Genomic DNA, 82,940 nt, shown 5'->3' with positions numbered 1-82,940 from the left:
GCCGCCAACACCGGGGAATGACCAACATCAACTGACGCAGTGGGGGTCAATTTTCACCCGCCGGAACCGGCTCACTATTCAAGCGTCGCCGACAGATGGGGCCGGCAAAGGCGGCGCGCGTCGCGGCCGCCTTTCATCTTGGGGGCCGGGCAGCACCGGCCGAGGTCGAGAGTCGGCAATACGTCTGCGGATCCGCCGACCTGGCCAGGATCGCGACACCGCTGCTGACGGGCCTGAGGCACGAACGGGTCGTGGTCGTCGTGTGACGCGGCTGACGCGGTCCTGCGGAGGGCGACGCTAACCGAAGACGCGGTTGACCGCTCTCTTCTTCCTGTCCGCGATGTGCTGGCCCTGGTCCTGGCCACTGACGGCACAGCCTTCGGCGTGGCCCACAACCACCCCACGGGCCGCGTAGAGCCCAGTGAGCCCGACCGCCGCGCGACAGCCCGCCTGGCGGCGGGAACGGAGGCGGTCGGGCTTCGGTTCCTGGACCATGTGGTGGTCACGGACCGGGAATGACGGTCGTCGGGTCGGTCGGGTCGGGTGGAGGCCACCTCCGGCTGAGAGTCGGCTCCGGGGCCGACTACAGCTGTCCCGAGAACGCAGCGTTGAGGAGGGCGGAACGAAGAGCAGCTACTTGTGCAAGCTGTTCTGCTCCGGCTTCAGTCGTCTGCCGAACCATGCTGAGCTGCCGTGCAACGCGTCGTTGCTCAGCGAGACTGGGAAGCGGGACCGTAGTAGCAAGAAGCCGATCCACATTCACACGTTGCCGCCTGGCCCCCATACCTGTTCCCTTGTCCTTGAGAGCATCGTGCAGCCCGGGCCAACGAGCAAGGTGGGACATGTACTCAACGTCGGCGACGGAAGGGTCGATGTCGAACGTAGGGAATTCGTGCGAGACGTGGACGCCTTCGAACTCTGCTGGAACGACGGCGAGCGAGCCCTCCCAGCCAAACAGTTTGCTGTAGACGAATTGCCCCGCATGCAGCCGGTTATATCGAGGATACTTCGTGTCGCTACCGGAATTGACTGGGCGGTGAAAAAGGCCCCGTCCACGGTTGAGGATGCCCGCAGTCCGGTAGTCCTCGTCGGGGTCCACGTCCACGAAGTCGCTACTCGGGCGCAGTGCCGCGGAGAGCGGCGCTAGTTCTTCGATGGGCCGAAGCAGCGAGTCCCTGTGCTGCTGGGCGAGCTGACTGGAATGCTCCCGAAGGGTAGCGAATTGTGCGATGCGCGACATCGTGGCGTCGAGTTTGTCGGCAACGCGGCACTGCTCCGCTAGATCAGGCAAGGGGACCTCAATTTCCAACAACTTCTGCGCAGAAACTCGCTCCCTCCGGGCCCCGATCCCCTTTGATTCCCCTTGCAGTTTTCGCCAGAATGTCGGCCACGAGCAAAGAAACTTGACATAACGAACGTCGGCTTCACGGTTCGATACTTCGAAGGTTGGAAACTCAGGTGAGGCGTAATATCCGTCGAGGCGTTCAGGAATCAAAGAAATGGCACCCTCGAACGCCTTCAACCTACTCATCACAATATCTCCGGCGCGGAGTCTATTCAATACCTTGTAAGACGTCTCACTTCCACGGATCTCCTCACGAGGGAATACGCCATTCCCAAATCCTCGAACACCGGCAATCTGGTACGTATCGGCTTCCTCTACGGGGACCTGCGTCACCGCGAGGGACAAGGCGTTACCGAGCGGGCGCATCCGATAGTTACTCACTGATACCACCGAGTTCTTGGCGCATCTCTTCCAGCAGCCCTAGGATTTCGCTCTCCGTCTTGATGAGATCGTTTACAAGCTCCTCCGGAGAGCGGTGGTCCACATCCTCCCCGACATGCGGGTTGGAGACGTCGAGATTGAACCCAGCCTTCTCAATCTCGGTGGCCGGTACCTTCCACGCGTTGCCGCCCTCTTCGCGACCCTCTCGTTTCTCGCCACCCCACCACTCCACACACGGCTCGAACTCCTCGACCCGCAGCGGCTTCGTCTTGGTATAGCCTCGGCGCCCTTCCGGCAGCGAGACCTCGTAGAACCAGACTTCCTCCGTCGGCCTACCCTTCTCGAAAAACAACAGGTTCGACGGGATCAGGGTGTACGGCGCGAAGACGCCCTGAGGCAGGCGGACGATGGTGTGCAGGTTGCACTCCTTCATCAACTTCTGCTTGATACGTGCACCAACACCACCATCGGAGAGACTTCCATTCGGCAGGACGATCGAGCAGCGCCCACCCTTCTTCAGCTGGTCAAGGATGGCGTGCACGAAGAGCCACGACGTCTCCTGAGTCTGGTAACCCTTCGGGAACTTATCGATCACCGACCGCTCTTCCTCACCTCCGAACGGCGGATTCGTCAGCACCACGTCCACCCGGTCCGCCGCCGTAGCGTCCCGCATTTGCAGCAGGGCGTTCTCTCGGACCAACCGTGGCGCACCGATGCCGTGCAGCAGCAGGTTCATGCTGGCCAGGAGGTACGGGAGAGACTTCTTCTCGATTCCGCGGATGTCGTCGTGCAGCTGCCTGCGCTGGGTGTCGGTCTCGACTCGCTGCACCAGGTCCTCGTACGCCTGGACCAGAAAGCCACCGGTACCGCAGGCCGGGTCAAGGATCGACTCCCCGAGCCTGAGGAAGGATTGCTGCACCATGAAGCGGTTGACGGGGCGAGGGGTGTAGAACTCGCCGGAGTCACCGGCTGCGTCTCGCATCTCCTTGAGGATCGACTCGTAGAGGAACGCCATCGTGTGGATGTCGTCCGAGGAGTCGAAGTGGATCTCGTCCACCAGGTTCACCAGGTCCCGGAGGAGGGTCCCAGACTGCATACGGTTGTTGACGTCCTTGAAGATGGTCGACAGAACGTTCCGCGGATCCTCGGCGTCGCCGTCGGCGCCCTTCAGTTCGGCGAGATAAGGGATGAGTTCGTCGTTGACGAAGGCCTTCAGTTCGTTACCGCTGAAGTCCGGCTTTCTCGCCCAGTCCTGCCATCGGTACGGCTCTTCGATTGCGGGACGATAGTCAGGGTCAAGCAGCGGTCCCACTCGCTCGACACGCTGGTCGAATGCCTTGAGGAACAGCAGCCAAGAGAGCTGGGGGAGGCGGTCGAGATCACCGTTGAGGCCGGCGTCCTTGCGCATGGTGTCGCGTGCCGACTTGATGACGGACGCGAGTCGCGCCCTTGACGTGGTGGCCACAGCCGCCTTCTTCTTGGTGGACGCCATCTCAGTCTTTCTGCTTCGGTTCGGCTTCGCCGTTGTCGGTGAGGCTCTCGGCCAGTTCGGGGTAGATCTGGGCCCAACTCGGCGGTGGTTCCGGGAGCACCGCCGGCACCTCATGTGTCGCTCGTACGGCGAATACATGCCGTACGGCATCAACTACGGATGCGTCCGGGACCAGGCCGCTCTCGATGAGTAGTACCAGGTCCACCAGGTCCTTGACTCTGGTGTTGGTCGGTCGCCGTAGTCGCGGGTGAAGGCGTGCAGCGTCTCGGCAAAGTGCTGGCGGCGATCCACAGCCTCGATGTCCTGGGGCGGAGTTCCGTCGAAGCCCAGGGTGTTGGGCAGCGGAAGCCTCTCCAGGGCGATCTCCTCTCCCCGTGCGACGACGTCTATGCGCACGGTCGCGAAGGTCCTGCCCGCCAGTCGGGACTCGACGGAGAAACACCAGCCGCCCCGCCCTGCCGTCCGCCCTGAGTTCGATGGGAGGGGACACCTGGAACAGGAAGCCATCCTTATCCTCGTCCACTGCGAGTACGTCAATGAGGAGTTCGCGCACTGCTGGGCCGGCAAGTCCTGGTTCGCCGTCCGGGCGGGGCGGGCAGCGAGGTCCATGTCCTTGGTTGTGCGCGCTCTGCCACGTAGACGGAACTCCATCACTGCCCCCGCCCTTGAGAACCCAGCCCGCTGCCGGGTCAGCGGAGAGGCGGGCTGCAACTGGGTCGAAGACGACGAGACGACGCCGCCTAGCTAGATCTGTACCGGTATCGGCTGCCTGTTGCTTGAGTCGGACCTCAAGGGCCCGTCGGAGCGCGGTGGCGTGACGATAGCGATCGGTCACTGGGTCTCCTGAAGCGCCCGCTCGACACCGAGTTCCGCTCGCGCGCCCAGCCGCTGGGCCGTGTGGAGGAGGCGTCGCCGGGTGGCCAGCCCCCGTTCCAGAGTCTCGGCGACGGCGGAGTCCACTACGTCCTGGTCCACCTGCGCGGCCGCGCACTCGATGATCGCCCGTACCGGTGTCGTCACGCGGTAGCCGTCACGCTCCTCGATCTCGTCCTGGGCGAGCTCGGCCCGGTGAAGGATCACGGCATCGTCTTTCTGTCGAAAGCCGGGAGGGACTGTGAGGTGGATCTGTGAGGGGTTGGCCGTCCCCAGGTCGTGCACAGACAGGGCGGTGGTGTGCGAAACGATCGCGCGCCCCTTGCTCCACAGGGACCAGCGGACCAGATGGTCGTCCTCACCGCCCGGCAGGACGTCGAACTCACGGAAGCGGTAGATACCACGGTCGACGGCCGTCCAGTTGCCACGCTGGGAGTGGTACCGCTGGGCTTGATACGAGTACCCAGCCTCAAGCGCCTGAGCTGCTGTGAAGTAACCACGCTGCCCGCCGGCGATGCGCCAGAGGGCAGCCCTGGTGTCCGTACGGTCCCTAAGCACTTTTGCAGCCTATCAGGGCGTTCAGCTAAAAGTCGTCTTTAGTTTGGCAAGAACCATCAGCATCAAACTACAGTTTTATTTTACTCATGAAGCTTCCAGTAGCCGCTTGCTCAGCTCGTCAATGGCCTCGTGCAGCGACTTGGCGCCGCCGAAGCGGTTCGCCAGCTCGACCACTGAACCCATCTCGGTGAACGGGCGCACACCGAGGGTTTCCGGCTTGAGCTGGGGCGAGCCATGCTCGGCGAACTTCAGCAGCATCTCCTCCAGCACCTGTCGGGCTTGAGGCTGGAAGGACTCTAGGAAGTCCCGGTGCTCGTGCAGGAACCGATACAGCCGGTCTTCCCGGCTGACAAGCGGCAGTCCCCAGGCGACGTTGAGGAGCAGGTCGACCGGATCAACATCCGGGCTGCCGAACTCCTCAGGTAGTTCCTCCGCCTCGACGTCTGCGGTGTGGAGGATGGCCATGAGTTCGCGCCGGCTCTTGGCGACGGCCCACTGGGAGCGCAGCTTGTCCGGTGCGAGGTCGAGTTCGAGTACGCGGTCGTGTACCCACTGCTGGATGGTCACCAGCCTCATCGTCCGGCCGTCCGTGTCGAGCTGGTAGCGCCGCTCGCCCCACTTGTAGACCCGTACTCCGTTGACCACGTACCGCCTGCCGCGGGATTGGATGCGGTCCACCTCTTCGGGGTCGTCCACCCTGTCATCGGCACGGGGCTCGTCGAAACTGCCGCCGTCCGTCTGCTCGTACGCGGCCTCGGGCTCAGCCACGCTCTCCGGGTCGATCTCGTCGCCCTCGGGGGTCTCCGGTGCGCTCCCGACCACATGCCCTTGCTCGTCGGCGGTGTCACGTACGACGCGGAGCGGAGGACCGTCAAACCCGGGGTCGTTGAAGAGCCGAGTGGCCTCGACGAAGTCGATGATGTCGAAGGACCCCTTGCCGATCTCCGGGCACAGACGGGTGCCCCGACCGATGGTCTGTTTGAACTCGGGCATCGAACCGATGCGCCGGAACAGAACGATGTTGCGTACGGCCGGCAGGTCGATACCGGTGTTGAGTAGCTTCGACGTCACGGCGATTACTGGTTCGTCGGAGTCGTCCTTGCGAAAGTCATCGAGCAGAGCCCGGCCATGGGGGCCGTCGGCGTCGGTGATCCGTACGACATAGTCGTGGTGCGCCTGTACCTCCGCCGAGGCAGCGTTGAAGAGGGCCGTGCGCATGCGTGCGGCGTGGTTGTTGTCCTCGCAGAACACGATGGTCTTGCCGTGCTTGCCGTCCTCCGCGGTGGAGCGCAGGTAGTCGATGACGTACTGCGCCGCCGCCTCCGTGCGCTCCAGGATCACCATGACCCGCTCGAAATCCTTCGGTCCATAGACGCCCTCCGGGATCTCGTTGCCGTACTTGTCCCGCTGCCCTGGCGCGGTCTGGTAGCCCTCCATGTCCACGTTGAGCCGGACCCGGCGCACCCGGTAAGGGGCCAGGAAGCCGTCCTCGATGCCGTCGGCCAGCGAGTAGGTGTAGACGGGCTCGCCGAAGTAATCGAAAGTGTCGGCCTCCTTCTTACTCATCGGGGTGGCGGTCAGCCCGAGCTGGGTCGCAGGTGAGAAGTGCTCCAGGACGCGACGCCACTGCGAGTTGTCCCGGGCGCTGCCCCGATGGCACTCGTCCACGATGACAAGATCGAAGTAGTCGGGTTCGTAGCGACGGAAGAGTTCTTCCTCATCGCCCTTCTCCAGCGCCTGGTACAGAGCGAAGTAGATCTTCCGACCTCGCACGGGTTCGCCGCTGATCTTGTGGACGTCGTCTTGGCCGAAGACGGGGAGGAAGTACTTGTCCTTGGGGTCGTCGACAAGCATCGAGCGGTCCGACAGGTACAGAACCCTGGGCTTGCGGCCCGATATCCACTGGGACCTGTAGAGCTTGGCAACCGTCTGAAGGGCCACCATGGTCTTCCCCGTACCGGTGGCCAGCACGAGAAGGATCCGCTTCTGCCCAGCGGCGATGGCCGCGAGGGTGCGGGCTACCGCGACGCGCTGGTAGTAGCGGGGCCGCTTGGCGGTGTTGTCCGAATTTCGCAGCGTGTGATCGTAGGGGGCAGACAGGAGTTCGCGCCCGACGTTGGAGTCCGCCTGCTGGTCGGCCAGATAGCGACTCCAAAGCTCCTCGGGCGTGGGGAATCGGTCGATGTCCCGGATCGTGGGAGCATCACCGCTATAGTCGATCTCCACGATCTGTCGGCCGTTGGTGGCGTAGGCGAAGGACAGCCCGAGCTTTGCGGCGTACCGACGAGCCTGCTCCACACCGTCGTTGGCATCGACTCGGTAGCGCTTGGCTTCGACAACCCCGATAGGGACGTCCGGTGCGTACTCCAGCACATAGTCGGCAACAAGAGGGTCGCCGTAGACGTGCCGTTTCGGCGTGGGTGTGAGCCGTCCGTCGTTGATACGGAACTGCGGGCGAATCTGATCACTGGTCCACCCGGAATCCGCGAGGGCAGGTATGACCAGGGCTCGGCACGTCTCGTCTTCTGTCATCCCCTGTGCAGCTGTCACCACACGGAGAGTAGTGCCGCTGATCGCGGCTGTCCTCAACATTGGCTAGATCCAGCTTCTGCCTCTCACTGGCGTGTAGGGGACGGTGTCGCCCCCCGACAGCTCGAGGTGGTACCGGTGAGCGGCTCATGCACCATTCGTGGACGAGTCACCAGCAACTGCCGCCCTAAAATTGGCTGAGCAGGGGGAAAGCGGCGAGCAGAAGAGGTCTCCGGAGTCCTTGCAGTGCCGCGACTTGAATCGGCCGTCACAGCTTCCCTGGTTGACGAGACCAGCAGCGTGGTTGAGGCCCGTCGAGGTGCGGCGAGGCACACGCGTGCGTGGTCGGTCGGCGCGCCCACTGTCGTGGCTGGCTGTCGTCGGCTGAGGTTCAGGCCGCCGAATATGGGCCGCTTTCTCTGTTCCGGTGCCCCCAGTCTCAGCGGTAGCCGGCGTAATGCGGCGGGGAGGGGAGCCGAGTCGTGCTCGGGCTCCCCTCCCCCGTTGAGACGGAGGGTTGTCGGCGGCAGGCGTTGCTTGCGGACGCTGCCTCAGAAGCCGCGCGGTGGTTCGCTCACCCCCAGGAGGTGACCTCGGCTGGTGGCGACGCGGAGTACGTCCCGGAGAGTGCCGGTTAGTTCAGCGGTCAACCGGCGTAGCTCTTCCGGGTCCGCGTCCTGGTCGTCGAGTGTGTTCGAGGTGCGCTCCAACAGAACGGCAGCTGTGTTGAGTTGGTCCGCTTCGATGTTGTCCGCCAGGCGGGACATGTAGCCGCCCTTGTCATCCGTGCTCAGGTAGCAGGGCTTGCCCTCCGGGCCCGACCACGGGAGAAGACGCAGTTCATTTCGTGTTGTCATCCTGGCGTCTGCCTCTCGTCGGACGTGTGGTGGGTGGTGAAGACTGCGTCGGCTCGATCCCCTGGGAAGACCAGGAGGGCCGCCTCGACCACTCGACCGGTGGGATCGGTCGCGACGCGCGTGATCGCCAGAACTGGCGTGACCAAGTTGGTTCGCAGGGTCGATGACTCGTCCGGCGTCGGCGGGCGGGCGCAGACCGTTTCCCGGACAGCGGCCAGCGGAGGGCCGAGTACGGCGAATCTCTTAGCTGCTTCAGGGCACGAGGATTCGTCGTCGAGAACTCCGACCGGCGCCAGGTCACGCGGGATGTAGATACGGGCCAGTCCGTGCGGCGACTCCCCCTCGTGGCTGACGCAGAAGAACTCCGCGAGAGGACTGCCCGTCGGCACCCTCAGCAAGGTAGTCAGGTGTCTGTCTGCCTGGACCGTGGCGGTACGAACGGTGACGCGTAGGGACGCTTCGGCGGCGGTCCACGGGTCCAGCGTCCCCCAGCCGCCGACGTACACAATCCGGCGGAGGGGGCGGCGGACGAAGTTACCCTTGCCGTGAATCTTCTCGACGAGGCCTTCGCCCTGGAGCACCGCGAGAGCACTCCGAAGTGTCGCTGTGCTGACCTTGTACTGACCCGCCAAGCCGGCTTCGGACGGGAGTCGTTCGCCGGGTTTGAGGTGGCCGGTCGTGATCTGGTGCCGGAGATCGTCGGCGATGTGGTGGTGGCGAGGAGGCACTGGCCGGGTCACCGCCTTCTCAGCATCCGCACGGCGACGAGCCGGGTCCGCGTGTGTATGGTCAGCAACTCGCCTGAGTCGAAGAGGATTTGCTTCGCGCCTTGGGCGAGTTGGAAGAGGTCCTGCACCCGGCAGGCCCGGCCTCCGAGTTGGATGATGTCGCCGCGCTGTACGGTGGCCGCGGTCACCTCGACGTTGGATGCCAGCGTGCCGCCGGGTGCCCTTTGCCTCACCGCTGCACCTCCGAAGACGTCGTCTGGCCGGGCATCGAATGGCACGGGCAGTCGCACGCCTCGTAGACCACCGGGAGGTCGACCGGCGCGGAGGCCGGAGAGGACTCCGCGCAGTCGTGGTGGGTGCCAATCCCGCATGCTGTCGATCGGTAGGGGACGGCCGAGGTGTCCGTGACGCGGGTCTGTCGACGGGGGTACATCAGCGGACCCCCACCAGAGCCGACCACGCGTCGGCTGGCAGATAGGGAGCGACCACCACTTCGCGCGTCTTCACGCGCTTCTCCCAGGCCAGTACGTACGGGCGGACGAGTGCGATGTCCTCACCCCTGAGCGTTGACCGGTGGTCCACGACATCGGAGGCACGCCGGCGGGCGGCCGTCGTGCTGTCCGAAGACAAGGAGGAGGTGGCGGTGGCCGACGGTCCGGAAGTCGTTAAGGGGCGGCGATGCCTGCCCCTGGGGAAGTGCCGGTCTCTGGTGAGCGAGACGGCACGGCGGATACGGTTGAGCATGCTGCTCAGCTCCTATCGCTGATGGCCCGGTCCCCCGACATCGCCCGTCGTGGGGACCGCTTTGCGTACGACCGCCCAGAGGGTGCGGCCGTTCATGCTGGTGGCGAGGAGGCCGAAGTGGTCGGCTTCCGCCACCACGTCCAGGACCTCCCGCCACGACTCGGCGGAGAGCGCGTCCGGCACTTCCGCCTCCACCGACGTGTGCCGGGGGTGTTCCTCCACTCGTGTGAGCAGCCCGAGGGCGGACAGCCGGGCGGCAAGGGCCGCCGCGCTAACTCCCGAAGCGGGCACAGGGCAGCCTCCGTCACCAGCGATCACTTTGAGTGAAGTTAGTTAACTAGATTAGAGCTAGTGGACTAGATTTTCCATATGTCTGAGCAGCCGCCCTATCTCCGCATCGCCGACGAACTCCGGCGACGGATCGCGGAGCACGTGTGGGAGCCGGGAGACCGCCTGCCCTCCCGCGCCCAGATCGGCGAGGAGTGCGGTGTGGGCGAGAACGTGGTCCGCCGAGCTCAGGAGTTGCTGATCTCCCAGGGTGTGTTGGAGGGTCGTGCGGGATCGGGCACATACGTCGCCGAGCTGCGGCAGCGCGTGCGGGTGGTCCGTTCCTCGGCGCGCGAGCAGCCCAATGGCTCGCCCTTCCGCGCGGACATGAAGGCCGTCGGCAGGCAAGGGGACTGGGAGAGCAGGACCGACGCCAAGGTGTCGGCGCCGGCGGAGATCGCGGCACGGTTGGGTATCGCCGAGGGCGAGCTGTGCGTCCGCACGACGTACGAGTTCCTGGCGGACGGCAGGCCCGTGCAACTGTCGACGAGTTGGGAGCCGTACGACCTCACGGCCGGCACACTCGTCGTCCTCCCCGAGGGAGGGCCGTACGCCGGGGCGGGCGTCGTGAACCGCATGGCCGCGATCGGTATCACCGTCGGCCACGCCGTAGAGCAGCCGGAGCCGCGGCAGGCAACCGCCGAGGAGGCGTCGCTCCTGGGCATCCAGAAGGCCGGTCTCGTCACGCACATCCGGCGGACGTACTACAGCGACGAGGGGCGGCCCGTGGAGACGGCGGACATCGTGGTGCCCGCCGCTCACTGCGAGATCGTCTACGAGATCCCGATCAACCGTCCGTAGCGGCCTGCGGGACCCGGGCGAGCAGGTCTGTGGGTGCCGCGCCTACCTTCGGCGTCGGATGTACCAACCAGCCACCAGCACGATGAGGATGGCAACCACGAAGGCCCACACGGTCGTTCCGCCGTGGTACGAGCGGTAGGCAGTCAGAGCAAGCATGTTCAGGCGGATACCCCGGGCGTGCGGCTTCAGCCGACGCGCGTCGTCCGCCCCTCTGCCGAATGCGTGTCGAAGGCGCCGCGCGTCCGCGATCGTCAGCCGAAGAGCACGAGGTCAGGGGGCAATGCCGATGATCTCGCCAGGCGCCTTCTAAGCACTGGTCCCAAGGGTCATGATCTACCGATGGATGAGTACGCGTGGCCTACGGGTCCTGAGGTGCCAGCCGCGGACTTGGTGCGGAAGAGCTGGGAGACAACCGTCGCGGCCCTGCCCATAGAGGCCCGGGTCACCGGAGAGGTCATCGGGCGCCGGCCCTTCGGCGTCTTCATACGTATAGACGGCGTGCCGCACGCCGTAGCGCTGGCGGAGATCACGGCCATGCCGCAGGGGATGGACCTCCCGGCCCTGGGCACCTTCGTCAGTGGGGCGGTCTACTGGCACACCGCACATAACCACCAGGTCAAGGTCCGGCTCGACGAGTGGCAGGCGGCCGACGAGTGATCGCTGCTGGGCCGTCCCTGGGCCGTGCGAGGTTGGCCGATGATGACAGACGGCACCCGTGGGTGACCGCCCCCACCCCGCTCCGGCCTGGGCATCCAGAGTTGATCTGCCACACTGGAAGAGTTATGCCTGCACCCGGAGAACTCACATTCGTCGCCCCGCGCGGAGCCAAGAAGCCGCCGCGGCATCTTGCCGATCTCACGCCCGGTGAGCGCAAGGACGCCGTCGCCGCGATCGGCGAGAAGCCGTTTCGTGCCAAGCAGCTCTCGCAGCACTACTTCGCGCGGTACGCGCACGATCCGGAGCAGTGGACCGACATCCCCGCCGGGTCCCGCGCCAAGCTGCGGGAGGAGCTGCTGCCCGAGCTGATGACCGTCGTGCGGCATCTGTCGACCGACCAGGGGACCACGCGTAAGACGCTGTGGCGGCTGTTCGACGGGACCCTCGTCGAGTCCGTGCTCATGCGGTACCCGGATCGGGTCACCATGTGCATCAGTTCGCAGGCCGGGTGTGGGATGAATTGTCCCTTCTGTGCCACCGGGCAAGCGGGGCTCGACCGGAATCTGTCCACCGCTGAGATCGTCCATCAGATCGTTGACGGGATGCGGGCGCTCAGGGACGGGGAAGTGCCCGGGGGGCCCGCTCGGCTGTCCAACATCGTCTTCATGGGGATGGGCGAGCCGCTCGCCAACTACAACCGGGTCGTCGGCGCCATCCGGCGGCTCACCGATCCGGAGCCGGACGGGATGGGGCTCTCGCAGCGGGGGATCACCGTCTCCACCGTCGGGCTCGTGCCCGCCATCCACCGGCTCGCCGATGAAGGGCTCAAGAGCCGGCTCGCCATCTCGCTGCACGCCCCCGACGACGAGCTGCGCGACACCCTCGTCCCCGTGAACACACGGTGGAAGGTGCGCGAGGTGCTGGACGCCGGGTTCGAGTACGTCGCGAAGACCGGCCGCCGGCTGTCCATCGAGTACGCGCTCATCCGGGACATCAACGACCAGGCCTGGCGCGGTGACCGGCTCGGGCGGCTGCTCAAGGGCAAGCCCGTGCATGTCAACCTCATTCCGCTGAACCCGACGCCGGGCTCGAAGTGGACCGCCTCGCGGCCCGAGGACGAGAAGGCGTTCGTGGAGGCCATCGCCGCCCACGGTGTACCGGTGACGGTCCGGGACACCCGTGGTCAGGAGATCGACGGGGCGTGTGGTCAGCTCGCCGCCACCGAGCGGTAGTCTGACCGGCGTCCACACATCTGCATATTCCGACAGGGGAGCGCCACAGCGCTGAGAGTGCGGCACCGGCCGCAGACCCTCCGAACCTGGCCCAGGTCATTCTGGGTAGGGAGATCGGTCATCACTCGAGCTGTTGCGCCCTGCCCGAGCCCCCCGGGGGCCACGGGCAGGGCCGCGTCTCTTCCTGGTCACCCCAGGAGGAATTCAGTGAGCATCACCAAGAAGGCCACGGCCCTCGGCGTCGGGCTCGGTCTTGTCGCCCTGCCGGTGCTGACCGCCTGCGGCTCGTCCGACGACGGTGCCGGCGGCAGCGGCGGCGGTTCGCGGACCGTCACCCTGGTCAGCCACAACTCGTGGGCCGTGTCCAAGGACGTCCTCGCCGGCTTCGAGAAGCAGTCCGGCTACAAGGTCCGGGTCCTCGAGGACGGCGACGCGGGGCAGGCCGTCAACAAGGCCATCCTCACCAAGGACAACCCGCAGGGCGACGTCTTCTTCGGCGTGGACAACACCCTGCTGTCCCGGGCCCTCGACAACGGCCTGTTCCAGTCGTACGAGGCCAAGGGCTCCGACCGGGTCCTGCCCGAGTTCCGGGTCGACCAGGGCAAGCACCGGGTCACCCCCGTCGACACCGGCGACATCTGCGTCAACTACGACAAGGCGTACTTCAGCGAGCGCAAGCTGGACCCGCCCACCTCGTTCGGCGACCTGGCCAAGCCCGCGTACAAGAACCTCCTCGTCACCGAGAACGCCTCCACCTCGTCGCCCGGCCTCGGGTTCCTCCTCGGCACCGCCGCCAAGTACGGCGACGACGGCTGGCCGGACTACTGGAAGAAGCTGAAGGCCAACGGCGTCAAGGTCGTCGACGGCTGGGAGCAGGCCTACAACGAGGAGTTCTCCGGTTCGGCCGGCGGGAAGAAGGCGAAGGGCGACCGGCCCCTCGTCGTGTCGTACGCCTCCTCGCCGCCCGCCGAGGTGATCTACGCCGACCCCCGGCCCTCGACCGCGCCGACGGGTGTCGTGGACGACACCTGCTTCCGGCAGGTCGAGTACGCCGGTCTGCTCAGTAACGCGGGCAACCCCACGGGCGGCAAGGCGCTGATCGACTTCCTGCTGACCAAGACGTTCCAGGAGGACATGCCGCTGAACATGTTCGTGTACCCGGTGCGGAAGGACGCCCAGGTGCCGAAGGAGTTCACGGAGTACGGGCCGCCGGCGAAGAACCCCGAGACCATGGACCCGGCGAAGATCGCCGCCCACCGTGACGACTGGGTCAAGTCGTGGACCTCGCTCGTCCTGAGGTAACGGCACGCCGCACGCGGGGCGCGGCGACGAGGCTCGGTCTCGTGGCCGTGCCCGTCGCGTTCTTCGCGGTCTTCTTCGCCTACCCGGTCGCCGCGATCGTCGCGCGCGGCCTGAACGTCGACGGGGCGTGGCGGTTCGGTCGGCTGTGGGACGTGCTCGGGCAGTCCGACATCCGGCACGTGCTGTGGTTCACCACCTGGCAGGCCCTCGCCTCCACCGCGCTCACCCTGCTGATCGCGCTGCCCGGCGCCTATGTCTTCGCCCGTTTCGACTTCCCCGGCAAACAGGTCCTGCGGGCCGTGGTGACCGTGCCGTTCGTGCTGCCGACGGTCGTCGTCGGCACGGCGTTCCTCGCGCTCGTGGGCCGCGGCGGGCTGCTGGACGAGCTGTGGGGCGTACGGCTGGACACCACCGTGTGGGCCATCCTGCTCGCGCACGTCTTCTTCAACTACGCCGTCGTCGTAAGGACGGTGGGCGGCCTCTGGGCCCAGCTGGACCCCCGGCAGGAGGAGGCCGCGCGGATGCTCGGGGCGTCCCGGTGGACCGCCTGGCGGACCGTCACCCTGCCGGCGCTCGGGCCCGCCGTGGCCGCCGCCGCGCTCATGGTCTTCCTGTTCACCTTCACCTCCTTCGGTGTGGTCCAGATCCTCGGCGGTCCGGCCTTCTCCACTCTGGAGGTCGAGATCTACCGGCAGACCTCCGAGATCTTCGACCTGTCCACGGCCGCCGTGCTGACGATCGTGCAGTTCCTGGCGGTCGGCACGATCCTCGCCGTGCACGCCTGGACCGTACGGCGGCGGGAGAGCACCCTGCGTCTGGTCGACGCGTCCGTGACGGCGCGGCGACCGCACGGTGCCGGGCAGTGGGCGCTGCTCGCCGGTGTCCTGGCCGTCGTCGCCGTCCTGCTGGTGCTGCCGCTGGCCGTCCTGGTGCGGCGCTCGCTGGACGCGCCCGGCTTCGGTTACTACCGGGCGCTCACCGAGGCCGACGGCGGGGTCTTCCTCGTGGCGCCGATCGAGGCGATCGGCAACTCGCTCCAGTACGCCGTCGTCGCGACCCTCATCGCCGTGCTGGTCGGCGGACTGGCGGCGGCCGCACTGACCCGGCGGGACGCGGGCCGGTTCGTCCGGGGCTTCGACGCGCTGCTGATGCTGCCGCTCGGGGTGTCCGCGGTGACCGTCGGGTTCGGGTTCCTGATCTCCCTGGACGAGCCGCCGCTCGACCTGAGAAGCAGCTGGATCCTGGTGCCGCTCGCGCAGGCGCTGGTCGGAGTGCCCTTCGTCGTACGGACCATGCTGCCCGTGCTGCGGGCCGTCGACGACCGGCTGCGGGAGGCGGCCGCGGTCCTCGGCGCCTCGCCCTGGCGGGTGTGGCGGGAGATCGACCTGCCGATGGTGCGCCGGGCGCTGCTGATCGCGGCCGGGTTCGCCTTCGCGGTGTCGCTCGGCGAGTTCGGCGCGACCGTGTTCATCGCACGGCCCGACAACCCGACCCTGCCGGTCGCGGTGGCCCGGCTGCTGGGACGCGCGGGTGACCTCAACTACGGCCAGGCGATGGCCCTTTCGACGGTGCTGATGGTGGTGTGCGCGGTGGCGCTCCTGGTGCTGGAGCGGCTGCGCACCGACCGGACGGGGGAGTTCTAGATGCTGCTGAGCCTTACGGACGCGACGGTCCGCTTCGGTGGGCGGGCTGTGCTCGACGCCGTCGACCTGGACGTCGCCGAGCACGAGATCGTGTGCGTGCTGGGGCCGAGCGGCAGCGGCAAGTCGACGCTGCTGCGGGCCGTGGCGGGGCTGCAGCCCCTGGACGCCGGCCGGGTGACGCTGGACGGGCGCGACCAGGCCGGGGTGCCCGCGCACCGGCGCGGTGTCGGCCTGATGTTCCAGGACCACCAGCTGTTCCCGCAGCGGGACGTCGGCGGCAACGTGGCCTTCGGTGCCCGGATGCACGGGGCGTCCCGGCGTGAACAGGCCGAGCGCGTACACGAGTTGCTGGAGCTGGTCGGACTGCCGGGCGCCGCCGGGCGTGCCGTCGCCTCCCTGTCCGGTGGCGAGCAGCAGCGGGTGGCGCTGGCCCGTGCCCTCGCGCCCCGGCCGCGGCTGCTGATGCTGGACGAGCCGCTGGGGCAGCTGGACCGCTCGCTGCGGGAGCGGCTGGTGGTCGAACTGCGGGAGCTGTTCGGGCGGTTGGGTACCACCGTGCTGGCCGTCACCCACGACCAGGGGGAGGCGTTCGCGCTGGCCGACCGGGTGGTGGTGATGCGGGACGGCAGGATCGCCCAGACCGGGACGCCGCTCGAGGTGTGGCAGCACCCGGCGGACCCGTTCGTGGCCCGCTTCCTCGGCTTCGACAACGTGGTCGAGGGCACGGTCGCCGGTGAGGCCGCGGACACCCCCTGGGGCAAGCTCCCGGTCGGTGAGAACGCCGCGCAGGGCGTCCGGCCCCTGTTGGTACGGCCGGCCGGGGTGCGGCTCGTCGCGCCCGACGAGGGACTGCGGTGCACGGTCGCCGCGCGGACGTTCAGGGGCACGCACGTCGCCCTCCACCTGCAGCCGGACGAGGCGCCGCGTCTGGAGGCCGCCTGCGCGCTGCGGGAGGCGCCGGAGGTCGGGGACGTGGTCGGCGTGGAGTTCGACGCGGCGGAAATCGTGGTGCTCGGCTGATCACCGGCGCCTAGGGTGCGGGCATGACGCTGCTCGCACACGATCGCTACTGCGACGAGATAGATCACCAGGTGGGCCTGCTGAGGGCGGTGGTGACCTCCGGTGCCGACCTGTCGGCCACCGTGCCGACCTGCCCCGACTGGTCGCTGGAGCAGCTCGTCCGGCACACGGGGGAGGCCCTGCGCTGGGTGGAGCTGATGGTGCGGAAGCGCGCCGAGAGGGAGATCCCGGAGGAGACCGTGCCGGGCGCCCAGGGACCCGACGCGCAGGGCGACCCCGCCGCGCTCGACGCCTGGCTGGCGGAGACCGGCGACCTGCTCGTGGGCACGCTGCGGGAGGCCGGTCCCGACACCGCGGTGTGGTCCTGGGCCGGGATCCCCACCTCCGGGTTCTGGGCCCGCCGGATGACGCACGAACTCACCGTCCACCGCGCCGACGCGACGCTCGCCGCGGGCCTGCCGTACGAGGTGGCACCGGAGATCGCGGCCGACGCGATCGACGAGTGGCTGGAGATCGTGCGGTGGGCGCAGCGGACCATCCCCGACGACCCCTCGCGCGAGCTGCGCAGGCCCGGCGCGAGCATCCATCTGCACGCCACCGACCCCACGCCCGGCGTGGACGCCGAGTGGTTCGTCGACCTGGACGGGGAGACGATCGTGTGGCGGCGCGGGCACGAGAAGGCGACGGTGGCGCTGCGCGGCACCCTCACCGACGTTCTGCTGGCCTTCTACCGCCGACTGCCCCTGGACAGCCCGCGGTTGGAGGTCCTCGGCGAGCGGGGGCTGCTGGAGTTCTGGCTGGAGCGCGCGACGTTCGGCTGAGCCCGCGCCCGGGGACGGCTGTGGCCCGTCCCCGGGACGGGGACGGGCCACAACTGTCACGGAAGGGCCGGATCAGCCCTCGCTCTTGGCCCCACGGCGACGCAGGCCGAAGAAGACCGCGCCACCGCCGACGGCGACCAGCGCGACCGCGATGCCCGCGATCAGACCGGTGTTGGAGTTCGCACCGGTCTCGGCCAGGTTGGAGTCACCGGCCGCCGGGGACGGGGCGTTCTCCGCCGGAGCGGTGGACGCGCTCTCGGACGGCGCCGGGGTCTCGGTCTCCTCGGCTGGGGTCGAGGCGGAGTCCGACGGCGTCGGCGTCGGCGTGTCCGACGGAGCCGGGGGCTTCTCCTCGTCCTTCTTGCAGGCGGTGGACGGCGTCGTCAGGTTCGGCTTGATGTCCTGGTCGACGTAGCCCGCGGCCTTGACGTGCACGCGGTACTCGGCGTTCGGCTTCCAGTCCTCGGCGAAGGTGATGGTGACGCCCTCGCGCGAGCCCTTGACCGTCTGCTCGCCGACCTTCTCGAGGTCGGCGCCGTTGTTCTGCAGGAACACGGTGACCGTCGCCGGGACACCGCTGGGGTCCTTGTCGGTGACCGTGATGACGCCCTTGTCGCCGTCGCACTTGGCTTCGGCGGAGAATTCACTGATGTCGCACGCGAGCGCGTTGCCCGCGACGGAGAGGGCCAGCGCGGCCGAGGCGGACGCCACGCCCAGGGCCCGCACGGAGCGTGCGACAGTACGGCGGTTTATGGACACGTTTGTCCTTACGGGAGTTACACCACTGAGGGGGGTTGGAAGAGAGCGGTGACGGGACATCACCGTTCCCGTGAGACTCACAGATTTATAAGCGTCGCATAAGTACTGTCAACGCATATGCAGCCTACAGGCGTTGGCTTTGCCGTCTTATTAACCAAGGAGACGTTTCAAGGCCTCCGGCGCCTCCTCGATCCGGTCGACGAGGGCGATCCGTGTCTGCATCGTCCGACCTCGCGCGAGTGACTGGAGCAAGGGCCACACGGGCAGTCGCTCGGTCCAGTGCGCCCGGTCCACCAGGACCATCGGCGTGGGCTCGCCACGCGACGCGTAGTAGTTGGGCGTCGCGTTGTCGAAGACCTCCTGGACGGTGCCGGCGGCCCCGGGCAGGAAGACGACACCCGCCGTGGACCGCGCCAACAAGCCGTCCTCGCGGGTGGCGTTGGAGAAGTACTTGCCGATGTGGGAGGCGAAGGGGTTCGGCGGCTCATGGCCGTAGAACCAGGTCGGGATGCCGACCGAGCGGCCGCCCCGGGGCAGTCGTGCCCGCACCTCGAAGGCGACCGACGCCCACTCGGTGACGGACGGCGTGAACCCCGGTGCCTTGGCGAGCAGCCGCAGCGCGTCGCCCAGCTCCTCGTCGCCGTAAGGGGCGAGATAGGCGCCGAGGTTGGCCGCCTCCATCGCGCCGGGGCCGCCGCCGGTCGCGACGGTCAGACCGGCGCGCGCCAGCTCCCGGCCGAGCCGGACGGCGCCCTCGTACTCCCGGGTGCCGCGGCGCATCGCGTGACCGCCCATCACGCCCACCACCCGTGCGCCGGACAGGAGTTCGTCCAGGGCGTCGGACACGGCGTCGTCGTGCAGCGCGCGCAGCGTCGAGGCGTACACGTCCCGGTCGGCCTTCGTGCGCTGGAGCCAGGCGTAGGCGCGGGCGTCCGGCGTGGCCTCGTAGCCGTCGGCCAGGGACGCGAACAGCTCCTCCGGCGTGTAGACATGCCCCCGGTAAGGGTCGAAGGGCAGGTCCGGGACGGGCGGGAAGACCAGGGCGCCCTCGGCGCGCACCTTGGCGGCCGCGTCCTCACGCATCGGGCAGCCGAGGAAGACCGCGCCCGCAGCACCGGTGGTGAGCAGTTCGCGCGTACGGTCCGTCAGATCGACGGCCTGGACACGGAACCCGGCCAGGGAGCCGCGCGCCGAGACGATCGCGTCGAACTCCTCCAGCGTCTCTATCTCATGGTCGTCGTGGTGGGCCGCATGGGCGGGCATCGTCTGCACCCGCCCATGCTAGGGGCTGTCCTCTCGATCAGACCGGGCTCCCGGCGCCTGGCACCGCGCCTCGCCACGCTGTCGCCGGTCGCCGGTCGAAGCCGAGAGCGGAGGAACCGGGGTGTGCGTCAGCCCTCGACGGCCGCCGGGTCCATCCACACGACCTCCCAGGTGTGCCCGTCGAGGTCGTCGAAGGCGCGGCCGTACATGAAGCCCATGTCCTGGACCTGCTCCGACGCGGTGCCGCCGGCCGCGACGGCCTTCTCCAGCAACTCGTCCACCTTGGCGCGGCTCTCGGCGCTCAGGCAGATCAGCACCTCGCTGGTCGTGGTGGCGTCAGCGATCTCCTTCTTGGTGAAGCTCGCGTAGAACGGCTTGGTGAGCAGCATCGCGACGATGGTGTCGCTGATCACGACCGAGGCCGCTTTCTCGTCGCTGAACTGCGGGTTGATCGAGTAACCCAGCTCCGTGAAGAACTTCTTCGACGCGTCGAGGTCGTCCACGGGCAGGTTGACGAAGATCATCTGCTGGTACGTGGGGGCGGTCATCGGGGTCTCTCCCATCGGTTCGTCACTGTTCGGTGAGGTAGACCCGAGGGCCCCGCGGAACTCATCGCCGCCCGGGATTCCTTTTCCGACGGTGGGGGTCAGCGGGTCAGGGGCAGCGCGGCCAGCTCGGCCACGACCAGGGTCAGCGGGCCGAAGACGGCGAGCAGGGCACCGGCGCGCAGGGCCGCCGCGCCGCGCAGCGTCCCCGCCGGGGCGCCGAGGCGCAGCAGGGCCTCCGTGGTGTCGGCGCGGTCCTGCCGGGCCTCGACGGCGGCCGTGAGCAGCGTGGCCACGGCACAGCCGACGACCACGGCGGCGCCCAGCGCGGTGAGCGGACCGACGGAGCCGGGGTCCGGCAGCGGGGTCATGGCGTACGCCGCCGAGGCGACGGCGCACACGACGCCGAGGGGGCGTCCGATCCGGGTGGCCTCCGCCATCAGGCCCCGGCCCGCCAGCAGCCGCAGCGCACCGGGGCGCAGGGCCTGCAGCACCAGGCCGCACAGGTGGGCGACTCCGGGGGCGGCCAGCGCGAGGCCCACCGCCGTGAGCAGCCAGCCCACCAGCACCCCGGTGGGGCCGGCCGGCAGTGCCGCGGGCAGGGCTGGACCGCCGTCGTCCGCCGCGCCGGCGGCGTACGTCTCCACGGCCAGGCCCGCGGCGAGCACCGCCACGCCCCATGGCAGGCCCTTGGGCGCCGGGCGCGGCTCCGGCAGCGCGGGGAGTCCGTCCGGGGCGGGCTCGGCCGGGGGCGCCTCGACGGCCACGGTGCCGTTCGCGGGCTCCGGCTCCTGATCGGGGCGGGGCGTGCCCCGCACGGCCTCGCGCACCCGGGCGCCGAACCGGCCGGAGGACGCGGAGGTCTCCGGGGCGGCCGGGCGCCCGGTCGCCCCGAAGCGGCCGTACGACCGCCTGGCGCCGCCGTCGGGTGCGGGGCCGAGCCCCTTGGGCCGCAGGACGAACGCCACACTGGCCGACGCGATCGCCGGCACCAGGGCCAGCAGGGTCAGGGAGCCGGGCACCGGCAGCGGGGTGCCCGCCGCGAGCGCCTCCGAGGCCGCCCCGTCGAACGGCATGCCGGTGAGGTCGCCCCGCAGATGAAGGAAGACCAGCAAGGCCAGCATCGAGCCGAGGACGCAGGACAGGGCCGTGGTGCTGGCCGAGACCAGCATCAGGCGCGCCGGGCCGAGGCCGACCGCGGCGAGGCCGGGACGTGGCCGGGTGCCGGGGTCGGTGCGGGCGACGGCCACCGCGAGGTGGACGGTCGCGGCGAGCGGGGGGAGGCACCAGGCGAGCCGCGCGGTCGCCTCGGCGGGGGAGTCGGGGTGGGACAGGGCGTAGCCCAGGGCGCACAGCAGCAGGAAGCCGGTGCCCGCCGAGGCCGCCGTGACCAGCAGGCGGCGCAGCTGGACGGCGGGCCGGGCGCCGCGGGTCAGGCGGAGAGCGAGCACGCCGCCTGACCTTCCGTGTCGGGGACGGGAGGCAGGTGCACGGTGTTCACGCGCCGTCCGTCGAGCAGGGCGATGGTGCGGTCGGCGAACGTCGCGCACTCGGTGTCGTGGCCGGTCAGGACGACCGTGATGCCGTGCGAGCGGGCCGCCGTCGTCAGGGTGCGCAGCACCTGGGTGCGGTCGGCGCGGTGCAGGGGTGCCGTCGGCTCGTCGGCGAAGAGCACCTGGGGCGCGGGGGCCAGGGCGCGGGCGATGCTGACGCGCTGGCGTTCGGCCCGGACCAGCTGGTGCGGGCGCTTGCGGGCGGCGTCGCCGACGTCCAGGCGCTCCAGCCACTCCAGCGCGGCCGTCTTGGCGTGGCGCCGGCCGGTGCCGCGCAGCATCAGGGGCAGGGCGGTGTTCTCCCAGACGTTCAGTTCGGGGACCAGCGAGGGGGTGGGGCCGATCCAGGCGAAGCGGTCGCGGCGGAGCCGGTCGCGGGCCTGCGCCCCCATGGTGTGCACCGGCACGCTGTTGAACCAGACCTCGCCGCCGCCCGCCGGGGTCAGTCCTGACAGACACTGCAGGAGGGCCGTCTTGCCGCTGCCGCGGGGGCCGACCACGGCGAGGATCTCGCCCTCCTGGACCCCGAGCGAGACGCCGCTGAGCGCGGGCGAGCCGTCGTCGTACGAATAGTGCAGGGCGCGTGCCCAGAGCACGTCATTGTCCGGCGGAGCCACCATGGCGTACACCTCGGTTCAGATCCGTAGTTCCCGTGCCGTTCCCCCGTCCGGGGGAACGAAGACAGGGCCGATCGGTTACCAGGCACGCTAAGGACCGGGGCGTCGAACGTCGGACAGCACGCGGCGGGGGTGCACCCTTCTCACTCCTACGGGCGCACCCCCGCCGACGGGCCGCGGTGGATCAGAGCTTGGTCCACGCCTCCGAGAGGGTGGCGCGCAGGATCTGCTCGATCTCGTCGAACGTCCTCTGGTCCGCGATCAGCGGCGGGGCCAGCTGGACGACCGGGTCGCCGCGGTCGTCGGCACGGCAGTACAGGCCGTTCTCGAAGAGCTTCTTGGACAGGAAGCCGTACAGGACGCGCTCGGTCTCCTCGTCGTTGAAGGACTCCTTCGTCGCCTTGTCCTTGACCAGCTCGATGCCGTAGAAGAAGCCGTTGCCGCGGACGTCGCCGACGATCGGCAGGTCGTGCAGCTTCTCCAGGGTGGAGCGGAACGCGCCCTCGTTGTCGAGGACGTGCTGGTTGAGGTTCTCGCGCTCGAACAGGTCGAGGTTGGCGATACCCACGGCCGCGGACACGGGGTGGCCGCCGAAGGTGTAGCCGTGCAGGAAGGTGTTGTCGCCCTTGTAGAACGGCTCGGCGATGCGGTCGGAGATGACGCAGGCGCCGATCGGGGAGTAGCCCGACGTCATGCCCTTGGCGCAGGTGATCATGTCCGGCACGTAGTCGAACTTGTCGCAGGCGAACATCGTGCCCAGGCGGCCGAAGGCGCAGATGACCTCGTCCGAGACGAGCAGCACGTCGTACTGGTCGCAGATCTCGCGGACCCGCTGGAAGTAGCCGGGCGGGGGCGGGAAGCAGCCGCCGGCGTTCTGCACGGGCTCCAGGAAGACCGCGGCGACCGTGTCCGGGCCCTCGAAGAGGATCTGCTGCTCGATCTGGTCGGCGGCCCAGCGGCCGAAGGCCTCCGGGTCGTCGCCGTGGATCGAGGCGCGGTACATGTTGGTGTTCGGCACCTTGTGCGCGCCGGGGACCAGCGGCTCGAAGGGGGCCTTCAGGGCGGGCAGGCCGGTGATGGACAGAGCGCCCTGCGGGGTGCCGTGGTAGGCGACCGCGCGGGAGATGACCTTGTACTTGGTGGGCTTGCCGACCAGCTTGAAGTACTGCTTGGCGAGCTTCCAGGCGGTCTCGACCGCCTCACCGCCGCCGGTGGTGAAGAAGACCTTGTTCAGGTCGCCCGGGGCGTGGTCGGCCAGGCGCTCCGCCAGCTCCACGGCCTTCGGGTGGGCGTACGACCAGATCGGGAAGAACGCCAGCTCCTGCGCCTGCTTGAGGGCGGTCTCCGCCAGCTCCGTGCGGCCGTGGCCGGCCTGGACGACGAACAGACCCGCGAGACCGTCCAGGTACCGCTTGCCCTTGTCGTCGTAGATGTAGGTGCCCTCGCCCCGGACGATCGTCGGGACCGGCGAGTTCTCGTACGAGGACATGCGGGTGAAGTGCATCCACAGGTGGTCGTACGCGGTGCGGCTGAGGTCCTTGGTGCTCACGGTTATCGGGTTCCCCACATGTAGGTCTGCTTCTTGAGCTTGAGATAGACGAAGCTCTCCGTCGAACGCACGCCCGGGACAGTCCGGATGCGCCGGTTGATGACGTCGAGGAGGTGGTCGTCGTCCTCGCAGACGATCTCCACCATCAGGTCGAAGGAGCCGGCGGTCATCACCACGTACTCGCACTCGGACATGGCGGTCAGCGCGTCGGCCACGGACTCCACGTCACCCTCGACGTTCACGCCGACCATCGCCTGCCGGCGGAAGCCGACGGTCAGCGGGTCCGTGACGGCGACGATCTGCATGACGCCCTGGTCGAGCAGCTTCTGGACGCGCTGGCGCACGGCGGCCTCGGACAGGCCGACGGCCTTGCCGATCGCGGCGTACGGCCGGCGGCCGTCCTCCTGGAGCTGCTGGATGATGGCGAGGGAGACGGCGTCCAGCTGGGGACCGCCGCCGTTCCTGGACTCGCGGGAGTCCCTGTGCTCTGCGCTTCGACTGGCCACGACGTCACTCTGCACGACGTCTCGACAGTTCCGCAAGGCCGAGGCGATGAAATTCGTTGTTCACGTGCGTGATACCTGCGGATTTCGCAGATGCGGGGGTGGCAGGGGTGTTGAAAACGTCGGCCTGCCGATTAGGGTGGGTGTCTCAGAGAGTGGACCATCGGTACACCAGTGAAGACCCTGACAGGAGGCCGGCAGTGAGCACCGAGCTGCGTCGTCTGCGCAACTACATCGACGGTGAGTTCCGGGACGCCGCCGACGGACGGACCACCGAGGTGGTCAACCCCGCGACGGGCGAGGCGTACGCGACCGCGGCGCTGTCCGGACAGGCGGACGTCGACGCCGCCATGGAGGCGGCGGCGCGGGCCTTCCCGGCCTGGCGCGACGCCACCCCCGCCGAACGCCAGAAGGCCCTGCTGAAGATCGCGGACGCCTTCGAGGAGCGTGCCGAGGACCTGATCGCCGCCGAGGTGGAGAACACCGGCAAGCCGATCGGCCTGACGCGGTCCGAGGAGATCCCGCCGATGGTCGACCAGATCCGCTTCTTCGCCGGCGCGGCGCGGATGCTGGAGGGCCGCTCGGCAGGCGAGTACATGGAGGGCCTGACCTCGATCGTGCGCCGTGAGCCGATCGGCGTCTGCGCGCAGGTCGCGCCCTGGAACTACCCGATGATGATGGCCGTGTGGAAGTTCGCCCCGGCCCTCGCCGCGGGCAACACGGTCGTCCTGAAGCCGTCGGACACGACCCCCGCGTCGACGGTCCTGATCGCCGAGATCATCGGCGCGATCCTGCCCAAGGGCGTCTTCAACGTCATCACCGGCGACCGCGACACCGGCCGCATGATGGTCGAGCACCCCGTCCCGGCGATGGCCTCGATCACCGGCTCGGTCCGCGCGGGCATGCAGGTCGCCGAGTCGGCCGCCAAGGACCTCAAGCGGGTCCACCTGGAGCTGGGCGGCAAGGCCCCGGTCGTCGTCTTCCAGGACACCGACATCTCCAAGGCCGTCGAGGACATCTCCGTCGCGGGCTTCTTCAACGCCGGCCAGGACTGCACGGCCGCCACCCGCGTGCTCGTCCAGGAGTCGATCCACGACGAGTTCGTGCGGGCGCTCGCCAAGGCCGCCGCCGACACCAAGACCGGTCAGCCCGACGACGAGGACGTGCTGTTCGGCCCGCTCAACAACCCGAACCAGCTCAAGCAGGTCGCCGGGTTCATCGAGCGGCTGCCCGCGCACGCCAAGGTCGAGGCGGGTGGCCACCAGGTCGGCGACAAGGGGTACTTCTACGCGCCGACCGTCGTCTCCGGGCTGAAGCAGGACGACGAGATCATCCAGAACGAGGTCTTCGGGCCAGTCATCACCGTCCAGTCGTTCACGGACGAGGCCCAGGCGCTCGAGTGGGCGAACGGCGTCGAGTACGCGCTCGCCTCCTCGGTGTGGACCAAGGACCACGGCCGCGCGATGCGCATGTCCAAGGCCCTCGACTTCGGCTGCGTGTGGATCAACACCCACATCCCGCTGGTCGCGGAGATGCCGCACGGTGGCTTCAAGAAGTCCGGCTACGGCAAGGACCTCTCGGCGTACGGCTTCGACGACTACACGCGCATCAAGCACGTCATGACGTCCCTGGACGCCTGACGCCCGGTTCTCCCCGGCGCGCGACGCGGCCCCGGACCCGGCACACGCCGGGGACGGGGCCGCGCCGTTTCCCGCTCCGGGTCAGGCGTCCGTGCGGAGGGCGAGCCCGGCCACCAGAGCCCCCCGAAGGCCGGCATCGCGAGCCGACAGACGACCGGCGTCAGCCGGCCGGTCACGACGGCGGCGAGCGCCGGGCCGCGCCCCGCGCCGGCCGGCGGCCCCGTAACCGGCCGACGTGACCGGCGGGGATCGCCACCAGCGCGCACGGCACGGCCGCGGCCCGCGGCCGCTGCGCCGCCCCGGAGGGGTCACCGAGGCGCCGGAAGGAGTCGTTCCGGCGAGTCACCCGGTGTGATGCCGGTGATGGACGGCGGTGCGGCCCACCGTCGCCGCCAGCCGGCCCAGCCGGCGCCAGTCGAGGCGGGCCTTGCGGCGGGGGACACCGGGGCGCCGGCGCGGGACGCGGACGCGCAGTGCGCCCGGCTCGACACGGCAGCGCACCGGGGCGGGCAGCATCAGCGCCTCACCGTCGACACCGGCCTCGATCTCGGGGCGGTCGGCGTCCACGACCACCTCGCGCGCGGTGACCAGGGTGAGGCCGTGCGGGCCCGGCGTCAGCAGCAGCGCGGCGGCCTGGGCGGCGCTGTCCACCCGGATGCCGAGGACGCCGAGCACCCCGCCGTCGAGGCGGTCGCGGTAACCGAGGCCGAAGGGGTCGTCGGTGCGGTAGATGTTGTTGCTGATGAGCACGGCCTGCGGGGCGTCGAGCGTGGTGTCCCCGGCACGGGCGGTCAGCCGCGGACCCTCCTCGCCGAGGAGCAGGTCGGGCAGCAGCTCCAGACTCGTGCCGATCTTGGCCTGCCGGTAGCCGGGGTTCTGCACGATGGCCGCGTACGCCCCGAAGGACGCGTTGTTGACGAAGGGCCGGTCGCCGGCGAAGCCGAGGTCGACGCGCAGCTCCACGCCGTCGGTGAGCGCGTCGAGGCAGGTGGAGGGGTCGTCCCGGTCCAGGCCGAGGTCCATGGCGAAGTGGTTGCGGGTGCCGGCGCTGATCACCAGGAACGGCAGGTCGTGCTCGGCGGCGACCGCCGCGACCAGTGCCTGGGTGCCGTCGCCGCCCGCGACCCCGAGCAGGTCGGCCCCGTTCGCGACGGCCTCGCGGGCCAGCGCGGTGACGTCCTGCTGCCGCCCGGGGTCGAGGAGGACGACCTGGGCGCCGAGCCGCTCGGCCTTCTCCTTCAGCTCGAAGCGGCCCACCTTCCCGTCGCCCGAGGCGGGGTTCATGATCAGGAAGGGGCGCCGTACGGGCAGTGCCCTGCGCTCGCGCATCACCCGCACCCGCGAGGGTTCCGTGCTCCCCAGCGCGTACCGCCCGCTCCAGACGGCCACCGCCCACAGCGCCACGGACACGAGCAGGGACCACAGGAGGGTGACCGCGAACAGGGCGACGAGCGCGGCCGGAACGATCACCGCCACCAGCGCGGCGACCCAGCGCACAGGGCCGCGCAGGGTCAGCGTCCACCACAGCGCGACCGTGCTGACGGCCAGGCCGACCGCAGCGGCCACCAGGAGCAGGACACCGACGAAGCCGCCGTGCACCAGGGGCACGAGCAGGGCGAGCCCGGCGGCGACCAGGGCGGCGCGGGCCGCCCATCGCTTCTTCACAAGGGCACGCCCGCTCACGTCGAGGGCCATCGTTCCTCCGTTCGCCCCGTGGACATCGTAGGACCGGTCTGTCTACGGATGCTCGCCGAGGACGCGCTGAACCCCGCCGAGCCGGAACCCACTTTTGAACATGTTCAACTTGGGCGTATGCTCTACGGCCATGAGCGACAGAGCCGCCCTGCTCAAGGGCATCCGTGTCTGGTTGGTCCTCTTCGCCGTCTGCCTGGTGCTCAGCGGCGCCACGGCCTTCCCCCTCGTCCACGAACTGCGCTGGACGGAGGACCTGTTGCGGGCGCTGTCCGTCCACGAGAGCCTGCCCGGCCTGATGGAGTGGATCGAACGGGTCCGGCACGGACTCGACACCGCCGACGCCGAACACCCCTTCCTCCTCTACGGCACGGACTGGCTGGCCTTCGCCCATCTCGTCATCGCGGTCGCCTTCTACGGCCCCTACCGCGACCCGGTCCGCAACATCTGGGTCGTCGAGTTCGGCATGATCGCCTGCGCCGGCATCATCCCGCTCGCCCTGATCTTCGGGCCGATCCGGGGCATCCCGCTGTGGTGGTCGGTGATCGACATGTCGTTCGGCGTCGTCGGGGTGATCCCGCTGTACGTCGTGCGCCGCAGGATCAAGCGCCTGGAGGCGCTGGCAGGGGCACCCGTCCCCGGGGCCCCTGCCGCCGCCGTCAGCGGTTGAACGCGGGGAAGGCGAAGCGCTGGGCGATGGCCAGGCCGTCGCCCTTCGCGTCGGTCGACCCGACCGAGTACACGACGGTCCGCGACAGGTCGCGAGTGGCCGCGACCACGGTGTGGTAGCCGGGCCGCGAACCCGTCTTGCCCCAGATCACCTTGCCGTTCAGCTTGAAGCGCTCCAGGCCGGCGCCCATGGTGGCGCCGTCGACGTCCGGAACCGTGAACATCTCCTCGAGCTGCGGCTCGGGCACCACCCGGCCGCGGAACAGGGCGACCACGAGCCGCTCCAGATCGGCCGTGGTGGAGATCAGATCACCGGCCGCGAACCGGTCGCTCATGTTCCACTCGGTCACGTCGACGAGCCGCCCGTCGATCCAGTCGTAGCCCCGGTTGTGCGGACCGTGGATACGCGGGTCGGGTCCGGCCGGGAAGGACGTGTGCCGCATGCCGAGCGGACGGAAGATCCGCACGGCCGCCTGATGGGCGTACGAGTCGCCGGTGACCTTCTCGATCAGCAGGCCCAGCACGGTGTAGTGGATGTTGCCGTACCGCTGGAACTCTCCCGGCGCGTGCTCCGGATCGGGACCTTTGGCCACCGACGCGGCCACGACTTCCCGGGGAGTCAGCGTCTCGAACCGGTGCGCGTAGCCGGTGTCGACGTCGTCGCCGAGGGAGGCGCCCGGCTCAAGACCACTGGTGAAGTTCAGCAACTGCCGTACGGTGATGGGCGCGAAGTCGTCGGTGAGCAGACCGGGCAGATACCGCTGCACGGTGCCGTCGAGCGAGATCCGCCCCTCCGCCGCCAGTTGCAGCACGATCGCCGCCGTGACGATCTTCGTCGTGGAACCGGCCCGGAAACGGGCGTCCTCCAGGGCGGGCGCCCCCGACCTGATGTCCCGCACGCCCGCCACCCCGTGCCAGCTGCCCTGTCCGCCCACGCGGATCAGCGCGGCCGTGGCGTCACGGTCGGGCAGCCCCTTCAGCGCCGCGCACAGGGCTTCGACGTCGGGGCCGTGCGGGTCGGCGGCCTCGACCGCCCGCGCGGAGCACGACGAGGAGACGGGCCGGGCGGACGCGGTGCCGGCCAGCGGCAGTGCGGTCAGGGCGAGGGCGAGCGCGGAGGTGACGAGCGCGGGGAACGGGCGTACGGGCATCTGCTGCTCCTGGGCGACGAGTGGACCGGGGGTCCGGCGGACGGTGCGTGATCATCGTCGGGCCGGACCTGCCGGAGCCGGATCGTCGGCGAGGAGGGCCGGGACCCTGAGCGGGCCCCGAGCAAATGCCCTCGGCGGCAAGGGCGTTGATGGGGGATGGCCCCTACGGGCGTCCGCGTCCGCGGGTGTGCCCGGACCGGCAGCCACGCTCGCGCTCGGCCAGCAGGACGTCCACGCGGTTCGTCGTGACCGAGTCCACGCCGGCGTCCAGCAGGCGGCGCATGGAACGCCGGGTGTCCGGGGTCCAGGCGGACAGGAGATACCCGGACCGGTGGACCCCCTCGGCGAGCGCGTGATCCACCAGGCCGAAGCGGTAGTTGAGCCAGCGCGGCCGGACCGCGTCCAGCAGACCGGCCCGCGGCGGCGCCTTCGTCGTCCAGGTCAGCGCGATCTCGGCGGCCGGGTCGGCGGCCCGGACCGCGAGCATGGCGGGGGCGCCCGCGCAGTAGTACACCCGGTCCTGCGCGCCGCACGCGCGCACGACCTCCACGATCCGCCGTACCGCCCGCGGCTCGGGGGCGCCGGGCAGGTCGAGCATCACCCGGCTCCCCTCGGACACCGCGAGCGCCTCCTCCAGGACGGGCACCCCGCCTTCGGTCAGGCCCCGCACCTCCGCCGCCGACAGGGAGAGCAGCGGCCGGTCCCGCCCCCAGAGCCGTTCCAGCGTCGCGTCGTGCAGCAGCACCGGCACCCCGTCCCGGGTGAGCCGTACGTCGATCTCCACCGCGTCCGCGCCCAGGGCGAGCGCGGAGCGCAGCGAGCCGAGCGTGTTCTCGCGGACGCGGTAGGGGTCGCCGCGGTGGGCGACGGCGGTCACGTGATCCATGGGGCCATTGTGGTCGCTCAGGGCGCGAGCCACCCGCTCGTATAGGTGTCGATCTCCGCGGCGATCCGCGCCTTGCCGGCCTCGTCCAGGAACGACGCGGTCACGGCGTTCTTCGCCAGGTCGGCCAGGCCGCGCTCGTCGAGGCCGAGGAGACGGGCGGCGACGGCGTACTCGTTGTCGAGGTCGGTGCCGAACATCGGCGGGTCGTCGGAGTTGACCGTGACGAGCACCCCCGCCTCCACGAACCGCGGAAGCGGGTGCTCCTCGATCGTTCGCACCGCGCGCGTGGCGATGTTGGACGTCGGGCACACCTCGAGCGGGATCCGGTGCTCGGCGAGGTGCGCGAGCAGTTTCGGGTCCTGCGCGGCACTCGTGCCGTGGCCGATGCGCTCGGCGCGCAGCTCGATGAGCGCGTCCCAGATCGTCTGCGGGCCGGTCGTCTCCCCGGCGTGCGGCACGGAGTGCAGCCCGGCCGCGATCGCCCGGTCGAAGTACGGCTTGAACTGCGGCCTCGGCACCCCGATCTCCGGGCCGCCGAGCCCGAAGGAGACCAGGCCCTCCGGGCGCAGCCGGTCGTCGGTCGCGAGCCGCACGGTCTCCTCCGCCGACTCCAGTCCGGCCTCGCCGGGGATGTCGAAGCACCACCGCAGCACGGTCCCGAACTCGGCCTCGGCCGCCTTGCGGGCGTCCTCGATCGCCTCCATGAAGGCCCGCTCGTCGATGCCGCGCCGGGTGGAGGAGAACGGCGTGATCGTCAGCTCCGCGTAGCGCACCTGCTGCCGGGCCAGGTCACGTGCCACCTCGTAGGTCAGCAGCCGCACGTCCTCGGGGGTGCGGATGAGGTCGACGACGGACAGGTAGACCTCGATGAAGTGGGCGAAGTCGGTGAAGGTGAAGTAGTCGGCCAGCGCCTCGGGGTCGGTGGGGACCCGGGAGTCGGGGTGCCGGGCGGCGAGTTCCGCGACGATGCGGGGGGAGGCGGAGCCGACGTGGTGGACGTGCAGTTCGGCCTTCGGCAGCCCCGCGATGAACGCGTGCAGATCGCGTGGAGCGTGGGCGTCGACGAGATGGTCGGTCAAGGTTCCTCCCCGGAACGGCGTCCGCGCGGCCGGGGTGCCGGCGACGGGACGCGGGTGATCGGCTGATCGGTGACTCGCGATCATCGTAGGCCGGGGCCACGGCCGACAGGGCCGGGCCTTAGCATGACGGCACGTACGACTGAGGGGGTTCCGCGCATGTCCGAGGACACGCAGCCGCCGGTGGCGCCGGAAGGCCCCGGGGTGCCCGAGGACGGGGCCGCGGTCCCGAAGACCTCGCTGGAGAAGACACAGAGCCCCGCCGCGCCGGCGGCGGACGAGCGGGACCCGTGGCCGCCGCCCGCGCCGGACGGACCCGGACACACCGTCGCCGCGAACGAGCCGCCGGCCTGGGTCGGTCCCACCGTGCACGATCAGCGGACGATCGCCGCCGTGCCCACCCCGGGCGGCCCCGGGCAGCCGGGCGCGTCGCCCTGGGCGCACCCCGCGGCGCCCGGTCCCGCGCCCGACCCCTTCGCGCCCCCGGCGGACACCGGCCCCTACGGCTCGTACGGCGAGCCCGTCCCGCCGCCGCCCATCGGCCCCGAGGGACCCGGACAGGTGCCGTACGGCTATCCCGGCCACCTGGGTGGCCCGGTGCCCGGCCCGATGCACGGGCCCGCCGGCTACTCCTACGGCTGGCCGGGGATGCACCACCCCCTGCCCAGCAACGGCATGGGGACGGCCGGACTGGTGCTCGGCATCATCTCCGCGGCGATCTTCTGCCTGTGGCCGATCGCCATCGTCCTCGGTGTGCTGGCGGTGATCTTCGGCGCGATCGGGCGCGGCAAGGCACGCCGCGGCGAGGCCACGAACCCCGGGCAGGCGCTCGCCGGGATCATCTGCGGTGTCGTGGGCATCGTCCTCGGCGTGGGCCTGCTGACGATCACCGTCTTCGCGAACCTGTAGCCGCCGGCCACCGCGAGACACTCCCTACGGGGTGTCCGCGGCGCCCCGCAACCGCTCGCGCGCCTCCATCAGGGCGAACCCGAGCAGGTTCGGGCCCTTCCAGCGCTCGGGGTCGGAGGCGCCCTCGTCGGTCGCGGCCAGTCCTATGCCCCACACCCGGTCCACCGGGCTCGCCTCCACCAGGACCTGGTCGCCGGTGCCGAGCAGGAAGCCGCGCGGCTCCGGGTGCGCGGCGAACTTGTGGAGGGAGCCCTCCACGACGATGCGGAAACGCTCCCGCGCCCACACCGCGTCGTCGAACCCGCGCACCAGCCGGCCCGCCTTCTTCGCCTCGGCGGGATGGTCCGCGGCCAGCGCCCGCCGCTCCGCCTCCGCGTCCCCGAACAGCCGGGCCTTGCCCGCCATCATCCAGTGCTCGGCCGTCGCGTACCGCACGCCGTCCACCGTGAACGGCGACGGCCACCACTGGCTGAGACAGCTCGCTCCGGCACGTCCGTCCGGCAGCGGCCGGTGCCCCCAGAAGTGGAGGTACTCGACCCTCGCCCCCGAGCGGACCTCCTGTTTCAGGACATCCCAGGAATCGATCTTCGCCATGTGCCCGAGTCTGGCACGCACCACCGACAATCCGTCCTCGGTTTTCCATGCCGACTCGACACCTGGTCGACAGATTCCGTCGCGTAACCAAATGGCAACAACGGAATCACTTGTTGGAGTCCACCTGCTCTGTCAGGATCGGCACTCAATTCGAGCCTGAGCCACGCCGGCCCCACTCCGGGGCACGGAGGGAGCGACATGCACAACCCGGGCAACCCGACCCCGGAACGATTCCCGGCCCAGGACCGCTTCGCCGACGGCGCCCAGTTCATCGCGGGCCGCCCGGCGAAGGGGACCTCGGGGCGCACCCACGCCGTGGTCGACCCCGCCACGGGCGAGGAGGTGTACACCTACGACCTGGCCGGAACCGACGACGTCGACGCCGCCGTCGCCGCCGCGCGCGCCGCCTTCCCCGGCTGGTCGGGTGCCACCCCGGCCGAGCGGTCCGACGCCCTGCACCGCTTCGCCGCCGTCCTCGCCGAGCGCGCCGAGGAGTTCGCCCGCGCGGAGTCCCTCCAGTGCGGCAAGCCGCTGAAGCTCACCCGCGAGTTCGACGTGCCGGGCACGATCGACAACACCGCCTTCTTCGCGGGTGCCGCCCGCCATCTCCAGGGCCAGTCGGCGGGGGAGTACTCCGGCGACCACACCTCCTACGTACGGCGTGAGCCCATCGGCGTCGTCGGCTCGATCGCCCCCTGGAACTACCCGCTGCAGATGGCGGCCTGGAAGATCCTCCCGGCGATCGCGGCGGGCAACACCGTCGTGCTCAAGCCGGCCGAGCTCACCCCGCTCACCTCTCTGCTGTTCGCGCGGGCCGCCACCGACGCCGGCCTCCCCGACGGCGTGATCAACATCGTCACCGGCACCGGCAAGGAGGCCGGCGAGCACCTCGTCGGGCACCCCGACGTCGCCATGACCTCCTTCACCGGGTCCACCGCCGTCGGCCGGCGCGTCGCCGAGATCGCCACCGCCACCGTGAAGCGGATCCATCTGGAGCTCGGCGGCAAGGCCCCCTTCGTCGTCTTCGACGACGCCGACCTGGAGGCCGCCGCGCACGGCGCCGTCGCGGGCTCGCTCATCAACACCGGACAGGACTGCACGGCCGCCACCCGCGCGTACGTGCAGCGCCCCCTGTACGAGGCCTTCGTCGAGCGCACCGCCGCGCTGATGGACGGCGTCCGCCTCGGCGACCCGTTCGCCCCCGGCACCGACCTCGGCCCGCTGATCTCGCACACCCAGCGCGACCGGGTGGCCGGTTTCGTCGACCGGGCGCGGGGCTACGCGCGCGTCGTGACCGGCGGCGAGGCCCCTCAGGGAGACCTCGGGAAGGGCGCGTACTATCGCCCCACCCTCATCGCCGACGCACCGCAGGACAGCGAAGTCGTGCAGTCCGAGATCTTCGGGCCGGTGCTGGTCGTCCTCCCCTTCGACACGGACGAGGAGGGCATCGCGCTGGCCAACGACACCCCGTACGGCCTCGCCGCCTCCGCCTGGAGCCGTGACGTCTACCGGGCCAACCGCGCCACCCGCGAGATCAAGGCGGGCTGCGTGTGGGTGAACGACCACATCCCGATCATCAGCGAGATGCCGCACGGCGGCTACAAGGCGTCCGGCTTCGGCAAGGACATGTCCGCGTACTCGTTCGAGGAGTACACCCAGATCAAGCACGTCATGTTCGACAACACCGCGGTCGCCGCGAAGGACTGGCACCGCACCGTCTTCGGGGACCGATAGCAGCCAGGCCGCCCGACCCGCGGCCGACTCCCGAAAGGGCACCACGCGCATGGAGCAGTACGAGCCCGACCGCCTCTCCCCGCCGCAGGTGGCCGCGATGCGGCGCAGCCTGAGCAACGGCCGGGCCGCCATGACCCGCCGCAGCCTGCTGCGCGCCTCCGCGGGCGGCGCGCTCGCGGTCGGCGGTCTCGGGGCACTGTCCGGCTGCGGCATCCCCGCGGCCGGCGACACCCAGGGCGGCGTCTCGGCGGAGGACCACTCGGCGAAGGAGAAGACCGTCAGCTTCTCCAACTGGACCGAGTACATGGACATCGACGACAGCGGGGGCGAACACCCGACGCTGGAGGCGTTCACGAAACGCACCGGCATCAAGGTGAAGTACACCGAGGACATCAACGACAACACCGAGTTCTTCGGCAAGATCAAGCCGCAGCTCGCCGCGGGCCAGGACACCGGCCGCGACATCGTCGTCCTCACCGACTGGCTGGCCGCCCGGCTCATACGCCTCGGCTGGGTGCAGAAGCTGGACGCGTCCAACCTGCCGCACGCCTTCGCCAACGTGGCGTCGTCGTACCGGAGCCCCGACTGGGACCCGGGCCGCGCCTACTCCTACCCCTGGCAGGGCATCGCGACCGTCATCGCCTACAACAAGAAGGCGCTCGACGGCGTCGAGGTGAAGAGCCTGTCCGACATGCTCGACAACCCCAAGCTCAAGGGCCGGGTCGGGCTGCTCACCGAGATGCGCGACACCATGGGCATGGCGCTGCTCGACATGGACAAGGACCCGCGCGGCTTCACCGCCGACGACTACGACGCGGCGCTCGCCCGGCTCCAGAAGTGCGTCGACAAGGGCCAGATCCGCCGCTTCACCGGCAACGACTACACCTCGGACCTGACCAAGGGCGACCTCGCCGCCTGTGTCGCCTGGGCCGGTGACGTCGTCCAGCTGAAGGCCGACAACCCGGACATCGACTTCGTCATCCCGGACAGCGGCTACATGCTCTCCAGCGACAACATGCTGATCCCCAACAAGGCGCGGCACAAGACGAACGCCGAGCGGCTGATCGACTACTACTTCGAGCCGCAGCCGGCCGCCGAGCTCGCCGCCTACATCAACTTCGTCTGTCCCGTCGACGGGGTGAAGGACGAGCTCGCGAAGCTCGACGAGGACGCGGCGAACAACCCGCTGATCCTCCCCGACAAGGCCATGCAGGCCAAGTCCCGTGCCTTCCGCTCGCTGAGCAGCAAGGAAGACACGGAGTTCGAAGGCAAGTTCGCGAAGCTCACTGGGGCGTGACGAGATGAAGACCACCAAGGACACCACCACGGCCGCCGCCCACGGCGGCGACGTCCGCCTCTCCGGCATCAGCAAGACCTACGGCTCCTTCACGGCCGTCCATCCGCTCGACCTGACCGTGCCCGAGGGCTCCTTCTTCGCCCTGCTCGGCGCCTCGGGCTGCGGCAAGACCACCACCCTGCGCATGATCGCCGGCCTGGAGGAGCCCTCCGCGGGCACCGTCCACCTCGGCGACCAGGACGTGACCGCCCTCCCGCCGTACAAGCGGCCGGTGAACACGGTCTTCCAGTCCTACGCCCTCTTCCCGCACCTCGACATCTTCGAGAACGTCGCCTTCGGTCTGCGCCGGCGCGGCATCAAGAGCGTGAGGAAGCAGGTCGACGAGATGCTCGACCTCGTGCAGCTCGGCGAGCAGGCCCGCAAGAAGCCGCACCAGCTCTCCGGTGGCCAGCAGCAGCGCGTGGCCGTGGCCCGCGCCCTGATCAACCACCCCAAGGTGCTCCTCCTCGACGAGCCGCTCGGCGCCCTCGACCTGAAGCTGCGCCGCCAGATGCAGCTGGAGCTCAAGCGCATCCAGACCGAGGTCGGCATCACCTTCGTGCACGTCACGCACGACCAGGAGGAGGCCATGACCATGGCCGACCAGGTCGCGGTGATGAACGCCGGCCGCGTCGAGCAGCTGGGCTCCCCGGCCGACCTGTACGAGAACCCGCGCACCACGTTCGTCGCCAACTTCCTCGGCAGCTCCAACTTCATCGAGGCCGAGATCGACTCCCGCGGCGGCGACGGCCTGGTCCTCAAGGCCGGCGGCGGCAAGCTGGTGCTGCCGGAGGCCCGCTGTTCCGCGCCGACGACGACCGGCGGCAAGGTGCTGGTGGGCGTCCGCCCCGAGAAGATCTCCCTCACCCACGCCGACGACGCCGGTGAGATACCCGAGGGCCGCAACCGCATCACGGGCCGCATCGCCGACTCCTCCTTCATCGGCGTCTCCACGCAGTACGTCGTCGACAGCCCCGTCTGCCCCGAGTTCGAGGTCTACGCCCAGAACATCGACCGCGACCCGCGGCTCGTGCCCGGGGCCGAGGTCGTCCTGCACTGGAACCCCGCGCACACCTTCGGGCTCGACGCCACCCAGGACATCGACGCCGGCACCGAGGAAGAGGCGGCGGTCTGATGGCGACCCTCACCGAGGCACCCCCGCCTCTCAGCCCCGCGGCCCCCGAGAAGACGCCGAAGCCGCCGCGCCGACGCGGCCGTCTCGTCCCGTACTGGCTGCTGCTGCCCGGCATCCTGTGGCTGCTGGTCTTCTTCGCGCTGCCGATGGTCTACCAGGCCTCCACGTCCGTGCAGACGGGCTCCCTGGAGGAGGGCTACAAGGTCACCTGGCACTTCGCGACGTACTGGGACGCCCTGTCCGAGTACTACCCGCAGTTCCTGCGCTCGGTGCTCTACGCCGGTTCCGCGACCGTCCTGTGCCTGCTCCTCGGCTACCCGCTCGCGTACCTCATCGCCTTCCGGGCGGGCCGCTGGCGGAACCTGATCATGATCCTGGTGATCGCGCCGTTCTTCACCAGTTTCCTGATCCGCACCCTCGCCTGGAAGACGATCCTCGCCGACGGCGGCCCGGTCGTCGGCGCCCTGAACACGCTGCACGTCCTCGACGTCACGAGCTGGCTCGGCATGACCCAGGGCGACCGGGTCCTGGCCACCCCGCTCGCGGTCGTGTGCGGTCTGACGTACAACTTCCTGCCGTTCATGGTCCTGCCGCTGTACACCTCGCTGGAGCGGATCGACCCGCGGCTGCACGAGGCGGCGAACGACCTGTACGCCCGGCCGGTCACCACCTTCCGCAGGGTCACCTTCCCGCTGTCGATGCCGGGCGTCGTCTCGGGCACCCTGCTGACCTTCATCCCGGCCACCGGCGACTACGTCAACGCCGACCTGCTCGGCTCCACGGACACCCGGATGGTCGGCAACGTCATCCAGTCGCAGTTCCTGCGCATCCTGGACTACCCGACGGCCGCGGCCCTCTCCTTCATCCTGATGGCCGCCATCCTCGTCATGGTGACCGTCTACATCCGCAGGTCCGGAACGGAGGATCTGGTCTGATGGCCGTCGTCAACTGGCTCAAGCGGCACTTCGTCGTCATCGCGGGACTGGTCACGCTCGCCTATCTCCTGCTGCCGAACGTCGTCGTGACGGTGTTCTCCTTCAACCGCCCCAAAGGCCGCTTCAACTACGAGTGGCAGGAGTTCTCCACGGACGCATGGCGCGACCCGTGCGGAGTCTCCGGCCTGTGCGGCTCGCTGTCGCTCAGCCTCCAGATCGCCCTCTGGGCGACCGTCGGCGCCACCCTCCTCGGCACGCTGATCGCCTTCGCGCTGGTGCGCTACCGGTTCCGGGCGCGTGGCGCGGTCAACTCGCTGATCTTCCTGCCGATGGCGATGCCCGAGGTCGTCATGGCCGCCTCGCTGCTCACCCTGTTCCTCAACCTGGGCGCCCAGCTGGGCTTCTGGACGATCCTCATCGCCCACATCATGTTCTGCCTCAGCTTCGTCGTGACGGCGGTCAAGGCGCGCGTGATGTCGATGGACCCCCGCCTCGAGCAGGCCGCGCAGGACCTCTACGCCGGTCCCGTCCAGACGTTCGTGCGGGTGACCCTGCCGATCGCGGCGCCGGGCATCGCGGCCGGCGCGCTGCTCGCATTCGCGCTGTCGTTCGACGACTTCATCATCACCAACTTCAACGCGGGATCCACCGTCACCTTCCCGATGTTCGTCTGGGGCTCGGCGCAGCGCGGAACGCCCGTCCAGATCAACGTCATCGGCACGGCCATGTTCGTCATCGCGGTCCTGTTCGTCCTGGCCTCCATGGCCGTCGGGAACCGCCGCAAGAAGCAGAAGGCATAGACCCCTGTAGGGAGTTGACATCATGGCCCCGAGCGCCATGAGTTCTGGAAGTCGCTGGACGAAGTCCCTCTCCGACGCCCAGCCGGTCCCGTACTGGCTGGACGACCCCGGCCGCCCCCGCCCCGAGCCCGCCCTCACGACCGCCGAGACCTGCGACCTGCTGGTCGTCGGCGGCGGGTACAGCGGACTGTGGACCGCGCTGCTCGCCAAGGAGCGCGACCCCGGGCGGGACGTGGTCCTGGTCGAGGGCCGCGAGGCGGGCTGGGCCGCCTCCGGCCGCAACGGCGGCTTCTGCGCCGCCTCCCTCACCCACGGGACGGCCAACGGGCTCGCCCGCTGGCCGCGGGAGATCCACACGCTGGAGCGGCTGGGCGCCCGCAACCTCGACGAGATCGAGCGCGCGGTCACCCGGTACTCCCTCGACTGCGACTTCGAGCGCACCGGCGAGATCGACGTCGCCACCGAGCCGTACCAGGCGCGGGAACTGCGCGCCCGGTACGACGAGCTGCGCGACCGCGGCCTGGACGAGGGCGTCGAGTTCCTGGACGCCGAGGCGGTGCGGGCGCAGGTCGACTCGCCGACCTTCCGGGCCGGCCTGTACGACCGCCGGGGGGTCGCCATGCTCCACCCGGCGAAGCTGGTCCGGGGCCTGAAGCGGGCCTGCCAGGACCTCGGCGTGCGCGTCTACGAGCACACCCCGGCCCTGGACCTGAAGCCGTACGGCGCCGGCATGGCCGTCCGCACGCCCTACGGCCGTATCCGCGCCCGCCGCGTCGCGCTCGGCACGAACATCTTCCCGAACCTGGTCCGCCGGGTCCGCTCCTACACCGTCCCGGTCTACGACTACGCCCTGATGACCGAGCCCCTCACCGAGGACCAGCTCGCGTCGATCGGCTGGAAGAACCGCCAGGGCCTCGGGGACTCGGCGAACCAGTTCCACTACTTCCGGCTCTCCGCCGACAACCGCGTCCTGTGGGGCGGCTACGACGCCGTCTACCCGTACGGCGGCCGGGTGCGCTCCGAGTACGACGACCGCCCGGAGACGTACGCCAAGCTGGCCGGGCACTTCTTCACCTGCTTCCCGCAGCTGGAGGGCCTGCGCTTCACGCACGCCTGGGGCGGCGCGATCGACACCTGCTCGCGCTTCTCGGCGTTCTTCGGCACCGCCCACCGGGGCAGGGTGGCGTACGCGGCGGGCTACACGGGTCTCGGCGTCGGTGCGACCCGGTTCGGCGCCGACGTGATGCTGGACCTGCTGGCGGGGGAGCGCACCGAGCGCACGGAGCTGGAGATGGTGCGCAGGAAGCCGCTGCCCTTCCCGCCGGAGCCGTTCGCCTGGACCGGCATCGCGCTCACCAAGTGGTCGCTGGCCCGCGCGGACACGCACGGCGGGCGGCGCAACCTGTGGCTGCGGACGATGGACCGGCTGGGCCTCGGGTTCGACAGCTGACGCCCGCGCCCGACGATCTCCATGTGACCCGCGTCACCCATAAGGGGCGGGGAAACCGCGTAATGCCCGCCGATGACCTCCCTCTCCCCCGTGACGCGATCGGGCGTCCAGGACGAACAGGGAGGTCATCGTCATGACAGGGGCCAAGACGGCGGTCGAGTGGCTGGCATCGGTCGCACCGGATCCCGAGAGCTGCCGCCGGGAGTGGGAGCGCAATCCGCTCGGGGTGGCGCTGCTGCCGGCCGGGCGGGCCTGGGACGTGCTCATCCTCCCGGCCGAACTGGGCTATCCCACGCTCGACGTGCTCACCCGCATCCTCGACCGGCCGGGCCCGGTCCTGGTCGACTTCGGCGACGCGCGCATGGGGTTCTTCGTGCCGCCGGGCACCGCGGCACGCTGGCTCGGCACCGGGATCCGCACCGCCGGGGCGGGCACCTGGATCGTCGTGCCGTATCCGGGGCGGGCCTCGGGCGGTGTCCGCTGGCTGGTGCCGCCGGACGGCGGAGGCACCCTCACCGACCCGTCCCTGCTCGAACTGGCCATGCACGAGGCGGTCGCGGGGCTCGCCCGGCGGACCGAGAGGGAGCGCTAGGGCGTGTTTCGAAAGTCCCGTCTGGTCCGCGACGCCTGGCACGGCGCCTCGCCGCGTTGTCGGGATCGTCCGCGTACGCCCAGTACGCGGACGACCCTCCGCCTTGCGATGCACCGCGCCAGACGCCGCGGACCCCGCCCTTCGGGCGGACGACGCTACTTTCGAAACACGCCCTAGGGGGCTCGTCGATCACGCCGGGCTCCCGACGTCCGGCGCCACTGATCGACGAGGCACCCCCTGACCTACGGCACCCCTTGACACGGCGGATTGGTCTGGACCAAGTTGGGGGCGGCTCCCTCCTCCAACTCCCCCCTGCCCGGAGGCACTTGTGGACCGCTCCAGACCCCTCGCCCTCCTCGTCGCCGCGGCACTGACCCTGCCCGGCCTCACCGCGCTCTCGTCGGCCGCCCGTGCGGCCGACGCCGACCTCGTCCGCAACGGCGGCTTCGAGTCCGGCCTCGACGGGTGGACCTGCACGGCGGGCACGGCCGTCGACTCGCCCGTCCGCAGCGGCCGTTCCGCCCTCCAGGCGACCCCGGCCGGCAGCGACAACGCCCGCTGCGCACAGACCGTGACGGTGAAGCCGGACTCGGCGTACACGCTGTCCGGATACGTCCGCGGCGCGTACGTGTACCTCGGCGCCGACGGCACCGGCACCACCGACGTCTCCACCTGGACCCAGTCGGCCCCGACCTGGCAACGGCTCACCACGACCTTCCGCACCGGCCCCTCCACCACCCGGGTCACCCTCTACACCCACGGCTGGTACGGCACCGGCGCCTACCAGGCCGACGACATCTCCCTGATCGGGCCGGGCGGCGACGCGACCCAGCCGCCGGCGCCCCCGGCCGGCCTCACCGCCGGGTCCGTCACCTCCTCCAGCGTCACCCTCGCCTGGTCGGCGGTCCCCGGCGCGACCGGCTACGCCGTCTACCGCGACGGCGCCAAGGTCCGCACGGTGACCGGCACCTCGGCCACCGTCACCGGGCTCTCACCCGCGACCGCGTACGCCTTCCAGGTCACCGCGCTCAACGAGGCCGGCGAGTCCGCACGGTCCGCCACGGTGACGGCCACCACCACCGAACCGACCGGCGGCGGCGACGGCGGCCTCCCGGCGCACGCCCTCGTCGGCTACCTCCACGCAAGCTTCGCCAACGGCTCCGGCTACACCCGGATGGCCGACGTCCCCGACAGCTGGGACGTCATCGACCTGGCCTTCGGCGAACCCACCTCGGTCACCTCCGGCGACATCCGCTTCGACCGCTGTCCCGTCACCGAGTGCCCGAACGTGGAGAGCGACGCCGAGTTCAAGGCGGCGATCAGGGCCAAGCAGGCGGCCGGCAAGAAGGTGCTCATCTCCATCGGCGGCCAGAACGGCCAGGTGCAGCTCACCACGGCGGCCGCACGGGACACCTTCGTGTCCTCCGTCTCGAAGATCATCGACGAGTACGGCCTCGACGGGCTCGACATCGACTTCGAGGGCCACTCCCTCTCCCTGAACGCCGACGACACCGACTTCCGGAACCCCAGGACCCCGGTGATCGTCAACCTCATCTCGGCGCTGAAGACCCTCAAGGCCAAGTACGGCGACGACTTCGTGCTGACCATGGCCCCGGAGACCTTCTTCGTCCAGCTCGGCCACCAGTACTACGGCACCGGCAAGTGGGGCGGCCAGGACCCGCGCGCCGGCGCCTACCTCCCCGTGATCCACGCCCTGCGCGACGACCTGACGCTGCTGCACGTCCAGGACTACAACTCGGGTCCGATCATGGGCCTGGACAGCCAGTACCACTCCATGGGCGGCGCCGACTTCCACATCGCGATGACCGACATGCTGCTCACCGGCTTCCCGGTCGCGGGCGACGCGAACAACGTCTTCCCGCCGCTGCGCCCGGACCAGGTGGCGATCGGCATGCCGGCCACGCCCAACGCGGGCAACGGGCACGTCCCCCCGGCCGAGGTCACCAAGACCCTCGACTGCCTGACGAAGCGGACGAACTGCGGCTCGTACGCGACCCACGGCACCTGGCCGGCGCTGCGTGGCCTGATGACCTGGTCGGTCAACTGGGACCGGTTCGGCGGCTGGGAGTTCCAGCGGACGTTCGACGGCTACTTCGGCTGAGGAACAGCCACAGCGCCGCGAGCAGCAGCGTGCCCAGGCACCAGCTGGCCAGGACGTCCAGGGGCCAGTGGTAGCCACGCCGGGTCAGCCCGAACCCGACGCCGAGATTCAGCGCGGCGCAGAGGACGAGGAGGGCCCGGCGGGTGCTGGCGGACCGCAGCAGCGGCAGCAGGAGCAGGGTCGCGGCCCCGTAGGCGATGGCGGCCGTGGCCGTGTGCCCCGACGGGTAGTAGCCGGTGGCGGGCGGCACGGCCGGGGTGCCCGGGCGGTCGGTGAGCACCTTGAGCGGGATCACCACCACCGGGACCAGCGCCATCAGCAGGGCGGCGGACACGCCGGGCAGCCACCAGTGGTCCGTACCGGCGCGGCGGTGCCGCCAGGTGACGTGGCCGAGGGCGGCCAGCAGGACCGGCACGGCGACCTGGACGTTGCCCAGATCGGCCAGCAGTTCGGAGAGGCGGCCGGGACGCACGAGGGCCCGGCTGGCGGCCTCGTCGAGACCGACCACCGGGCCGTCCGTCACCACCTGCCAGGTGATGAGCGCGAAGAACAGGGCGGGAAGCCCGAGAAGGAGAAGGAAGGAGGTCGGCCGCCCGGGAACAGGGGGGGTGGTTCCGGGGCGGCCGTCCGGATCGGATGGTCGCGCGCCCCGGGGGGTTTGGGGCGGGCGACTGTCCGATCGGTGAGGAGATCCGGAGCCGGAGGCGCCGGTTGTGTGCGCGAGGGCACGACCAGGTCGAAGCTGGGGAGGCCCCGGCCTGGCGTCGCCCAGAGTCCCCTCCGGGCGGGGTGTATCTCTCATCTGGTGAGAACCTACGGCAGGGAGATGGCGTTAGACAGTCGGAAACGCGTCCTGCCATCCACCTCGCACACCTTCTTCACACGCTCTGACGCAGGCCGCCCCAGCTCCGGAACCGCGGACGGCTGCAGGGCTGGGGCGGATGAGGCGCGAGGGGCCGGTGGACCGGCCCCCACCAGTGGTTTCGCCGTGACCTCAGATACGGGCGAACGCCTGCTCGATGATGTCGAGGCCCTCGGTCAGCAGGTCCTCGCCGATGACCAGCGGCGGCAGGAAGCGGAGCACGTTGCCGTAGGTGCCACAGGTCAGGACCAGCAGGCCCTCGGCGTGGCAGGCCTTGGCCAGCGCGGCGGTCGCCTCCGGGTTCGGCTCCTTGGTGGCGCGGTCCTTGACCAGCTCGATGGCGATCATGGCGCCGCGGCCCCGGACGTCGCCGATGATGTCGAACTTCTCGGCCATGGCGGTCAGGCGCGCCTTCATGACGGCCTCGATGTCCTTCGCCCTGGCGTTGAGGTCGAGCTCCTTCATCGTCTCGATGGCGCCGAGCGCACCGGCGCAGGCCACCGGGTTGCCGCCGTAGGTGCCGCCCAGGCCGCCCGCGTGCGCGGCGTCCATGATCTCGGCGCGGCCGGTCACGGCGGCGAGCGGCAGACCGCCCGCGATGCCCTTGGCGGTGGTGATGAGGTCCGGGACGATGCCCTCGTCCTCGCACGCGAACCACTGGCCGGTGCGGCAGAAGCCCGACTGGATCTCGTCGGCGACGAACACGATGCCGTTGTCGTTGGCGAACTTCACGATCGCCGGCAGGAAGCCCTTGGCCGGCTCGATGAAGCCGCCCTCGCCGAGGACCGGCTCGATGATGATCGCGGCGACGTTGTCGGCCCCGACCTGCTTGGTGATCATGTCGATCGCCTGCTGCGCGGCCTCGGGGCCGGCGTTCTCGGCGCCGGTCGGCCAGCGGTAGCCGTAGGCCACCGGCACCCGGTAGACCTCGGGCGCGAACGGGCCGAAGCCGTGCTTGTACGGCATGTTCTTCGCCGTCAGCGCCATCGTCAGGTTGGTCCGGCCGTGGTAGCCGTGGTCGAAGACGACGACGGCCTGGCGCTTGGTGTACGCGCGGGCGATCTTGACGGCGTTCTCGACGGCCTCGGCGCCCGAGTTGAACAGCGCGGACTTCTTGGCGTGGTCACCCGGCGTCAGCTCCGCCAGCGCCTCGGCGACGGCGACGTAGCCCTCGTACGGCGTGACCATGAAACAGGTGTGGGTGAAGTCGGCGAGCTGCGCGGACGCCCTGCGCACGACCGCCTCGGCGGAGGCGCCGACGGAGGTCACGGCGATGCCGGAACCGAAGTCGATGAGGCGGTTGCCGTCGACGTCCTCGATGATGCCCCCGCCCGCGCGCGCGGCGAACACGGGCAGGACGGAGCCCACACCCTGCGCGACCGCGGCGGTACGGCGGGCCTGCAGCTCCTGCGACTTCGGGCCGGGGATGGCGGTGACGACGCGGCGCTCCTGGGGAAGTGCGCTCATGACGGGCTCCTGGGGGTTCTACAGACGCTTTGTCTTCTCTTTTCTCGCAGGCTAGGACGCGGAGCGGGGGGTGGGCATGCTCCATGTGGGCGTTGTCCAGGCATCCGGTTGTCCGTGGTGGACATGGCGGGCGCGGCCCGCCCGGCGGCGACCGGAACACCCGGGTCCGCCGCGTCGGCCGCGTAAGCGGTGGACTGGCGGGCGCCGGGCACTAGATTGACTCGCTGACGGTTGCACGGAACGGCTGGTCAGGGGGCAAGGGCGATGGACGGCGACGGAACGCAGGAAGCACGGGGCACACACGCGACCCCGGTGCCGCGATCACGCTCCGCCCTGCCTCCGATGCCGTCGGCCCCGCCCGGCCAGGCCCCCGGCGCCTCGGTGGCCGGCTGGCTGGACGAACCGCGGCCCGAGACCGGCCCCGGCATCTGGCGCTTCGGGTACCGGCCGCCGAAGGCGGCGAAGGCCGAACGGGTCAGCCCCACGACCGTCGTCGGCATGCTGATCCCGCTGGCCGCCGCGCTGCTGGTGTGGTCGTTCTGGCGGCGCGGGGCGCTGCCGTACGAGTTCATCCTGCTGCGGCTGTTCACGCCGGAGGACTGGTGGTGGGGCGGCACCATGGCCCGGCCCAAGCACCTGGAGGGGCAGGCGCTGCAGTACCCGGGCGTGGAGGCCCTGGACGTCTACAACGGCCTCTTCTTCGCCCTGCTCCTCTACACGGTCGTCCGGCTCGGCAGCTGGCCCGCCGTCGTCCGGCACCTCCTGGACGGCAGGCCCCAGCCGGCCCGTGCCCTGTGGGCGGCGTTCGGCGCCCTGGCCGCCCTCACCCTCGTCTACCCGGACACCTTCCCCGGGGCCGGCTGGGACCCGCTGCCCGTCGTGAGTCCGCTGTTCTCCCTGATCGTGCTGCTCAGCGACTCGTACGACGTCTACTCGGCCCCCTGGGAGACCGTCCTCCACCTGCTCGTCGCCGCCCTCGTGGTGTGGCCCTTCGCCCGGCTGGGCGGCTGGTGGTCCCTCGTCCGCGACCGGCTCGCGGCGCGCGGCCGTGCGCCGCAGGGGGAGGACCCCGGGTCCGCCCCCGTGGAACCCCGGTCCCGCTTCCCCGAGCTGCGCGAGGCCGGGCAGCACCAGGCCGCCGACGTCCTCGCCGCCGAGGTCCTGGCCGGGCGCATGAACGACGTGGACTGCGCGCGCGTCGAGCACCACTGGGCGTGCGCCCGGGGCCAGGGCCGCCCGGCGGACTTCACGGACACGGTCCTGCGGCAGGGCGCTGCCGCGTTCACGCACCCCTCCGGCGCCCGGGACCTGCCCGCCCGCACCGCACGGCACGACCTGCTCGGCGGGCAGGTGCGCATCGGCCGGTGGGCCGCCACCGAGCGCACCCCGGCCGCGTACGGCGGGGCCGGCGCGGCCCTCGAACCGGCGACGCTGGGCACCTCGCTGCTGGTCGTCGGGCCGTCCGGGTCCGGGAAGACCCGGCAGGTGATCGCCCCGCTGGCCGAGTCCCTCGCGCTGCAGGCGCTCACCGGGACCTGCGCGGTCGTCGTGGTGTGCGGCGCGGGCGCCGCGGTGGGCCCGGACACCTCGTACGACGTCGTGGTGCGTATCGGCGACTCCGCATCCACCCACGACCTCGATCCGTACGCGGGCACCGAAGACCCCGACGAGGCCGCCGGGTTCCTCGCCGAGGCACTCGCCGGCGATCTCGACGCCGTCGGCACCGAGCGCGCCACCACCGCGCTCGCCCAGCTGCTCGGCCCCTACCGGGCCGCCCACGGACGCTTCCCCACCCTCCCCGTCCTGCGGGACCTGCTGGAGGGCGACGAGCGGGCCCTCACCGATCTGCGCGCCCGGCTGGCCGGCGATGCGCACACGGCGATGCGCCGCGACCTGGAGGCCCGGGTCCGGCTGACCGGCACCACCGGCGACCCCGGCCCGGTCCTCGCCGGCCGGCTCGCCCTGCTCGACCGGCCCGCCTTCGCGGACTTCCTCGGCGCCGGGGGCGAGGAACACCGCCCCTTCTCGCTGCGGTCGGTCGCCCACCACCCGCTGCGGGTCCGGATCGACCTGCCCGAACGCACCCACGGGGAGGTCTCCCGGCTGCTCGCCCGGCTGGTCCTCGCCCAGTTCACCGAGGTCGTCCAGGCGGGGCCCGGCGAGCACTTCGCCGCGCTCGTCCTCGACGACGCCACGGGCACCGTCACCCCCGAGTCCGTCCGGCGCATCCAGCGGCTGCGTCCGCGCAACGCCGGTGTCGTGCTGGCGCTGCGCACGGTCTCCGACGTGCCGGAGGCCCTGCACGGGCCGCTGTACGGGGCCGTGGGCTGCCGGATGGCGCTGTCCGGCGTGACCACCTGGGACGGCAGCCGCTTCGCCGAGGCATGGGGCACCGAGTGGGTGGAGACGCGGGACGTCGCCCAGCACACCGTGTTCGCCGACCAGCCCATGACCCGCGCCCTGCACCGCCTGCGCAAGCTGGTCACCGGCAAGGCGGTCACCACCGAGGCGGTGACCGTGCGGCAGGTCGAGCGGGAGCGCTGGTCGGCCTCCGAGCTGGCGCACGGGGTGCCGCCGGGGCACGCGGTGCTGTCGGTGACCAGCGTCCGGGGCGAGCACGCCCCGCCGCTGCTGGTGGATCTGCGGGGGTGACCCGTGCGATCCGGGCACGGGGCCGCGCGATGACCGTACGGTGAGGCAGAATCGGTACAGGCCGTTCATACATGGCGGCCAATTGATCACAGGGATCACCGAAGATCCGACGATCGCACCCGATCACACCGACGTGAAGGCCCCATGCCCCCGACGCTCTCCTCGCTCGTCCACCACTCCGCGCTCAAGCTGACCGTGCGGGCGGGCGCGGACCGCCTGGACGTGCCCGTGCGCTGGGCCCACGTCAGCGAGCTCGCCGACCCCGTCCCCTATATGGAGGGCGGGGAGCTGCTGCTGATCACCGCCCTCCAGCTGGACGCCGAGGACCCGGAAGCGATGCGGCGCTACGTCCGGCGGCTGGCCGGGGCCGGCGTGGTCGGCCTCGGCTTCGCGGTCGGCGTCAACTACGAGGAGACCCCCAAGGCGCTGATCGACGCCGCGGAGGAGGCGGACCTGCCGCTGCTGGAGGTGCCGCGCCGCACCCCCTTCCTCGCCATCAGCAAGGCCGTCTCGGCGGCCATCGCGGCCGAGCAGTACCGGGCGGTGACGGCGGGCTTCGCCGCCCAGCGGGAACTGACCCGGCAGGCGCTGAACGCCGGCCCCGAGGGACTGCTGGCCGCGCTGGCCTCCCAGGTCAACGGCTGGGCCGCGCTCTACGACGCGTCGGGCGCCGTCGTCGCCACCGCCCCCGAGTGGGCCGGGCGGCGGGCGGCACGGCTCACCCCGGACGTGGAGCGGCTGCGCGAGCGCCCGGCGCCGGCGTCCTCCGTGGTCGGCGGACCCGGGAACGAGGACCGGGTCGAGCTGCACACCCTCGGCACCGGGCGCCGCCCGCGCGCGGCGCTCGCCGTGGGCACCGCGGCCGCGCTGGGCACGGCCGAGCGGTACGCCGTCCACTCGGCGATCGCCCTGCTGACCCTGACCACCGAGCGGTCCCGCTCGCTCCAGGCCGCCGAGCAGCGGGTCGGCGCCGCCGTCCTGCGCATGCTCCTCGCCGGGCAGCCCGACCACGCCCGTGCCGTGGCCGGGAGCCTGTACGGCGATCTGCTGGACGCGCCGTTCCGGGTGATCGTCGCGGAGGCGGCGTCCGTCTCGGCGGCCAGGGTCGTGGACCCGGGCACCCGGGTGGCGCTGACCAAGGCGTCCGCCGCGGCCCTCGTCGTCGCCGCCGATGCCGGAGGCGACCCGCTCGGCGCGCTCACCGAGGTCGTCGAGTCGGCGGCGGCCCGGGCCGGCGAGGCGGTGCTGGTGGTGCCCGAGACGGAGACGGGGAGGCTGGTGGTGCTCGCCTCCGACGGAGGCGCGGCGGTCGGAGCGTGCGCGGAGTACGCGGCGGGACTGGAGGCGGCGCGGGCCGGGGCCGTACCGGACCAGCCGGCCGGCGACCAGGGCGAACTGGTCGTCGGGCTCTCGGCGCCCGCCGGGCCGATCGCCGCGGCCGCCGCGTACAAGCAGGCCGAGCAGGCGCTGTCGGTGGCCCGGCGGCGCGGACGGGTGTGCGTGGAGCACGAACAGCTGGCCTCCGGGTCGGTGCTGCCGCTGCTCGCGGACGACGCGGTGAAGGCGTTCGCCGACGGCCTGCTGCGGGCCCTGCACGAGCACGACGCGACCGGCCGGGGCGACCTGGTGGCCTCGCTGCGGGCGTGGCTGTCGCGGCACGGCCAGTGGGACGCGGCCGCCGCCGACCTGGGCGTGCACCGGCACACCCTGCGCTACCGGATGCGGCGGGTCGAGGAGATCCTCGGGCGCTCGCTGGACGACGCGGACGTGCGTATGGAGCTGTGGCTCGCGCTGAAGGCGACCTCCACCGAGGAGTAGGACCGAGCGGGCCCGGCCGGGCTGCGCCAATCCGTCGAAGCCCGGCATGCCACCAGTACACCCCGGCCAAACACCGGGATGCCCCGGCGCCCCTACCGTGGGTCTCGACAGACCAGGACACCCCCAACGCGGAAGGGCCGGGAATCCACATGACTTCCACCCACGCCTTCTGGCTCGCCGGCCGCCAGGTCAGCGGCGAGGACAGCTTCGACGTCACCTCGCCGTGGGACGGCCGTGTCGTCGGCACGGTGAGCGTGCCCACGGACGCGCAGACCGAGGAGGCCGTGGCCGCCGCGTACGCCGTCCGCGACGAGTTCGCCGCCACCCCGGCCCATGTGCGCGCCGCCGCGCTCGACCACGTCAGCAAGCGGCTCGTCGAGCGCACCGAGGAGATCGCCCGGCTCATCTCCGCCGAGAACGGCAAGCCGATCAAGTGGGCCCGCGGCGAGGTCGGACGTGCCGTGTCCGTGTTCCGCTTCGCGGCCGAGGAGGCCCGCCGGTTCAACGGCGGCGAGGCCCAGCGGCTCGACACCGACGCCGGCGGCCAGGGCCGGCTCGCCCTCACCCGGCGCTTCCCGAAGGGCGTCGTCCTCGGTATCGCGCCCTTCAACTTCCCGCTGAACCTGTGCGCCCACAAGGTCGCCCCGGCCATCGCCGCCGGCGCCCCGATCATCCTCAAGCCGGCCCCGGCCACCCCGCTGTCCGGCCTGATCCTCGGTGACCTGCTCGCCGAGACCGACCTCCCGGCGGGCTCCTGGAGCATCCTGCCGGTCCCGAACGAGAAGATGCCGGCCCTGGTGCAGGACGAGCGCCTGCCGGTCATCTCCTTCACCGGGTCCGAGAAGGTCGGCTACGCGATCATGGACTCGGTGCCGCGCAAGCACTGCACCCTGGAGCTCGGCGGCAACGGCGCGGCGGTCGTGCTCGCCGACTTTGCCTCCGACGAGGACCTGGACTGGGCCGCGACCCGTATCGCGACCTTCTCCAACTACCAGGGCGGCCAGTCCTGCATCTCCGTACAGCGGGTCATCGCGGACGCCTCCGTGTACGACCGGCTGCTGCCCCGGATCGTCGCCGCCGTCGAGGCCCAGGTCACCGGTGACCCGAACGAGGACGCCACCGACGTCGGCCCGCTGGTCAGCGAGGACGCCGCCAAGCGCGTCGAGACGTGGGTGGACGAGGCCGTCGCCGCCGGAGCCTCCCTCCTCACCGGCGGCAAGCGCGACGGCGCCTCCTACGCGCCGACCGTCCTCACCGACGTGCCCTCCGACGTCACCCTCGCCTGCGAGGAGGTCTTCGGGCCCGTCCTCACCGTGCAGAAGGCCGACGGGGAGGCCGCCGCCCTCGCCGCCGCGAACGACTCCAAGTACGGCCTCCAGACGGGCGTGTTCACCCACGACCTGCAGGCCGCCTTCCGCGCCCACCGGGCGCTGGAGGTCGGCGGTGTGGTCATCGGCGACGTCCCCTCCTACCGCGCCGACCAGATGCCGTACGGCGGCGCCAAGCAGTCCGGGGTCGGCCGCGAGGGCGTGCGGTTCGCGATGGACGACTACACCTACGAGCGGGTCCTGATCCTCACGGGCCTCGCTCTCTGACACCACCCTCGGTCCGACGGCCGGAGCCCGCTGTGCGGGGGCTCCGGCCGTCGGCGTCGGACCGGCCGCGCCCGGGTCGGCGGGTCACCCGTCCGGCGCAGGCCGCCCGCCTTGACCGCACACACGGGCCCACCGGCCCGAACGCCCCGCACCGGCCCCTCGCGGAGGGTGAACGGCCGCGCGCGGGGTGGTGGCCGCGTCCGTTATCGGGTACATACGATCGGGTAGCACCCGTCGGTAACCACATGGCCCATGATCCCGATTCGCGGCGAGGTGAGCCTCATGTCCGCAGCACCCCCCAAACCCACCGTCACCGAACGTGAGGCACGGCAGGTGGCCGAGGCCGCCCGCCAGCAGGAGTGGCGCAAACCCAGCTTCGCCAAGGAGCTGTTCCTCGGCCGGTTCCGCGTCGACCTCATCCACCCCCACCCGATGCCCACCGGCGAGGCGACCCAGCGCGGCGAGGAGTTCCTCGCCAAACTGCGCGACTTCGTCGAGACCAAGGTCGACGGCGCCCTCATCGAACGCGAGGCCCGCATCCCGGACGACATCGTCGACGGGCTCAAGGAGCTCGGCGCCTTCGGCATGAAGATCGACACCAAGTACGGCGGTCTCGGTCTCGGTCAGGTCTACTACAACAAGGCCCTCGCCCTGGTCGGCTCGGCCTCCCCGGCGATCGGTGTGCTGCTGTCGGCCCACCAGTCGATCGGCGTACCGCAGCCGCTGAAGCTGTTCGGCAGCACCGAGCAGAAGGAACGCTTCCTTCCGCGCTGCGCCCGCACCGACATCAGCGCCTTCCTGCTGACCGAGCCCGACGTCGGCTCCGACCCGGCCCGCTTGGCCACCACCGCCGTGCCCGACGGGGACGACTACGTCCTCGACGGCGTGAAGCTGTGGACCACCAACGGCGTCGTCGCCGACCTGCTCGTCGTCATGGCCCGGGTCCCGAAGTCCGAGGGCCACAAGGGCGGCATCACCGCCTTCGTCGTCGAGACCAACTCGCCCGGCATCACCGTCGAGAACCGCAACGCCTTCATGGGCCTGCGCGGCATCGAGAACGGCGTCACCCGCTTCCACCAGGTCCGCGTCCCCGCCGCCCACCGCATCGGCCCCGAGGGCGCCGGCCTGAAGATCGCGCTGACCACGCTGAACACCGGCCGGCTCTCGCTGCCCGCGTCCTGCGTGGCCGCCGGCAAGTGGTGCCTGAAGATCGCCCGCGAGTGGTCGGCGGCCCGCGAGCAGTGGGGCAAGCCCATCGCCCACCACGAGGCCGTCGGCTCGAAGATCTCCTTCATCGCGGCCACCACCTTCGCGCTGGAGGCCGTCACCGACCTCGCCGCCCAGATGGCCGACGAGGACCGCAACGACATCCGGATCGAAGGCGCCCTCGCCAAGCTGTTCGCCTCCGAGATGGGCTGGCTCATCGCCGACGAACTCGTCCAGATCCGCGGTGGCCGCGGCTTCGAGACGGCCGACTCGCTCCGGGCGCGCGGCGAGCGCGGCGTCCCCGCCGAACAGGTCCTGCGCGACCTGCGCATCAACCGCATCTTCGAGGGCTCGACGGAGATCATGCACCTCCTCATCGCCCGCGAGGCCGTCGACGCCCACCTCTCCGTCGCCGGGGACCTCATCGACCCCGAAAAGTCCCTCCCGGACAAGGCGAAGGCGGGCGCGAACGCCGGTGTCTTCTACGCCAAGTGGCTGCCGAAGCTGATCGCCGGTCAGGGGCAACTGCCTTACACCTTCAGCGAGTTCAAGCAGGGTGTCGACCTCTCCGGGCATCTGCGGTACGTCGAGCGCACCGCCCGCAAGCTCGCCCGCTCCACCTTCTACGGCATGTCCCGCTGGCAGGGCCGCATGGAGAGCAAGCAGGGCTTCCTCGGCCGGATCGTCGACATCGGCGCCGAGCTGTTCGCCATGAGCGCCGCCTGCGTGCGTGCCGAGCACCTGCGGGCCCGCGGCGAGCACGGCCGCGAGGCCTACCAGCTCGCCGACGCGTTCTGCCGGCAGTCCCGGCTGCGCGTCGAGGAACTGTTCGGCCGCCTGTGGTCCAACACCGACGACCTGGACCGCAAGGTCGTCAAGGGCGTGATGTCCGGCACGTACGCGTGGCTGGAGGAGGGCATCGTCGACCCGTCCGACGACGGCGGCGTCTGGATCGCCGAAGCCACCCCGGGCGCGAGCACGCGTGCGAACGTCCACCGCCCGATCCGCTGACCGCCCCGTGAGGGGTCACCGCCCGCGGCGGCCCCTCACCATCCTGTTACCCACCCGATGGGGACACCCGGTCCTGCCCGCCGACCGCTGCGGCCACAATGGGGGGATGAGCGACAGTCCAGCCTCCCCCCTCGCCGACCCGCACCTCGTCTACGACCCCGTGGCGGGCGGCGGTCCCAAGGACGTGGTGATCCTCGGCTCCACCGGCTCGATCGGCACCCAGGCCATCGACCTCGTGCTGCGCAACCCCGGCCGGTTCCGGGTCACCGCGCTGTCCGCGAACGGCGGCCGGGTCGCGCTCCTCGCCGAGCAGGCGCACCGGCTCCAGGTCCGGACCGTCGCCGTCGCCCGCGAGGACGTCGTCCCGGCCCTGCGCGACGCTCTGCGCGACCGTTACGGCGCGGGGGAGCCGCTGCCCGAGATCCTCGCGGGACCGGACGCGGCCACCCAGGTCGCCGCCTCCGACTGCCACACCGTCCTCAACGGCATCACCGGCTCCATCGGCCTGGCCCCCACGCTCGCCGCGCTGGAGGCCGGCCGCACCCTCGCGCTCGCCAACAAGGAGTCGCTCATCGTCGGCGGCCCCCTGGTCAAGGCGCTCGCCAAGCCCGGGCAGATCATCCCGGTCGACTCCGAGCACGCCGCCCTCTTCCAGGCGCTGGCGTCCGGCTCGCGCGCGGACGTGCGCAAGCTCGTCGTGACCGCGTCCGGCGGCCCCTTCCGCGGCCGGACGAAGGCCGAGCTGGCGGACGTCACCGTCGACGACGCCCTCGCGCACCCCACCTGGGCGATGGGCCCGGTCATCACGATCAACTCCGCGACCCTCGTCAACAAGGGGCTCGAGGTCATCGAGGCGCACCTGCTCTACGACATTTCCTTCGACCGCATTGAGGTGGTCGTGCATCCCCAGTCGTATGTCCACTCGATGGTCGAGTTCACCGACGGTTCCACGATCGCCCAGGCGACGCCGCCCGACATGCGCGGCCCCATCGCCATCGGGCTGGGCTGGCCCGAGCGCGTCCCGGACGCCGCGCCCACCTTCGACTGGAGCAAGGCGTCGACGTGGGAGTTCTTCCCGCTCGACAACGAGGCGTTCCCCTCGGTGAACCTGGCGCGGCACGTGGGCGCACTCGCGGGCACGGCCCCGGCGGTGTTCAATGCCGCCAACGAGGAGTGCGTCGAGGCCTTCCGGGCCGGCGCACTGCCGTTCAACGGCATCATGGAGACCGTCACGCGGGTGGTGGAAGAGCACGGCACCCCGCGCTCGGGAACTTCGCTGACCGTCGCGGACGTCCTCGAAGCGGAGACCTGGGCCCGCGCACGCGCCCGGGAACTGGCGGCACACACGGCGGAGGCCCGTGCATGACGACCCTGATGTTCATCCTCGGCATAGTGCTGTTCGCGGTCGGGTTGCTGTTCTCGATCGCCTGGCACGAGCTGGGGCACCTGTCCACGGCCAAGCTGTTCGGCATCCGCGTGCCGCAGTACATGGTCGGCTTCGGCCCCACGATCTGGTCGCGGAACAAGGGCGAGACCGAGTACGGCGTCAAGGCGATCCCGTTCGGTGGCTACATCCGGATGATCGGCATGTTCCCGCCCGGCCCGGACGGCCGGCTGGAGGCCCGCTCCACCTCGCCGTGGCGCGGCATGATCGAGGACGCGCGCTCGGCGGCCTTCGAGGAGCTGAAGCCGGGCGACGAGAGCCGCCTGTTCTACACGCGCAAGCCGTGGAAGCGGGTCATCGTGATGTTCGCGGGCCCCTTCATGAACCTGGTCCTCGCGGTCGTCCTGTTCCTCACCGTGCTGATGGGCTTCGGCATCCAGCAGCAGACCACCACGGTCAGCTCGGTCTCCCCGTGCGTCATCGCGCAGACCGAGAACCGCGACACGTGCAAGGCGTCCGACCCCAGGTCTCCGGCCGCGGCCGCGGGCATGAAGGCCGGCGACAAGATCGTCGCCTTCGGCGGCGTACGCACCGAGGACTGGAACACCCTCTCCGACCTCATCCGTGACAGCGCCGGCAAGCAGGTGCCGATCGTCGTCGACCGGGACGGCCGGGAGGTCACCCTCGAAGCGAAGATCGCCACCAACCGGGTCGTCAAGAAGGACGCGAGCGGGGCCTACGTCGAGGGCGAGTACATCAAGGCCGGCTTCCTCGGCTTCAGCGCGGCCAACGGCGTCGTCAAGCAGGACCTCGGCGAGTCGGTGACCTGGATGTCGGACCGGGTCGGCGACGCCGTCGACTCTCTGGTGGCCCTGCCCTCCAAGGTCCCCGCCCTGTGGGACGCGGCCTTCGGCGACGGCCCCCGTGAGCCGGACTCCCCGATGGGCATCGTCGGCGCCGCCAGGGTCAGCGGGGAGATCGCCACGCTCGACATCCCGGCGTCCCAGCAGCTGGCCACGTTCGTCTTCCTGCTGGCCGGGTTCAACCTCTCCCTGTTCCTGTTCAACATGCTCCCGCTGCTGCCGCTCGACGGCGGTCACATCGCGGGCGCGCTGTGGGAGTCGCTGCGCCGGAACCTGGCGCGGGTGCTGCGCCGGCCGGACCCCGGCCCGTTCGACGTGGCCAAGCTCATGCCGGTGGCGTACGTGGTTGCCGGGGTCTTCGTCTGCTTCACCCTGCTGGTGCTCGTCGCGGACGTCGTCAACCCGGTCAGGATCTCCTAGCCCTACGGCGTTCCAGGCGGCCCGGGACCCCGCGTCCCGGGCCGTATTCCATCGAGTGGGTTTACGGGGCGTGAGGTGAGGGGCTGAGCGTCCGTGCCGTAATCTCGGACCCTGGGGCCCGCTGCTGACGGGACCGGACCTTGATCCACGACTTGGGGTTGCACAGCAGATGACTGCGATTTCTCTCGGCATGCCGTCCGTTCCGACCAAGCTCGCCGAGCGCCGCAAGAGCCGGCAGATCCAGGTCGGGTCCGTCGCGGTCGGCGGGGACGCCCCGGTGTCGGTGCAGTCGATGACGACGACGCGCACGTCCGACATCGGTGCGACTCTGCAGCAGATCGCGGAGCTGACGGCGTCGGGCTGCCAGATCGTGCGGGTGGCGTGCCCGACGCAGGACGACGCGGACGCGCTGGCGACGATCGCCCGCAAGTCGCAGATTCCGGTGATCGCGGACATCCATTTCCAGCCGAAGTACGTGTTCGCGGCGATCGAGGCCGGCTGTGCGGCGGTGCGGGTGAACCCGGGCAACATCAAGCAGTTCGACGACAAGGTCAAGGAGATCGCGCGGGCCGCGAAGGACCACGGCACGCCGATCCGGATCGGGGTCAACGCCGGGTCGCTGGACCGGCGGTTGCTGCAGAAGTACGGCAAGGCGACGCCGGAGGCGCTGGTGGAGTCGGCGCTGTGGGAGGCGTCCCTCTTCGAGGAGCACGACTTCAGGGACATCAAGATCTCGGTGAAGCACAACGACCCGGTGATCATGATCGAGGCGTACAAGCAGCTCGCCGCCCAGTGCGACTACCCGCTGCACCTCGGCGTGACCGAGGCCGGCCCGGCGTTCCAGGGCACCATCAAGTCGGCCGTCGCCTTCGGCGCGCTCCTCTCCCAGGGCATCGGCGACACCATCCGCGTCTCCCTGTCGGCCCCGCCGGCCGAGGAGGTCAAGGTCGGCATCCAGATCCTGGAGTCCCTGAACCTCAAGCAGCGCGGCCTGGAGATCGTCTCCTGCCCGTCCTGCGGCCGCGCCCAGGTCGACGTCTACAAGCTGGCCGAGGAGGTCACCGCGGGTCTGGACGGCATGGAGGTGCCGCTGCGCGTCGCCGTCATGGGGTGTGTCGTCAACGGCCCCGGCGAGGCCCGCGAGGCCGACCTCGGCGTCGCCTCCGGCAACGGCAAGGGCCAGATCTTCGTCAAGGGCGAGGTCATCAAGACCGTCCCCGAGTCCAAGATCGTCGAGACTCTCATCGAGGAGGCCATGAAGCTGGCCGAGCAGATGGAGGCCGACGGCGTGGCGAGCGGCGAGCCCTCCGTCGCGGTCGCGGGCTGACCCGCCCGCGCCGGCACCGCCCCCGGCCGGGCCGGGACCACCGGTCACGACCGAGGGGCGGCACGGCACAGCTTCCGCAGGTACAGTGCGGGGACCAGCAGAACCCCAGCGTGAGGCCCCGCACGTGTTGACCCAGACCACCTCACGGGTGCTCGAACCGAGTGACCTGGACGCCGCGCTCGCCGTCCTCGACCGCGAGCCGGTCACCAACGCCTTCGTGACGTCTCGCGTCCAGGTGGCGGGCCTCGACCCCTGGCGCCTCGGCGGAGAGATGTGGGGCTGGTACGACGACGGCATGCTGACGTCCCTGTGCTACGCGGGCGCCAACCTCGTCCCGATCTGCGCCACCCCGCGTGCCGTGCGCGCCTTCGCGGACCGTGCCCGCCGGGCGGGCCGCCGCTGCTCCTCCATCGTCGGGCCCGCCGAGCCCACCGCGCAGCTGTGGCGGCTGCTGGAGCCCACCTGGGGCCCGGCCCGCGAGGTCCGCGCCCACCAGCCGCTCATGGTCACCGACCAGATGCCGGCCGACATCGCCCCGGACCCGTACGTCCGCCGCATCCGCAAGGACGAGATGGAGACGATCCTCCCGGCGTGCGTGGCCATGTTCACCGAGGAGGTCGGCGTCTCGCCGCTCGCCGGCGACGGCGGCCTCCTCTACCAGGCCAGGGTCGCCGAACTCGTCGGATCCGGCCGCTCCTTCGCCCGCCTCGACCAGAACGGCAAGGTCGTCTTCAAGGCCGAGATCGGCGCCGCGACCGACCACGCCTGCCAGATCCAGGGCGTCTGGGTGGCCCCCGAGTACCGCGGCCGGGGGCTCGCGGCGCCCGGCATGGCCGCGGTCCTGCGCTACGCCCTCGCCGACGTGGCCCCGGTCGCCAGCCTGTACGTCAACGACTTCAACACCGCGGCCAGAAGGACCTACCACCGGGTCGGCTTCCAGGAGGTCGGCGCCTTCATGAGCGTCCTGTTCTGACCGACGCGCCCCCGGGCGCGGCAGGGGCGGCCCAGGGGCCGTGCCAGGACCCCGGCACGCCCATTGCTTGTAGGCTCCCCACCATGCGCCTTCCCGGTCACGCACACCGCTGCCACCCCGACGACATCGTGATCGGCCCGCTCGACCTCCCGGCCCGGGTCGACGAGGCCCTCGCCGTCCAGGCGGTGGCGTTCGGACTCGGACCCGACGAAGTCGCCGTCCGCCGCCAGATCGTCCTGCGGCACATGACCTACCCCGGCGCCCGCGCCCTCGGCGCCACCTCGGGCGACCGCCTCGCCGGCTTCGTCTACGGCATGCCCAACAGCCGCAGCCACTGGTGGTCCACCGTGGTGGAGCCGTATCTGCGCGCCCGGGGCCTCGACGACTGGCTCGACGACTCCTTCGTCATCACCGAGCTGCACGTCCACCCCGCCTACCAGAACCGCGGTGTGGGCCGCGCCCTGATCACCACCATCACGGACAGCGCCACCGAGCCGCGCTCGATCCTCTCCGCGATCGACATGGACAGCCCGGCCCGCGGCCTCTACCACTCCCTCGGCTACCAGGACCTCGCCCGCCAGGTCCTCTTCCCCAGCGCCCCGAAGCCGTACGCCGTGATGGGCGCCCCGCTGCCGCTGCGCCGTTAACCGATTTCCACCGTCCCGTCCCGCCCGGCTAACCTCCTGCCATCAACCACATCCGGCAGGAGTACGAGAACCATGGCGAAAGCACCGGTCCAGCGCATGTCCCAGTTGATGGCGAAGACGCTGCGCGACGACCCGGCGGACGCCGAGGTCCTCAGCCACAAGCTGCTGGTCCGCGCCGGTTACGTCCGTCGCACGGCGGCCGGCATCTGGTCCTGGCTGCCCCTCGGCAGGCGGGTCCTGGCCAATGTGGAGCGCGTCGTCCGCGAGGAGATGGACGCCATCGGCGCCCAGGAGGTGCTGCTGCCCGCCCTGCTGCCGCGTGAGCCCTACGACGCGACGGGCCGCTGGGACGAGTACGGCCAGGAGCTGTTCCGCCTCAAGGACCGCAAGGGCGGCGACTACCTGCTCGGCCCGACCCACGAGGAGATCTTCACCCTGCTGGTGAAGGACCAGGCGTCCTCCTACAAGGACCTGCCGGTCATCCTCTACCAGATCCAGCACAAGTACCGCGACGAGGCCCGTCCCCGGGCCGGCATCCTGCGCGGCCGCGAGTTCCTGATGAAGGACTCCTACTCCTTCGACACCGACGACGAGGGCCTCGCGAAGTCCTACGCCCTGCACCGCCAGGCATACCAGCGCGTCTTCGAGCGCCTGGGCCTGGACTACCGCATCTGCGCGGCGACCGCGGGCGCGATGGGCGGCTCGAAGTCGGAGGAGTTCCTGGCCCCCGCCGAGGCCGGCGAGGACACCTTCGCGGACTGCCCGAACTGCGACTTCGCGGCGAACACCGAGGCGATCACCTACGAGCTGAAGCCGGTCGAGGCCGCGGACGCGCCCGCGCTCGAGGAGATCCCCACCCCGGACACCCCCACGATCGAGACCCTCGCCGCCCACCTCGGCGTCCCGGCCTCGGCCACCCTGAAGAACCTGCTGGTCAAGGTCGACGGCGAGATCGTCGCCGTCGGTGTGCCCGGCGACCGCGAGGTCGACATGGGCAAGGTCGAGGCCCACTTCGCCCCGGCCGTCGTCGAGATGGTCACCGAGGCGGACTTCGCCGAGCACCCCGACCTGGTGCGCGGCTACGTCGGCCCGCAGAGCCTGGGCGAGAAGGTGACCTACCTCGCCGACCCGCGTGTGGCCCCCGGCACCTCCTGGATCACCGGCGCCAACAAGGAGGGCACGCACGCGAAGAACGTCGTCGCGGGCCGTGACTTCGAGGTCGACACCTACGTCGACGTCGTGGTCGTGCAGGAGGGCGACCCCTGCCCCAAGTGCGGCACCGGCCTGAAGCTCGACCGCGCCATCGAGATCGGGCACATCTTCCAGCTCGGCCGCAAGTACGCGGACGCCCTCAAGCTCGACGTCCTCGGCCAGAACGGCAAGCCGGTCCGCGTCACGATGGGCTCCTACGGCATCGGCGTCTCCCGTGCGGTCGCCGCGCTCGCCGAGCAGACCGCCGACGACAAGGGACTGTGCTGGCCCGCCGAGGTCGCCCCGGCCGACGTGCACGTGGTCGCCGCCGGCAAGGCGCTGCAGACCGAGCTGGCCCTCGACGTGTCCGAGAAGCTGTCCGCGGCCGGGCTGCGGGTGCTGTGCGACGACCGCGCCGGCGTCTCGCCGGGCGTCAAGTTCACGGACTCGGAGCTGATCGGCGTCCCGCAGATCCTGGTGGCCGGGCGCCGCGCGGCCGAGGGCGTCGTCGAGCTGAAGGACCGCAGGACCGGTGAGCGCGAGGAGCTGACGGTGGACGAGGCGATCGCCCGCCTGACCGCCTGACCGGCCCACCCCTTCGACGCCCGGCCGTCCCTCCGAAAGAGGGGCGGCCGTCGGCCGTCCCTGGTCCGGCGTGGCTCAGCCTGCCTCGGCCGCGTGGACACAGGACACCAGTTCGTGGGGGAGCTCCACGCCCATGCCGCAGAAGCAGCACAGCGGGCCGCCCCAGGAGGCGGGAGCCCCCAGGTCGATCATAAGGATGTCCGCCACTTCTCTGAGCACGTCACCCGCCGGCGCGCTGCGGGCCACCATGATGCTGACCTCGTCGGGGTCCCAGACCGCGATGCTCGCCAGACCGTCCGTCACGGCAATGCGAACGCACACAACTGCCTCCCCAGGCATGCCTACGGCACGAGCGTTCCGCTCCGGGAGGTCAGCGGCTGACTGATGGTACCGATGTGTGTGGGGTTCGTGAGGACTTTCGTCATATTCTCCCGGCGCGCGCCCGGCATCCGTTATGGCCGGGGGAGGCCGGCGACCCGCTCCGCGCGCCGCTCGCACGGCACTGACCTCACACGATGCGGCTGACCTGGAGCATCGCCTCGGCGTCCTTCAGCAGCGCGCGCTGCCGTGACTCCGGCAATTGCCGGTACAGCTTGAGGAGCCGGGCCTCGCGCTCGTCGCCGCTGGGACCCGGCACCGGCCGGCCCACCGCTTCGAAGAACTCCCGCGGTGTGGTGCGCACACCCCAGCGCCGGAACGCGTCGACCATGGCCCGCAGCTTCTCCGGGTCGATGCGCGAGGTGCCGCGCGTGCGGTTCATCCAGGCGTTGAGCGTCGGGTACGAGATGCCGGACTCCGCCGCCAGGTCCTTCTGGGTCCGGTCCGGCACCTGGGCCAGCAGGCGTTCGAGCAGGGCCGCCAGATCCTCGTCCCGGTGCTGGGCGTGCCGGGCGGCTTCGGGATCTGCCGGGTGCTCACTCCTCTGGTTCGTCACGCTCAGAGGATCGGCCATCAATATCTACAAGCGCAAGTAGATCGCAGATCAGCGAAGGCACTTCGGGAGCACGCCGGAGCGTTCCGGGGGAGCCGGTGCTCCTGTGCGCCCCGTCCGCGCCCTCAAGTCTCACGCTCCGTAAGCTTCTTGACACGATATGCATCTACATGAAGACTGTAGACGCCCTGGGAGGGGATCGCGGGTTTCCGCCGTGACCTGCGCGCGTCCGTCCAAGGAATCTACATCTACATGCGTATTGCAGAGGAGAAGCTGTCGTGTCCCAGCCGGACAACGTCACCACCGCCCCGGCCGGCCCGGAGCCCGAACTGGTCGCCCGGGCCCGCGCCGGTGACCGGGAGGCGTTCGCCGCCCTGTATTTCGAGCACTACCGCGCCGTCTACGCGTTCCTCCTGGTTCGCACCCGCAACAGACATCTCGCCGAGGACCTCACCCAGGAGGTGTTCGTCCGCGCCCTGCGCCGCATCGGCACCTTCCACTGGCAGGGCACCGCCTTCGCCGGATGGCTCACCACGATCGCCAAGAACCTCTGGCTCGACGAACTCGGGCGCGGACGCACGCGATGGGAGACCCCCGTCGCCGAGTTCGACGACCCCCGGGACACACAGCGAGGCACCGAGGCGCTCGTCCTGCGCGCACTGGACGCCGTCGAGGCCCAGGAGACCGTCCACACCGCCCTGCACCGGCTCAACCCGCACCAACGGCATTGCCTGGAGCTGCGCTTCCTGGACGAACTGAGCGCGCAGGAGACCGCGGTGGCCATGGGACGCAGCGTCGGCGCGGTCAAGACGCTCACCTACCGGGCGCTGCGGAAACTGCGCTGGACGACCGAGGCGGTGTCCGCGTGAACGGCGACCTCCCCCAGGCCGGCGGGGCGATCCGCGCGGTCCCGCGGTCCGTGGACCCCGAACCCGCCGCCGTCGGCCCCGCCGGCCGGCCGGCCGCCCCCGGCCGTTCCCTGGGCACCGTGCTGCACCGCACCGCGGACGGAGGCTGGTCCCGGCGGCCGCGCCCGCTCACCGACCTGGAGCGCAAGGCCCTCGCCTGGGACGCCTCCTGCGCCCGCGCGCGCTCCGTCGCCCGCGCGGTCGAACGCCACCTCGCCGGGCACGCGGGCCCCTCCGACGTGCGCGTGGACGGCGACCGGGTACGGGTCGTGCTGCGCGTGGACGGCGCCGAGTGCTGGCGCCGCTGGCGCGCCTACTTCCACATCACCGTCGTGGGGGAGGGGAGCCGCCCCCACACCCTGGTCGGCGAGGGCGAGCGCGACGGCGTCCGCGTCACCGTGGTGGCCCACGGCGCCGCGACCGGACGGCGGGGGCGCCGCCCCTTCCGTGTCGGCGACGCCACCTACGACCTCGCGTCACCGCTGCGCGACGCCCACGGCGACGTGTGGTACTTCCAGGGCTGCCGGCGGCCCGACGGGATGCCGCTGCTGTCCCTGGACGGGCGCCCCGAACGGTGCTCTCTGGCCAATGTGGCGGCCCATCTGGGCCCCCTGTCCCCGGTGTGCGACGCCCGCCGCGCCGGGGACCGCACGTCCCCGCCCGAGCCGGCCGGATGACCCCGGCGGTACCTGACGGCGGATCACGCATCTGGGAACTGCGCGCGGCCTGCCGGGAGTGGGACGCCGATCTGTGGTTCACCCGTCGCACGTGGCCCCTCGCGGTCGCGATCTGCGCGCTCTGCCCCGTGCTCGAACCGTGCCGGGACGCCGTACTGCGACGGGAGCGGGGACTGCCCCGATGCCGTCGGCAGGGCGTCGTCGCGGGCCTGACCGGCCCCCAGCGGCACGCGCTGGAACAAACGGGGCACTCCCCGGCGGCCCTGCCCGCGCCGCCGAGCAGGCGACCGGTCGCGCCGGACTCCCCGCCCGGACCCGTACGACCCGCGCCGGTGCGCCGCGCCGAGAGCGGGGCGCCGGCTGCGCCGCCCGTGCCGGCGCCGCCCACTCCGCCCACCCCGCCCACTCGGCCCGCGGCGGCACCGCCCGGCCCGGCCGCGCCACCCACCCCGCCCGCGCCGGAGGTGAGGACCCCGCCCGACCCCGACCCGCCTCCGGCCGGGCCCCCGCGCTCCGGCGCCGACGAGGCGGACCCGTCCCCGCCCGACCGGCGGACGGCCGAGCGGGGCGACACGCCCTCGCGCATACGCCCCGCGCCCTGTGGCACGCGCGCCGCCTACCAGCGGCATCTGCGACGCGGCGAACCCGTCGACGCGGCGTGCCGGGCCGCCAACACCTACGAGGCCGGCCGCTACCGCCGTACCGGCTCCACCCGCGCCCGCCTCCCGCGCCCGCCCGCATGACCCCGCACCACGGCCCGTTCGCCGGCCGCCCCGTCCGTGTGCCGCGCCGGAGGGTCCGGCGGTCCGGTCCGAAGCCGTTCGTCCACCGTCACGGAGTACCTCATGCCCACGTCCCCCACGTCCCCGCCGTCCGACGAGCCCGCGGCCGGCGAACCCCGGCCTCCGGGGCGCCTGCGCCGGGCGGCCACCGCACTGTGGCGGGGGCTCCGGCCGGCCGGCCCGCCCCGGCGGACGTGCGAGCGGGAGCTGGACCAGTGCCGGCAGGAGCGCGACCGCTGGCAGCGCTACGCCGACTCCTACGAGCGGGACCTGACCCGCGTACGGCTCGAACGCGCCCAGCTGCTGGCCTGGCTCGCCGCACTGCACCCGGCGAGCGCCGTCCTCACCCGGGGCGCCGACGGCATCCACCAGCTCGGCATCGAGGCGGGCGGCCGGCAGCTCTCCTGGCCCCTGCACCCGGCCGACCTGCCGCAGTTCGCGCACATCCCCTACGCCCCGCACACCGTGGGACCGTACGGCCGCGCCATCGGGGACCAGGCGGCCCACCTGCGGCGGCACACCCGGCTGCTGGCCATGGAGGGCATGCTGTTCGCGACGGCCCCCGATGACCGCTGAGCACCCCGCCCGACTCCGGCCGGCAGGCTCGGGAGGCACGTCGGCCGGACCCACCGCGCCCCCCTGCGAGAGCTCCCCGCAGGGGGGCGCGGCTCGCGGCCTACAGCCAGCTCGCGAACTCCAGGAGCAGCTCGGCATCTTGCGGCCGCCCGACCCGCAGCGCCCGTACACCCGACTCCACGGCGCGGAACAGCGTCCACCCGCGCAGCCGTTCCTGGTCGACCTCCAGGGACTCCGCGAGGCGCTTGACCCTGCGGCGCGTCGTCGAGGCCCCCGAGGCAGAGGCGACCAGATCCTCCACCCGGTCCCGCACCAGCCGCGCCAGATCGAACGCGCACTCACCGACCACCGGGTCCGGCCCCACCGCCAGCCACGGCATCCGCTCCCCGGCGAGCACCTTGCTCTGCCGGAACGTCCCGTGCAGCAACTGCCGCTCCACAGGCGCCGCCAGCAGCTCGTCCCGGGCCGCGAGCGCGGCGTCGACCAGCACCGCCACATCCGTCCGCTCCGACGCGGTCGCCCGCATCGCCTCCGCCTGCCGGCCCGTGCGCTCCTCGACCGTCTCGAAGGGGTGCCCGTCCGGGGGCGCCACCCACAGCCGGCGCAGCGTCCCCGCCGCCTCCAGCAGAGCCCTCGCCTCCGGCAGCGACCGCACCGACCGGTCCGGGCGCAGCCGCTCCAGCAGCAGCACACCCTCGGTCACGAACGGCTCGATCAGCTGGACGGCACCGGTGCCGCCCCAGTGCGCGAGCGCGGCCCGCTCGCTCTCCGGACGGGCACGGGGCGGGGCCAGCTTCAGCACCGCCGGGGTGCCGTCGGCTCGCCGGACCAGCACCACCAGGCTGCTGCGGCCGCCCGGCAGCTGCACCCGCTCCACGGTCAACTCGCGCAGCTCGACGGCGCGCCGGGTCGCCCGCGGCAGCTCCTCCAGCCAGGCGTCGCCGTCCGGCGCCGTCTCACCGAGCGCCCTGACCAGACGCTGCGGCGGTTCGAAAGCCATGCGCGAGTCGTCCCTTCCGTCCTGCCCGTCGGTGTCCTGCGGCCCGCGTCACGCGGTGGGCGCCGCCTGCGCGGACGACGTGTCCGCCCGCTCGGCGAGCCCAGGGAAGGCTACGCTCCCGCCCCGCCAGCGCACCGCCCGGACCGCCGCCTCCCGCAACGCCTCGGCGGCCGTGCCGCGCAGTTCGCCCCGGGCCGCCCGCACCAGGTCCGCGTACACGCCGGCCACCCGGCTCTCCAGTTCGGCGGCGAACAGCACCGCCGTGGCCTGGTCCGCCACCGGGAACGGCAGCGCGTACCCGGCGCTCGCGGCGACCGGATCGGCGCCCAGGTCGCGCACCGCGCGCGCCAGCGCGTCCCGCCGCGCCCGGTGGGCCTCGTACGCGGCGCGGGCGTCGGAGCGCCGCTCCTCGCCGATCCGCCCGCCGACCACGCCGTACCCGTAGACGGCCGCGTGCTCGGCGGCCAGCGCCGCCTGAAGCGCCCTCACCGTCGCCTTGTCCGCCTCGCTCACCTGGCACCCTCCGTCAGCAGGAACGCGTGCGTGGCCCCGGCCGCCGCCACCGAGGCGAGCAGCCGTGCCAGTTCACCGGGCATGTCGAGAAGGGTCTTGGCCCGCTGGTCCGCGAGCGTCCGTTCGGCGGCGGCGAGTTCGGCCAGCGCGTCCCGCTCGTCCGAGGGCACCGCCGGGACCGAGGCCGAGGCGGACGGCGACGGGGAGGTGGACGCCGGGGGCGACGCCGACGACCCGGACGCGCCCCCGCCGAACGCCTCCACATGCCGTACGGCCTCCGCCCGCAAGGGGGTCACCAGCCGCTCCAGCGCCGGATGGGCGGCGAGGACGGCGTCGTACCGCCCGATCAGGCCCTCGCTGTCCCGGGCCGCACGCGCGCGTGCCCGCTCGGCGAGCGACGGACTGCCGCCCGTACCGCCGTCCGGGTCATCGGACGCCGAGGAGCAGCCCGCGAGCAGCGCGGCTCCCGCGGCCGAGGCGAGCAGGGTTCTTCTGCGCGGTCCCGGGAGGACGCGCGGGGGCGGGGGGTACGGCACGGCGACTTCCTCGGGGAGTACGTACGAAAGCACTTGCGAAGGCGGCCGCCCGGTCAGCGGGCCGCGGGCCCGTGATCACCGTACCCGCGCGGCGCGGCGGTGCCACTCATCGGCACCGGTCACCCGCAGGTGGACGGCAACACACCCTGCGACCGGATACCCTTTGACCTGACACGCGCCCCATCCCACAACAGCACACGCGGCCGAGGAGTCACCCGGATGAGCACCACCCAGAGCGAGAGGCTGCGAGCACTCCTGGAACCCCTCGTCAGCTCCCAGGGACTGGACCTCGAAGAGATCGAAGTGGACTCGGTCGGGCGCAAGCGTGTGCTGCGCGTCGTCGTCGACTCCGACACCGGGGCCGATCTGGATCAGATCGCCGATGTGAGCCGCGTGCTCTCGGCGAAGCTGGACGAGACGGACGCGATGGGCGAGGGCGAGTACACCCTCGAGGTCGGCACCCCGGGCGCGGAACGCCTCCTCAAGGAGCACCGCCACTACGTGCGTGCCGTCGACCGCCTGGTGAGGTTCCAGCTCGCCGAGGGCGGCGAACTGGTGGCCCGCATCCTCAAGGTCGACGACGACGGTCTCGACGTCGAGGTGCCCGGGGTCAAGGGCCGCAAGGCCACCAGCCGCAGACTCGCGTTCCCGGAGATCGAGAAGGCGCGCGTGCAGGTCGAGTTCAACCGCAAGGACAAGAAGGAAGAGGAGGCGTAGCCGTGGACATCGACATGAGTGCCCTGCGGGGCTTGGTTCGGGAGAAGGAGATCTCCTTCGACCTGCTGGTCGAGGCGATCGAGTCGGCCCTCCTCATCGCCTACCACCGCACCGAGGGAAGCCGCCGACACGCGCGCGTGGAGCTCAACCGGGAGACCGGGCATGTGACCGTGTGGGCGAAGGAGGACCCCGAGGACCTCGAGGAGGGCCAGGAGGCCCGCGAGTTCGACGACACCCCGTCCGGGTTCGGCCGTATCGCCGCCACCACCGCCAAGCAGGTCATCCTGCAGCGGCTGCGCGACGCCGAGGACGACGCGACGCTCGGCGAGTACGCCGGCCGCGAGGGCGACATCGTCACCGGTGTGGTCCAGCAGGGCCGCGACCCGAAGAACGTGCTCGTGGACATCGGCAAGCTGGAGGCCATCCTGCCGGTGCAGGAGCAGGTCCCCGGCGAGACCTACCCGCACGGCCTGCGGCTGCGGTCGTACGTCGTGCGCGTCGCCAAGGGTGTGCGCGGGCCCTCCGTGACCCTGTCGCGCACCCACCCGAACCTGGTGAAGAAGCTCTTCGCGCTGGAGGTGCCGGAGATCGCCGACGGATCCGTCGAGATCGCCGCCATCGCGCGTGAGGCCGGTCACCGTACCAAGATCGCCGTACGCTCCACCCGCAGCGGCCTGAACGCCAAGGGCGCCTGCATCGGCCCCATGGGCGGCCGGGTGCGCAATGTCATGGGCGAGCTCAATGGTGAGAAGATCGACATCGTCGACTGGTCGGACGACCCGGCCGAGATGGTGGCGCACGCGCTCTCCCCGGCCCGCGTCTCCAAGGTGGAGGTCGTGGACATGGCGGCCCGGTCCGCCCGGGTGACCGTGCCGGACTACCAGCTGTCGCTGGCGATCGGCAAGGAAGGGCAGAACGCCCGGCTCGCGGCCCGGCTCACCGGCTGGCGCATCGACATCCGGCCGGACACCGACCAGGCCGGGGAATAGATCCGGACCTCGGGTCGCTCAGATTACGTCAGGTTATCGCCTGGCAACTGTTCGAATCCTGCCCCGAAGGGGTGGGGTCCGTACGGGGAGGTAGACTTAACTGTGTCTGGCCGGACACGCGTCCGCGCATGCCCTGAGCGCACCTGTGTGGGGTGCCGGGAGCGAGCGGCCAAGGCTGATCTGCTGCGGATCGTGGCGATCGAGGGCGAGTGCGTCCCCGATCCTCGCGGTACGCTGCCCGGCCGGGGTGCGTATGTGCACCCCGCCCTGGTCTGTCTCGACCAGGCGGTACGTCGCCGGGCGTTCACGAGGGCGTTGCGCGCCCCGGGGACGCTCGACACAAAGGCGTTGCGCCGATACGTCGAGCAGGCAACACCGTAAGAAGCGTCGCGCGGAACCCCCGTGCGGCCCTGGTACCTCGCGAGTCGGAAGTAGGTCGAGATTGCGATGAGCACTCGATGAGTACGCGATGAGTACGCCCATGAAGTAGCGACGGTCCGGACGCAACCCGGACCTAAAAGGAGCGAAGTGGCTAAGGTCCGGGTATACGAACTCGCCAAGGAGTTCGGTGTGGAGAGCAAGGTCGTCATGGCCAAGCTCCAGGAACTCGGTGAATTCGTCCGTTCGGCGTCTTCGACCATCGAAGCGCCCGTCGTCCGCAAACTGACGGACGCCCTCCAGCAGGGCAACGGCGGCGGCAAGTCCGCCTCCGCACGCAAGGCTGCCCCGGCGAAGCCGGCAGCCCCCTCTCCGGCGCAGGGAGCCCGTCCGGCTCCGCCGCGCCCTCCGGCTCCCAAGCCGGCGGCCGAGAAGCCCGCGGCACCCGCCGCGCCGGCCTCTTCCGGCTCCCGTCCCACTCCGGGCCCGAAGCCCGCGCCGCGGCCCGCCCCGGCGTCCCCGGCTCCGACCACGCCCGAGTTCACGGCGCCCCCGTCGGCGCCCGCCGCTCCGGCGGCCTCGCAGGGCCAGGGCTCCGGCACGCGTCCGGGCGCCCCGCGTCCGGGTGGCCAGGCTCCGCGTCCGGGTGCTCCGCGTCCGGGCGGCCAGCAGGGCGGCCAGGGCCGCGGTGAGCGTCCCGGCGCCCCGCGCCAGGGTGGCCAGGCGCCGCGTCCCGGCGCCCGTCCGGCCGGTCCCCGTCCGGGCAACAACCCCTTCACCTCCGGCGGCTCCACCGGCATGGCGCGCCCCCAGGCGCCCCGTCCCGGCGGTGCCCCGCGTCCGGGTGGCCCCGGTGCCCCCGGCGGTGCCCCGCGTCCGCAGGGCCAGGGTCAGGGCGGTCCCCGTCCCCAGGGCGCGGCGGGCGGTCCCCGTCCGCAGGCTCCGGGCGGTCCGCGTCCCACGCCGGGCGGCATGCCTCGTCCGCAGGGCGGCGGCCCCCGTCCCGGTGGCCCGCGTCCCAACCCGGGCATGATGCCGCAGCGTCCCGCGGCCGGCCCGCGTCCCGGCGGCGGCCCCGCCGGCCGTGGTCCCGGTGGCGGCGGTCGTCCCGGTGGCGCCGGCGGCGGTCGTCCGGGTGGCGGCGGCTTCGCCGGCCGTCCGGGTGGCGGTGGCGGCGGCTTCGCCGGTCGTCCCGGTGGTCCCGGTGGCGGTGGCGGCGGTTTCGCCGGTCGTCCCGGTGGTCCCGGTGGTGGCGGTGGCCGTCCCGGCTTCGGTGGCCGTCCCGGCGGTCCCGGTGGCCGCGGTGGCACGCAGGGTGCCTTCGGCCGTCCCGGTGGTCCCGCGCGTCGTGGCCGCAAGTCGAAGCGGCAGAGGCGCCAGGAGTACGAGGCCATGCAGGCCCCGTCGGTCGGCGGTGTGATGCTGCCTCGCGGCAACGGCGAAGCCATTCGCCTGTCGCGCGGTGCGTCGCTCACCGACTTCGCGGAGAAGATCAACGCCAACCCGGCGTCGCTCGTCGCGGTCATGATGAACCTCGGCGAGATGGTCACCGCGACCCAGTCCGTCTCCGACGAGACGCTGGAGCTCCTGGCCGGCGAGATGAACTACACGGTTCAGATCGTCAGCCCCGAGGAGGAGGACCGCGAGCTTCTCGAGTCCTTCGACATCGAGTTCGGCGAGGACGAGGGCGACGAGGAGGACCTGGTGGTCCGCCCGCCGGTCGTCACCGTCATGGGTCACGTCGACCACGGCAAGACCCGACTGCTCGACGCCATCCGCAAGACGAACGTCATCGCGGGCGAGGCCGGCGGCATCACCCAGCACATCGGTGCCTACCAGGTCGCGACCGAGGTCAACGACGAAGAGCGCAAGATCACCTTCATCGACACCCCGGGTCACGAGGCGTTCACCGCCATGCGTGCCCGTGGTGCGAAGTCGACCGACATCGCGATCCTGGTCGTCGCGGCCAACGACGGCGTCATGCCGCAGACGGTCGAGGCGCTCAACCACGCCAAGGCGGCCGAGGTCCCGATCGTCGTCGCGGTCAACAAGATCGACGTCGAGGGCGCCGACCCGACCAAGGTGCGCGGTCAGCTCACCGAGTACGGGCTGGTGGCCGAGGAGTACGGCGGCGACACGATGTTCGTCGACATCTCCGCCAAGCAGGGTCTGCACATCGACTCCCTGCTGGAGGCCGTGATCCTCACCGCCGACGCCTCGCTCGACCTGCGGGCCAACCCGAACCAGGACGCGCAGGGCATCTCGATCGAGTCCCGTCTCGACCGCGGCCGCGGTGCCGTGGCGACGGTCCTCGTCCAGCGCGGCACGCTGCGGGTCGGCGACACGATGGTCGTGGGCGACGCCTACGGCCGGGTGCGCGCCATGCTCGACGACAACGGCAACAACGTCGCCGAGGCCGGTCCCTCGACGCCGGTGCAGGTCCTCGGCCTCACCAACGTCCCGGGCGCCGGTGACAACTTCCTCGTGGTCGAGGAGGACCGTACGGCCCGCCAGATCGCGGAGAAGCGCGCAGCCCGCGAGCGCAACGCCGCGTTCGCCAAGCGCACGCGCCGCGTGTCGCTGGAGGACCTGGACAAGGTGCTCAAGGCCGGCGAGATCCAGCAGCTGAACCTGATCATCAAGGGTGACGCGTCTGGTTCCGTCGAGGCCCTCGAGTCGTCCCTGCTCCAGCTGGACGTCGGCGAAGAGGTCGACATCCGCGTCCTGCACCGCGGCGTCGGTGCGGTCACGGAGTCCGACATCGACCTGGCCATGGGCTCCGACGCCATCGTCATCGGCTTCAACGTCCGGGCAGCCGGCCGTGCGCAGCAGATGGCGGAGCGCGAGGGCGTGGACGTCCGGTACTACTCGGTCATCTACCAGGCGATCGAGGAGATCGAGGCGGCCCTCAAGGGCATGCTCAAGCCGGAGTACGAGGAGGTCGAGCTCGGTACGGCGGAGATCCGCGAGGTCTTCAAGTCGTCCAAGCTGGGCAACATCGCCGGTGTCCTCGTCCGCTCGGGCGAGGTCAGGCGCAACACCAAGGCGCGCCTGGTCCGCGACGGCAAGGTCATCGCGGAGAACCTCAACATCGAGGGTCTGCGTCGCTTCAAGGACGACGTCACCGAGATCCGCGAAGGCTACGAGGGCGGTATCAACCTCGGCAACTTCAACGACATCAAGGTCGACGACGTCATCGCGACGTACGAGATGCGCGAGAAGCCGCGCGTCTGATCCCAGCACGCGATCGGGGCCGGTCGGCGCGAGTTCCCGGAAGGGAAACTCCGTCGATCGGCCCCGGCCGTTGCGTGTACGGTTCCCGTATCGGCGCCGAGCCTGGCGCCCGTACCCCGAACCGGCGGGACATCCGGACACACATGTATGTGGGGACTCTGTCCTTCGACCTGCTCCTCGGCGACGTCCACTCGCTCAAGGAGAAACGCTCCCTCGTCCGTCCCATCGTGGCCGAGCTCCAGCGCAAGTACGCGGCGAGCGTGGCCGAGACGGACCACCAGGAACTCCATCGCCGGGCGGAGATCGGCCTCGCGGTGGTCTCCGGGGACATGGGACACCTCACCGGCGTACTGGACCGCTGCGAGCGGCTGGTCGCCGGACGCCCCGAGGTGGAACTGCTCTCGGTTCGACGCAGGCTCCACAGCGACGAAGACTGAAGCAAGACGTAAGCACTTAAGGAGACGGACCAGTGGCCGACAACGCGCGTGCCAAGAGGCTGGCGGACCTCATCCGAGAGGTGGTGGCCCAGAAGCTGCAGCGCGGGATCAAGGACCCGCGGCTCGGCTCGCACGTCACCATCACGGACACCCGCGTCACGGGGGACCTGCGGGAGGCGACCGTCTTCTACACGGTGTACGGCGACGACGAGGAGCGGGCGGCCGCGGCGGCCGGTCTGGAGAGCGCCAAGGGCGTCCTGCGGTCCGAGGTCGGCCGGGCCGCCGGGGTGAAGTTCACCCCGACCCTCACCTTCGTCGCCGACGCCCTGCCGGACACCGCCAAGACCATCGAGGACCTCCTCGACAAGGCGCGCCAGTCCGACGAGAAGGTCCGCGAGGCGTCGGCGGGCGCCAACTACGCCGGTGAGGCGGACCCGTACCGCAAGCCGGGCTCCGAGGACGAGACGGACGGCGACACCGCGGAATGACGCAGAAGAACACCACGCCCGACGGCCTTGTCATCGTCGACAAGCCGTCGGGCTTCACGTCGCACGACGTGGTCGCCAAGATGCGCGGCATCGCCCGCACCCGCAGGGTCGGGCACGCCGGCACCCTCGACCCGATGGCCACGGGCGTGCTCGTCCTCGGCGTCGAGAAGGCGACCAAGCTGCTCGGTCATCTGGCCCTGACCGAGAAGGAGTACCTGGGCACGATCCGCCTGGGCCAGACCACGGTCACCGACGACGCCGAGGGCGAGATCACCGGGTCCACCGACGCCTCGAAGGTCACCCGCGACGCCGTGGACGCCGGGATCGCCAAGCTGACCGGCGACATCATGCAGGTCCCGTCCAAGGTCAGCGCCATCAAGATCGACGGCGTCCGCTCCTACAAGCGGGCCCGCGAGGGCGAGGACTTCGAGATCCCGGCCCGCCCGGTCACCGTGTCGTCCTTCTCGGTGTACGACCTCCGCGACGCCGTCGCCGACGACGGGACCCCCGTCCTCGACCTGGTCGTCTCGGTCGTCTGCTCCTCCGGCACCTACATCCGGGCCCTCGCCCGCGACCTCGGTGCCGACCTGGGCGTCGGCGGGCACCTCACCGCGCTGCGCCGCACCCGCGTCGGCCCGTACAAGCTGGACGCCGCGCGGACGCTGGACCAACTGCAGCAGGAGCTCACGGTCATGCCGATCGCCGAGGCCGCCACGGCGGCCTTCCCCCGCTGGGAGATCGACCCCCGGCGTGCCCGGCTGCTCACGAACGGCGTCCGCCTCGACATGCCCGACGAGTACACCGGTGCCGGAGCCGTCGGGGTCTTCGACGCCGAGGGCCGCTTCCTCGCGCTCGTCGAGGAGCACAAGGGCAAGGCCAAGAGCCTCGCCGTGTTCGGCTGAGCGCCCGCACGGCGGCACGGGGGCCTGCCCGTGGAGCGGCGGTCACGGGGTCGTCCTCTGCCCGCCGCTCCACGGTCCCCCCTCGGTTCCCCCACCCCTAGGGTGTATCCACCGGCCCCCGCCTGTTCACCCGTCCGGGCAGGCGCTCGGAGTGAACCGAGGGTGTGCAAGGGGGCGCGTTCGGCACGCGACCTGTCCCACTGATCATTTGCGGCCTACCGTCGATGCGACAGGGGCGATGAGCGTGCGGGTGCGGGGCGGGGAGGTTCGACGATGGCGGGACGGGGCCCGCGGGCGGCGGACACGGACGGGACGCGGGGGACGGGTGCCGACGGCGCGGAGCGGCCCGACATGGCCACCGCGTCCCACCGGGCACGCCGCGCGCGTCCCCACGACGACGGCCGCCCCCGGCACGCCCGCCGCCGCCCGGCCCCGGAGCGCCCCGACGGCGACACATCGGGCCCCCGCCTCCGGGACGACGCCCTGGTCCGCGTCCACGACGCGGCCGGACGGCCCCGCGGCCTCGGCTTCCTGGCCGACCACCACGGCACCGTCGTCACCGCCCACGAAGTCGTCGACGGGCTGTCACGGCTCGTCGTGCACACCGCGGGAGGCAGCCGCAGCTGCGTGGTGACCGCCGCCGCGGTGACCCCGCTGCCCGAGCGGGGCCTCGCCCTCGTCCGTACCGAGGGGCTGGGCGTCGACCCGCTCCCGGTGACCGTGCGGGACCACTGCGGAACCGGGACCTACGTGCACATCCCGGCCGCCGGCTGGCGGCAGGCCCGCGTGCTCGACGCGACGCCCGCCACCTACACGGCGACCGACCGCTACCAAGCCCTCGACAGCGTCCTGGAGCTCGCCATCGGCACCGCGGGCCGGGACGCGCTGCGGCTCGGCGGAGGCGCCGCCGGGGGACCCGTGCTCGACGCCGCGACCGGCACCGTCCTCGGCGTCCTCGGCACCGCCCTCCAGTCCGCCCACAGCGACGCGGTGCTCGCCGCACCGCTGCGGCCCGCCCCGGACGGCCCGCTCGCCGCCCTCCTCGCCGACAACGCCGCGACGGTGCCCGCCCACGGGGCCGACCTGAACCTCGCCGGCGTGCTGGAGCTGACGGCCACCCAGGTCGCCCAGGACGCTCCGCCCTCCGGGGCCGGGCCGCAGGCCGCCCCCGTCCAACGGGCCGCTGTCACCGCCGAGTTCGACGCCTTCCTCGCGAGCCCGGCCGCGGTGCTCGGCCTGGTCGGACCGCCCGGCAGCGGCCGTACGACGGAACTCGCGGGACTCGCCGCCCGGCGCGCCCACGGCCCCGACCCCGCGCCCACCCTGTGGCTGCGCGGCGCCGACCTGGCGAGCGGCGACACCTCCGTCGCCGACGCCGCGCGCCGGGCGCTCGACCGCGCCGCGCGCATCGTGGCCGCCTCCGCCGACGCCGACCTCGCCGCCGACCTCACCCCGGAGCGCCTCGCCCGCCTCGCCCGCGCCGCGGGCCGCCCCCTGCTGCTCCTGCTCGACGGCCCCGAGGAGATGCCGCCCGCCGCCGCGGACCGCCTCGCCGACTGGACCGGCGCCACCGCGCGGTGGCTGCGCGACCACGGCGCCCGGCTGGTGGTGGCCAGCCGGACCGAGTACTGGGAGACCGCCGGCGCCGGATTCCCCGAGGACCTGCTGCACGCGCCCGCCGGCCACCCGCCCCGGGGACCCGTGCCGCCGTGCCTCGCCCTCGGCGACCTCACTCCGCAGGAGGCCCGGCAGGCCCGCGCCCGCCACGGCATCCCCGACGACGCCCTCGCCGACGCCGACGCCCGCCACCCCCTGACCCTCCGCCTCCTCGCCGACGTGAGCGCCGCCCTGCCCGGCGCGCCCGCACCCCACCGGGCCGACCGCCACGACGTCCTCTCCGCCCACCTCGACCTGATGTGCCTGCGCGTCGCCGTCCGCCTCGCCGCCGAGAACGGCCTGCGGGGCACCGCCGTGCGCCGTCTCGCCGCCCGGGTCGCCGGCCAGGTCCACGAGGCCGCCCGGCGCAGCCTCGGCACCGGCCGGGGCGAACTGGACCGGCCCGCCTTCGAAGCGGTGTTCCCCTGGGGCCCCGCCCCCCTGTGGCTAGGCGGCACCACCGGCTGGGCCCGCGCCGTCCTCACCGAAGGACTCCTCGTCCCGGCCGGCGACGGCTACCGCTTCGCCCACGAGGAACTCGCCGACTGGCTCCAGGGCCTCCACCTCGACCTCGACGAGGCCCTGCGCGCGCTGCTGCGCCCCGGACCCACCGGCATCACGGACCCCACCGCCGCGCCCTTACCGCACCACCGCATCGGCCCCGTCGTCCAAGCCCTCCTGCACCTCCCGCGCCTGCACGGCACCGGCCGGCTCGGCGACCGGCTGGCGCGGCTGTCCGACGCGCTGGACGCCGACCGGACCGACTGGTGGGCGGCCCGGCTGCTCACCGAGACCCTGCTGCGGGTCCCCGACGCCACGCCCCACCTGGACGTCCTGCGGCTGACCGCCGACCGGATCGTGGCCTGGCGCCGGCAGGGGCACCCCGCGCCCGCCGACCTCGGCCCCGCCTTCTGGACCGCGCTGCCCCTCCCGGACACCGAACGCCTCGACCTGCTGCGCCGCCTCGTCCCGGCCGACGGCCCCCTCGACGACGCCGAGGGACCCCGGCCGCCCCGCTACCTGGACGCCGTCGCCCGCCTCCTCGCCGCCGACCCCACCGCCGTACAGCCCCGGCTCACCCGCTGGTTCGACGACGACCGCCCGCTGCCCGCCACCCCGCACGCGACCGTCGCCCTCGCCGCCCAGGCCCTGCTGCACACCCACCGCCACCGCGCCCTCGACGACCTCACCGAGACCCTCGTCGCCAGCGCCCACCCCCGCGCCGACGAACTCCTCGGCGCGCTCGCCGAGGAGGAGCCGTCCGCACTGTGCCGGGCCGTGGACCGCTGGGCCCACGACGAACGGCCCGCCCGGCGCGTCGCCGCCCTCGCCCACGGGCTGCGCGCCGCACCCCACGTCCGCACCGAGGCCGACCGCGCGCTGCTGCGCTACGCCGCCCTCGCGCTGCTCGCCCGCCCCGCCGACAGCGCCCTGCACGGCGGCGCCCTCGCCCTCCTCGTCCGCGACCCGTGCACCCGCGCCCGCCATCTCCCGCAGGCCCTCGCACACTTCGCGGCAGCCGACCCGCAGTTCCCGCCCAGCGCCCTCGTCGCCGCCCTGGCCACCCATCCCGAACCGGTCCTGGAAGCCTTCCGCGCCCGCCTGGAGCGGCCCGGCACCGGCGCCGTGCTCCGCTCCCTCGCCGACGTCACCGCACCCAGCCTCGCCCGCAAGGTCGCCGGCCTCGTCCGGGACGCGGTGCGGCGGCACCCCGAGACCGCCACCGACGTCGCCGCCTACGTCGACCGGTGCCTCGACCACGGGCCCGGTGCCCGAGCCGTCCTCTTCCCGCTCGTCACCGGTCTGCTCGACGGCGGCCCGGAACAGGTGCGGGCCGCCCTCGCCACCGTGCTCGCCGCCCCCGGCACCCCCGCCTCCCGCGCACTGCGCCGGGAGCTCCTGGACTTCCTGCTCACCCACGAACAGGCGCCCGCCGTCCTCGACGCCCTGCTGCACGCCGCCGTACGCACGACGGGCGGCGCGGCCGACGACGCCCTGCGCGACCTCGTCCACCACACCGGGCTGCTGCTCGTCCGCACCCCGGACGGCGCCGCCCGCTTCGACCGGGGCCTGGTCGACCTCGCCCGGGAGGTCCCCGGCTTCGCCGCGCGAGTCGCCGGCTGGCTCGCCGGCACCCCACGGGACTGGGCGGCCGTCGTCGGCCCCAGCACCCGCCGCATGATCGAGAACCTGGCAGGCGTCCGGGTCCCCGTCTGAGCACCGCGCCGGCACGTGCACCCCGTCACAGCGCCTATGCCGATGCGGGCCGGGGACCGTCGGCATGGCACCCTTAGACCTGCGTAAGACCGTTTGGGCAATGACGGACACCGGTTCGACGAGTTTGCGACAAGGAGCAGGCACAGTGCAGCGCTGGCGTGGCTTGGAGGACATCCCCCAGGACTGGGGGCGCAGCGTCGTCACCATCGGTTCCTACGACGGCGTCCACCGCGGACACCAGCTGATCATCCGGCACGCCGTGGACCGGGCCCGGGAGCTGGGCGTCCCGGCCGTCGTCGTCACCTTCGACCCGCACCCCAGCGAGGTCGTCCGCCCCGGCAGCCACCCGCCCCTGCTCGCCCCGCACCACCGGCGCGCCGAGCTGATGGCCGAACTGGGCGTGGACGCGGTGCTGATCCTGCCGTTCACGACCGAGTTCTCGAAGCTGTCGCCGGCCGAGTTCGTCGTCAAGGTCCTCGTCGACAAGCTGCACGCCAAGGCGGTCGTCGAGGGCCCCAACTTCCGCTTCGGGCACCGCGCCGCCGGGAACGTCGAGTTCCTCGCCGAGCAGGGCAAGACCTACGACTACGAGGTCGAGGTCGTCGACCTGTACGTGAGCGGTGAGGCGGGCGGCGGCGAGCCGTTCTCCTCGACCCTGACCCGCCGTCTGGTCGCCGAGGGCGACGTCGCCGGAGCCGCCGAGATCCTGGGCCGCCCGCACCGGGTGGAGGGCGTCGTCGTCCGGGGCGCCCAGCGCGGCCGCGAGCTCGGCTTCCCCACCGCCAACGTGGAGACCCTGCCGCACACCGCTATCCCCGCCGACGGCGTCTACGCCGGCTGGCTGCACGCCCAGGGCGAGGTCATGCCCGCCGCGATCTCCGTCGGCACCAACCCGCAGTTCGACGGCACCGAGCGCACGGTGGAGGCGTACGCGATCGACCGCGTCGGACTCGACCTGTACGGGCTGCACGTGGCGGTGGACTTCCTCGCCTATGTGCGCGGCCAGGAGAAGTTCGACTCGCTGGACGCGCTCCTGGAGGCCATGGCCCGGGACGTGCAGCGCTGCCGGGAACTGATCGCGGCAGCCGACGGCCCCGCCTGACCCGGACCCGCACACCGCACGGCGGAGGGCCGGCACCCGTACGGTGCCGGCCCTCCGCCGTCGCGCGCTCGCCCCCGCTACTGCTGGGTCCAGCCGGGCGGGACGACGCCCTGCTGCTGCCCCTGCTGCCCTTGCTGCGGTTCCTGCGGCGGCGGGGCCTGCTGCTGCCACTCCTGCCCCGGCGCCGGCTGCTGCGGAACCTGCTGCCAGCCCTGCCCGGGCTGCGGGGCGCCACCGGGCTGGGCGTACGGCTGCGGGGGCTGCTGCTGCGGATAGCCCTGCTGCTGCGGGTGCTGGTACTGCATGTGCGGGTTGCCGAAGCCCTGCTGGGTCCGTGCGATGTCCTCGGCGATCAGGGCGGCGAGGTCGAAGTACGCCTCGCGCGTCCTGGGACGCATCATGTCGAGGTCCACCTCGGCACCCGCGGCGAGGTGCTCGTCGAACGGAATCACCACGACACCGCGGCACCGGGTCTCGAAGTGCGCCACGATGTCGTCCACCTTGATCATCTTGCCTGTCTCGCGGACCCCGGAGATCACGGTGACCGACCGCTGCACGAGATCCGCGAAGCCGTTCGCCGACAGCCAGTCGAGCGTCGTCGAGGCGCTGCTCGCACCGTCCACCGACGGGGTGGAGATGATGATCAGCTGGTCGGCGAGGTCCAGCACACCGCGCATGGCGCTGTAGAGCAGACCGGTGCCCGAGTCCGTGAGGATGATCGGGTACTGCCGGCCCAGCACGTCCAGCGCGCTGCGGTAGTCCTGGTCGTTGAACGTGGTGGAGACGGCCGGGTCCACGTCGTTGGCGATGATCTCCAGACCAGAGGGCGCCTGCGAGGTGAAGCGGCGGATGTCCATGTAGCTGTTGAGCTGCGGGATCGCCTGCACCAGGTCGCGGATCGTCGCACCCGTCTCGCGCCGCACCCGTCGGCCGAGCGTGCCGGCGTCCGGGTTGGCGTCGATCGCCAGGATCTTGTCCTGCCGCTCGGTGGCCAGCGTGGCGCCCAGCGACATGGTCGTCGTGGTCTTGCCGACACCGCCCTTGAGGCTGATGACCGCGATCCGGTAGCAGGACATCACCGGCGTCCGGATCAGACCGAGCTTGCGCTCCCGCTCCGCCTGCTCCTTCTTGGCGCCGAGCTTGAACCGGGAAGGACCCTGGTTGTTCTTGCGCGCCTTCGGCTGGTTGCGCAGCAGCCGGTCGGACGACAGTTCCACGGCGGCGTTGTAACCGAGCGGCGTCCCGGGCGCGGCTTGCTGCTGCTGCGGGGCACCCGGACCGGCCTGCGGACCGGGCGGAGCCGACCAGCCGCCCTGGCTGCCGTAGGCGGCGGGAGTCTGCGGGGGCTGCGGCTGAGGTTGCGGCTGCGGCTGGGCCGGGGGCTGCTGAGCGGCGGGCTGCTGCGGCTGACCGGGCTGACCGGGCTGGCCGGGCTGACCACCGGGCTGCTGGGGATAGCCGTAGCCCGGCTGCTGCTGGGGGTAGCCGTAGCCGGGCTGCGGCTGACCCGGCTGCTGCGGGTAGCCGTACGGCTGGGGCTGACCCGGCTGCTGCGGGTAGCCGTACGGCTGGGGCTGACCCGGCTGCTGCGGATAGCCGTACGGCTGCGGCTGAGCCGGCTGTGGGGCCTGCTGTGGCGCCTGTGGCTGGGGCTGGGGCTGTCCGGGCTGCTGCGGGTAGCCGTACGGCTGCTGCGGCTGGCCCGGCTGGGCGGGCTGGTGCGCCTGGCGTGGGTCCACGGGCTGACCGGGCTGGCCCGGCTGCGGCTGGGCCGGGCCGAACCCGCCCTGGACCGGGGGCTGCTGCGGCTGGGGCTGCGGCTGTCCGGGCTGCTGCGGGTAGCCGTAGCCGGGAGCCTGCGGGGCGCCCTGGGCCTGCGGCTGCGGCACGCCCTGCTGCGGCACGCCCTGCTGGGGGTGCGCGGGCACGAAGCCCTGGGGCAGCGGCGGAAGCGGCTGGCCGGGCTGCTGCTGTCCGGCGGGCTGGGCGTGCGGCTGCGCACCAGGAGCCGCGGGCGGCTGCGTGGGGACGCCGGGCTGGGCGGCGTGCGGCGGCATCGGGGCCTGGGCGGCGGGCTGGGCCTGCGGCTGCTCGGGGGTGGTGGGCTGCGCTTCCGCCTCGGCGGTGGGCGCCGCCCCCGGGGTCGCGGGCGCTGCCTCGGGCTGTGCGTCGGCCTGGGGCCGCGCGGCCGGCTCGGGCTGAACCGGGGGCGCCTCGGGCCGCGGCTGCGGGTCGGCGTCGGCCTGGGCGGAGTCGTCGGCCGCACCTGACGCGGTGTCGGCCTCCGGCTCGGCGTTCTGCTCCGCTTCCGGTTCGTCGTCGCCGCCGAACAGGCGGGCCGCCTCGGCATCGGCGGCGGCGTGATTGAGGTCGGGCTCGGACCGCTCCGCCTCGGGCTGCTCCGCCACCGGGGGTACGGGGGCGGGCGGTTCGGGCGTGGGTGCCGCGGGCGCCTGGGCGCTCTCGTCGACCGGGCGCAGCACCGGGAAGCCGGGCGCGGCCGGGGGAGCGGCCGGTGCGGCGGGGGGAGCCGCGGGCGCGGGCGGGACGGGCGTCGGCTGCTGCGGCGCCTGGAACCCGCCGGAGGTGTCCTGGGTCTGCTGGGGTGCGGGCGTGGCGGGCTGCTGAGGGTAGCCGTAGCCGGCGGGGGTGTTCGGCTGAGGCGTGCCGAATCCGCCGGAGGTGTCCTGGGTCTGCTGGGGTGCGGGGGTGGTGGGCTGCTGGGGGTAGCCGTAGCCGGCGGGGGTGTTCGGCTGAGGCGTGCCGAATCCGCCGGAGGTGTCCTGGCTCTGCTGCGGCTGCGGTGCCGCCGGGCCGGGCTGCTGCTGCGGGTAGCCGTAGGCGCCGGACGCCGGGACGGCCCCCGGGACGGACTGCTGCTGGGGGAAGCCGTAGCCACCCGCGGTCTGCCCCTGCTGCGGCGCGGCCGGTGTGCCCTGGGCCGGTGCGGGGCCCGGGCCGGCCGGAACGCCGGGCGGACCCGCGGGCGTTCCGACGGGTGGGCCGGTCGGCGGGGGTGGTGCCGCCCGCTCGGCATCCTGCTGACCGCTCGGCGGGGAGCCACCCTGCGTGCTCTGGGCGTACCAGGCGGGAGGTGTGTAGACGATCTCGAACTCGCCCGTCAGATCCACCTCGTGATCGTCCCCGTCCGAGGAAGGGCTCCCGCCGTTGTACTCGGACCGATCCCTGTTCACTGCTTGCCTCCTGGTCAGCCACTGCTGCTGAGCGTGTCGTCGTCGCGGCCGGGCGGACCGAGTGGCGAATCCCCCGCGACTGCGATCGTCACCGCACCACCAGAAGCCTAATCACTCGCTTGGCGGGACGGAAAAGGCCCCATGTGCGCGGACGCTATAGCCCGGACTCCGTGGACGGAAGGGGTTCCCGGGCCCGGAGGGACCTGACCGCCGAGCCTCCGGAAGCCGGCCGCCGGCCCCGGGGGACCCTATGGCCGAGCCCCCGAAGAACGTGACGGCCGGGCCTCCGACGGTGCGACGGTCGAGCCCCGGGGCGCCCGGCCGGCGAACCCCGGCACAAGTCGCCCGCGGATCCGCCCCGTTCACACCGCGCCCGGGGCGACGACGGCTCAGTCCATCCGGCGGGCCACACCGAGCAGCCCCGTCTCCGCGTCGGTGGGCTCGGTCATCACGAACTTCTGGTGCTTGCGCGTACACCACAGCGCGACGCCGTCGTGCAGCGTCGGAAGATGCTGGAGGTGCTCCTCCGGGATGCCCAGGGTGTCCTTCACGGCCTCGGTCTCGTACGGCGAGATGCGCTGGATGCCCACGAGGTGCGCCTGCGCCAGCCAGCGCGGAGCGTGCTCGCTGACGAACGGCAGCACCGTCACCACGGACTGCCACGGCACCGACGTCACCCGTCCACGCGGCGGACGGATACCGCAGTCCCGGATCAGCACGACCGGGCTGGACACGGACGGGCCCTGCGCGGGCACCCGGCCCACCGGGTACACCGTCACACACTGCTGACCGCCGCCGGCCGCCTGGGCCAACTGCTGCCACGCCTGCGGGCGGCCGGTCTCCACACCCACGCGCGCCCCGGTCGCGGCGGCCCGCAGCGCC

The 82,940-nt window shown here is 71.7% G+C and carries 74 protein-coding genes and 1 riboswitch (1 of these 75 only partly in view); of the genes, 42 read left to right on the top strand and 32 right to left on the bottom strand.

The window, feature by feature from the left end; translation table 11 throughout:
- Positions 1-282: 282 nt before the first annotated feature.
- Entirely contained in the window at positions 283-519 is a 237-nt protein-coding gene (locus ACFRAC_RS22330; RefSeq protein WP_382926317.1) for a JAB domain-containing protein, read from the top strand.
- 64 nt (positions 520-583) lie between these two features.
- On the opposite strand, the gene ACFRAC_RS22325 is transcribed toward ACFRAC_RS22330, so the two are convergent.
- The 11 genes from ACFRAC_RS22325 to ACFRAC_RS22275 all read right to left on the bottom strand — a co-directional run bounded on the left by ACFRAC_RS22325 (position 584) and on the right by ACFRAC_RS22275 (position 9,798).
- A complete protein-coding gene (locus ACFRAC_RS22325) occupies positions 584-1,522 on the bottom strand; it encodes a restriction endonuclease subunit S (RefSeq protein WP_382926308.1) in 939 nt (312 codons plus the stop codon).
- Between the two features lie 196 nt (positions 1,523-1,718).
- Positions 1,719-3,218, bottom strand: coding sequence for an N-6 DNA methylase (locus ACFRAC_RS22320; RefSeq protein ID WP_382926305.1), 1,500 nt, complete (start codon positions 3,216-3,218; stop codon positions 1,719-1,721).
- A gap of 1 nt (position 3,219) precedes the next feature.
- A complete protein-coding gene (locus ACFRAC_RS22315; protein ID WP_382926321.1) occupies positions 3,220-3,423 on the bottom strand; it encodes a hypothetical protein in 204 nt (67 codons plus the stop codon).
- Positions 3,372-3,827 (bottom strand): nucleotidyl transferase AbiEii/AbiGii toxin family protein, encoded by a 456-nt coding sequence (locus tag ACFRAC_RS22310; RefSeq protein WP_382926302.1) that lies wholly within the window; start codon positions 3,825-3,827, stop codon positions 3,372-3,374. The genes ACFRAC_RS22315 and ACFRAC_RS22310 overlap by 52 nt, the downstream gene beginning before the upstream one ends.
- A 222-nt stretch (positions 3,828-4,049) precedes the next feature.
- Positions 4,050-4,649: a hypothetical protein gene (locus ACFRAC_RS22305; RefSeq protein WP_382926299.1), complete on the bottom strand. Its 600-nt coding sequence runs from the start codon at positions 4,647-4,649 to the stop codon at positions 4,050-4,052.
- An 84-nt stretch (positions 4,650-4,733) separates the two neighbouring features.
- Positions 4,734-7,199, bottom strand: coding sequence for an EcoAI/FtnUII family type I restriction enzme subunit R (gene hsdR / locus ACFRAC_RS22300; protein ID WP_382926296.1), 2,466 nt, complete (start codon positions 7,197-7,199; stop codon positions 4,734-4,736).
- 530 nt (positions 7,200-7,729) lie between these two features.
- A complete protein-coding gene (locus tag ACFRAC_RS22295; protein WP_382926293.1) occupies positions 7,730-8,035 on the bottom strand; it encodes a hypothetical protein in 306 nt (101 codons plus the stop codon).
- The gene (locus ACFRAC_RS22290; RefSeq protein WP_382926290.1) at positions 8,032-8,775 is read right to left on the bottom strand and encodes a GntR family transcriptional regulator; all 744 of its coding nucleotides are present in this window, start codon (positions 8,773-8,775) and stop codon (positions 8,032-8,034) included. The genes ACFRAC_RS22295 and ACFRAC_RS22290 overlap by 4 nt, the downstream gene beginning before the upstream one ends.
- The gene (locus ACFRAC_RS22285; RefSeq protein WP_382926314.1) at positions 8,772-8,996 is read right to left on the bottom strand and encodes a hypothetical protein; all 225 of its coding nucleotides are present in this window, start codon (positions 8,994-8,996) and stop codon (positions 8,772-8,774) included. Before ACFRAC_RS22285 ends, ACFRAC_RS22290 begins: the two co-directional genes overlap by 4 nt.
- 199 nt (positions 8,997-9,195) lie before the next feature.
- Positions 9,196-9,507 (bottom strand): hypothetical protein, encoded by a 312-nt coding sequence (locus ACFRAC_RS22280; protein WP_382926286.1) that lies wholly within the window; start codon positions 9,505-9,507, stop codon positions 9,196-9,198.
- Between the two features lie 12 nt (positions 9,508-9,519).
- Positions 9,520-9,798, bottom strand: a complete 279-nt coding sequence (locus ACFRAC_RS22275) for a hypothetical protein (protein ID WP_382926284.1) — start codon at positions 9,796-9,798, stop codon at positions 9,520-9,522.
- A 78-nt stretch (positions 9,799-9,876) separates the two neighbouring features.
- On the opposite strand from ACFRAC_RS22275, the gene ACFRAC_RS22270 reads away from it, so the two are divergent.
- The 7 genes from ACFRAC_RS22270 to ACFRAC_RS22240 all read left to right on the top strand — a co-directional run bounded on the left by ACFRAC_RS22270 (position 9,877) and on the right by ACFRAC_RS22240 (position 17,310).
- Positions 9,877-10,635, top strand: coding sequence for a GntR family transcriptional regulator (locus tag ACFRAC_RS22270; protein WP_382926281.1), 759 nt, complete (start codon positions 9,877-9,879; stop codon positions 10,633-10,635).
- Positions 10,636-11,007: 372 nt separating this feature from the next.
- Complete coding sequence (locus ACFRAC_RS22265) at positions 11,008-11,292, top strand: hypothetical protein (RefSeq protein ID WP_382926278.1); 285 nt, start codon at positions 11,008-11,010, stop codon at positions 11,290-11,292.
- A gap of 125 nt (positions 11,293-11,417) precedes the next feature.
- Positions 11,418-12,524: a 23S rRNA (adenine(2503)-C(2))-methyltransferase RlmN gene (rlmN, locus tag ACFRAC_RS22260; protein WP_382926276.1), complete on the top strand. Its 1,107-nt coding sequence runs from the start codon at positions 11,418-11,420 to the stop codon at positions 12,522-12,524.
- Between the two features lie 24 nt (positions 12,525-12,548).
- A riboswitch (TPP riboswitch) is annotated at positions 12,549-12,654 on the top strand.
- A gap of 77 nt (positions 12,655-12,731) precedes the next feature.
- A complete protein-coding gene (locus tag ACFRAC_RS22255; protein WP_382926272.1) occupies positions 12,732-13,826 on the top strand; it encodes a thiamine ABC transporter substrate binding subunit in 1,095 nt (364 codons plus the stop codon).
- Positions 13,802-15,469, top strand: a complete 1,668-nt coding sequence (locus ACFRAC_RS22250) for an ABC transporter permease (protein ID WP_382926269.1) — start codon at positions 13,802-13,804, stop codon at positions 15,467-15,469. Before ACFRAC_RS22255 ends, ACFRAC_RS22250 begins: the two co-directional genes overlap by 25 nt.
- Positions 15,470-16,489: an ABC transporter ATP-binding protein gene (locus ACFRAC_RS22245; protein ID WP_382926265.1), complete on the top strand. Its 1,020-nt coding sequence runs from the start codon at positions 15,470-15,472 to the stop codon at positions 16,487-16,489.
- A 23-nt stretch (positions 16,490-16,512) separates the two neighbouring features.
- On the top strand, positions 16,513-17,310 hold the full coding sequence (locus tag ACFRAC_RS22240) for a maleylpyruvate isomerase family mycothiol-dependent enzyme (RefSeq protein ID WP_382926261.1): 798 nt from the start codon (positions 16,513-16,515) through the stop codon (positions 17,308-17,310).
- A gap of 72 nt (positions 17,311-17,382) precedes the next feature.
- Here ACFRAC_RS22240 and ACFRAC_RS22235 read toward each other — a convergent pair whose 3' ends face one another.
- The 7 genes from ACFRAC_RS22235 to ACFRAC_RS22205 all read right to left on the bottom strand — a co-directional run bounded on the left by ACFRAC_RS22235 (position 17,383) and on the right by ACFRAC_RS22205 (position 24,117).
- Positions 17,383-18,036 carry an LAETG motif-containing sortase-dependent surface protein gene (locus ACFRAC_RS22235; RefSeq protein ID WP_382926259.1) on the bottom strand — a complete coding sequence of 218 codons (654 nt, stop codon included), beginning with the start codon at positions 18,034-18,036 and terminating at the stop codon, positions 17,383-17,385.
- 183 nt (positions 18,037-18,219) lie between these two features.
- Complete coding sequence (locus ACFRAC_RS22230; RefSeq protein ID WP_382926256.1) at positions 18,220-19,341, bottom strand: LOG family protein; 1,122 nt, start codon at positions 19,339-19,341, stop codon at positions 18,220-18,222.
- 119 nt (positions 19,342-19,460) lie between these two features.
- Entirely contained in the window at positions 19,461-19,880 is a 420-nt protein-coding gene (locus ACFRAC_RS22225; protein WP_382926254.1) for a VOC family protein, read from the bottom strand.
- Positions 19,881-19,978: 98 nt separating this feature from the next.
- Entirely contained in the window at positions 19,979-21,328 is a 1,350-nt protein-coding gene (locus tag ACFRAC_RS22220; RefSeq protein ID WP_382926253.1) for a hypothetical protein, read from the bottom strand.
- Complete coding sequence (locus tag ACFRAC_RS22215; protein ID WP_382926251.1) at positions 21,310-22,050, bottom strand: ABC transporter ATP-binding protein; 741 nt, start codon at positions 22,048-22,050, stop codon at positions 21,310-21,312. The genes ACFRAC_RS22220 and ACFRAC_RS22215 overlap by 19 nt, the downstream gene beginning before the upstream one ends.
- A 181-nt stretch (positions 22,051-22,231) precedes the next feature.
- Entirely contained in the window at positions 22,232-23,596 is a 1,365-nt protein-coding gene (locus ACFRAC_RS22210) for an aspartate aminotransferase family protein (RefSeq protein ID WP_382926247.1), read from the bottom strand.
- A gap of 2 nt (positions 23,597-23,598) precedes the next feature.
- The gene (locus ACFRAC_RS22205) at positions 23,599-24,117 is read right to left on the bottom strand and encodes an Lrp/AsnC family transcriptional regulator (protein ID WP_361346996.1); all 519 of its coding nucleotides are present in this window, start codon (positions 24,115-24,117) and stop codon (positions 23,599-23,601) included.
- A 182-nt stretch (positions 24,118-24,299) separates the two neighbouring features.
- Between ACFRAC_RS22205 and ACFRAC_RS22200 the strand changes: the two genes are divergently transcribed.
- The gene (locus ACFRAC_RS22200; protein WP_382926244.1) at positions 24,300-25,739 is read left to right on the top strand and encodes a gamma-aminobutyraldehyde dehydrogenase; all 1,440 of its coding nucleotides are present in this window, start codon (positions 24,300-24,302) and stop codon (positions 25,737-25,739) included.
- Positions 25,740-26,081: 342 nt separating this feature from the next.
- On the opposite strand, the gene ACFRAC_RS22195 is transcribed toward ACFRAC_RS22200, so the two are convergent.
- A complete protein-coding gene (locus ACFRAC_RS22195; RefSeq protein WP_382926241.1) occupies positions 26,082-27,434 on the bottom strand; it encodes a diacylglycerol/lipid kinase family protein in 1,353 nt (450 codons plus the stop codon).
- A gap of 130 nt (positions 27,435-27,564) precedes the next feature.
- On the opposite strand from ACFRAC_RS22195, the gene ACFRAC_RS22190 reads away from it, so the two are divergent.
- Positions 27,565-28,101, top strand: coding sequence for a hypothetical protein (locus ACFRAC_RS22190; protein ID WP_382926239.1), 537 nt, complete (start codon positions 27,565-27,567; stop codon positions 28,099-28,101).
- Here the strand turns inward: ACFRAC_RS22190 and ACFRAC_RS22185 are convergent.
- The 3 genes from ACFRAC_RS22185 to ACFRAC_RS22175 form a co-directional block, all read right to left on the bottom strand.
- Positions 28,091-29,251, bottom strand: a complete 1,161-nt coding sequence (locus ACFRAC_RS22185; protein WP_382926235.1) for a serine hydrolase domain-containing protein — start codon at positions 29,249-29,251, stop codon at positions 28,091-28,093. The genes ACFRAC_RS22190 and ACFRAC_RS22185 overlap by 11 nt on opposite strands.
- A 163-nt stretch (positions 29,252-29,414) precedes the next feature.
- Positions 29,415-30,137 carry a glycerophosphodiester phosphodiesterase gene (locus tag ACFRAC_RS22180; protein ID WP_382926233.1) on the bottom strand — a complete coding sequence of 241 codons (723 nt, stop codon included), beginning with the start codon at positions 30,135-30,137 and terminating at the stop codon, positions 29,415-29,417.
- A gap of 17 nt (positions 30,138-30,154) precedes the next feature.
- Complete coding sequence (locus ACFRAC_RS22175; protein ID WP_382926230.1) at positions 30,155-31,216, bottom strand: adenosine deaminase; 1,062 nt, start codon at positions 31,214-31,216, stop codon at positions 30,155-30,157.
- Positions 31,217-31,372: 156 nt separating this feature from the next.
- On the opposite strand from ACFRAC_RS22175, the gene ACFRAC_RS22170 reads away from it, so the two are divergent.
- Complete coding sequence (locus ACFRAC_RS22170; RefSeq protein ID WP_382926228.1) at positions 31,373-32,122, top strand: DUF4190 domain-containing protein; 750 nt, start codon at positions 31,373-31,375, stop codon at positions 32,120-32,122.
- 24 nt (positions 32,123-32,146) lie between these two features.
- On the opposite strand, the gene ACFRAC_RS22165 is transcribed toward ACFRAC_RS22170, so the two are convergent.
- Positions 32,147-32,716, bottom strand: a complete 570-nt coding sequence (locus ACFRAC_RS22165; protein WP_382926225.1) for an NADAR family protein — start codon at positions 32,714-32,716, stop codon at positions 32,147-32,149.
- 198 nt (positions 32,717-32,914) lie between these two features.
- On the opposite strand from ACFRAC_RS22165, the gene ACFRAC_RS22160 reads away from it, so the two are divergent.
- The 8 genes from ACFRAC_RS22160 to ACFRAC_RS22125 all read left to right on the top strand — a co-directional run bounded on the left by ACFRAC_RS22160 (position 32,915) and on the right by ACFRAC_RS22125 (position 42,820).
- On the top strand, positions 32,915-34,450 hold the full coding sequence (locus ACFRAC_RS22160) for a gamma-aminobutyraldehyde dehydrogenase (protein ID WP_382926222.1): 1,536 nt from the start codon (positions 32,915-32,917) through the stop codon (positions 34,448-34,450).
- A 49-nt stretch (positions 34,451-34,499) separates the two neighbouring features.
- On the top strand, positions 34,500-35,747 hold the full coding sequence (locus tag ACFRAC_RS22155) for a spermidine/putrescine ABC transporter substrate-binding protein (RefSeq protein ID WP_382926220.1): 1,248 nt from the start codon (positions 34,500-34,502) through the stop codon (positions 35,745-35,747).
- Between the two features lie 4 nt (positions 35,748-35,751).
- Positions 35,752-36,921 (top strand): ABC transporter ATP-binding protein, encoded by a 1,170-nt coding sequence (locus tag ACFRAC_RS22150; protein ID WP_382926216.1) that lies wholly within the window; start codon positions 35,752-35,754, stop codon positions 36,919-36,921.
- A complete protein-coding gene (locus ACFRAC_RS22145; RefSeq protein WP_382926212.1) occupies positions 36,921-37,856 on the top strand; it encodes an ABC transporter permease in 936 nt (311 codons plus the stop codon). Before ACFRAC_RS22150 ends, ACFRAC_RS22145 begins: the two co-directional genes overlap by 1 nt.
- Positions 37,856-38,656, top strand: a complete 801-nt coding sequence (locus tag ACFRAC_RS22140) for an ABC transporter permease (protein ID WP_382926210.1) — start codon at positions 37,856-37,858, stop codon at positions 38,654-38,656. Before ACFRAC_RS22145 ends, ACFRAC_RS22140 begins: the two co-directional genes overlap by 1 nt.
- A 22-nt stretch (positions 38,657-38,678) precedes the next feature.
- Positions 38,679-40,106 (top strand): NAD(P)/FAD-dependent oxidoreductase, encoded by a 1,428-nt coding sequence (locus tag ACFRAC_RS22135; RefSeq protein WP_382926207.1) that lies wholly within the window; start codon positions 38,679-38,681, stop codon positions 40,104-40,106.
- 133 nt (positions 40,107-40,239) lie between these two features.
- Positions 40,240-40,698: a hypothetical protein gene (locus tag ACFRAC_RS22130; RefSeq protein WP_382926204.1), complete on the top strand. Its 459-nt coding sequence runs from the start codon at positions 40,240-40,242 to the stop codon at positions 40,696-40,698.
- A gap of 328 nt (positions 40,699-41,026) precedes the next feature.
- On the top strand, positions 41,027-42,820 hold the full coding sequence (locus ACFRAC_RS22125; protein ID WP_382926201.1) for a chitinase: 1,794 nt from the start codon (positions 41,027-41,029) through the stop codon (positions 42,818-42,820).
- Here ACFRAC_RS22125 and ACFRAC_RS22120 read toward each other — a convergent pair.
- Positions 42,759-43,622: a phosphatase PAP2 family protein gene (locus tag ACFRAC_RS22120; RefSeq protein WP_382926198.1), complete on the bottom strand. Its 864-nt coding sequence runs from the start codon at positions 43,620-43,622 to the stop codon at positions 42,759-42,761. The two genes, ACFRAC_RS22125 and ACFRAC_RS22120, sit on opposite strands and share 62 nt — an antisense overlap.
- Positions 43,623-43,814: 192 nt before the next feature.
- A complete protein-coding gene (gabT, locus tag ACFRAC_RS22115; RefSeq protein ID WP_382926196.1) occupies positions 43,815-45,149 on the bottom strand; it encodes a 4-aminobutyrate--2-oxoglutarate transaminase in 1,335 nt (444 codons plus the stop codon).
- Positions 45,150-45,413: 264 nt separating this feature from the next.
- Between gabT and ACFRAC_RS22110 the strand changes: the two genes are divergently transcribed.
- The 10 genes from ACFRAC_RS22110 (at position 45,414) to ACFRAC_RS22065 (ending at position 60,821) form a co-directional block, all read left to right on the top strand.
- Positions 45,414-47,801: an ATP/GTP-binding protein gene (locus ACFRAC_RS22110; protein ID WP_382926194.1), complete on the top strand. Its 2,388-nt coding sequence runs from the start codon at positions 45,414-45,416 to the stop codon at positions 47,799-47,801.
- Positions 47,802-47,945: 144 nt separating this feature from the next.
- Positions 47,946-49,619, top strand: a complete 1,674-nt coding sequence (locus tag ACFRAC_RS22105) for a PucR family transcriptional regulator (RefSeq protein ID WP_382926191.1) — start codon at positions 47,946-47,948, stop codon at positions 49,617-49,619.
- 149 nt (positions 49,620-49,768) lie between these two features.
- A complete protein-coding gene (locus tag ACFRAC_RS22100; protein WP_382926188.1) occupies positions 49,769-51,214 on the top strand; it encodes an aldehyde dehydrogenase family protein in 1,446 nt (481 codons plus the stop codon).
- Between the two features lie 282 nt (positions 51,215-51,496).
- Positions 51,497-53,431: an acyl-CoA dehydrogenase family protein gene (locus tag ACFRAC_RS22095; RefSeq protein WP_382926185.1), complete on the top strand. Its 1,935-nt coding sequence runs from the start codon at positions 51,497-51,499 to the stop codon at positions 53,429-53,431.
- Between the two features lie 106 nt (positions 53,432-53,537).
- Positions 53,538-54,797 (top strand): 1-deoxy-D-xylulose-5-phosphate reductoisomerase, encoded by a 1,260-nt coding sequence (gene dxr, locus ACFRAC_RS22090; protein ID WP_382926182.1) that lies wholly within the window; start codon positions 53,538-53,540, stop codon positions 54,795-54,797.
- Positions 54,798-54,805: 8 nt separating this feature from the next.
- Positions 54,806-56,098, top strand: coding sequence for a M50 family metallopeptidase (locus tag ACFRAC_RS22085; RefSeq protein ID WP_382926311.1), 1,293 nt, complete (start codon positions 54,806-54,808; stop codon positions 56,096-56,098).
- 169 nt (positions 56,099-56,267) lie between these two features.
- Entirely contained in the window at positions 56,268-57,425 is a 1,158-nt protein-coding gene (gene ispG, locus ACFRAC_RS22080; protein WP_382926179.1) for a flavodoxin-dependent (E)-4-hydroxy-3-methylbut-2-enyl-diphosphate synthase, read from the top strand.
- Between the two features lie 124 nt (positions 57,426-57,549).
- Positions 57,550-58,398 carry a GNAT family N-acetyltransferase gene (locus tag ACFRAC_RS22075; protein WP_382926176.1) on the top strand — a complete coding sequence of 283 codons (849 nt, stop codon included), beginning with the start codon at positions 57,550-57,552 and terminating at the stop codon, positions 58,396-58,398.
- Between the two features lie 83 nt (positions 58,399-58,481).
- On the top strand, positions 58,482-59,045 hold the full coding sequence (locus ACFRAC_RS22070; protein ID WP_382926173.1) for a GNAT family N-acetyltransferase: 564 nt from the start codon (positions 58,482-58,484) through the stop codon (positions 59,043-59,045).
- A 72-nt stretch (positions 59,046-59,117) separates the two neighbouring features.
- Positions 59,118-60,821 carry a proline--tRNA ligase gene (locus ACFRAC_RS22065; protein ID WP_382926170.1) on the top strand — a complete coding sequence of 568 codons (1,704 nt, stop codon included), beginning with the start codon at positions 59,118-59,120 and terminating at the stop codon, positions 60,819-60,821.
- Positions 60,822-60,896: 75 nt separating this feature from the next.
- Here the strand turns inward: ACFRAC_RS22065 and ACFRAC_RS22060 are convergent, their stop codons facing one another.
- Both ACFRAC_RS22060 and ACFRAC_RS22055 read right to left on the bottom strand, forming a co-directional pair.
- The gene (locus ACFRAC_RS22060) at positions 60,897-61,142 is read right to left on the bottom strand and encodes a hypothetical protein (RefSeq protein WP_382926167.1); all 246 of its coding nucleotides are present in this window, start codon (positions 61,140-61,142) and stop codon (positions 60,897-60,899) included.
- A gap of 187 nt (positions 61,143-61,329) precedes the next feature.
- The gene (locus ACFRAC_RS22055; RefSeq protein ID WP_382926164.1) at positions 61,330-61,755 is read right to left on the bottom strand and encodes a helix-turn-helix domain-containing protein; all 426 of its coding nucleotides are present in this window, start codon (positions 61,753-61,755) and stop codon (positions 61,330-61,332) included.
- Positions 61,756-62,030: 275 nt separating this feature from the next.
- On the opposite strand from ACFRAC_RS22055, the gene ACFRAC_RS22050 reads away from it, so the two are divergent.
- The 4 genes from ACFRAC_RS22050 (at position 62,031) to ACFRAC_RS22035 (ending at position 64,695) form a co-directional block, all read left to right on the top strand.
- Positions 62,031-62,621: an RNA polymerase sigma factor gene (locus ACFRAC_RS22050; RefSeq protein ID WP_382926161.1), complete on the top strand. Its 591-nt coding sequence runs from the start codon at positions 62,031-62,033 to the stop codon at positions 62,619-62,621.
- Entirely contained in the window at positions 62,618-63,337 is a 720-nt protein-coding gene (locus tag ACFRAC_RS22045; RefSeq protein WP_382926158.1) for a BN159_2729 family protein, read from the top strand. The genes ACFRAC_RS22050 and ACFRAC_RS22045 overlap by 4 nt, the downstream gene beginning before the upstream one ends.
- Entirely contained in the window at positions 63,334-64,080 is a 747-nt protein-coding gene (locus tag ACFRAC_RS22040; protein ID WP_382926155.1) for a WhiB family transcriptional regulator, read from the top strand. Before ACFRAC_RS22045 ends, ACFRAC_RS22040 begins: the two co-directional genes overlap by 4 nt.
- A 102-nt stretch (positions 64,081-64,182) precedes the next feature.
- Entirely contained in the window at positions 64,183-64,695 is a 513-nt protein-coding gene (locus ACFRAC_RS22035) for a hypothetical protein (RefSeq protein WP_382926151.1), read from the top strand.
- A gap of 100 nt (positions 64,696-64,795) precedes the next feature.
- Here the strand turns inward: ACFRAC_RS22035 and ACFRAC_RS22030 are convergent, their stop codons facing one another.
- From ACFRAC_RS22030 to ACFRAC_RS22020, 3 genes are read right to left on the bottom strand one after another with little or no spacing between them, the layout of a single operon-like run.
- Positions 64,796-65,695: an aminoglycoside phosphotransferase family protein gene (locus ACFRAC_RS22030; RefSeq protein ID WP_382926148.1), complete on the bottom strand. Its 900-nt coding sequence runs from the start codon at positions 65,693-65,695 to the stop codon at positions 64,796-64,798.
- Between the two features lie 48 nt (positions 65,696-65,743).
- Complete coding sequence (locus ACFRAC_RS22025) at positions 65,744-66,208, bottom strand: ferritin-like domain-containing protein (RefSeq protein ID WP_382926145.1); 465 nt, start codon at positions 66,206-66,208, stop codon at positions 65,744-65,746.
- Positions 66,205-66,744 carry a hypothetical protein gene (locus tag ACFRAC_RS22020; protein ID WP_382926143.1) on the bottom strand — a complete coding sequence of 180 codons (540 nt, stop codon included), beginning with the start codon at positions 66,742-66,744 and terminating at the stop codon, positions 66,205-66,207. Before ACFRAC_RS22020 ends, ACFRAC_RS22025 begins: the two co-directional genes overlap by 4 nt.
- Before the next feature lie 219 nt (positions 66,745-66,963).
- Here ACFRAC_RS22020 and rimP point away from each other — a divergent pair, with 219 nt between their 5' ends.
- The 9 genes from rimP to ACFRAC_RS21975 all read left to right on the top strand — a co-directional run bounded on the left by rimP (position 66,964) and on the right by ACFRAC_RS21975 (position 78,864).
- Positions 66,964-67,461 carry a ribosome maturation factor RimP gene (gene rimP, locus ACFRAC_RS22015; protein ID WP_382926140.1) on the top strand — a complete coding sequence of 166 codons (498 nt, stop codon included), beginning with the start codon at positions 66,964-66,966 and terminating at the stop codon, positions 67,459-67,461.
- A gap of 2 nt (positions 67,462-67,463) precedes the next feature.
- Positions 67,464-68,450: a transcription termination factor NusA gene (nusA, locus tag ACFRAC_RS22010; protein WP_382926137.1), complete on the top strand. Its 987-nt coding sequence runs from the start codon at positions 67,464-67,466 to the stop codon at positions 68,448-68,450.
- Positions 68,451-68,552: 102 nt separating this feature from the next.
- Entirely contained in the window at positions 68,553-68,831 is a 279-nt protein-coding gene (locus ACFRAC_RS22005; protein ID WP_382926135.1) for a YlxR family protein, read from the top strand.
- 147 nt (positions 68,832-68,978) lie between these two features.
- Positions 68,979-72,062, top strand: a complete 3,084-nt coding sequence (gene infB, locus ACFRAC_RS22000; protein WP_382926132.1) for a translation initiation factor IF-2 — start codon at positions 68,979-68,981, stop codon at positions 72,060-72,062.
- A gap of 143 nt (positions 72,063-72,205) precedes the next feature.
- Positions 72,206-72,499, top strand: a complete 294-nt coding sequence (locus tag ACFRAC_RS21995; RefSeq protein ID WP_382926129.1) for a DUF503 domain-containing protein — start codon at positions 72,206-72,208, stop codon at positions 72,497-72,499.
- A 32-nt stretch (positions 72,500-72,531) separates the two neighbouring features.
- Positions 72,532-72,987, top strand: a complete 456-nt coding sequence (gene rbfA, locus ACFRAC_RS21990) for a 30S ribosome-binding factor RbfA (protein WP_361347119.1) — start codon at positions 72,532-72,534, stop codon at positions 72,985-72,987.
- A complete protein-coding gene (gene truB, locus ACFRAC_RS21985) occupies positions 72,984-73,889 on the top strand; it encodes a tRNA pseudouridine(55) synthase TruB (RefSeq protein WP_382926124.1) in 906 nt (301 codons plus the stop codon). Before rbfA ends, truB begins: the two co-directional genes overlap by 4 nt.
- A 273-nt stretch (positions 73,890-74,162) precedes the next feature.
- On the top strand, positions 74,163-77,762 hold the full coding sequence (locus ACFRAC_RS21980; protein WP_382926121.1) for a trypsin-like peptidase domain-containing protein: 3,600 nt from the start codon (positions 74,163-74,165) through the stop codon (positions 77,760-77,762).
- A gap of 145 nt (positions 77,763-77,907) precedes the next feature.
- Positions 77,908-78,864, top strand: a complete 957-nt coding sequence (locus tag ACFRAC_RS21975; protein ID WP_382926118.1) for a bifunctional riboflavin kinase/FAD synthetase — start codon at positions 77,908-77,910, stop codon at positions 78,862-78,864.
- 77 nt (positions 78,865-78,941) lie between these two features.
- Here ACFRAC_RS21975 and ACFRAC_RS21970 read toward each other — a convergent pair whose 3' ends face one another.
- Together ACFRAC_RS21970 and ACFRAC_RS21965 are read right to left on the bottom strand one after the other, a co-directional pair.
- The gene (locus ACFRAC_RS21970) at positions 78,942-82,058 is read right to left on the bottom strand and encodes an SCO5717 family growth-regulating ATPase (protein WP_382926115.1); all 3,117 of its coding nucleotides are present in this window, start codon (positions 82,056-82,058) and stop codon (positions 78,942-78,944) included.
- 389 nt (positions 82,059-82,447) lie between these two features.
- Positions 82,448-82,940, bottom strand: partial view of a hypothetical protein gene (locus ACFRAC_RS21965; protein ID WP_361347136.1) — the 3' portion only. Its footprint extends 347 nt past the window's final position; 493 of the gene's 840 nt are visible here — the last part of the coding sequence; the start codon falls outside the window, past its right edge; the stop codon is at positions 82,448-82,450.

It is taken from the genome of Streptomyces sp. NPDC056628 (genome assembly GCF_042792555.1).
Lineage (GTDB): Bacteria > Actinomycetota > Actinomycetes > Streptomycetales > Streptomycetaceae > Streptomyces.
The sequence above is the reverse complement of the archived record's forward strand: the minus strand, read 5'-3'. Positions and strand labels throughout refer to the sequence as shown.

Bases quoted from the DNA above. Each gene is read 5' to 3' on its own strand.
- ACFRAC_RS22145 (WP_382926212.1), top strand. From the start codon at position 36,921: ATGGCGACCCTCACCGAGGCACCCCCGCCTCTCAGCCCCGCGGCCCCC.
- dxr (WP_382926182.1), top strand. From the start codon at position 53,538: ATGAGCGACAGTCCAGCCTCCCCCCTCGCCGACCCGCACCTCGTCTAC.
- ACFRAC_RS22135 (WP_382926207.1), top strand. From the start codon at position 38,679: ATGGCCCCGAGCGCCATGAGTTCTGGAAGTCGCTGGACGAAGTCCCTC.
- ACFRAC_RS22035 (WP_382926151.1), top strand. From the start codon at position 64,183: ATGCCCACGTCCCCCACGTCCCCGCCGTCCGACGAGCCCGCGGCCGGC.
- ACFRAC_RS22105 (WP_382926191.1), top strand. From the start codon at position 47,946: ATGCCCCCGACGCTCTCCTCGCTCGTCCACCACTCCGCGCTCAAGCTG.
- ACFRAC_RS22130 (WP_382926204.1), top strand. From the start codon at position 40,240: ATGACAGGGGCCAAGACGGCGGTCGAGTGGCTGGCATCGGTCGCACCG.
- ACFRAC_RS22120 (WP_382926198.1), bottom strand. From the start codon at position 43,622: ATGAGAGATACACCCCGCCCGGAGGGGACTCTGGGCGACGCCAGGCCG.
- ACFRAC_RS22110 (WP_382926194.1), top strand. From the start codon at position 45,414: ATGGACGGCGACGGAACGCAGGAAGCACGGGGCACACACGCGACCCCG.
- ACFRAC_RS22160 (WP_382926222.1), top strand. From the start codon at position 32,915: ATGCACAACCCGGGCAACCCGACCCCGGAACGATTCCCGGCCCAGGAC.
- ACFRAC_RS22165 (WP_382926225.1), bottom strand. From the start codon at position 32,716: ATGGCGAAGATCGATTCCTGGGATGTCCTGAAACAGGAGGTCCGCTCG.
- ACFRAC_RS22070 (WP_382926173.1), top strand. From the start codon at position 58,482: ATGCGCCTTCCCGGTCACGCACACCGCTGCCACCCCGACGACATCGTG.
- gabT (WP_382926196.1), bottom strand. From the start codon at position 45,149: ATGAGCGCACTTCCCCAGGAGCGCCGCGTCGTCACCGCCATCCCCGGC.
- ACFRAC_RS22310 (WP_382926302.1), bottom strand. From the start codon at position 3,827: ATGGACCTCGCTGCCCGCCCCGCCCGGACGGCGAACCAGGACTTGCCG.
- ACFRAC_RS21980 (WP_382926121.1), top strand. From the start codon at position 74,163: ATGGCGGGACGGGGCCCGCGGGCGGCGGACACGGACGGGACGCGGGGG.
- ispG (WP_382926179.1), top strand. From the start codon at position 56,268: ATGACTGCGATTTCTCTCGGCATGCCGTCCGTTCCGACCAAGCTCGCC.
- ACFRAC_RS22320 (WP_382926305.1), bottom strand. From the start codon at position 3,218: ATGGCGTCCACCAAGAAGAAGGCGGCTGTGGCCACCACGTCAAGGGCG.
- ACFRAC_RS22030 (WP_382926148.1), bottom strand. From the start codon at position 65,695: ATGGCTTTCGAACCGCCGCAGCGTCTGGTCAGGGCGCTCGGTGAGACG.
- ACFRAC_RS22185 (WP_382926235.1), bottom strand. From the start codon at position 29,251: ATGCCCGTACGCCCGTTCCCCGCGCTCGTCACCTCCGCGCTCGCCCTC.
- ACFRAC_RS22295 (WP_382926293.1), bottom strand. From the start codon at position 8,035: ATGACAACACGAAATGAACTGCGTCTTCTCCCGTGGTCGGGCCCGGAG.
- rimP (WP_382926140.1), top strand. From the start codon at position 66,964: ATGAGCACCACCCAGAGCGAGAGGCTGCGAGCACTCCTGGAACCCCTC.
- ACFRAC_RS22195 (WP_382926241.1), bottom strand. From the start codon at position 27,434: ATGGCCCTCGACGTGAGCGGGCGTGCCCTTGTGAAGAAGCGATGGGCG.
- ACFRAC_RS21995 (WP_382926129.1), top strand. From the start codon at position 72,206: ATGTATGTGGGGACTCTGTCCTTCGACCTGCTCCTCGGCGACGTCCAC.
- ACFRAC_RS22225 (WP_382926254.1), bottom strand. From the start codon at position 19,880: ATGACCGCCCCCACGTACCAGCAGATGATCTTCGTCAACCTGCCCGTG.
- ACFRAC_RS22280 (WP_382926286.1), bottom strand. From the start codon at position 9,507: ATGCTCAACCGTATCCGCCGTGCCGTCTCGCTCACCAGAGACCGGCAC.
- ACFRAC_RS22040 (WP_382926155.1), top strand. From the start codon at position 63,334: ATGACCCCGGCGGTACCTGACGGCGGATCACGCATCTGGGAACTGCGC.
- ACFRAC_RS22190 (WP_382926239.1), top strand. From the start codon at position 27,565: ATGAGCGACAGAGCCGCCCTGCTCAAGGGCATCCGTGTCTGGTTGGTC.
- ACFRAC_RS22095 (WP_382926185.1), top strand. From the start codon at position 51,497: ATGTCCGCAGCACCCCCCAAACCCACCGTCACCGAACGTGAGGCACGG.
- rlmN (WP_382926276.1), top strand. From the start codon at position 11,418: ATGCCTGCACCCGGAGAACTCACATTCGTCGCCCCGCGCGGAGCCAAG.
- ACFRAC_RS22240 (WP_382926261.1), top strand. From the start codon at position 16,513: ATGACGCTGCTCGCACACGATCGCTACTGCGACGAGATAGATCACCAG.
- ACFRAC_RS22085 (WP_382926311.1), top strand. From the start codon at position 54,806: ATGTTCATCCTCGGCATAGTGCTGTTCGCGGTCGGGTTGCTGTTCTCG.
- truB (WP_382926124.1), top strand. From the start codon at position 72,984: ATGACGCAGAAGAACACCACGCCCGACGGCCTTGTCATCGTCGACAAG.
- ACFRAC_RS22140 (WP_382926210.1), top strand. From the start codon at position 37,856: ATGGCCGTCGTCAACTGGCTCAAGCGGCACTTCGTCGTCATCGCGGGA.
- ACFRAC_RS22245 (WP_382926265.1), top strand. From the start codon at position 15,470: ATGCTGCTGAGCCTTACGGACGCGACGGTCCGCTTCGGTGGGCGGGCT.
- ACFRAC_RS22100 (WP_382926188.1), top strand. From the start codon at position 49,769: ATGACTTCCACCCACGCCTTCTGGCTCGCCGGCCGCCAGGTCAGCGGC.
- ACFRAC_RS22150 (WP_382926216.1), top strand. From the start codon at position 35,752: ATGAAGACCACCAAGGACACCACCACGGCCGCCGCCCACGGCGGCGAC.
- ACFRAC_RS22180 (WP_382926233.1), bottom strand. From the start codon at position 30,137: ATGGATCACGTGACCGCCGTCGCCCACCGCGGCGACCCCTACCGCGTC.
- ACFRAC_RS22215 (WP_382926251.1), bottom strand. From the start codon at position 22,050: ATGGTGGCTCCGCCGGACAATGACGTGCTCTGGGCACGCGCCCTGCAC.
- ACFRAC_RS22170 (WP_382926228.1), top strand. From the start codon at position 31,373: ATGTCCGAGGACACGCAGCCGCCGGTGGCGCCGGAAGGCCCCGGGGTG.
- ACFRAC_RS22155 (WP_382926220.1), top strand. From the start codon at position 34,500: ATGGAGCAGTACGAGCCCGACCGCCTCTCCCCGCCGCAGGTGGCCGCG.
- ACFRAC_RS22065 (WP_382926170.1), top strand. From the start codon at position 59,118: ATGGCGAAAGCACCGGTCCAGCGCATGTCCCAGTTGATGGCGAAGACG.
- ACFRAC_RS22270 (WP_382926281.1), top strand. From the start codon at position 9,877: ATGTCTGAGCAGCCGCCCTATCTCCGCATCGCCGACGAACTCCGGCGA.